Genomic DNA, 115,343 nt, shown 5'->3' with positions numbered 1-115,343 from the left:
AATTGTCTATGCCATTGGCTTTTTTCCAAATAACAAGACCGTTTTTACCTAATACTTTATGCATGAGTTCCATGGGCATTTCTTGTATGGTATGAATGCGTTTTACACCCAAATCACACAAAGCTTTGTAAGTGACATTACCAACCATAGGTATCTTTTTAACCGAAAGTGGAGCCAAAAATGGTTTTTCGGTACCAGAAAGAATCCGAATCTCGTTATTGGGTTTGGCTTCTCCTGTGGCAATTTTAGAAACCGTTTTGTTAAGTGATAAGCCAAAGGAAATAGGTAAGCCAGTTTCTTTGATGATTTTCTGACGTAATTCGGAAGCGAGTTTGTGGCAACCGAAAAATTTATCCATTCCGGTAAGATCGATGTAAAATTCATCTATTGATGTTTTTTCATAAAGCGGTACGCTTTCTTTAATCACATCGGTAACAGCGTTTGAAAATTTGGTGTATACACCAGAGTTTCCTCTAAGTATAATAGCTTCAGGACAAAGCTGTTTTGCCATACGCATTGGCATCGCAGAATGAATGCCGAATTTTCGAGCTTCGTAACTACAAGATGCCACCACACCTCTGTCGCTTGTGCCTCCAATAAGAATCGGTTTTCCGTTAAGGCTACTATCGGTATGTCTTTCGCACGATACAAAGAACGTGTCTAAATCCATGTGTACGATGTTGCGGTTTTTGTTCATTTTTAATTTGGGTTTTCTTTCCTGTGAGATTTAAAAACACCCCTAATGAGCTTCGCTCGGTATCTTCAACAAAAGCATTCGCTTTTTATTTCGATAATCCTCAAGGGGACAATTAATAAAAAAATCTTTTAGATTTTTTTATTCGCAACAGTGAGACTGTCCCCTTGAGGGGACTTTAGGGGTGTGAAATCCAACTAACAATTTTATTATAAAAGCGTAGTTCACGTCAGGTCGAGTGGCGATTTTTGGAGCTAAAGCGGAAAAAATTATTGTATCGAGAACCTTTTGATTAATAAATGCTTCTCGATACAATTTACTCGTGCCTCATAAGTCACCCGTAGTGATAAGTAGGTTTTAATCTTTATGCTTGTGCCTGTTTTAGGTCTTGAAAGCTTTTCTTATTCTGAAATGTAGGATTCAAAGATTTTACCGCATAACGCGGGTCTTCAATAATGTCTAGTCTTTCAAGTTTTGAAACTTCAATCGTTACACAATCAAATTCTACCATTACTTTTCCTGTAATGCTATAAATGCCTTTGCCTCTAAAAGGATATTTAGCTGCAATAGGAGGGAAGTGAACCGTGTCTAAAAAATCACCATCACGATCTAAAAAGGTGCCAAAATGCATCATTTTTCCGTTCGCCGTTTTGGTGTTTTTGGTCGTAATCAAGTAGCCTTCAATGATAATGAGTTTGTTTTCTAGTTGTATGAGGTGTTTCGCGCGTAAATTACTAATCGAATGTGTTTTTAATAAATAAAATGGATTACAAAGGCTAAATCCTAATAATTCAATCGAATCGAAAGCGTTTTCTAGGTCTGTACTAGGTAGTTCAGGTGTGCTGTAATTGATACGTTCGGTTTTAAACAGTGTAACGACGTCTTCTTTAATGACGGTTTTACTAATTTTTAAATGGGCTTCCCAAAGCAATTCACGTTTATTAATTCCTGTAAACCGAAAGGCATTGATTTTAATTAAAATCGAAATCTGTTCAATAGAGATTGATACACGTTCTATAAAGTCGTCGAGCGATTCAAATTTGCCATGTTCTTGTCGTTCATTAAGAATACGATTTATGGTTTTAGCTTCTAAGGATTGTAAAAACATAAAGCCTAAATAGATCGTTTTCTCTTTTATAACGGCTTGGGTAAACGACTTATTAATACATGGTGCTTCAATAATACCATTGTGCATTCTAGCTTCATGGACATATAATTCTGTGTTGTAAAATCCACCAAAATTATTAATGGTCGCTGTCATATATTCCAGCGGATAATAGGCTTTTAGGAATAGACTTTGGTAACTTTCTACGGCATAAGAAGCAGAATGGCCTTTGGCAAACGCATAACCAGCAAAACTTTCAATTTGTCGCCAAATATTAGCAACCAAATCTTCAGGTTTTCCATCGTGTTTACAATTGTCAAAGAATTTTTGTTTCACTTTGGCAAACTCATCTCGCGATCGGAATTTTCCAGACATACCACGACGCAACATATCTGATTCGCCCAAATCTAAACCACCAAAAAGGTGAGCTACTTTAATGACATCTTCTTGGTATACCATAATACCATAGGTTTCTGGCATAATTTTCTGTAAAACAGGATGTGCTTCTTTTCGTCTTTCGGGATAACGGTACCGTAAAATGTATTCGCGCATCATACCACTTTTTGCAACGCCAGGTCTAATGATAGAACTGGCAGCGACTAAGCCCAAATAATTATCGACTTGTAATTTTTTTAATAGCATACGCATGGCTGGAGATTCTACATAGAAACAACCAATGGCTTTAGCGTTACGCAACAAATCTTTAATGCGTTCGTCTTTTTTAAACCCTTTAATATCGTGAATGTCAATTGGAGGTTGGTCTTTGTGATTAGCATCAATTATTTCAACTGCTTCCTTTATTTTTCCTAAACCACGCTGACTCAGAATATCAAATTTGTACAGACCAATATCTTCAGCAACCACCATATCAAATTGTGTCGTCGCAAAACCTTTTGGAGGCATAAATGTGGCACAATACGAATGAATGGATTGTTCTGAAATTAAAATACCACCAGCATGAATCCCTAAATAATTAGGAAACCCTTCAATATAGGTGCTGTATTTAATGACGAGTTGCGATAATTGATCGAGTTCATTACGATTATATTTTCCTCGGGTTAGTTTATCCATTTCTGACTTCGGTAAACCAAACACTTTTCCTAATTCGCGAATAGACGCTCTAAATTTAAAGGTGTTATAGACCGCAATAAGGGCTGTGTGTTTAAACGTGTTAAAAATATAGTTGGTAATATCATCTCTATCTCTCCATGAAAAATCGAGGTCGAAATCTGGTGGATTCTGACGAAAGAGATTGATGAAACGTTCAAAATATAAATCGAGTTCAATAGGATCTACATCTGTGATTCGTAGTAAATACGCAATAATACTATTGGCACCACTACCACGACCAACGTAGTAATAATTTTTACTTCGGGCGTATTCTAGGATTTTCCAATTGATGAGAAAATAGGAGACAAAGCCTTTTTTTTTAATGATATGAAGCTCTTTTTCAATACGATCATAAACCTTCTGTTCCACCTTAGTGCCGTAACGATAGTTAATGGCATCATAAGTCAATTGTTTCAGTAACTGATAATCTGAAGTTTCATTTTCAGTTAGACATTTTTGGTTTTTAGGCTCGGTGTTTTCAAAATCAAAAGTAGTTGTGCAGTCTTCTAAAAGTTGCTCTGTATTACTGATGAGTTTTGGAAATTCTGAATAGGTCTCACATAGGTCGTTATACGGTAGCATCATATCATTTTCGTGACCTTCTTCGGACTTTGGAAGCTTACTCAATAAGGTGTTATTATCAATAGCTCGTAATAAACGATGGGTGTTGAATCCTTTTTTATTCTGAAAGGACACCGTTTTTAAAACCACGAGTTTATGTTTGAATTCATTCCATTTTGAGAATTTTAAGGTATTAAGATCTTGAGGAGTAATGCCTAAAAACTCATTGGATTTTAATTCGAAATGATTTTGGTTTTGATAGGGATAAATCACGAAGCAATCCTCTAGGTCTTCATCTGGTCGTTCTGGGATTTGTAAATCGTGATTGTGAAGAAATTTAGAGAGGTAGGTGTTAATATTTTGAAACCCTTGATTGTTTTTGGCGATAAGAATGAATTGCTGTTGTACACCATTTCTGAAATCGACACCAAGCACGGGTTTTATTTTGTATTTTTTTGATAAACGCATAACATCCAAACACGCAGACGTGCTATTAATATCAGTTAGCGCAAGTGTTTGAACACCATTTTCTGATGCAATAGCAAGGAGTTGTTCTGGTTTTATGGTTCCATAACGAAGGCTGTAATAGGTGTGACAATTTAAATACATAATAAAAAAACGTTGTTTTTTTGATAATAGACCGCTTTGCTTTTAGAGTCAAGAACAAAGACGTAATTTTAACTAACTGACAAGCAGGTGTTAATAGATTGGCGAAAATATTAGTTCTCTATCCTTGATTATTTCTAAGAGCAGACTGTAAAATTAGCTACTATGTGTAGTTTTTATTGCTTATATTTGTAGTAATATTTGAAAAAGTTAAGAGTGAAGAGTTAGGAGTGAAGAGTTAGGAGTGAAGAGTTATTGTAAAACTTGATGGTTTGAAATGATTTAATTCTGAGATTTTCGAGATAATTTTAACACAAGAAATGAGAATTTATACTTCCAGCATGTCGCTTTTTTTAATGCATGACTAATAAAAATAAAATTATAGATGAAACCGATTCAGGCTAATATAAAACATTTACGGACTCTAAAAAAGCTCTCTCAAGAGCGCTTTGCTGATGAATTAAACTGGAGTCGCTCAATGGTGGGTTCTTATGAAGAAGGGCGTTCAGAGCCGCCAATAGACCGCTTAATAGACTTATCTAACTTCTTTGATATCCCTATTGATATTTTAGTAAAAAATGATTTGCGTAAAGCCAAAGACACATCGTTTATTGAAGTCGGAAACAAGCGTGTGTTATTTCCTGTAACTGTCAATGAAGATAACGAGGATTTAATTGAAATTATCCCAGCAAAAGCATCCGCTGGTTATTTGTCGGGTTACGATGATCCGGAATATATAGAACAGCTTCAAAAGATTAAATTACCGTTTTTACCAACTGGGACACACAGAGCATTTCCTATTAAAGGAGATTCTATGTTACCTGTAAAAGATGGTGCGTTTATAGTCGCAAAATTTGTTGACGATATTAGAGATGTTAAAAGCGGACGTACGTATATTATACTAACTAAGGATGATGGTTTGGTGTACAAGCGGATTTATATTCCTGAAGGAGACATTTCAAATTTGTTGTTAAGCTCAGATAATAAAACGTATCAACCCTATTTAATTCCACGCGAAAACATCTTAGAAATATGGGAATTTACATGCTGTATTAATACTCAAGAATACGATGAAAAAGAATTAAAATTGAGTAGTATTATGATGCTATTTCAAGAATTGAAGGTTGAATTAGAGGCGGTAAAACGACTATAATATTTTTATTGTTGGGCATAAAAAAAGCGCGAAATGAAATATTTCGCGCTTTTCTATTTTATAGTAAGATGTGTTAGTCTGCTAAAATAATTAGCTTATTATCTTTTAATTCTAATGTTCCAGAATTAATCGCTAACCAAAATCCTTTATCCGATTTTGTAAATTTTGCTTCAACCTCTTTTTCTAATTGAATGTTAGTTCCATCAACCTTTACATGTCCTTCTTTAAGAATAGAGACAATAGGGGTGTGATTGTTTAACATTTGAAATTCACCATTTACTCCAGGAACAGTTACTGAAGTAACTTCTCCGCTAAATAATGTGTCTTCTGGTGATACAATTTCTAAGTACATATTTTATAGTTGTTTGTTATTAGTTGATGGTTGTTGGAAAACTAGCAACCAACAACTATAAACTATTAACCAATTATGCTTCAGCTAACATTTTCTCTCCTGCTTCAATAGCTTCTTCAATAGAACCTTTAAGGTTAAATGCTGCTTCTGGTAAGTGATCTAACTCACCATCCATAATCTGATTAAAACCTTTAATTGTTTCTTTAATATCTACTAAAACACCTTTAAGTCCTGTAAACTGTTCTGCTACGTGGAATGGTTGAGATAAGAAACGTTGTACACGTCTTGCTCTACCTACAGCCATTTTATCTTCTTCAGATAATTCCTCCATACCAAGAATAGCAATAATATCTTGTAATTCTTTATAGCGTTGTAATAACTCTTTTACACGTTGTGCACAGTTATAATGCTCATCACCTAAAATGTCAGCAGTAAGAATTCTTGATGTAGAATCTAATGGATCTACCGCTGGGTAAATACCTAACTCTGCAATTTTACGAGATAATACTGTAGTTGCATCTAAGTGAGCAAACGTTGTTGCTGGAGCCGGATCCGTTAAATCATCTGCAGGTACGTATACCGCTTGTACAGATGTAATAGATCCTCTTTTTGTTGAAGTAATACGTTCTTGCATTGCACCCATTTCGGTTGCTAATGTCGGTTGGTAACCTACTGCAGAAGGCATACGACCTAATAATGCAGATACCTCAGAACCAGCCTGTGTAAAACGGAAGATGTTATCTACGAAAAATAATACATCTTTTCCTTGTCCTTCACCAGCACCATCACGGAAATATTCTGCGATAGTTAACCCTGAAAGTGCCACACGAGCACGAGCTCCAGGAGGCTCATTCATTTGTCCGAATACGAAAGTCGCTTTAGATTCTTTCATTCCAGATTTATCAACTTTAGATAAATCCCATCCGCCTTCTTCCATAGAATGCATAAAGTCATCACCGTATTTAATAATACCTGACTCTAACATTTCACGAAGTAAATCGTTTCCTTCACGTGTTCTTTCACCAACACCTGCAAATACAGAAAGTCCACCATGACCTTTTGCAATATTGTTAATCAACTCCTGAATCAATACTGTTTTACCAACACCAGCACCACCAAATAAACCAATCTTACCACCTTTTGCATAAGGCTCGATAAGGTCGATTACTTTAATACCAGTAAATAAAACTTCAGTAGACGTTGATAAATCTTCGAATTTTGGAGCTTGTCTGTGAATCGGTAAACCAGCATCACCAGCTTTAGGTAAATCTCCTAATCCATCAATAGCATCACCAATAACGTTGAAAAGACGTCCGTAAACATCATCGCCAATTGGCATTTGAATTGGAGCACCAGTGGCATGAACTTCTGTTCCTCTACTTAAACCATCTGAAGAATCCATAGCAATAGTACGTACCGTGTCTTCACCAATGTGAGATTGTACTTCTAATACTAATTTTGAACCATCTTGGTTATTAATTTCTAATGAATCATAGATCTTTGGAAGCTCTGAACCAGCAGCGAATTCTACATCGATAACTGGGCCTACGATCTGTGCAACTTTACCTGTAACTTTTGACATTACTCTTATGTTTTTGTTTTGCAATAGTTTAAATCTGAAAAACAGCTAACGCAATCTAGTTGACTGCGTACGTTTTTCGCGCTGCAAAGATAGGAGTTTTAATTTAAATATTATATGAAAATTTATGGCTTTTTTAAGCATAAAAAACGCTCTCAAATTGAGAGCGTTATCTATACTAGTATTTATGTTTTTTTTATTGTAGTGTAGGAGGAAAGTTTGTTGGATAATTTCCTGCATCTACAAAATTACCTGAAGCCTCAAAATTAGATCCGTACGTTGTATCTATAACTCTCATCATCTCATTTGCCATTAAAGCATATCCTCTAGATGTTAAATGAACTCCGTCTAAACTAATTAATCCTCCAGAAACTAAATCTGTTGTAAGAATAAAATCACCTGAAGCAAATCCTGTTGTAGATGCTTGTTCTAAAATTGATTTAAAATCTACAAAAGCAAGTCCTTTACTTGTCGCTATTTCATCAATAGTTTCGTTATAAGCATCTGTTGCTCTTTTGATAGCGAACTGTTCACTTGGAATTAATACCCACTTATCTGCTAAAGGAAGTGTAATTCCTTCTGCTGAAAACTGAGCAGCAAGTGCAGAAGGTAAACCTTGTAATTCTAATGCAGCAGCATAATCTTCATTTACAGTACCGATTATTGAACTACTAGGTAGAACTAATAAATCAGCAGCAGTAGCTTGCCTTGTTTGTCCGTAAGTGTTTCCTAATAAATTAGCTACTAATGGCACTGCTTGCGCAGGTAATCCAAATTGTGCAATAAAAGCAGGGAATGTTGGACTTGCATTTAATGCTCCTGCAATTGTAGCAGAAATATCATCAAGGGTTTCATCTTTAATAACTACAGCACTTGCAGCTGTTTCAGAAAAAACGATGGCTCTACTAGAATCTACAGCATTAAAAATTGGATTTAAAGCTCCAAAAATTGAATTCAATAATGGAATTTGAGGTCCGAAAGCTTCATTTGTTGGATCTAATGGATTGTGAGGTACTGTTGTAAAATGTGCTAATGTTGTAATGTAAGGAAGATTAGCAACCACACCTTTTGCTCCATTTGCCGTTAAAGCATCTACAGTAGCTGAAAATGACGCTGCAAATACATTAGGATCCGTTATATCATTTGATCCGTAAGTTGAAGGATCAATGTTTCCTAATTGGTCAACTCCAATACCACCAGAAGTTGCATAGGATAGTACATCATTTCCACCTATTTCAGATAGGGTAAAGAATGTTGGGTTTTGACTTACAGCATCTCCTAAAACCGTTGCCGTAGGGCTTGAGGCCATTCTTCCAAAATAAGGATTTAAAGAACCATAACCAGCGATACCAAGATGAAAACTTTTAGCTCCTGGAATACCATAGTTATTGAATGATCCTGACAGTACATCAGAAATTTGTGTTGTTGGAGTTGCAGGTAGAACCGCAGGGCCACTACCATTAAAGAATAATCTAGGAGCTACTACTATTGTAGTTCCTGATACAAATCCACCAATATTATCATTCATTAAAGGTTGTGTAAAGCTACCTCCACCAACTAAAGCAAATTTTTGAGATAATAAATTTGGAAATGAGTTTTGTTGACCAGCAATAAATAAAGCGTTATCCATGAAGCCTCCAGAAAACGAAGCTCCTACAGCAATGTACTTTGAGAAATCAGCTTCACCTTGTGTTAATGCTGGTAATGTTACTTCTGTAGTAGGATTATCTAATTGGCTCTCAAAATCTGCTTCATCATTACATGCTGTAAATCCAATTAGGACAGCGGATAGTAATACATATTTTATATTTTTCATTTTGCTATTTTTTATAAATTATTAATTGTCAAAGAAGCATAATACATTGACCCTATATAACCTGATCCAAATACAGTGAAATATTCTTTTCCACCAATATTTGTACCACCTAACTTAATTGTAGATTTTAAGGTTGGAATAGTGTAACTAATTTGTGCATCCACTGTGTGGAATTCTGGTACAATACCATCACCAAAAGTTGCTTCCCAGAAATAATCATCCGTAAATTTGTAGGCTACATTAAATCCAAAGTTTTTAAATAACTCTGTATTTCCAAAATGCGCTTTAAACTTGTGCTCTGGTGTATTAAAGTTCGTTTCAAAATTAGGATTAGCTGCTTGGTCAAAATCTTGTTTAGTGAATGTATAACTTCCACCTAAATCAAAATCGCCCATTATTTTAGTTGATAATCCTATTGAGGCTCCATAAGAATTAACATCTACGTCAGAATTTGTGTATGCACTATAAGTAGTGAAATCGCTACTTTCTATTGCGAGAACAGATAAATTTCTTTCAGCAGAACCTTCAGGGGCAGTAACATCACCATATAACGGTGCTATGACAACCTCTGAGGAAATAAAATCTTTATATTTATTATAATATGTACTAAAATCTATAGTCAATTTATCAAACTTTCCTCTATATCCAACCTCTATAGAAGATACTTTTTCTGGTGATACAAGGTTTGGATTCGCTACTGTTAAAACAGTAGGATCTCCACTTGCTGCTAGTTGTTTTACCGAAGATTCAGTATAAGAGTTATTGTACGCAGCAGCACCAGTTTGTGTATATACGGTTCCGTTACTTGCTGTGAAATCTCTAGAATAGCGATCTAAATTATCTGGGGCAGAACCCACTAATATTGCTCTACCAGCATCTAATCCAATAAATAAATCTTGAGTCGTTGGATTTCTAAAACCTGTTTGAGCAGAAGCTCTAATGTTATGATTTTTATTTAGCGTTAAGCCTACAGATAATCTAGGAGATACAAATCCATCAAAAAACTCTGACTTATCATAACGTGCAGAAGCCGTTATTTTTAAATTCATATCTTCATTTAATTCTAATTCTTTTTGAATTTGTGTGTAAACACCAAACTCACTATAGTCAATTTCACCATCATAATCCGTGTAGATAGACCCGAAAGAATTTAATTTATATTGTCTAAAAGACCCTCCAACTTGAATGTCTGCAATATCAGTTAAATGACTAAAGTTGTAGTTACCATCTGCGTGGTAGTATTTGGAAGCATCTTGGAATTGTGATCCTGTAGCTAAATCTGGGTCTTTAATAATTCTATTGAATGCATTATTGAATTCTGTTGAACCTGGTTCAAATCTCCCATTTTCAGCAGCAGCTCTTGCAGCAGCATGAGCCTGAGTATCTGTAGCACCACCTCCTAAAGTTGCAGCTACGTATGTATTTATATAATCACCGAACCAATCAGCATCACTTTTCCAAGCTCTGTTAATGTTGATTCCTGTAAATACCATATCATAAGAATCCCCAGCTTTGTCAGCTACAACATAACCTCTTATAAAATAATTGTCGTTTTTTAATTCTAGTTTATGTTGTTCTTGAAAGAATCCATCAATATTATATCGGTTAGTACCTTGGTATATAGTTGTACCAGTACCTACTTTACCGACATATTGTATTTCGAAATTGCTATCTGTTATTGGACGGTAGTATAACCCCCAATCGGCCTTAATACTTTGAGCTTTATGTTCTGTTAAGTCACGTTCATTATATCCTGTTCTACTTACAAAAACATCTGGGACAATACCTGTACCTCCTGATAAGTCATTAATGTTTGCTGATACTTCATCTCCATAAACGTTGATACCGTTATAGTTTAAATTGCTCGCTCTAGTGCCGCCAAACATATCACTATCGACTTCGCTAGTTGCGGCCCAATCTGTACCATCTAAATAACCAAAGTTTACTTTCGCGGCAAATTTATCGCTAAATTTATAAGCCATACTTAGACTTACATCTGTATATTCATTATCTCCGGCCGCTTTTTGAGAGGTGATACCTTTTTTGATAGCAACACTAATTCCTTGGTGATCAAAAGGGTTTTTACTTCGCATAAATAGAATACCATTAAATGCATTTGCACCATATAATGCAGAAGATGCTCCTGGTAATAGTTCAACACTATGTACATCTGTTTCAACCATACCAACAAGGTTTCCTATTGGGAAATTTAAAGCAGGTGTAGAGTTATCCATACCATCAACTAATTGCATAAAACGCGTATTTGCAGTGGTAGCAAAACCTCTTGTGTTAACAGATTTAAAAGTTAAACTACTGGTATTTACATCAACACCTTTTAAGTTTTCTAAGCCTCCATAAAAATCTGCTGAAGCCGTGTTTTTAATTTCTTTTAATCCAAAGCGCTCTACTGTAACCGGTGATTCAAAAATACGTTCTGGAGTACGGGACGCTGAGATGACAACTTCATCGAGTTCGTTACCTTCTGCTAAGGTAACATCAATCGTTTGGTTATTGGAAGTAATTTCGATTGTTTGAGCTTCGAAACCCGTATAACTTACACGGATTGAGAACGGTGGTTCTTGAGAAACCGTTAAGGTATAGTTCCCATCAAAGTCAGATACCGTACCTGTACTGGTACCTACTACAACAACATTTGCACCAGGTAATGGTAAGCCAGTATTGTCGATAATTTTACCATTTATTGTGGTTTGTGCAAATGATACCACGCAAAAAAGCATAGTGAAAAGCTTTAAGATTGTCTTCATGTTAGAGATTAGTTAATTAATTAGATGAGCAATTTAATTAAATATATGAAAATTCAATAAGAAATTCTCATAAAATTATGCGTGCATAGCATTTTATTATAAAAATAAGGCCTAAAAATTGAAAAATCCTCAATTTTTAGGCCTTGAAATATGATTATAATAACTGGTTTAACTATTCTACAGTAACTGATTTAGCTAAGTTTCTTGGTTGATCTACGTTCCTATCTAGCATTACAGCAATGTGGTATGAAAGTAACTGTAATGGTATTGTAGTTAATAAGGGGGTAAGACACTCTAGGGTCTCAGGCACTTCTATAACATAATCTGCTAATTCCTTTACACTTGTATCTCCTTTTGTAACAATACCTATAATTCTACCTTTTCTAGATTTTATTTCTTGTATGTTACTAACTACTTTCTCGTAATGTCCTTTTTTAGTTGCAATTACTACAACTGGCATTTGCTCATCAATTAAGGCAATTGGTCCATGTTTCATTTCCGCAGCAGGATAACCTTCTGCGTGTATATAAGAAATCTCTTTTAATTTTAATGCTCCTTCTAGTGCAACAGGAAAATTAAAGCCTCGACCTAAATACAAGAAATTAGTAGAATTTTTATATATATCTGCCACAGTTTTTACGTAAGCGTCAGATTTTAATGCTTCTTCAACTTTGCTCGGGATAGTTTCTAACTCAATAAGGTGATGTCTAAATTCTGAACTAGACATGGTTCCTTTAGCTCTAGCTAATCTTAAAGCGATTAGTGTTAATACAGTAATTTGTGTTGTAAATGCCTTAGTTGAGGCTACTCCAATTTCTGGACCAGCATGTGTATATGCACCTGCATCTGTTTCTCTTGCAATGGTTGAACCAACCACATTACACACTCCAAAAACGAATGCACCTTTAGATTTTGCTAATTTTATAGCCGCTAAAGTATCTGCGGTTTCACCAGATTGAGAAATGGCGATAACGATATCTTTTTCGGTTATTACTGGATTTCTGTATCTAAATTCTGAAGCGTATTCTACTTCAACAGGTATTCTTGCTAAATCTTCAAAAATATACTCTGCAACTAAACCAGCATGCCAAGATGTACCGCATGCTACGATTATAATACGATCTGCTGCCAAGAATTTTTTCATGTTATCCTCAACACCAGACATTTTAATTATGGCTTCTTTACTTAAAAGTCGACCTCTAAATGTATCTAAAATAGCACTTGGCTGTTCATAGATTTCTTTTAGCATAAAATGATCGTAACCCCCTTTTTCAATTTGTTCTAAATTAAGTTGAAGTTCTTGAATGTATGGATCAACTAAAATATCATTTTTAATTTTTCTAACTTTTATTTTTTTACCTCTTCTAATAATTGCCATTTCTTCATCTTCAAGATAAATAGCATTCTTAGTATATTCAATAAAAGGGGACGCATCACTTGCAATGAAAAATTCGTCATCACCAATACCAATTGCTAACGGGCTACCGAGTTTGGCAACAACAATTTCGTTAGGTTTATTTTTATCGAACACGGCAATAGCGTACGCTCCTACAACTTGGTTTAATGCAAGTTGTACAGCTTTACCTAGCTTTAGATTGTCATTTTTCTTTATCTCTTCAATAAGATTAATTAATACTTCCGTATCTGTATCAGATTGAAAAGTGTATCCTCGCTTGATTAATTCTTTTTTTAAAGAATCATAGTTCTCAATGATACCATTATGAATAATTACTAAATCTCCAGAATTAGAATAGTGTGGGTGTGAATTAACATCATTTGGTACACCATGTGTAGCCCAACGTGTATGACCTATACCTAGAGTTCCTTCAGTAGAAATCTCACTTTCTATTTTGTTTTTAAGATCAGAAACTTTGCCTTTGGTTTTTGATAGCTTAATGGTATTACCATCGTATAAGGCAATACCAGCACTATCATAGCCTCTGTATTCTAATCTTTGAAGTCCTTTTATAATAATAGGATAAGCCTGTTTATGGCCAATATATCCAACAATTCCACACATAGGTTTGTTTTTTAGTAATTTGGTTCTGTGTAATAGATTTCTAAATACACGCGTTTACTTTCGTCTTGATCTGTTACGTTATTACCGTACAGTATAGTTCCTCTTGGGGATAATACAGAGCCTATTGGTACAGTTAAATTTAAATCGTCATCAGTCTTTACTTTACTTTGAGAAAAGCTAATACTAGGGTCTTCTATGTTAACATTTAAAGATACAGCTAAACCAAGCTCAACATTTGTTGAGTCTCTTAATAGTAAATTATTAATATGTTCCGTAATCTTTAATTTATATTTAATACCTTTTTCATAGTCAGCGTCGGTTTCATCTTCAACACGTTGTAAAGGGCCGAGATGTCTAATTCTAGAAAACGAAGGTAAATTGGTGTTAGCAGCATCTAAATAATAATCGACTAAAGGTGTTTTATTTTGTGCATCATACAGATATAAGCGATTAGGTTCGTTGTCCGGATCTTCATTTAAAAGATCTAGTTGTTCTCTATCTACATAAAAAACCAAATTGGCTTCGTTAACTAATCGTTTAGAGCTTTCAAATTTGTTGTTTTCTAAGTTAACAAAATCATTTCTGAATTTATCGAAATTGCTAATACCTTCATCGGTGTCAAAACCATCAAATAATTTTATTCCCGCAATAGCGCCTTCTCCTCCTTTTAGGTAAATCCTACTGTCACCATTAGTTGCATCTCCGTCATTAATAGGCAGTGTAAAGTCGTTCTCGAAAAAATTAATTTTATTTGAGCCAAAAGTAAGAACATATGTAGAATTGTCTCTCAATTCTGCATCATCTGTGGTTGATTCTGTTAATTTTGAGTAGTATATTGTTATGTTAGCGTTATTAGAGCTTGTTGTATTTAAAACAAGAAAACTACCATCATCGTTTACGGTTTCCGCTTTAAAATAAAGACCTCTAAAGTACTCTGTAAAATTATTTAGATTACTTAAAACGGCATCTCCTTCTTTAGCTAGTATTTTATTCTCCCAAAAAGAAGGTTCTAACATGATTCTTATTCCTGGAGATTCGTTTGATAACAAGGTTTTATCTCCATTTTCATCGAGATTATTAACGTCTTTTAAGCTATAGCCTTTATCGTTTATATCAATTTCATTGTCAACCACGAACATATTACTACCCATTTCATCATAATCTACAAAAGTAAATTCTGAGCCTTCTAAAGCTGTCGTTGATATTGTTTCAGTTGTTGATGTTTTATCTGAAAAATAAGCTTGACCTTCATTAAAACCACCACTAGGATCAAAATTTCTAATGAAGTAGTTGTTTTCAAAAATTCTTAACTTTATGTTATTGTAGTTTTCCCCTTTAGATATTACAGAATCTAGACTGTAGGTCGTATTGCCATCTTCATCAATACCTGTTGCAGTACTAAAATATGGAATGGTAACAACAACAGAATCTACCCTTGCTTCATCTCCAAATGTTGGGGAGTATGTTGAAGGTGTTAACTGAGTTACAAAACTCGAGGTTGTTCTTCCATAAGCATCGTCGTAGATACCTAAGGTTGTTAAGCCTAATAAGTTTGTTTGTACTGGTGTTAAAGCTTTAGTATATGTTGTAACGTTGTATCCTTTTTCTGATAATATATCGAAATTTGTTGCGATATCACTATTGAGAACATCAGACTTTAAGCTTGCATAATCATTATCACAAGCAATAAAACTTAAAACAATTAAACCAAAGGATATAAACTGTAGGGCAATTTTATTTTTTTTCATAGGTAATATTAACTGTTTAATACAGTATTGTTGTAAAACTCTGTGTAAGGATCTGCAAATTCTTCAATAGAGTAATAATCTAATACCGGTTTTGTTAAATCATTTAAATACGTATCTAATTCTTTTGGTAATTCTTCAGAACCTCTAATAATGGCATCAGAATTATCGATTGCAATTTTCATTAAATTAATGTAATCTGGCTGATTTAATAATTTTGTTGTTTCCGCATCCAATCCATCAAAATTCACTTTAGAGATCATGTCTTTATCTAACGTGCCTTCAAAGCTTTGATTGTATACAGAGGTTACTATTTTACTTTCGGTAAATAAAGGTTCCGTTTTGTAAAACTCTTTTAAGTACAATGGAAGTAATGACGCTAACCAACCGTTAACATGAATAATATCAGGAGCCCAATTCAATTTTTTAACAGTTTCTATAACTCCTTTAGCAAAGAAGATCGCACGTTCGTCGTTATCTGAAAATAGTTTGCCGTCTTCGTCTGTTAATGTTGCTTTTCTCTTAAAATAATCTTCATTATCTATAAAGTAAACTTGGATACGTTCTTTAGGAATTGAAGCGACCTTAATAATCAAAGGCATATCTAAATCATTAATGACTAAATTGATACCAGAAAGTCTAATAACTTCATGTAATTGATGTCTTCTTTCATTAATATTTCCAAAACGAGGCATAAATATTCTAATCTGACCTCCTTGTTTGTTTACCATTCTTGGTGCTTCAAATGACATTGAAGAAATTTCAGTTTCTGGTAAATATGGAACAACTTCCGAGGACACATACAATATTCGTTTATCTTTCATAAATCTGCTGCTTTTGAAATTAATAGTAAAAAACATGCAAAATTACAAAAATTTGGGCAGATTGCTAGTATTATATTATGTTTGCATGCGTTAAACTTTTGTTACGACATTGAAAAACTTTCAAAATAAAACTGAATTATCGAATTATGTAAGTGCGTTAAAAGACCATGGTAGCACCATTGGCTTCGTGCCAACAATGGGTGCCTTGCATAAAGGACATTTGTCACTGGTTAATAAAGGGTTAAAAGAAAACGACTTTGTGGTTGTTAGTATTTTTGTTAATCCTACCCAGTTTAATAATGAGGAGGACTTAGTTAAGTACCCAAGAACTTTAGAGGCAGATCTCACGCTATTGAACACCGTGGGTGATGATCGCATCATTATTTATGCTCCTTCTAATGAAGATATTTACGGTAGTGAGATACAATCTCAAGCATTTAATTTTGATGGCCTAGAGCATGAAATGGAAGGTGCCTTTAGAGAAGGACACTTTGATGGAGTCGGCACCATTGTGAAACGTTTATTTGAAATTGTTAAGCCAGACCGTGCCTATTTTGGCGAAAAAGATTTTCAGCAATTACAAATTATTAGAAAACTTGTAGAGTTGCATCATTTGCCTGTTAAGATTATTGGTTGTCCAATTCACAGAGCAGCCGATGGATTGGCTATGAGTTCTAGAAATGCAAGACTGTCACCAGCGCATAGAGCTGATGCTCCATTTATTTATAAAACACTAATATCTGCCAAAACAAAGTTTGGCACAAAAAGTGCTCAGAATGTAACGGAATGGGTCAATACACAATTTAAAAAACAAGGACTTTTAGAGTTAGAGTATTTTATTATTGCGGATATTGCGACCTTAAAACCGGTAAAACGTAAATCAACAAAAAAGTCATATAGAGCATTTATAGCTGTGTATGCGGGCGATATAAGATTGATAGATAATATCGCTTTAAATTAATTATCTTTGTGGTATGCAAATACAAGTTGTAAAATCTAAAATTCATCGTGTAAAGGTTACAGGAGCCAAACTTAATTATATTGGTAGTATAACTATTGACGAAGACTTAATGGAAGCGGCAAATATTATACAAGGCGAAAAAGTTCAAATTGTTAATAATGACAATGGAGAACGTTTAGAAACCTATTGTATTCCTGGTCCACGTAATAGCGGCGAAATTACGCTTAATGGAGCTGCGGCACGTAAAGTAGCTGTTGGCGATACGCTTATTCTTATTACTTATGCGATTATGGATATTGAAGAAGCTAAGGTGTTTAAACCGTCATTAGTATTTCCGGACGAAGCCACGAATCTTCTAAAGTAAACAGGTGGCTAAACCTAAATCCATCCTAAAAGTTGTATTGCCATTACTCTTAGGAGTTGGCTTGGTATGGTATTCGTTGTCTAAAATCTCTATTCCTACTTTAGTTCAGTATTTTAAAGATGCTGATTATAGTTGGATAATTCTAGGTGTTTCTCTCGGTGTTCTTAGTCATGTGTCTAGAGCCTATCGTTGGCTGTATATGGCAGAGCCTTTAGGTTATAAGCCAAAATTTGGAAATAGTTTAATGGCTGTATACTCGGCATATCTTATAAATTTTACGATTCCACGTGCAGGTGAAGTTGCAAGAGCATCTATTTTGAAAAATTATGAGGGTATTCCTTTCGATAAAGGCTTTGGTACTATAGTTGCAGAGCGCATTGCAGATACTATTATGTTACTTTCAATAGTGGCTATAGCGTTTTTTATAGAATTCGAGTTCATTTATAATTTTTTTGCTGAGAAATTTAACCCAACCTCATTAATTTTAGGAGGTTCAGTATTGCTTTTAGGAGCTTTGCTGTTGTTTCTGTTTATTAAGAAAAGTACTTCCAAGTTTGCACTTAAAGTAAAAGGATTTGTAGTTGGATTATTAGAAGGAGCGCTTAGTATTTTCAAGATGAAAAAAAAATGGGCTTTTATAGGGCACACCTTATTTATATGGGTTATGTATGTACTCATGTTTTATGTTACCACATTTGCTTTGCCCGAATTACAAAACATAACATTAGCCGCTGTGCTTATCGGGTTTATTTTGTCTAGTTTTAGTATTGCAGCTACTAACGGGGGCATTGGCTCGTTTCCTGAAGCAGTCGTAATTGCCTTTTCATTATTTGGAATGGCAGAAGATCCGAGTAGGGCTTTTGGGTGGATAGTATGGTCAACTCAAACATTAGTTATTATCATTGTTGGTGGTTTATCATTATTATATTTACCTATTTTCAACAGAAAGAAAACAACATTATAAAAATATTTTTTACCTTACTTTAAATTTTTAATTTATGCATAATATGAAGAATTTTTACTTAGTTCTAGCTCTTTTTATAGGTTTAAATATTCATTCTCAGGCAGTATATAAAACCATTGATTCTTATAAGCTTGAAGGTGAACGTGAATTAAAAATTCAATTACCTAGAAATTATAACCCTGAAGAAAAACGTTCTTATCCTCTAATTATCGTTTTAGATGGCGATTATTTATTTGAGCCAATTGCTGGTAATATTGATTATCAATCCTATTGGGAGGATATACCAGATTGTATTGTTGTAGGAATTAATCAAGCATCTACAAGAACAGATGATTTTTATTATGATAATGAGTCCTTTTTTCCTTCGCATAATGGAGCTGCATTTTATGAATTTATGGCAGCCGAATTATTGCCATTTATTGAAGATAATTATAATGCCTCTAATTTTAGAATTATTGTTGGGCACGATTTAGGTGCTAATTTTATAAATTATTACCTGTTTAAGGATGAGCCTCTATTTAGGGCTTATGTAGCTTTAAGTCCGGATTTTGCGCCAGAAATGATGCATCGATTAAAACAACGCTTATCTATTCTGCAACAAGAAATATTTTATTACATGGCCACCGCAGATGCAGATATAAAAGCGATAAGAAGTTCTATTTTAGAGAATGATGCTATTCTTTCTACTATTGAAAATGAAAATCTTCTTTATAAATTTGATGATTTTGAAGACGCTAATCACTATTCTTTAGTTGGAAGAGGAATTCCAAAAGCTTTAAATCAGATTTTTGCCCTTTTTAAACCTATTAACGCGAAAGAATATTCAGAGAAAGTGTTAACTTTTGAAGGATCCCCTTACGATTATTTGATTAAAAAGTATAAAGACATAGAGCATTTCTATGGTTTTGAAAAAAAATTAATTGAAAATGATATTAGAGCTATTGCAGCAGCTAGCAATAAAAAGGATGATTTAGATTCTTTAGAAAAATTAGCTAAGCTAGTGAATAAAGAATTTCCGAAATCAATGTTAAGTGCTTATTATTCAGGAATGTATAATGAAAAAGAAGGCGATTTAAAAAGAGCTTTACAGCGTTATAAATCGGGTTTATTATTAGAGCCATCCCAATCTGTAGATAAGGAAATGATGCTCGATAAGATGTATGAAATTCAGGATAAGATGAAAGATTGATGCATTTCATCGAAAAAAATTGACAACATAGCGATAATTTAGTATGTTTGGTATCCCAAATCTAAACCTACTTATCATGAAAAAGACTATTTTTTTAGTTCTTGCATGTCTAATTTGCGCTTCTTCATTTGCGCAGACCACCTATCAGGAAATATCCTCGGCTAAACTTAACGCCGTGCGTAAATTAAAAGTTAAACTACCAAAGAATTATGATGCAAATGCTGATGAAAAGTATCCAGTAATAATTGTATTCGATGGGGATTATCTATTTGAACCCGTAGTTGGTCAAATAGACTTTCAAACGTATTTCGATAATATGCCAGGCTCTATAGTTGTTGGTATAATGCAAGGGGAAAACCGTTTTTATGATGGTTATTACGATCCGACTACAGGGTTGCCAACAGAATCGGGACTTAGATTTCATGATTTTGTTTCAGACGAATTATTACCTTACATAGATAAAAAATACAACACCAGTAAGTTTAGAGTTGCTGTTGGTCATGATAACATGGGTAATTTAATTAACTCTTATTTGTTTAAAGAGGTGCTCGATTTTCAGGCTTACGTTTGTATTAGTCCAGATTTTATTGGGTCGTTAAATAACTTTATTTCAAAACGTTTAGCACTTTTCAAAGATGATATTTTCTATTATTTAGCAACTTCAGAAAAGGATATACCACAACTTCGAGAAAGTATATTGTCTACAAACGCACAAATTAAAGCACTAGATAACCAGAACGTAACCTATTATTTTGATGATTTTAAAGATGAAAATCACTATACGTTAGTAACAAGTGCTTTGGCTAGATCTTTTGAAAAGATTTTCGATATCTACAATCCACTAAGAGAAAAAGAGCTTGAAGAAAAAGTATTGCCTTATGAGGGGACTTTAGACAATTACTTAACGGATCGCTATAAAAGGATAGAAAAGCTTTTTGGTATTAAAAAAGAAATTAGTGAAGCTGAAATAGAAAAAGTAATAAAAATTGCAGAACAACGTGAAGATTTAAAATCACTTGGTAAATTAGGCGCGTTAGCGAATAAACTTCATCCAGAATCTTTAATGGGGACGTATTATTTAGCACAATCTGCAGAAAAACTTGGTAAAACAAAGAAAGCAAAAAAATTATATGAATCTGCATTAACCTTAAACGATGTAAGTCATATTAATAGAGATTTTATCTTTTCTAAGATTGATGAACTTACTGTAGCGGATTTAGATGAAGAGATTGATGATAATGACGACGATGATGAAGAGAACTAGAAAACATAGATTGTCTACAGACTATTTTTTTGAATCATTATTTGATAAAACAAAAACGTTTTTATTTTCTAATATGCCTTCAAAATTAGTTGCATTAAAAGTTTTAGCTATTATAGGTTGGTTTAAAGACATCAACTAAAATTGTCTTAATTTAGCTGTTTCAAACTATAATAATCCTATTATTTAGGATTCTGAAATGAGAATATGGCTAAGGTAAAAACAACTTTTTTTTGTCAGAATTGTGGTAGTCAATATGCCAAATGGCAAGGGCAATGTACCTCTTGTAAAGAATGGAATACCATTGCAGAAGAAGTCATTCAAAAACCAGAAAAGAGCAATTGGAAAACACCAACGACAACTTCAAAACGGGTTTCAAAACCATTATTAATTAATGATATTGATACCTCGCAAGAAGCACGTTTAGATATGCAAGATGGCGAATTTAATCGTGTACTTGGTGGAGGAATGGTTCATGGTTCTCTAACATTACTCGGTGGTGAACCAGGAATAGGAAAGAGTACACTTTTACTTCAAATAGCCTTAAAGCTGCAATACAAAACGCTTTATGTTTCGGGTGAAGAAAGTCAGAAACAAATAAAAATGCGGGCCGAGCGTATTAACCCAAATAGCAGTAATTGCTATATTCTTACGGAAACCAAAACTCAAAATATTTTTAAGCAAATCGAAGCTTTAGAGCCAGATATTGTGGTTATAGACTCTATCCAAACTTTACATAGCGATTATATAGAGTCGTCTGCAGGAAGTATTTCTCAAATAAAGGAGTGTACGACAGAACTGATAAAGTTTGCCAAAGAAACAGCAACACCTGTTTTATTAATAGGTCATATCACAAAAGATGGGCACATTGCAGGTCCAAAAATTCTAGAGCATATGGTAGATACGGTACTTCAATTTGAAGGTGACCGAAATCATGTATTTAGAATTCTACGCGCCAACAAAAACCGATTCGGTTCTACAAATGAACTTGGTATTTACGAAATGCAAGGTTCAGGATTACGAGAAGTTTCCAATCCATCCGAGATACTGATTTCAGAAAAAGACGAAGAACTTTCTGGTAACGCAGTCGCAGCTACTTTAGAGGGTTTACGACCTCTGATGATCGAAGTACAAGCCTTGGTGAGTACAGCGGTTTACGGAACCCCACAACGATCTGCTACAGGATTTAATGCCAAACGTCTCAACATGCTATTAGCGGTTTTAGAAAAACGTGCAGGTTTCCGTTTAGGCGCAAAAGATGTCTTCTTAAATATTACAGGTGGTATTACTGTTGATGATCCTGCTATAGATTTAGCCGTTGTCGCATCCATTTTATCTTCCAATGAAGATGTGGCTTTGCCAAGTACCTATTGTTTTGCTGCAGAAGTAGGACTTTCTGGAGAAATAAGACCTGTTCAACGCGTAGAACAGCGTATTCTTGAAGCCGAAAAATTAGGTTTTACAACCATCTTTGTATCTAAATACAATAAAATAGCTTTAAAAAACACGGTTATTAAGATTCAATTGATTTCTAAAATTGAAGATTTGGTTGGATTTCTGGTGTAAGTAATAGTTGAATTTTTACAAAAAGAAATGCATTTAAACGATAAAATTTGCATTTAATCGCTTTTTTTATACTTTTTATCCTATGTTTGTCGCAAATAAATATTGATTTTTATTTAAGTATTTGAAAATCAATAAGTAATGTGAAATGCTATGATGGTGAAAAATAACTTCAGACTATTATTTATAATAATTTTTATAACTTTTAATGTTAATGCGCAATATTGTACCCCAGATAATATTGGGGTGAATGGAGGTTGGACTTTCTATATATCTAATGTAAATATTGGAACAATAGACAATAGTAGTTCAGGTAGTCAAGGTTCGTATACTTATTATTCAGACGTTTCCCCAACGTCTATTAATGCTGGAGACACAGTTACAGGAGATATTACAGTAACTCTTAATGGGTGGAATACCAATACTCATACTGTTGCTGTGTGGTTTAATTTTAATGAAATCGATGATGATTTTGATGATAGTGGTGAGCAGTTCTTATTTACGTTTCAAGATAACACTAATGTAGGCGGACTAAAAAATGTAACAGTTCCTATCAGTATCCTTATTCCGGAAAGCGCACAGGCTGGTATTGCAAGAATGCGTGTTGGTTTAAGATCTGGAAACGATACAAGTTTTACATCATGTGAGTATAATTACAGTGCAGGAGAAGTTGAAGATTATGAGGTTTTCTTTGTGTCAGATAATGAAGGTAATCCAGGAGATAGTGAGCCTAATTTTTGTGAAACAGAAAATATACAAAGCGATAATATTTTATTTGTTTCTAACGTTTCTTTTGCGGGAATAGAGAATAGCAGTACAGGAACAACAGGTAGTTTTACTAATTATTCTTCTTTTTCTGAAGATAATGTTCCTATTGGTCAGGCTCTTGAAGGCACCATTAGTGTGACATTAAATGGATGGAATACCAACGAAAACACAGTGGTTATTTGGATTAACCTCAATGAAAGCTTGGATGATGATTTTGAAGATTCAGGTGAACGTTTTGTATTTGCATTTCAGGATACCAACAACGTAAGTGGAACTAAGATTGTAAACGTTCCTGTTAATATAACGCTACCAAGCACTACAGATGAAGCGCTTTCTAATGTGCGTATTGGTGTTAGAGGTGGTACTAGTATAAATTTTACGTCTTGTGATTATAATTATAGCAATGGAGAAGTAGAAAATTACCTCATTAATATTGGTGGAGAATTAGATGCGCCAGATATGGATGGTGATGGAATTGCAGACAATGCAGATATAGATAGTGATAATGATGGTATACTAGATGTAAATGAAGGTTCTGTGTGCGATGAAATTAGTAATAGTCTGACGTATGAGTTTTATGATATAAATGTCTCACCAAGTGTAGATGGTATTCCAACTACAGGCGCCACAGCAACAGGGAGTGTATCTGAAATTGATGTAGATGCACTTTGGGGTTCTATTACTCCAGGTGATCACGAGAATTTTGCCATTAGATATAGCGGTTTTATTAAGATTAATACAACCGAGACATATACATTTTATACAAGTTCAGATGATGGTTCTAAATTATTTATTGACGGAAACGAGGTCGTTGATAACGATGGTTTACATGATATGCTAGAAACTTCTGGAACTGTAGCCCTTAACCAAGGCATTTATCCAATCACGATTCTGTTTTTTGAAAGAACTGGAGGTGAGTTCTTAAGTATGTCATATTCTAGCGCAACTATTTCTAAAACCTTAATTCCTTTTTCTGTTTTATCAGAAAACACTTGTACAGATACAGATTATGATGGAATTCCAGATTATTTGGATTTAGATTCAGACAACGATGGTATCTACGATGTTGATGAGGCAGGTAACGGAAGTTTAGATACCAACAACGATGGAGTAATAGATAGCAACGATGCTTCGTTTAATGATAATAACAATAATGGCGCTGATGACACTGCTGAAGCTACGACACCAATAGACACTTCTGGTGACGGTAATTTCGACTTTCAGAATACAGATAGTGATGGTGATGGTTGTGATGATGTTATAGAGGCTGGCCATGCAGATAGCGATGCAGACGGACACGTAGATGGTACAGGGATTAATGCTAGTGGTTTAGTTATGGGTGTATCAACGGCATATACAGGTACAACTGCAAATGTGACTACAGCAACAGAAGCTACAGTAGATGCTACAGCTTTGGTCGATCAGTTAGTTGTAATAGGTGGAGCTACAAGTTTTACTATAACTAGTGCAACAGCGAAAAGTACAACGACATTTACAACAGAAGGTGTGCCAAATTATTCAAATAGCGCTACTGATGTAAGTACGGCCTTAAACTATCAATGGCAATTAAATGGCACAGACCTAACCAATGGAGGTGTTTATTCAGGTGCCACATCGGCTAGTTTAAATATTTCGGATGTTACCGGATTAGATGGTAGTGTGTACACTTTAGTAGTAACACATACAGCTAATTTGTGTATCCAAATCGAAAATAGTGCTACTCTTACTTTAGATGCAGACATGGATGGTGATGGTATAGGCGATACTACAGATTTAGATAGTGATAATGATGGTATACTAAATGTAAATGAAGGTGTTATATGTACTGAAATTACCGAGGGTTTGTCTTATGAATTTTATGATATAAATGTTTCACCAAGTGTAGATAATATTCCTACTACTGGAGCTACAGCAACAGGTACTGTGTCTAATTTCGATGTAGATGCCCTTTGGACTATGATTACACCTGGAGATCACGATAGTTTTGCCATTCGATATACTGGTTTTATTACTATTAGCACAGAAGAAACATATAGGTTTTATACAAGGTCAGATGATGGTTCTAAATTGTTTATTGATGGCAATGAGATTGTTAATAATGATGGGGATCATGCTGCACAAGAAAGATCTGGAACTATTGCATTAACTCCGGGTATCTACCCAATTACTATATTATTTTATGAGAGAACTGGATTAGAGTCTTTAACGGTATCTTATTCTAGCGCAACTATGTCTAAAAGATTAATTCCTTTTTCTGTATTGTCAGTAAATATTTGTACAGATACAGATAATGATGGGATTCAAGATTATTTAGATATAGATTCAGATAATGACGGTATACCAGATAATGTAGAGGCGCAATCAACAGGTGGTTATATTCCTCCGAGTGGTAGTGGAGCAACAATGGTAGATTTAAACAACGATGGTGTAGATGATAATTACGGATCTGGTTTCACAAACTTAGAGGATACTGATGGTGATAATATCCCAGATTATATAGATTTAGATAGTGATAATGATGGAACTCCAGACATTCAAGAAAATGGAATGGCTAATACGCTATCTGGAAATGATGCAGACGGAGATGGTTTAGACGATAACTTTGAAACAACGAATATTAATGATGCTGTTTTAGACATTAATGAAGATATTGAGAACCCATTAGACTTATCTGTTTTACCGGATACTGATGGCGATTTATCTCTAGGAGGAGATTTAGATTATAGAGATGATATTGATGTTTATTTTTCTTCAGGATCAGTCGATTTTGATGGTTTAGATGATTACCTAGACACATCTTCTTTTATTGAAAATTGGAATGAAGGAACCATTATGGCTTGGGTAAAAATTAAAGCTAATACTGCAACAGGGAATTTAAGTTCTGTTTATAGTATTGCAGGTCAGGAAAACATGCGATTGACTATAACGAAAGGAAGAAAACCTGCATTTGTTGTTTATACTCAGGAACAAGTCACTGCTTCTAGTAACTATCCAAGTAGTAGTCTTAATGTAGAACAACTGCCTACGGATAACAGAAAAATGGAAAATGATGTTTGGTATCATGTCACTGGTGTTTTTGATTCCGCAACAAACTCTTTAAAAGTATATCTTAATGGAGAGCTGTTAAATACAGAAACGGATGCTAATTTGAATTCAACGCTACTTACCAAAAATTATAATGGTACTGATCACATTTATTCAAGTAGACCATTTACAATTGGTCGTTATCCAACAAATACAAGTCCATCTGGATCTGCCCATTTTAATGGAACTATAGATGAAGTAAGAATTTTTGAAGATGCTCTTTCTGCACAACAAATACAACAAATGATGTGTCAAGAGATTGAAAATAATGAAGGTATTGTAAAGGGGAATATTATACCTAAGAATATTCAGGATTCACAAACTTTAGAGCGTGTAGCTTGGGGTAATCTTAAGGCTTATTATCCTATGTCTAATATTTTAAAATCAGAATTGTTAGATGAATCAGCAAATTCCCACGATTTAAAAATGCATAATATTAATACGGTAAAGCCGCAAACAGCACCTTTGCCTTACGTCACTAGTGCAGATGGAGATTGGTCTAGTCCAGAATCATGGTTACATGGAGATGTTTGGGATGTTTCAGACGAGATATTTGAAAAAGACTGGTCCATTGTACATATCAAAAATGATATAACCTCTGCAACTTCTCATACAAGACTTGGACTTATAGTAGATGCTAATAAAACACTTACAATTAATGGAGAAAATGAAATTGATAATACGTGGTATTTAGAACTTAATGGAGTCTTAGACTTAAAAAACGATTCTCAATTAATACAAGGAGTTAATAGTGATTTAGTAACCTCTGCAACAGGTAAAATATTAAGACGCCAAACAGGAACATCCAATTCATTTCGATATAATTATTTTTCTTCTCCAATTGGAGCAGCACGAGCAACAACACTTTTAGATAATAATACAAGCTTTAATAATGTTAACAATTCTACTTTTGGTATTAATACATTAAAAGAAGGAAATGCTAATGCCGTTGAATTTACATCAGCATACAATGAAACAGGGAAAATCAGTACGCGTTGGATGTACACCTTCTTAAACGGGGTTACGTATTACGATTGGGAAAGTTACTCACCAACGACTCAATTAAATCCTGGAGTAGGTTATATTCATAAAGGAACTGGTAATGCAGGAACCACACAAGTCTATATATTTGAAGGAAAACCAAATAACGGAACTATTTTAATAGCCGCAGATGACGTTGATGGAGACGCTGCTAACGAGAGTGAACCAGATGTAACGCTTACAACGACATTAGTAGGTAATCCTTATCCTTCTGCTATAGATGCGCATCAATTTATTGATGATAATGAAGATGTAATTGATGGTACATTATATCTGTGGGAGCAATGGGCTGGTAACTCACATTACATAAGTGAATATGAAGGTGGTTATGCTATAATCAATAAAATGGCAAAAATAAGAGCTTATCAATTTGACGGTTTAAGTAGCTCAAACAATGGTTCTCAAGAAGGAACACTAACGCCCACTCAGTATATTAGTGTTGGTCAGGCTTTTTTCACAGAAGTCATAAATGATGGTCATATTGAATTTAACAACGGTCAACGTATCTATAAGAAACAATCCAATGGGGAGAGTGTCTTTTTTAGAACAGCCAATACCGAAACAGAAGACAACGCTGATTCAGAAACGATTGAAGATATAATGCAAAAACTTCATTTGAAATTTGAAGCAGATAACGGATTTAGTAGAGAAATGGTTATTGGTTTTAGTGATTTTACTTCAGAAGGTTTTGATTATAGTTATGATGGAAAAATGACGGATGTGCAAGCAAATGATTTTTATACGTTGTTTGAAGGCAGTTCAATGGTTACACAAGCGTATTCAGCTATAGCTTCTGATAAAGTAGTGCCATTAATCTATAAATCGTCAGAACAACAGATATATACTATTTCGGCAACAGATTTTGAAGATTTTGATACTTCTCAAGCCGTTTATTTGAGAGATAATTATGAAAATAGTTATACAGATATTAGAAATTCAGATTACAGCTTTGTGAGTGAGCCAGGTTTGTTTGAAGATCGATTTGATATTGTATTCCAAAATGAATATGCACTTAATGTTTCAGAGTCACAATTAAACGATGTTCAGGTATATGTAAATAATAAAGAACGAAAACTCTTTATTAATGGACTTGTCAATGGAGCAAAATCTGTCAGTATCATTAATATGTTAGGACAGACCATTAACCAATATCACAACAAAGACCAACAAGAATTAAGTAATGGTATTGACATTTCTAAAGTATCAACCGGAACTTATATTGTGAAAATAGAGAATCAAAACAACCAATGGATCACTAAAAAAGTAATCGTTAATATGAAATAAACTAAAGGTCAGTGTAATTTTATACTGACCTTTTCTATTTTACTCATTCTAAAAAAAAATAAAGAGTAGTTTAAATCCAAATTTAATTTGCTAGAAATCGCTACAAGTAGATTTACTCTTTTGCATTAATTACAACATATTATTTCCTTAAAATTCGTTATTTTCGCTGCTCGAAAAGAAACTAGAATAATGAGTACAAAGTTCCCTGAATACAAAGGACTTAACTTGTCAAACGTTGCGGATGAAATCGGTAACTATTGGGAAGCTAATAATATCTTCGATAAAAGTGTAACCTCAAGAGAAGGAAAACCACCATTTGTGTTTTTTGAAGGACCGCCTTCAGCAAACGGATTACCTGGTGTGCACCACGTTTTAGCACGTGCTATTAAAGATATTTTTCCACGATACAAAACCATGAAAGGTTTTCAAGTAAAACGTAAAGCCGGTTGGGATACACATGGTTTACCTGTTGAACTTGGTGTAGAAAAAGAACTTGGTATTACCAAAGAGGATATTGGTAAAAAAATCACTGTAGAAGAGTATAACCAAGCTTGTAAAAAAGCGGTGATGCGTTATACGGATATCTGGAATGACCTTACTCAAAAAATGGGATATTGGGTAGACATGGACGATCCATACATTACCTACAAGTCTAAATACATGGAATCTGTTTGGTGGTTGTTAAAACAGATTTATGAAAAAGATTTAATATATAAAGGTTATACTATTCAGCCCTATTCGCCAAAAGCAGGTACAGGTTTAAGTTCGCATGAGCTTAATCAACCAGGAACCTATCAAGATGTAACGGATACAACAGTTGTCGCTCAGTTTAAAGCTAATGCCGATTCATTACCAGATTTTCTTCAAAATGAAGGAGATATTTTCTTCTTAGCTTGGACAACAACGCCTTGGACATTACCGAGTAATACCGCATTAACCGTTGGGCCAAAAATTGATTATGTTTTAGTTGAAACTTATAATCAATACACGTTTAAACCCATGAATGTCGTTTTGGCTAAGAATTTAGTCAACAAACAATTTGATGGTAAATTTAAACGCGTTGAAACTAAACCAGAATTAATAGACTACAAAGAAGGAGATAAAAAAATCCCTTATTATGTCGTTAAAGAATTCATTGGGAAAGATTTAGTAGGCATCACTTACGAGCAATTATTACCATACGCGCTTCCAAACGATAATCCTGAAAATGCTTTTAGAATCATATCTGGAGATTTCGTAACTATTGAAGATGGAACAGGTATCGTACATACAGCACCAACATTTGGGGCAGATGATGCTTTGGTTGCAAAGCAAGCCTCTCCAGAGATCCCACCGCTTTTAGTAAAAGACGACAATGGTAATTTAGTGCCATTGGTAGATTTACAAGGGAAATTCAGGCCAGAAATGGGAGAATACGCAGGTAAATATGTGAAGAACGAATATTACGAGGATGGTGAAGCGCCAGAACGTTCTATAGATGTTGAATTGGCTATTCAATTAAAAACAGAAAACAAAGCCTTTAAGGTTGAAAAATATAAGCACAGTTACCCAAATTGTTGGAGAACTGATAAGCCAATTTTATATTACCCATTAGATTCTTGGTTTATTAAAATTACAGATGTAAAAGGGAGAATGCACGAGCTAAATACCACCATTAACTGGAAACCAAAATCAACTGGTGAAGGACGTTTTGGTAACTGGTTAGCGAATGCAAACGACTGGAATTTATCGCGATCGCGTTTCTGGGGTATTCCATTACCAATCTGGAGAACAGAGGATGGTAAAGAAGTCATTTGCATTGGATCTGTAAAAGAATTAAAGTCAGAGATGGCTAAGTCGGTTAAAGCTGGCTTTATGACGCAAGATATCTTCAAGGATTTTGAAGTAGATAACATGTCTGAAGAAAATTACGATACTATCGATTTGCATAAAAACGTAGTTGATAAAATTGTGTTGGTTTCGGTATCAGGGCAACCTATGAATCGCGAAAGTGATTTAATAGATGTTTGGTTCGATTCTGGTTCTATGCCTTATGCACAATGGCATTATCCTTTTGAGAATAAAAACTTAATAGATAATAAGGAAGCCTATCCTGCCGATTTTATTGCAGAAGGTGTGGATCAAACAAGAGGTTGGTTTTATACATTACATGCTATCGGAACTATGGTTTTCGATTCTGTAGCATACAAAAATGTAGTATCAAACGGATTGGTTTTAGATAAAAACGGTCAAAAGATGTCTAAGCGTTTAGGAAATGCAGCAGACCCTTTTGAAACCTTATCTAAATACGGTGCAGATGCCACACGTTGGTATATGATCAGTAATGCAAATCCTTGGGATAACTTAAAATTTGATAGCGAAGGTATTGCTGAAGTAAGTCGTAAGTTTTTCGGAACACTTTATAATACGTATTCATTCTTCACGCTTTATACTAATATTGATGGTTTCGATTATAGTGAAGCCGATATTCCATTAAACGAAAGACCAGAGATTGACCGATGGGTTTTATCTGAATTAAACACCTTAATTCAGAAAGTAGATGATTATTATGCGGAATACGAGCCAACAAAAGCTGCGCGAGCAATTTCAGACTTTACACAAGATTATTTAAGTAACTGGTACGTCCGTTTAAGTAGAAGACGTTTTTGGAAAGGTGATTACCAAACCGATAAAATTTCGGCATACCAAACACTTTATACATGTATGGAAACCATTGCAAAGTTAGGCGCACCAATTGCACCTTTCTTTATGGATCGTTTGTATTTAGATTTGAATGCCGTTACTAAAAAGGAAACTTTTGAAAGTGTACATTTAGCAAATTTCCCTGTCGCAAATACGAATAATATTGATAAAGTATTGGAGCGAAAAATGGAAAGTGCGCAAACCATATGTTCGTTAGTATTATCGTTAAGAGCTAAGGAGAAAATTAAGGTACGTCAACCGTTGCAAAAAATTATGATTCCTATTGATAATCAACAACAAAAGGAAGAGATTGAGGCGGTTTCAGATTTAATTAAACATGAAGTTAATATCAAAGAGATTGAGCTTTTAGAAGATGCTTCAGACATCTTAGTGAAGCAGATAAAACCTAATTTTAAGACCTTAGGGCCTAAATTCGGTAAGGATATGAAGTTGATTGCTAGTGCGGTAGCTGTATTTGGTGCTGATGAGATTAAAAATATTGAGCAAAATGGTCAATTAGATATTAAAATTGGAGAAAAATCCGTTACTTTAGGATTGGAAGATGTAGAGATTACATCGCAAGATATTGAAGGATGGCTTGTAGCTAATGAAGGTGCTTTAACAGTAGCTTTAGACGTTACCATCAACGAAGATTTACGTAAAGAAGGGATTGCTAGAGAACTAGTAAATCGTATTCAAAATTTACGAAAAGATTCAGGATTTGAGGTTACTGACAGAATTGACGTACAACTTCAGAAAGATGACCAAATAGTTGAGGCTATTTCTTCAAATGAGGCGTATATTAAATCTGAAACGTTGACCGAAGAATTACAAATTATGGACACCTTAAATAATGGTATAGAAATCGTATTTGACGATGTTAATACCAAATTATTTATTCAAAAACATTAATATTATGACAACAGAGACGAACAACAGATATTCTGATAAAGATTTAGAAGAATTTAGAGCTATACTTCAAGACAAAATAAAAAAGGCAGAGCACGATTTACAACTTATTAAAAGTGCTTATATGAATGATTTTGATAACGGAACTGATGATACATCACCAACTTTCAAAGCTTTTGAAGAAGGAAGTGCAACGATGAGTAAGGAAGCCAATTCTGCTCTAGCGATTCGTCAAGAAAAGTTTATTCGCGATTTAAAAAATGCTATTATCCGTATTGAGAATAAAACATACGGAGTTTGTCGTGTTACAGGAAAACTAATAAACAAAGAGCGTTTAAAATTAGTACCTCATGCAACGTTGAGCATTGAAGCTAAGAATATGCAATCTTAAGCCTCTGTGAATTTATGGATCACTGATTACTAATTGTAACCGAAGTGAAATTGTAATAAAAGAGTCTCTTAAATTTGAAACCTTATTTTGAATACTAATAAATTTATAAAGCCTTGGAATTTTAATTTCAAGGCTTTTTTTATGCTTTGTGGTTTTCTTTTCATTACTACCATCTTAAGCGCTCAGAATATTTTAGAAAAGGAACTAACGGTTGAAAATATAGAGACGATTGTAATCAATGGTAATCAAATTTTTAAGATTTCAGTTTCAACTTCAAAGACTGATAAAATTAAGATACTATCGACTTTAGATGGCGAATATCAAAATGAATTTCAGGTTGTAAGTCGTGTCAATAATCATACATTGACATTAGGCTTGGGGCATTTGTCATTTTTAGAAATTCCAGATGATAAGCGAAATGCACACAAAGTAATCGCAGCAACATTGCGGATGGAAATTCCAGAAGACCTCTCGTTACAGATCTTAAGTGATATTGGTTCGGTAGATATGAAAGGGGATTTTAAATCGCTTTATATTGAGTTATTACAAGGAGGATGTGATGTTGAAGGCACATCGAAAACGGCCACGATTAATACTTTAGATGGTGATATTAGCGTTGTGACTAAAAGCGCTTTTGTAGAGGCTAATTCTAATCATGGAAAAGTTACCATAGCTAGTTTTTATAATGCAACTTCAATATGGAAATTGAAGTCTATTAATGGAAATATTACGGTTGTAAAGCCAGATTAATCCTTTATTTTTGTTTAAAACCATTTGATGTCCTTAAAGAAAGCCTCAATTATTATTTTTATGATTCTACTGATTGATCAGGTCAGTAAAATTTATATAAAAACCCATTTTCAATTAGGTGAGGACGTTACCGTTTTTTCTTGGTTTAAAATTGCTTTTATAGAAAATGATGGCATGGCTTGGGGCACAAAGCTAAGCGATTTTATAAGTTTTATTTCGGATGAAACAGCAAAATTAGTTTTAACCTTATTTAGAATTGTCGCTGTAACAGGTATTGCGTTTTGGCTTATAGATGTTACGAAAAAGAAGAAGTCTAAAACTTTAATATTTGCGATTTCTATAATATTTGCTGGTGCTTTAGGGAATATCCTAGACTCTGTATTCTATGGTGTTTTGTTTAGTGATAGCGTTATGCAAGTTGCTACATTTTTACCGGAAGACGGTGGCTATGCCAAGGTGTTTCATGGCAATGTTGTAGATATGCTTCACTTTCCGATTTGGAGTGGTGTAATGCCAGATAACTTACCACTAATTGGAGGAAAATACTTTTCGATTTTTGATCCTGTTTTTAATGTCGCCGATATGGCTATTAGTTCTGGTATTGGAATTTTAATTGTTTTTAATAAGAAAGCTTTTGATGATGAGCCTTCTAAAATTGAAACACCCGATTCGGAGTCACACAATAATCCAGCTTAATATCATCTTCGGAAGCTTCAATAGTTTCAGCTTCTGCTTCAAAAAATGACAGTCCTATTTTTATGGTTTCAGGTTTGCATTGTGCTAAAAATCGATCGTAAAAGCCTTTGCCGTATCCAATTCTATGTCCTGTGTTATCAAAAGCTAAAAGTGGTATAAAAACGACTTCTAATTGAGACGATGGAATTTCAATACCATCAATAGGTTCGGGAATATTATAGTTGTTTTTTATGATTTTAGTATTATCAGTTAATAAATAATGCGTCATAGAGTAATCTTCAAAATTACTCTTAGAAATCACAATATTTTTATCCTTTCCTGATAGAATATTTAGAATATAATCGGTATTAATTTCCTTTTGTTCTTCAATCGTTAAGAAGATATGGTAAAAGGTATTGTTCCAAATATCTAGTGATAACAGCTTATTTGCAATGGCTAAACTGTTATCTTCAACTTGAGTTTTAGATAATGCTTTGCGTAAATCTTTATATTTTTTTCTTAATAAAGGTTTTCTCATTAGGATTCAATCTCTGTAGAAATATGGAAAATAGCATCACCTTGATAAATTATAGGCGATTCATTTACATTAAAAATATAACCTGCATTTGGTGCTTTTACAAAATAGTTGAAACTACCATATGGATCTGTAATATTACCTAAAACTTGGCCTTTAGTGACTTGCGAATTTATATTTACAGTAGCTTTAAACATCCCAGAATATTTAGCTCTTATCCATTTACTCTCTTCAATGATTACGGCGTTAACCTTAGGTCTAGAGACTTTAAATTTAGTTCTCAGCATACCTAAATGGTGCAAAACACGTTTGGCTCCATTAACACCTGTATTGGTAATATTAGTATCAATATTAAACGACTTTCCTCCTTCGAATAATAACATAGGTATGCCCGCTTTATCACAAGCATTTCTATAGGATTTATTTAGGTTTTGAGAATAGAATATAAAAGGAGCTCCAAAAATATGGGCTAATTCTGTGAGGCGTTCATTATCTCTTACAATTCGTATTTGAGCAGCATTAAATCGTCCCGCACCACCTGTATGGAAATCCATAGCAAAATCGACGTGTGGTACTAATTCTGTCATCACAAAATGAGCTACTCTACTGGCAAGAGAACCATTAGCACTTCCGGGAAAGGAACGATTTAAATCGCGTCCATCTGGAAATAAACGATCCATATTTAAAAAACCAAAAACATTGATAACAGGCACGCAAATAATGGTGCCTGTTTTAGGAACGTTAATACCTTTGGCTATAATTTGCCTAATAATTTCTACACCATTAATTTCATCACCATGAATCCCAGCAGTCATTAAAACCGTTGGACCAGGTTTTTTAGATCGTTCAATTATAATAGGAACTTCTAAGGTGTTTCTGGTATGTAATTTTGCGACTTCAAAAGTTACAGTTACACTTTTACCAGGAGCGACTTCGACTCCTAAAATATTTAAAATATCTTTTGGCATGTTTTTAGATCGTGTTTCGTTCTATAAAAGTAATGATCGCTTTAGCAATATTTTTTTGAGTTGCGCCTTCAATACCTTCTAATCCTGGTGTAGAGTTAACTTCTAACAATAATGGACCACGAGAAGACTGCAGCATATCTACACCACAAACAGGAAGCTTAAGAACTTTAGCAGCTTTCATTGCTAATTTTAGTTCGTCTTCGTCTAATTTTATAATGTTGGCAGAACCACCACGATGTAAATTAGATCTAAACTCACCTTCTTTACCTTGGCGCTTCATAGCTCCAACAACTTGCCCATCTACAACTAAAGCTCTTAAATCTGCACCTTTAGCTTCTTTGATAAATTCTTGAACAATAACTCGTGCTTGCAAACCATTAAAGGCTTCTAATACCGATTCAGCAGCATTTTTAGTTTCGGCCAAAACGACACCTAGGCCTTGTGTGCCTTCTAGTAATTTTATAATTACAGGTGTTCCTCCAACATAATTAATAACTTCTTCTACGTCTCTAGAATAATTAGTAAAAACGGTTTTAGGCATTCCAATACCAGCTTTACTTAGGCGCTGTAAGCTTCTTAATTTATCACGAGAACGTGTTATAGCGTCTGACGGTGCAATGGTGAAAATACCCATTTCTTCAAACTGTCTTACAACTGCACAGCCGTAAAATGTAATTGAAGCTCCTATTCTAGGAATAACAGCATCAACATAATCTAAGTAACGATCTTTATAATATATGGTAGGTTTCTCCTTTTCTATAATGATGTCGCATTTTAAAGGATCAATGATTTCAACGGCATGACCTCTTTTTTTACCTTCTTCAACAAGTCGTTGGGTAGAGTAGAGTTCAGGATTGCGTGAAAGAATTACTATGTTCATTTAATTATGTTTTGTTTAAAGGATTGATTTTGTAAATCGACATCGACCAAAAATTTGTGTTTTAAAAATTGACGGCCTATTAATACAGGGAACCTCATGTCGTCTCTAGTGCTTAAAGTTAAGTTAATCTTATAGCTTTTACCAAAGAATACAACGGTAGTTTTTATTTTGTAGCGGTTTTCTTTGTGTCCATTGCTACTTTTTACATCCGTATACGTGTAAGAGTCGAAAGCTATTTCTTCGCTTTTAAAGTTAGGATGGCCTTTACTCTCAAAAATACAATAAAGCTTACCGCCTTCTTCTCTAATTTTAGAGCAATGAATTGCAGAAGTATAAGCTCCTGTATCTATTTTAACATCGATGTTGTTTAGTTTTAATTCGGGAAAATTGACTTTGTCTACACGTCCCAAAACTTTTTTTGTCATAAACTTAAATATATAAAAAAGAGGCGCAAGGTAATGATAAAGTGTATTAATTATACACATATCTTTTTACGAATTATTACCTTTGGTTAAATGCCAGAATCTACTCTAGACATACAGATAAAAACGCTTCCTCATCAACCTGGAGTTTACCAGTACTTTGATGCGGACGACCGTTTAATATACGTCGGAAAAGCTAAAGATATAAAAAAACGAGTTAGTAGTTATTTTAACAAGCACCATGACTACGGAAAAACTCGTGTTTTAGTAAAAAATATTGCTTCGGTAAAACATATTGTTGTTGAAACTGAAAATGACGCTCTATTACTTGAGAATAATCTCATAAAAAAATATAAGCCTAAATACAATGTCTTATTGAAGGACGATAAATCGTACCCTTGGATTTGTATTAAGAAAGAGCGATTTCCGAGAGTGTTTCCAACACGACGTGTAATTAAAGACGGTTCAGAGTATTTTGGGCCTTATACCAGTATGAAAACGGTAAAGACGCTTTTGGGTTTAATAAAAGGTTTGTACCAATTACGGACGTGTAATTATGATTTATCTGAAGCTAAGATTGAAGCTGGTAAGTATAAAGTCTGTTTAGAATATCATTTAGGAAACTGTAAAGGAGCGTGTGAAGGCTATGAGAGTGAAGAAGAGTATGCTGCAAATATTACGGCAATCAGAGAAATTCTAAAAGGGAATTTTAAAGATTCCTTGCAGCAATTTAGGATTCAAATGCGTCAACATGCGGAAGCTATGCAGTTTGAAGATGCTCAGAAAATAAAAGAAAAATTAGAGGTTTTAGAAAATTACCAAGCAAAGTCTACCATTGTAAATCCTAAGATTAATAATGTCGATGTGTTTTCAATTATTAGTGATGAAACTTATGCCTATGTTAACTTCTTACAGTTAAGCCATGGATCAATTATTAGATCTCATACGTTAGAATTGAAGAAGAAATTACAGGAAACAGATTTGCAATTATTAGAATTATCAATTACTGAAATCCGTCAGCGATTCAATTCAAATTCTAAAGAAATTTATGTGCCTTTTAAAGTGAATTTAGGGGATGAATTAAAAATAACAATTCCGAAACTTGGAGATAAAAAAAGTATCTTAGATCTGTCTATTCGCAATGCAAAATATTACAGAATGGATAAGTTGAAACAGGTAAAAATTGTAGATCCAGATCGCCATGCCAATAGAATAATGGCGCAAATGAAAGCGGATTTACGTTTATCTGAAGAGCCGCGACATATTGAATGTTTTGATAATTCTAATATACAAGGTACAAATCCGGTAGCCGCATGTGTTGTTTTTAAGAATGGTAAACCGAGTAAAAAAGAGTATCGTAATTTTAATATCAAAACTGTAGATGGTCCAGATGATTTTGCATCTATGGAAGAGGTGGTGTATAGACGGTACAAACGTTTAGTAGAAGAAGAGCAACCGTTGCCACAACTTATTATTATTGATGGAGGAAAAGGACAATTATCTTCGGCCTTAAAGAGTTTAGATGTTTTAGGACTTCGTAATGAAATCGCTATAATAGGTATTGCAAAACGTTTGGAAGAATTATTTTACCCAGATGATCCAATTCCGTTATATTTAGATAAAAAAAGTGAGACCTTAAAAATCATACAACAACTAAGAAACGAAGCGCACCGCTTTGGTATAGAACATCATAGAAACCGAAGGAGTAAGGGCGCGTTAACGACTGAGTTAGAAAATATTCCGGGTGTAGGTGAGCAAACAATTGTAGATTTAATGAAACAATTTAAAACCGTTAAGCGTATTGCCAATGCCAAATTAGATGAACTTGAGGCGGTTGTTGGTGTTTCGAGGGCAAATAAAGTATATAATTACTATCACAAAGAATAATTTAAAAACCATATGGGTTTGTAATGAGATTGAAAAACGTTTTTATAATCGTATTCATAATTGCGCTTTTTCCAATAAAGGCACAGAATAAATTGACGAACTCTGAACCAAAAGTAGGTTTAGTATTAAGTGGTGGCGGTGCTAAAGGTTTTGCTCATATAGGAGTGTTAAAAGTTATTGATAGCCTAGGAATCAAAATAGATTATGTGGCTGGTACGAGTATGGGAGCCATTATAGGATCCTTATATGCTTCGGGGTATTCAGGGAAAGAGTTGGAAGCAATGTTCAAATCACAAGATTTTGATGTCTTAATTAACGATGCGTTTCCGAGAGCTTCTAAATCATTTTACGAGCGAGAAAATGCTCAAAAATATGCTGTTAATTTGCCTTTTGAGCATTTTAAAATTTCGCTACCTTCAGCGTTATCTCGTGGGCAAAATGTTTATAATTTATTGTATCATTTAATGCTTCCTGTAAATGATATTACGGATTTTGAAAAGCTGCCAATTCCGTTTTTTTGCATCGCAACTGATATAGAAACAGGGGAATCTCTAATTATGGATAAAGGCAAGTTGGCCGAGGCAGTTTCGGCTAGTGGAGCGTTACCATCTTTATTTCAACCTGTAATTATTGACGATGCTATTTTAATTGATGGAGGTGTCACTAATAATTTTCCTGTAGAAGAATTACGAGCTAAAGGCATGGATATTATTATCGGAGTTGATGTTCAAGATGCATTAAAAGACCGCGAATCTTTAAAATCAGCACCAGACATTCTTTTACAGATTAATAATTTCCGGACTATAAATGTTATGAAAAACAAGTCGGAATTAACTGATATCTATATTAAACCAGATATTAGTGAATTTTCGGTAATTTCATTTGATGAAGGAAAAGATATCATTGCTAATGGTGAAACAGCAGCAAGAAAGCAATTGTCTAAATTACAAGATGTAAAAAGAGACCAGCCAAATTATACGGCGAGAGCAGCGGTAAAAGTATTAGATAGTCTAAAAATTAATAACGTTACTTTAAATGGAAATGAACGTTACACCAGAGCTTATATGTTAGGGAGATTAAAGCTTAAGGGTAATGAAAAGATGAGCTATTCAGATTTTAGGCAAGGCATAAATAGCCTTGTTGCAACTAATAATTTTGATACATTTAGATATCATTTAGAACCTACAGAAAATGAATCTGAATTTAATCTTATAGGTAATATTGTAGAGTCTGAAACAACAACCTTCCTTAAGTTAGGTATTCATTTCGATCAACTTTATAAAAGTGCACTACTTGCTAATCTTACAAAAAAGAAATTGTTATTTAATAATGATATTGCTTCCTTAGACATCATTTTAGGCGATAACTCAAGATATAACTTTGATTACTTTATTGATAAAGGATTTTATATCAGTTTAGGGATTAAATCTCGTTTCAATCAGTTTAATAAAAATGTTAATCCTAGATTAGCTTTAGAAGACAACTCACCTTTACTTTCTGGGTTAAATAAAATTGATGCGGAAATTTCAGATTTTACGAATCAAGTATATCTACAAACGATATTTAAAAAGGATTTTGCATTAAGAATAGGTGCGGAGCATAAACGGCTTAAAATAACATCAGAAACTATTATAGATGAGGATGAGGAAAATAGAATTGTTTTCGAAAATACAGATTACCTCAGCATTTTTGGTAACTTAAAATATGATAGTTACGATAATTTCCATTTTCCGAAAAGTGGATTTTATTTTAACGGAAATTTTCACTTATATCTAGACGCTTCAGGTTTTAATACTGATTTTTTGAATTTTTCAATAGCTAAAGCAGACATTGGTTATGCTTTTAGTTTTAGCGATAAGTTATCACTAAAAACAGAAGGACAAGGAGGTTTTAAAATTGGTGATGAATCTACAAGCGCCTTGGGGTTTGCGATAGGGGGTTATGGCTCTAACTTTATAAATAATTTTTATTCATTTTATGGGTATGATTATTTAGCCTTAACGGGAGATAGTTTTATGAAGGCAACATTCACCTTAGATTACGAAGTTTTTAAAAACCATCATATTCTATTTGCTGCAAACTACGCCAATATTGAAGATGGTCTTTTTGAATCGGGTAAATTATTTACGTCTCAAACGTATAGTGGCTATGCTCTTGGTTATTCTTTAGAAACATTTTTAGGACCTTTAGAAGGTAAGTACACCTATTCGCCAGATACTGGTGATTATTATTGGGTTTTTAATCTTGGATTTTGGTTCTAATAAATTAGTCTATTGGTCAAAAAAAAAGAGACTATCTTTTAAAATAGTCTCTTTTTAATATTTGAAATAGATTTTATCTATTCTGCAGCTGTATCGTCAGTTTCAGTTGTTGGAACATCACCCGCTTCAACTTCTTCTTCATCATCATCGTCAGCTATTACAGCTAATCTACTACGTCTTACTTGACAAACAACAGTGTTATCTGGGTGTAAGAATTTGTAATCTTCGTTTGCTAGTTCAGTTATGTAGAACTTGCTTCCAATTTTTAATGGAGTAATATCTATCTCAACAAAATCTGGTAATTTTGATGGAATAGCTTTTACTCTAAGTTTACGGTATGGCATTCTTAAGTTACCTCCATTCATTACACCTTTAGAAGATCCTACTGTTTTCACAGGGATTTCCATTGTAATTTCTTTGTTTTCGAAAATTTGATAGAAATCTACGTGTGTAATTCTGTCTGTTACAGGGTGAAATTGAATGTCTTGCATAACTGCATTGTATTCTTCACCGTTATCTAAGGCAATCACAACTGTGTGTGCGTTAGGTGTGTATACAAGTTTTGAGAAAGCTAATTCTGGTGCTGAGAAATGGAATGCTTTGTCTCCTCCGTACATAACGCAAGGAACCTGACCAGCATTACGTAAGGCTTTAGTTGCCTTTTTGCCTACGCTTTCTCTTTGAGATCCGTTAATTGTAATTGATTTCATTTTTTGAAATATTTGTTAATTTTTAATTCCCTCATTTTGAGGGCTGCAAATTTAGAAATTTTATATGAGAATATTAGTGTTATATGGCGCTTTTTTATTGAGACTACACGTTTTATGGTAAAGTCAATAGTTTTAGTCTTATAATCTTAGTATAGTAATGCAAAAAACAGAGGATTGTAACCGTAACTTTCTCTATTAATTAGCTGTTTACATTACAAATTTATTACTAATAGACTTGTTATGGTGTACATTATACATCACTTCAGCAAATAGAGTAGAACAACTCAACACTCTTAACTTTTTACTTTCTTGTCTTAACGGAATAGAATTAGTTACTATTAATTCCTCTAATTTAGAATTTTCTAATTTTTCGTAAGCGTTTCCAGATAAAATAGGGTGTGTACAAATAGCTCTTACGCTTAATGCTCCACGTTCAATCATTAAATCAGCCGCTTTTGTAAGTGTACCAGCCGTATCTACCATATCATCTACTAATACTACATTTTTACCTGTAACATCACCAATAAGTTCCATGTGTGAGATAACATTTGCTTTTGCACGTTGCTTGTAACAGATTACAACATCACTTTTTAAAGCTTTAGAATAAGCATAAGCACGTTTAGAACCTCCCATATCTGGTGAAGCTATGGTAAGATTATCTAAATTTAAGCTTTTTAAATACGGTAAAAATATGGTTGATGCGAACAAGTGATCTACTGGTTTTTCAAAGAACCCTTGAATTTGATCAGCGTGTAAATCCATTGTAATAATTCGGGTTGCGCCAGCTGCTTCTAACATTTTAGCAACTAATTTGGCAGCGATAGGGACTCTAGGTTTGTCTTTTCTATCTTGTCTAGCCCAACCAAAATATGGCATAACAGCAGTTATATGTCTGGCAGAAGCACGTTTAGCAGCATCTATCATCAATAACATTTCCATTAAATTTTTTGGTCCAGGATGCGTAGATCCTATAATGAAAACACGTGTACCTCTGATTGATTCTTCATAAGACGGTTGAAATTCTCCATCACTATAAGTGGATGTAATTACGTTACCTAGTTTAACTCCGTAGGTTTCTGCTATTTGTTCTGCAAGGTAGGTGCTTTGTGAACACGCGAAAATTTTCGCTTCAGTAGTTTCGTATGGCATTTGTTATCAGTTATTTAGTTGGTGTTGTGTTGTTGTTTTTGTTCAGTTCAAATTTAGAAAATTATTTTACTACAAAAAGGATAAAACCTACTAATTTTGATGGGTGAACAGAAATATTTTTCTATTTTTGCAAACCGAAATTGCTCAAGTGGTGGAATTGGTAGACACGTTGGATTCAAAATCCAATGTCGCAAGACGTGCGGGTTCGATTCCCGCCTTGAGTACTAAAAGCCTTTATCGAAAGATAGAGGCTTTTTTGTTTTTATATTTTAAGTAACGCTATTTAGACTGATTTTTTAAATCATTTTCGCTTATCAATAACCATTACTGGTTTTCTACTCATTTTAGGAAACTGTAATTTTTGTATTTCCTTTCTATCACTAAATTCAATCTTAGGAAGTACTCTTAATTTTGCTCTAAAGTGATTTTTTATATTTTCTAATAAATCTTCGGTTTGTTGCTTTACTGCAATTTTAATAAGGATTTCATCCGTACCAATTTTATTATGGGATAATTCAATAATATAGGCTTCCACCTCATTAAAATCGTTTAATATATTATGCATTGCTGGTGGATATAAAGTCGTGCCTTTATATTTTATCATTTGCTTTTTTCTACCAATTACAGGTCCTAATCGCATGGTGTTTCTGCCGCAATTGCATATTTCATAATGTGCTTTTACAATATCACCAGTTTTAAATCGTAAGAGTGGCATCCCTTCTACACCTAAAGTAGTTATGGTAAGTTCCCCAGATTCGCCTTCGCTTACAGGTTGATCATTATCATCTAATATTTCGGTAATAATTAGTTCCGGATGTTGGTGGCCACCTTGTTGCTGTTCACATTCGGTAAAAGCCGTATTCATTTCGGTGGAAGCGTAGGTGGAATACAATTGAATATTCCAATGTTCCTTTATTTTTTTAGATAAGGTGTTTAATGAAAAATCTTGAGCTCTTAAGGGTTCCCCAATGCAAATAGCACCTTTAATTCCTGAGGTGTTGAGATCAATATGATGCTGTTTGGCATATTCAATTAGTTTCAACAAAAAAGAAGGAACGGCAATAATATAGGTGGGTTTAAATTTTAAAATAGAATCCCATTGCAATTCGGGAATACCATTACCAACCCTAATAATACCAGCACCAAGTTTTCTTGCCCCTAAAAAATAAGCTAACCCAGCCATAAAACGTCGGTCTATGGTAGTCATAAGCTGAATGACGTCATCCGGACCAATACCAGCGCAGGCAAACGAAATGGCTTCGTTATAAGCCAAACGGTCTAAATCGTTATCCGTTAACCCAAAAAGCACAGGGTCACCTAAAGTTCCTGATGTGGTAACATAATCCACAATTTTGTTTTTAGGCACGCAAATAAAATCGTCGTTATACTGTTGTAAATCGTCTTTAGATGTGGTAGGAATTGTTGTTAAATCTTCAAGCGAATTAAGAGTTGAGATATCAATTTTATGTGTGCTGAATAAGCGCTTATAAAACGCCGAGTTGGTCTTTAAATACAGTAAAAGATTTTTTAGTTTTTCAACTTGAAAGCTATTTATTTCGGCTTTGGAAGCGTATTCTATCTCAGGAATCATAAATCTAACTTTCTTTTTAATTTTTTAATATAAGTATCCACTTGTTCTTCGTCAGGAACGGTTGTAATTTCTTTGGTTTTAGCGATTTCAAAGGTATTTAATGCTGCGGTATAATAGCCTTTGTTATAATAGTATTTACCAACCAAATAATAGGCTTCCCAATAATTTGGATTTAAGTTCTCTAATCTTGAAAGAGTTTCTGAATCTATGTCGTTTTTGGTTTCAATTTTTGATAGTACTTCTTGTCTCAATTGCCTGTAAGCTTGATAATTTTTATAAGCTTCTGTATATTGAAATGGATCTTCTTCAATGTTTAATTCTGTATTTGCAAGAGACTTTTTGGTAGGATTTTTAAATATGTCATTTAAATCATACGCCACAAATTCTCCCAATTGATAAGGGTTAGAAGAGACCCAAACCAAACGCTGTTCTGGTTTAAAAACAACAGCATGATGTGCTAATAGTTGATTTAGAGCTTTTTCGTTACCATAGCCAATAGCTTTGTCGTTTAAACCTTCTTTATTTCTTAAAATATCAACTGCAATTTTTGGAGTTAGTTTAGGGTTCTGGTCCAAAAGTTCTTCCATCCGTTCGTAACGGTATTGCGAATGACTTTCTCCAATATGCTTTAAATTATTTTTATCGTTTGCATAAGCGTCGCTCTGAAAATGATTGGAACAGATAAGTTGATTTGAATTTTCAACGTCATAAACGCCAAAATTATGAGGTGAGACTTCAATTAATATCGCTTTTCTGTCGGCTGCACTCCCTACTAAAATAGATTCAGAAACAAATACTTGGCGTTTTTTAGCAATTGCAATAGCTTCTTCAATAGTGGTTGCGTATTGTAAAATTTCACGATTTAAAATAGAAATAGGTGTTTTGGCTACCAATGGAATTTTAGATTTCCCAGCATTTATGGTTACCGTTAGACCATGCTCATTCATACCCGAAAGTACGCCTAACATTCCGGCCCAAGTTACCGACATAAATTTATAGCCTTCGGTGGGGTTTGTAAAGGACACAATTTTTTCTTGGGCAAAGTCATCGCCAGCATAAAAATCTAAATTCCGACCTATAATAAGACTTCCGTCCTCGGTTTTGTCATCCCAAGCGGCAAAAGAAGAACAGCCCACTAAGGCTAAATCTTGTAAGGCATGCCCAATATCGTGGGCTCCATGAAAATATAGAACTCTTAAATAAGGTTCTGCAATGTAATTATAGTCCGGTGAGGCATATTTGGAAAGGCCTAAAATTTCTGTTTTATATTCTAAAGGGACATTAAGATATAGTTTTCGATTATACCAAGCCAAAAAGCGTCTTAATAAAGCTTGTTTGGTTTTAGAGGGTACAAATTTATCTATTTTAGATACAAAAATAGCTTCTTGGTTTTGGAATAACTCTTCTGTAAGGCTCCCTGTAATTAGACCTCTGCGATACGGATTGCCTTCTACATAAAGTTCCCACAAACCTTGTTTGTTTTTACTAAGATGATTGTTTCCTAAGGTGAATGTAGAATCGGATGTTTTAACCCGTTCAGGAATTACTGGATTATAAGCGCTTACATCCGGAACATCATGTAAGGATTTTGTAATTCCGCATGACGTTAGACTTATAAATACAAGAAGTAGAAGCTTGTGATATATGCTTAAGATAATCTTCATGACATTTAATTTTCGATGCTTTCTTCGGTTTTATTAGCATCCAATATTTTTTTAAGTAAAGGTTCCATTCCTACAATTTCTGAACACGTAAGAACAGCACCAATAGTAACGCCCAAAATGCCATGCATATTTAAACTTTGTCCAGTAAGAAGCAAGTTTTTTATTTTAGTCTTTGGAGAAACAAAGGAAGCTAATGGGTTATTAGCATCTTTAACATAGCCATAAATAGAACCTCTGTGAGAACCAATATAATCGCGATAAGATAATGGTGTTGAGGTGTAGATTTCTTGAATACAATCTCTAATATTTGGATATTTTTTTTCTAATTCTTGAATGAGTATTTCTGCTTTTTCAGCTTTAAATTCTTCATAGGTTTGTCCGCGATCATTTTTGTTTGCTACGGTATTAAACGTGTTTTCCCAGGCTTCCACTTCTTCATAGCGCATATAAGTCATTACGGTTAGGCTCTCGCCATACTTATCTGTTTTTTTGTTGATGCCCATGGATGCCATATAACCTTCGGGCCAAGTTTCAGCAGTGTAGTCTTGTCCGTCCCAAATTTTGTTTGCGTCTTTTATATGGTAAATATTTTTGTTTTGATATTTAAAGGTGTTCGGCTTTAAAACAATATACAGACTAAATCCAGCGATAATACTTTCAATGTTATTGATGCGCTTGGTGTAAACTTTTCTGAATTTATCTTCACCAACTAATTTTATGGTAAGCTTTGGTTCAATATTAGAAATGAATAAATCGGCCTTAATTTCTTTGCCATTTTTGGTGAAAACGGAACTGATATTTTTGTCTTCAAATCCGAATTTAACAACCTCATGATGATTAAAAGCATCACCACCATTTTCTTTTAAACGTCGGATTAATAATTTAGAAATTTGGCTACCACCATTTACACAACGATAAGCACTTTCTATATAAGAATTTATGGTTAAGGCATGTACATAAAAAGGCGTGCGATCTGCATCACCTGCATATAGATAATTGGTGCCAGCGAGTACAGCTTGTAGTTTTTTATTATCAGTAATGGAATCAATATAGTCTTTAGCTTTTAAACTAAAAATATCTGTCTTTTCATAATAAGGTTTTCCATATTTTAAACCATATAATGGAAATTGGTCACAGATTTCTTTTAACTTATCACAATAGGTAATAATGGCTTTTTCTTCATCTGGAAATTCAATTAATAAATTCTTAATGAATCTATCATAGCCTTGAGCATGTTTGTATTCGCGATTATCGTTATCGAAAGTAATAACATCAAAACCATCTTCATCTAGTTTTTTTAGATTTAAATCATCAATAATATCGAGGTACTTAAAATATTGATAAAGATTTTGGCCTTTATTTAAGCCTCCTATATAATGGACTCCAGTGTCAAAAATAGTTTTATCGCGAACAAAGGTTTGTAAGTTACCACCATACTGATTGTTTTTTTCTAAAACACAAACACTATAGCCTTCTTTGGCTAATATATTGGCAGAAACTAAACCACCTAAACCGCTTCCTATTATAACAACATCGTAATGAGATTTCATGCTTATTTAAACTGTTTTGATAAGATAGTCATATTTTCTGTTTGGTAGGTACAATCAAAACCTAAATCGAGTGTATTTGTCGCTAACAAATGCTTACTTTCTTTTAAAAAAATGATATGATTTAAGTCTGACTGGATCATTGGTTTTAGTTGTGCTTCCGTAATGTTAGTCGCACGGATTATTAAAGTATTTGCCTTAAAAGACAATGTTTCCTCAAAAGAATCTACACAATTTATGTTACGAGAATTGGTGATAAAACTGTTTTTAACAAGTGTTCTATATTCCGTATTTTCAATATATGAAATGATTTTTCTATCTACAGCATCTAAGGCTAATAAAAAATCAAGTTGACCAGCATCGTCAGATAAATGTATGATAGTGTCTTTTTTACCAACGGTATCTATAATTTTTTTGTAAAGCTCTTTGTTAGTGTTAATATCCTTTTTTACAGTTTTGTATAGTGCATCACCTTTATATCTATACTCATCTAAAAGGATATTGTGAAAATAGGTTGCATCTTCTCTTTCTTTTCTAAAAGCACTAAATTCTGTTCTAAAATAAGCCCCAATATGTTTGGCACGTTGTGAGTAATTGGTACTAAAACGAGAATCTTCTGGTGTAATTCTATCCAGAATTTTTAAAGTAATATGACCATCTCTTATCATGGATTCCCCTTTAGGAATGATTTCAGAATTCCCATGAATAAGTACAGGTATAATATCTAAATGAAATTGTTCTGCTAAATAAAAAGCCCCTTTATGAAAACGCTTTATTTTATTGGTTTTAGAACGTGTACCTTCTGGGAAAGCCATTAGGGTATACCCTTGTTCTACTTTTTTCTTTAAATGGTCTAGTCCATTTTCTATACCGCTTGATACTGGATAAAATCCGGCCAATTGTACGGCTTTTCCAAATACAGGTGAGTTGTAAACCCAATCATTCACCAAGAAAATAATCTTTGGATGTAGCATTCCAATGGCTAGAATATCTAAAAACGATGTGTGATTTGCAATAATAATAGCTTGCTTTTTAAAATCTTCTTTAGGTTCATTAATCACTTTTTTAACGAGAAACAAATGGGTGTATAATACCGATTTCATGAATTTTGAAATCATAATATGAAACCATTTCATTTTCGTTTTCTTTGGAAGCGGAATGATTTTTAAAATGGTAACACTAAACAAGGATAATAGAATACCGCCTAGGCCAAAATAAGTAAATGAGACAATGGAGTAAATTAATAATCTTAATGATATTGGACGTTTAGTTTTGCTACCAATAAACAATTTAAAAAGTAAAGGTTGAACCGTAAAAGCTATAAGTACTGCTGAGGTTATACCTATTAAGCATACTAAAGATATGGAATATAATGCAGGGTGTTTTGCGAAAATTAAAACTCCGACCCCTAAAATAGTGGTGATCACCGAAAGTAAAATAGACGTTTTATGTGTGGTTAACGATTTTTCACCTGTTCGGTATTCATGCAATAACCCGTTGGTCATAAAAATGCCATAATCAATGCCTAAACCAAAAATAAATGTAGATATGATGATATTAAAAATGTTGAATTCTAAATGAAATAATCCCATAATTCCAATGGTTACTAACCAGGTTAGACAAATTGGAATGGCTGTTACTAAAGTTAGCGATAAGCTTCTGTAAAATAAGAATAGAATAATTAGAACAACAATTAAAGAATAGCCGATTAAACTGTTGAAATCGTTTTTTAGATGACCTAAAAAAGTTTCGTTCATTTGTTTTCTATCAATCACTAAAGTATGAGAATCCTTTTTAAAAGCATTCATTACGGCATTTGCTTCATCTACTTTAACTAAAGTTGTAATGGTGGTGTAATCATCTTTAGTCGTCATATAGTCGTCCACCGAAAAGGTGCTTATGGCTTTGTAATCTTTACTTTCTAAGGGTTTAAATGTTGTATTTAAAAGCGTGTAAAAACGGTTAAAGGTTTCGGGTTTAAATCCTATAGCTGTTCCGCTTTCTGTAATGTTCTGTTTTGTGTTTGTAATGGTGTTTTCGGTCCAAAAGGATTGCCAACGTTCAATTTGTTGGGTTTGTTGTTTTTTAGAATGGACAAAAGTGCTTATTGAACTGAAGTTAATCAGTTTGTTCTCTGCTTTTAAGTTTTGAAGCTTGGTTAAAATAGCATCATTAACCTGTAATGTGCTTTCTTCCGAATCACCGTAGGCGGCAATGTATATGGATTTTGAAGTGCTATTAATTAGTTTATCTAAGCGTAATTCGGCTGCCTTAATGTCTTTTGGCATGTAATTCATCTCGCTTAGGTCATTGTTAAAAATAACAGTGTTATAAGTAAAGAAACTACCAAAACACAATAGAAATAAACCAATAATAACCCATTTGTTTTTATGAATGTTGTAAGAAGCAATTTGGTCTAAAGCGGTACTTTTTTTGGATGGTTTTGTTTGCTCTTTATACACTTGAGGAATAAAAAGTAGTGCAAAAAAGGAAGAGCCAATAACGCTAACTGCAGCAAATATTCCTAAATCTTGTAAAGCTTGTGAGTTGATAAATAATAAACATAAAAATGCTAAAGCCGTAGTTAAACTGCTCATTAAGATAGGTTTCGAAATTTCTTGATACAAGTGTTTTACATTAGTGTTGCTTCTAATGTGTGTGAGAATGTGTAAGGAATAATCGAGTGTAACACCTAATAACACCGAACCAATCCCTAGAGAAATGGCTGATATTTTTTCGCGGATTAAAAAAAGCAGTGCAATAGCTAAAAGTCCACCAAAAATGGTTGGTATAAATAATATAATTGGGACCGTTATTTTTTTATAGAAAAGTATAAATATGAGTAAAAGTACGGTTAACGCAACACCTACAGTAAGCTGAATGTCGCTTTTTATTTGATTGGCATTAGCGACAGCAATGAGTGTTCCGCCAAAATATTCGGCACTTGCTTTATTTGTAAAAGCATTGTTTAGTTTGGAGTTGGTATTGTATAAGTTTTTTACAAATTGGGTGTTTTTAGCCGTTTCATTAGAACCTAAAGCAGGTGTGATAAATAACAGAATGTGCTGTTTGTCTTTACTCACTAAGAAGCCGTTTTGTAAGGTGAAATCCTCACCAAAACTTAACTCTTGTAGTTTTTTTAAAGCAATAAATGATAAGCCTAAAGGATCTTTTAGAATAAAATCTTTAGTAACAATACCTGATGGTGAAATTAACGTTTTGTAATTTTTTAAGGTAATGGCAGCAATACTATCTTTTTGAATTTTGTTAGCAATAGTGCTATAATCTGCTTCATTTAGAAAAAGCGGTAAATTATCATATATAAAACTGGCTGTTTTCTGAATTTCATTGTCATCAATTTGTCCTTGAATTTGTTTTATATAAAAACTAGAAGAATTGTTGATGCTATCAATAAACTGTGATGCATATTGCGTTAAATCTTCAACAGAACCATCGGTGCCTTTGGTAATATTTACAATGATTTTATCGGTAAAGTTGGCGTTTTTTAAAACCTTCTGTAGTTCCGCATTTTCTGTATTAGTAGGAATTAGTTTCGTGATATCTTCTTCAAATTCAATTTTAGAAGCAATGAATACTAAGCCCAATAGTAAAAATCCTAAAATGCAAAAGCCAAACCATTTTCTGGCATTAAAATAATGATATATGTTATAAAAGATATTATGCATTGGTTGCGGTTACATTTTTCTTTCTAAAAAGCAGAAAAAGAAAATAGCTAAATGTTCCTGAGGATAAAGCAGCTAATGTTGCTAAAGCAAAACTTCCAACTATATAAGATTTTACATGTTTTAAAACCTCGAAACCTGCTATGATTTCATTGATATCAAATGTTACATTTTCGCCCAATATAAAATTTCCTAATTGAAAACTCGTAAGAATAATAAAAGGAATAAAAGGCGGAAGGCTTATGTTTGAAAAAGCAAAAGCAATTGTTTTATTCAACTTCAAAAGCAAAGCTAAAAAAATAACGGTAATGGTTTGAATACCCCAAAGTGGAGAAATACCTATAAAAACACCTAAAGCTATGGATAATGCTTTTTTTTGAGGGGAATCGTTACTACCGATAATATCTTCGGTTATAAAACGCTTAAATCCTTTTTTTTTTAATTTCCTGAAAAAATCACGAGGTTTTATATAGAGTAAAGTTAGAATGACGAGCCATGTATTCAAAATACTTATTCGTGTGAAATCTCTGAAGGGTCTAAAGTGAGATACACGTTCATCTTCATCATATAACACTTCAATTGGAATGTTTTTTACAACAGTACCAGACCAAGCTGCTTTTACAATGACTTCTATTTCAAATTCAAATTTTGAAGTATAGAATTTCAAGTTTTTTAGATGCTGAATAGGGTAGAGTCTAAAACCCGATTGAGTGTCTTGTAGTTTAATGCCGGTTTCTGCCCAATACCAAAAATTAGAAAATTTATTACCAAAACTACTTTTCTTTGGAACACTTTTTTGGCTCATATTTCTGGCACCAATAAGTAAGAGGTTTTTGTCCTCAGAGGCTTCAAGTGCCTCAATAAATACAGGGATATCTTCAGGGAAATGTTGCCCATCAGAATCTATAGTTATTGCATATACATAACCTAAACTTTCAGCATGTTTAAATGCAGCACGCAAAGCTTGACCTTTACCTTTGTTTTCTTCAAAATGAATTTGTTCGAGTAGCGAATAGTCTTCAAGAATTTTCGATGTTGTATCTGTTGAGCCATCATTTACAACTATAATATTTTCGGTATAATTTAAAACGCCTTCAATAACACGTTTTAAGGTTTTAGGGTTGTTGAAGGTTGGTATAATTACACAACACTGTAAGCTGTTCAGTTTATGATGTGAGGTAATATCCTTCATTTTTGTTATTGAGAATTGTGTCTAAGATTAGGCTAATTCTTAGTTTTTGATAAATGTGCCATTGTATTTTAACGCAATAGTACCATCTGTAAATTTAGTGATATTTTTAAGTTTAACCCTGTTGTTATCTTCTATAATAGAAAGCTCTAAAATGAGTTCGGCATTACTATTTGGGTTAATTAAAGCCGTGAATTTTATGTTAGATATCGTCTGTAAGAATAAAGAGCTATTAACATGATCTTGAGTGATTTCTTTAATGGTTTGAATCATACACACACCAGGTGTTATTGGATTACCTGGAAAGTGACCATTAAAAACATCGTGATCCTTATTCAGTTTAATAGTCACATGAATTGTGTTTGTATCAACAACAGTTGTTTTTAAGACCGTATAAAAACCCTTAATTAGCATCTATTTATAATTTGAATTGATAACCTACACTTAGTTGAATAACGTTATTTAATATTAAGTCACTAACGTCTGTAGTTTCATAACCGTTACCCGTATCTACATTTCTACCTAATAAATCTGTTATACCTTGTTTGTAACCAATAGACATTACTAGTCCATTGCCAATATCATAACCTATGGCACCAGCTATAGCAATATCAACTTTTTGAGGATTATTTACATTTTTATGACTTAATAAAATATCAATCACAGGTGCAATTTGAAAATTAAGTCCACTATTACTAATATAAAATTTGTTGTTTACAGGTATGGATAAATAATTGAGCTCTATAGATTGTGTTCCATCAAAGCCAAAATTTTTGTACTCACTTCCTTGTTTAGAATATAGTACTTCGGGTTGAAGGGTGTAAAAACGTGCAAATTTAAAAGATAAGGTAGCTCCTATATGAAATGTGGTTATTTTTTCGCTACGGATACCGCCATTCTCCTCGAGATTGCTTAATCCAGCAATGTTCATACCTGCTTTTATTCCTGGTTTAATTTCTACTTGCGCATTAATAAAGGTACACGACAATAATGTGATTAAGATAATAGTTAGGTGTTTCATAGTGATTTAGATTGATTAGGTGGGACACAAAAATGAGGAAATATCTTATAATAGAAAAGAATATAGTATTTATTCTTTGTGATTTAAATAAGTTAAATCAATTTGAATTGGTGCAGTTTTATGCTCAATTTTAATATGTTCTGCAATCGTATTTTTTACATTAGAAAAGGATATGATAATCTTTTCTTTGGAATGTGTAGAGTTTATAATTCTGGTGAGTTGCTGTGATTGCTGATTGATTAGGTAATGATTAAATCGTTTTTGGGTCTTCGATTGGTAAATTATATTTCCATCATTATTCGTGAAAGCTTTATTGATTGTATTGTGCTCTTGTGTTAAAGTTTGAAAGTCTCTTTTAAGCGTGTTGATTATGATTTTTCGATCTAACTCTTTCATAATGAAATGTGTTTTCATCTCATTATTTATCAATTCAAAATCGAATATTTTATTACCGAAATTGGTGGTAAATACAATACGGTGATTCTTTTCTTTTATTTTTTTGATAATTAAAATACCGCCAAAATCGTTATTGTAAGCTTTAATTTTAGCTTTATAAACATAATCTGTTTTGGTGTTTGCAAAATAAGGATTTGAAAATGCTGTAGCCTTAGTATCATATTCCGAAAGCCCTTTTACGGTTGGAATTGCACAAGACGTAAAAAGGAAAAGACTACAGAGATTAATTATTAAAAACCGCTTCATCTAAAGTTGTGTTTCGAGTTTTATTCTTAAAAACAATTTTGGTGTAATCTTCAGAGGGTTCAATCATTTTTACTTCAGTGACATCGCTGGTTTTTATATCAAATTTTAATTCGAATTTAGCAATGAATTGAAGCATGTTTTCATCCTTCGGAATAAATTTTATTAAATAATAATCATCCACTTTAAAATAGGAAATATCAAAGGCGTTATCATCAAACATATTGCCCTTCACGCTATTGGTAATAAGGCTGTTTAGACCTTTAAACATTTTATTAGATCCAATATCTATTTTGCTTTTATCACCTTCATCATCAATAAATAACTTGTCGTCTTTAAAAATAACACTGTAGTTGTAAGGGGAAGTATATTCCCATTTTACCAGACCAGGGACTTTAAAAGCTAGTTTTCCATGTGTTTCAACATCATTGCTTAAAAAACTAAGATGTTTGTATTGTACAAAATCACTAACAATCGTTTTTGTATTACGATCTAATTCTGCTACAGCCGATTTAAACGTGTTTATTTCGTTTGTAGTTAGTGTTTTTTGTGCACTAGAGATTTGAATTCCGATACCTAAAAAAAGAAAAAAGTAAATATTACGCATAAGCTTCTATATTGAATAAAGTATCTATTGTTACAGATTGATAATTGTTCTTTTGCAAAAATAACAACAATTGTTCCAAAACACGTACTGTGATATTTTGTGAGTCGTGCAATAAAATGACAGCTCCTGGTGTGATGTTTTTAGTAATTCTGTTTAAGATGTTTTGTTCGTTATCTTTTACCGTATCTAACGATCGTATGTTCCAGCCTATAACTTTGTGTTTAGTGTGTTTTATGGCTTTTGTAATTGCAGGATTTGTAACACCATATGGTGGACGAAACAATGTCATTTCTTTATTTATAATAGAAGCCACTAAAGCATTGGTTGTTTCAATTTCATCAATCACTTTTTGTTTCCCATAGAAATCAAAAATTTCAGAATGGGAATAGGTGTGATTCCCAACGGTGTGTCCTTCTGTTATAATTTGTTGTACCAGTTTTGGTTGTTGTTCTATATGTTTACCAATACAGAAAAAAGTAGCTTTGGCATGGTAGGCTTTGAGTAAGTCTAAAACTTGTGGTGTGAATTCAACATTTGGGCCATCGTCAAAAGTAATGGCAACTTGTTTTTTATTACAAGTTTTATTGAAATTATAAGCGTCTAGATGGTAGTTCCAAGTGATATTAAAACTGCCTATAATTGTAACGATTAACCAACCTACAAGAACTAAAATAAATACGAAAACAGGGATAGAAATAAAAACGCTAATTATTAGCAATCCAATAAAAAGCATAAGCGTAAAACGGTTTATGTTTTTAAAGTTTAACATGATGTTAGTAAGGTGAAACTATGTTGTTGCCCTTTTAGTTGGTTATAAAGTAGAATGTTTTTATAGCTCGATTTTTTAATGGTATTTAGCTTTAAAACTTCAGGAATATGTTGATGTTTTATAATATTAGCAGTAGTCCAAAAGCCAAATGCAGAAGCCGTAAAAAACTCACCACAAAGATGCTTATAATGCAATTGAGGCGTGGATTTAAAAGAGGAATCTTGAAGTGATTGATATAATTCATCAAAAGCATCTCCGTTTTTCCCGAGTACTATAGCATCAATATTTTCGGTTGTTAAAGCATATTCTTTTAAGAAATCTTCAACTTTAATTTTAATAGTTTCAGCTGTTGCTTTATTAAAAATTTTAAGCCCTTTTATAGCGGCAAAACTATTATTCTGTTTGGATTGGGATAAGCTAAAAAAATGAGCTCCTTCTCCAAAAGGTGTGGTTATGGGTTGCTTTTCTGCTGCTTCAGCAAGGATAATATCGTTAATAAGGTATTTTCCTAATTCATCGGTACCGCCAACTAAAACCGTTTTGGCTTCATTTTCATGTAACAAGAGTTGTCCATCTAAAACCGCGGATTCAAACGAGGCAGCACCTTGCACATAGGTTACATTATAGCCTTTACATTTTAAAGTTAATGCAATTTGAGCACCGACCGTATTATGTGTAGATTGAATAAACGAAGTGGGCGTTAAAAACTCTTCATCGTTGTCGAGTATGGCATTTAGGAATTTTTCAGAATCTTCTATACAACCAATACCTGTGCCTGTAATAATAGCGTCGGGTGTTTCTAGTTCTGCTAATGCTAACGCTTTTTTTGCAGCAGCAATTCCCATCTTTACTCCAGTTGCCATACGTCTACTCGCAATTGGGCTTATAAATGATTTATAATTAGGGTGAATAGCTTTTGCTAGTTGTCCTTCAAAAGAAATTGTGTTTTCTAAAAAGCTAGAATTGTCTAAGGTGTCTTGTGCCGAAATTGAAACCGCACTATTTATATAACAAGGTTGCATTAGTTTTTAGAAAATATAAGAGTTGAACAATTGCCGCCAAAACCAAATGAATTAGAAAGAACGTAATTTATAGTTTTTTTAGTGACTTCGGTTATGGGAACCATTTGGAGTTCAGGAATCACTGTTTTAAAATTGAGATTCGGGAACATCACGTCATTCTGAAGGGCTAAAATAGAGTAAACAGCTTCTATCGCTCCTGCGGCAGCTAATGTATGCCCCGTAAAGGCTTTAGTAGAACTGAAATCAGGAACCGAATCTCCATAGATACGTTTTATGGCTTTGCCTTCCGATAAATCGTTGTTAGGTGTAGCGGTACCGTGTGCGTTAATATAATTGATGTCTTCCGGATTGATTTCTGCAATCTTTAATGCTTTAGACATCGCTAAAAAAGCACCTTCACCATTTTCTGATGAAGCCGTTTGATGAAAAGCATCATTTGCATTACCATAACCTGCTAAATACCCTAAAACAGTTTTGTTGTCTTGTTTAACAACAGCATCAGATTCTAGTACTAAATACGATGCTGCTTCCCCTAAATTTAAGCCTTTCCTGTTGGCGTCAAAAGGAGTACAATCGGTGTCCGATAAAATCATTAGTGTTTTAAATCCGTTGATTGTAAATTTTGCTAAACCATCCGTTCCACCAACAATTACGCGGTCTAGTTGTCCTGATTTTATGAGTCGAGCACCAAGCATTATAGCATTTGCGGCAGAGGAACATGCGGTACTAATAGTTGATGTAAAATCTGTGATGCCTAAAAGTGCTGCAATTTTTTCGGTACTATCTACAGCGTGATGACTGTTTATTAATTTTCGACTTTCCGCGTTATAATTTTGAAAATGTTTTTCCGTTAAGTCCATACCACCAACACTTGTTGCGGATATTAAACCTGTTTTAAATGCGTCAATAGTATCGATGTTAGCGTGTTTTACGGCTTGTTGTGCAGCAATGCAGCCTAATAATGCGGTTCTTGAATAGTTGTGATTTTCATTTAGATGAAGGCTTTTGGCAAGTTCTGCATTGGTTTGTAAAACTTCCCCAACCTTAATTTCATTTTTATGTCGTGTGTCTATATTTACAATAGGTGCAATGCCTTTTTTATGATTCAAAAGCGCATGCAAATTCGCTTCTACAGTAGTTCCTATAGAAGATATAATTCCCATTCCTGTTATGGCAACACGATTTTTAAGCATTTTATTTGGTGCGGTGTTTTGCAATATAAGTCGCTAAGACTTCCACAGAAACAAACACAGCTTTACCTTCGTTTGGATCCGTTAATTTAATACCGTAATCTTTATCTAACATTACAATAAGTTCTAAAGCATCAATAGAATCCAATCCTAAACCATCTCCAAATAATGTATCATCATCCGCAATATCTTCAACCGTAAAATCTTCTAAGTTTAATTGCTCAATAATACTTTCTTTAAGTTCTTTTTTTAATGCGTCCATTAATTTTGAGTATATATGTTTTTAATAATTTCTTTTGAATAGTTATAAGATCCTTCTTCTGCCACAAGATACATAAATGCATCATAATTATTGTTGTCCACATTGACCCAACCACAAAGTATATGACTACTTTTTCTATTTATAATTAGGCTTGAGGCATAGTGCTCTATAAGTGTTTCATTGAATTTTTCGGAAACAAAAAAAGCATTTTCTCCTTTTATTTGATGCCGAATACTGATTTCGCCAATCATAATATTGGCTAAGGTATAAACAAATACAGCAGGACTAGGGAAGTAATTGTCTTTGTCATTAATGGTATCCTGATGATTTCTGTCTGTGTCTAAACTAGAAGCTTTATTGGAAAGTACAATACCTGTGTTTTTTATAATTTCAGAATCAAGTTTTGCTGCTTCAAAAAGAAATTCTGAAGTCAAAAAAGCCAGTTTACATAGGTTATCCATTTTAAAAAACTTAGGATAAGCCAATTGCTTTTCTTTATAGATTTGTTTTGCAAAATCAGAAAACGAGAGGTCTTTATCTTTCGTTATAATCGATTTTCCGTTTAAAGAAATCGCATTATTCTTTATACGGCAATATGCTATGATTTTTAACTGCTTTTTCATTGTTCCGCTTTTTTAAAGATTACAGCAGTATTGCAGCCTCCAAATCCAGAAGCGGTTTTTATAAAAGTCTTTAGTTCTTTTTTAGTGGTGTTTTCAATAATATTTAGAGGCATAGTAACTCCTAATTCGTCCATGCCCAAAGACTTGTATAGCATGTTGTTTTTTAAGGAATGAATTCCCACAATGGCTTCTAACAAACCAGAAGCGCCTAAAGTGTGACCGTAATACCCTTTTAAACTATTTAAAGGTGTTTTTTCTAATTTTGCTCTGTTAAAAGCAATCGCTTCCATCTCGTCATTAAATGCCGTAGCAGTTCCGTGTGCCGAAATATAATCTATGGATTCTGGTTTTATATTAGCCTCTTTTAAAGCGGAAATGATACTCAAATATAAACCTTCGCCAGTTCTGCTAGGTCCTGAAATATGGTTAGCATCATTACAAGAGCCATCTCCTATAATTTGAATGGCTTCACTCTCTGATGTATCCGTAGTAATAGCAACGGAAGCTGCTGCATCGCCTATGGAAATACCAGTTCTGTGTTTTGAAAAGGGTTGACAAGGTTTTTTGCTAATGGCTTGAAAAGATTGGAATCCGGATAATGTAAATTCTGAAACTATATCGCCACCCACAACAAAAGCATTATCATAATAGTCATTTTGAAGGAATCGTTTTGCGACTGCTATGGCTAAAATCCCCGAAACACAAGCATTGGATATGATGATAGGTTCGGTTTTAAATCCGAAAAATTCTTTAATTTTATTTCCTAATGCAGGTAAGTAAGCGCGTTCTGGTTCAAAATTATTGTTTAAAGCATCAATATTACCTTTGGTTGTGGCAATGATTAAAGCCGTTTTATCTGAAATTGAAAATGCAGCCTGAGAAATGGTGTCTTGTAAGGACAAAATCATCATTTTCTCTAATTTTGTATAAATCTTAGGATCTCCTATTTTACTAAATGCGTCGTCTAATTTTTTATGGTCAATAATAGAAGCATAACATGGTGACGTACTAATGTTGTTATGCAGAGTAATCCCTGATTCTTCTTTAGCGATTGCCGAAACATTAGCTTCAGAATCAAACCCAAGAGGGGAAATTATTGTATTTGCAGTGATAAAGACGTCTTTCATATTAATTTATAAAAGCTTATTTTTTGCTTTCCAGGCTTCAAAAAAGGGGGGAAGCGTTAGTGATAAATTATTCTTATCATCTACAAAAACTTGAATAGTTTCTCCTGTGCAAACCGTTTTTCCATCTTCGTTTAAAATTTTATATCTAAAGATAAGTTTTGCCGCAGGTGTATTTATATAAGTGGTTTCTACAGTTGCAATATCTCCATATTGCAAAGGTAATTTATGCTCACAACTCGATTTTATAATAGGAGACACATAACCTTCCGCTTTAGTGTCTAAATAAGAAATGCCATGTTTTCTTCCAAAAGCCTCACGTCCATCTTCAAAATAATGAAGATAATAGCCATGCCAAACAATACCTAAAGCATCGGTTTCGTTGAAACGTACTCTAATGTCGTGAGAAACCTTTAGTGTAGTTTCAGAAGTATTATCATTTTTTCTAGAGGCCATTATAGACTTAATTTTTTAAAACTGTTTTCATTTGAGCTGTTACAATCACTTCCCCATTTAATGTCGTTGTACCTTGTACTAAAGTGACTCCCATAATTTCTTGTAATATTTCAACTTCAGTTTCTATTTGCATGTTTACTTTTGGAAGCTTCTCGATTGTTACACTTTTTATAGCGCCAATATAGCCTTCTGGCGCAGGAATATTATTGATGTAAAAATGATAACCGGTATATAGTGCTACAGTTTGTGCTATATGTTCTATAAGTCCTGGTTCTGTCAAAAATCCATTCTGAACAAACATATTATCTTCAGTTACTGTTAGCCCTGAAATAACTTTAGATTCTTCAAAATATAGTAGTGAATCTACCATAACAATAGGTGCACGTTGCGGAATTAATTTTAAAATTAAATCTTGATCCGTAATAGGCTCTTTAAGTAAATTCATGATGTGTTAATCTTTTAAATCGTTCCAGAAATCAAAATAATTAAACCATTGCAAAGGATATTTTTTTAACATCCACTCTAAGCTTTCGGTATAAGATTTTAGCAATGCCATTTGGTCACGTTGTTTTACATCTGCTATTCTAGCGTATAAGTGATAACGTGTTGTGGTTTCTTTCATTACATACACAAAAATTACTGGTACTTTTAGTCGTGATCCTAAAAGAAAAGGGCCTGCTGGAAATAGTGCTTCTTGGCCAAATAAATTATGTGATAATGATTTTGATGGCTTTACGTAACGATCTCCAGTAATGCAAATGATTTCATTTCGAGATAAGGCTGCGTTTATTTCAAAGATATGCGATAAATCATCTTTAATGATTATAAATTTAATGTTAGATTTTGTTGTAACACTTTCTAAATAAGCTTTAATGTCTCCGTGTTCGGAATCTGTTGTTAACAAACTGATGGTAACATCTTCTTCCAATTCATTTAAAAAATACTCAGCAATTTCAAAATTACCAACGTGAGCGCTAATTAAAATACCTCCATTTTTAGATTTTAAAACCGTGTCTAAATGATCAATACCATCAAAATTATAAGTGAATTTATTTCTTAATCCTGAAGAAATAGCAATCTTATCTATAATCGTTTGTCCGAAAACAAAATAACTTTTATAGATGCTTACAATACTTTTTAATCTTGAATATTGACGTCTTTTTCGGAAATAATAATAAATAGACTTTGTACTGTTCTTAGCAAAAAAGCAGAAATAAAAAGCTACAAAAATTAAAACAAAATAAGCAGCACGTAAGCCAAGCTTTTTGATACAAAAAACAAAAATTTTATATCCTAAGACTGAACCTCTAGACTTGCCTTCCCATTCCGTAGCCATTCAATTTTAGTAAAATTTAGCTTAATTTATTTTCGATAAGATCGTAGAAATCTTGAAGTGTAAGGATATTAATGAAATCTTCACCAATTAGTTTTACACCAAAATTAGCCTCAACAGCAACTACCAAATCAACAAAATCTAAACTATCTAGTTCTAGTGCTTCTTTTAAATTAGCTTCAGGTGAAAGATCTTCTGCTTCAACTTCAAATTCGTCTATAAGAAAGTCGTTTATTTTTTCAATAATAACCTCTTTATTCATAATTGGGACTATAATTTTTTTATTATTAGGGCTGAATTTGTTCCTCCAAATCCAAACGAATTGGACAAAAATACATCAATTTTTTTATCTAGAGTTTTGCTAACTAAATTTAATTTAATGGCGTCTTCATCAGGGTTTTCTAAATTGATATTTGGTGCAATAAATGAATGTTGCATCATTAGCATTGAGTAGATAACTTCACTCGCTCCTGCCATCCAACACTCATGGCCAGTCATGGATTTTGTAGAACTTACATAGGGTCCGTTTTCTCCAAAAACATCAAATATGGCTTTTGCCTCATTGGCATCTCCAACGGGAGTAGAGGTAGCATGTGCGTTTACGTAATCTATACTGCTAAGAGGAATATTAGCTTGTTCTATTGCTTTTTTCATTGCTCTAGACGGACCATCTACATTAGGTGTAGAAATATGTTCTCCATTAGATGAAAAACCATAACCGATGACTTCACCTAAAATTGGTGCTCCACGTTTTACAGCAGATTCATAGCTCTCTAATACAAGTGTGGCTCCACCACCACTTGGAATAAGACCATCACGATTTTTGTCAAAAGGTTTAGAGGCTTTTCCGGGCTGCGCTTCATTTGCCGAAAACACACCCAAACCATCGAAACTTCCCATAGCTAATTCGTTAATTTCTTGTGCTCCACCACAGATTATACAATCTTGAAGGCCGCTTTTTATAAGCTGATAGGCCATGCCAATAGCATGAGACCCACTTGCGCAGGCAGCACTTATTGTGAAATTAATACCTTTAAGTTTAAATATGGTTGAGAGATTCATGGTGATTGAAGAATTCATACCTTTAAAAATAGATCCTGAACCTACTAATGTGGTATCTTTTTTCTCTCTGATGATATCAACAGCTTCAATTACAGATTTTGCAGTACTGTCATTTCCGTAAATAATACCAACTTCATTAGCGTCTAAAAATTCTTGTGTAATGTTAGCTTTTTTTAAGGCTTCTATCGTTGCCATGTAGGCATAAGTGCCTTCTTCTCCTAAGCTAATACGCTGCCTTCTCGTTAAAAGCTTTTTTAGTTGCGGCTCTTTTACCATGCCTGTTAGGCAAGAGCGATAACCAAAAGGTTTGCGTTTTTCATCGAAAACAATTCCAGACGTTCCATTATATAGCGATGTTTTGACTTCTTCTAAATTTTCGCCTATGCAGGAATATATACCCATACCTGTTATTACAACTCTTCCCATTTGGTAATTTATTTAAGAGTAAATACCTCCATTAATATTAATAACTTCTCCTGTAATATAAGATGCTTTTTTTGATGCTAAAAAAGAGACTAGATGTGCGACTTCTTCGGGATCACCAAAACGATTTGCAGGCACTAATTTTTTAAGTTCTTTTTCGTTTAAATCGCTTGTCATGTCTGTTTTAATAAATCCAGGAGCAACTGCATTGACCGTTATATTACGTTTTGCAATTTCTTGAGCCAAAGCTTTAGTCGCAGCAATTACGGCACCTTTTGCTGCAGAATAATTGGTCTGTCCAGGTGTGCCTTTTAAACCCGATAATGATACGATGTTTATAATTCGACCATATTTTTGGACTAGCATTTTCTGAATTAAATGGTTGGTGACATTAAAAAAGCCATTAAGACTTGTATTGATAACGTTGTTCCAATCCTCAGGTTTCATCCACATAAATAAGCCATCTTTTGTGATGCCAGCATTGTTGACAATGACTTCGATAATAGCATCTTTATTTTTGTCTTGCCATATGTCTAATGTAGATTGTACATCTTCTATGTCTACAACATTGAATGGTAATAACTCACCAGTTCCACCAGCTTCCTCAACTGCGTGTAAAGTTTCTAAGGCTGCTGCTTTATTGCTTTGGTAATTAATTAAAATATGATAATCCGAATCCGTTGCAAGTTGTATGCAAATTGATTTTCCGATGCCTCTAGAGCCACCTGTTATTAGTGCGCACTTCATGTATATCGATTTTTTAGTTGAGGTTTATTTTAAAAGGTTGTTTTCATGATTCATAATGAAATCTTTTACCTGATTCACATAAGGATACATTACGACATCGTCTTTGAAAGCAGGAACTATATTTCTAATAGCATCATACATTTTTTTAGTTTTTGAAGATACCTTGTCTTGTATTTCGAGATATTCAATAGCTTGTATAATAGTAATCATTTCTATGGCAACAACCTCGTATGTATTTTCAATTACTTTTTTTGTGATTAAAGCCGCGTTTGTTCCCATACTTACAATATCTTGATTGTCATTGTTATTGGGAATGCTATGCACATACATTGGGTTAGATAGCATTTGGTTTTCGGCGGTAGTTGAGGTCGCTGTAAACTGAACACCTTGCATACCAAAATTTAACCCTAATGTACCAAGGTTAACAAATGCAGGAAGGATATTATTAAGACTAGGGTTGAGTAAATAATTTAATTGACGTTCTGCCAACATACTCATTTTTGTAACGACTAATTTTAGTTTATCCATTTCTAAGGATATATAGTCTCCATGAAAATTCCCACCATGATATACATGCTGCTTTTCTACATTAACAATAGGGTTGTCGTTTGCAGAGTTTACTTCTTCAATTAAAATGTTTTCAACGCTATCTAAAGTATCTAAAACAGGTCCTAAGATTTGAGGTACGCATCGTAAAGAGTAATATTCTTGTACTTTTTCTTCAAAAACAGTAGCATCTTGCGCTTTGTTGTATAAGTGATCTTCACGTTTTTTGGTGAGTTTGCTATCACTTAAGTTTGCTCGCATTTGCTTAGCGATTTCACGTTGACCTTTATGTCTTTTTGCGTTGTTTAATTCTGATGATAAGTGATCGTCGTAAGCTTCTACAATTTCATTAATGGCAGATGAACATAAAATAGTCCAATTCAGTAACTGTCTAGCTTTAATTGTATTTACAATGCCAATACCTGTCATTACAGAAGTGCCATTCATTAAAGCTAATCCTTCTCTTAAAACTACAGTTATTGGTTTTAAGTTTTCAATTTCAAAAACCTCTTTTGTTGATCTTAATTCATTTTTATAAAAGACTTCTCCTTCACCAATTAATACTAATGCTAAATGTGCTAGTTGTACTAAATCACCACTTGCACCAACACCACCATGTTCATAAATTAAAGGAATGATATCACGGTTTATTAATTGAGTCATAAGTTCTATAACCGATTTATGTACACCAGAATTTCCTAAAGACAGCGTGTTGAGTCTTGCAAGCATCGCGGATTTTACATATAAAGGATGAATTGGGTTTCCTGTACCAGAAGCATGACTTCGTATTAAATTGTATTGTAGTTTTATACGATCTGTGTCAGCAATTTTGTACTGAGCCATTGGTCCAAAACCAGTATTAACACCATAGATGATTTTATTTTTAGAAAAATCTCTCAAAAAATTAAAGCTATTTTCAATGGTTTGAAAAACAGTTTCTTCTATTTCTATAGGATTATTTTCGAAAATGATTTTGTAAAAATCTTCAATACCTAAATTCCCGGTTAATTTTAGCATCTATATAAGTTGGTAATATTTAATAAAAATAATAGTTAAATAACGAAAAATGAAGTTATTTTGGGATGCAAATTTAGAATAATAAATGATTTTTATACTATTACTAATATGAGTGTTGAAAATGTAGATGTACTAATTATTGGAGCAGGACCATCTGGCAGCGTTGCGGCGTCTTATTTGCATAAAAAAGGTTTAAAAGTTAAAGTGGTTGAAAAAAATCTGTTTCCAAGATTTGTAATTGGAGAAAGTTTGTTGCCACGCTGTATGGATCATTTTGAAGAAGTAGAATTGCTAGATTGTCTGAAAAAACGCGATTATGAAGTGAAAGATGGAGCTCGATTTTTAAGAGGTGATGAAGTTTGTAATTTTGATTTTAGTAAAAAGCATACCAAAGGGTGGGATTGGACTTGGCAAGTACCAAGAGCTGATTTTGATAAAACACTTACTGATGAGCTTATAACAAGAGGTGTTGATATTTCTTTTGAAGAAGAAGTTATTGCCGTTGATTTTAATGAGGATGGTTTTTCAGAAACTACGATTAAAAATAAGTTAGGTGAACAAAACACGGTTGCTGCGAAGTACATTATTGACTCTAGCGGTTATGGTCGTGTTTTGCCACGTCTTTTAGATTTAGAAAAAAGCTCAGAACTTCTTAATCAGTCTTCCATATTTACGCATGTAAAAGATATAAACCGTCCTGAGGGCTGGGAAGGCACTCGGATTACTTTTGATGTTATAGATTTGAGAACTTGGTTGTGGGTTATTCCATTTTCTAATGGAGTAACGAGTATAGGTTATGTTGGTTCTACTGAATTTTTAGAATCATTTAAAGGCACGTCTTCGGAGAAATTAAAAGCCATGTTGAAACTCTCTAATTATTACAGCGAACGATTTAAAAGTGTTGAATTTCAATTTAAGCCTATTGAGATTTCTAACTACTCTAAATCTGTTAAACAGTTATATGGAAAAGGTTATGTGTTAACAGGGAATAGTGCGGAGTTTTTAGATCCTGTGTTTTCTTCAGGGGTGACGTTTGCTACGGAATCTGCATTGCTGGCAGCAAAACTGATTACTAAATCACTTCAAAAGAAAACAGTGGATTGGGAAGTAGAGTACTCTGATTATATGAAAAAAGGAGTTGATGTTTTTGCGACTTATGTAAAAGAATGGTACACCGGAAACTTGCAAAAACTATTCTTTCATAAACCAGAAAATCCAGAAATTAAGAAACAAATTTGTTCTGTTTTGGCTGGCTATGTTTGGGATGAGACAAACCCTTTTGTAAAAAATCACCACAGACTTGTTAAAGCTGTAGCGCATGTTATAGATATGGAAAAAGAAAAAAGCGAATAATGATGTATTCGCTTTTTTCTAAATTTATTTTAATCCTTTTTTCTTTAAATTTTTAGCAAACTCTTTAGCGAGTTTAGCGTAAGCTTCAGAAATACGATACCCTGAATTAAAGTCATAACCCATGGCGCCATTTCCTTCAACTTTAGTATAATCTCCTGAGAATAGTATTTTATCTGCATTATCAGTTTCAAATATGGTAATAGTGGCTTCGATTTTTGCATTTTGCCTCCATACACCTACGTTGTAGCCTGCATACATTAAAGTGGTCTTTACGACCATTGTATATCTAGAGTTTTCTCTTTTATTTACGTTAACAGTGTTGTCTTCGAATCTTTTATTGAAGGATTCAATAAACTTTGGTTCATATCTGTTTTCTCTGTCTTCAAACCATGACTTCTTAAATTCTTCTCCGGATCCAGCTTCTTTTTCTTCTCGCTTATCCATTTTGTCTTTTAGAAAATCTTCTTCAGAATCAAATTTTGGTATTTCTAAATTTGAATAATCAAAGATTAGAGAATATTCTTTGATATCTTTTAGGTTTTTAAAAGACCCTTCTTTTATTTTTAATTTTTGAGCATAAATAAGTGTTGAAGACAAAAAGATAAACACTAAGATTAGTTTGTTTTTCATAAAGAAATGTAATTAGTTAATAGTTCAAATGTATAATTTAATATTAATTGTAAGTGATTTTTATTAGGAAAAGTATAAGCAAGTAATTTCTATTTAATGTTTTCTCTTATGAGAGATTAAACTGTTTTAATTCAAAAATAACCCGTTATTAATTTACCTCAATGCAGCTTTACAGACTTATTTTCTTTTATTTGTTTATGTAATTAACCCAATTATATACAGAATTAACTTAATTACTTTTTGTTATCTGAAAAATTATACTATTTTTGGTTAACCAGATTGGTTAACCAATTATTAATTAGGCTGATATGAAATTGAAATTTGTGTTTGTATCTTTTATTTGCACACTACTTCTATTTGGGTGTTCTGAAACGGATGCTGATGTTATTGATGACACCGTTTTTACCGATGATAATCCCGGCTCTGAAGGTGATGATCCAATAACATACGCTGATGTTGATTTTTCTAATTGGAAAGTAACTTTACCAGTAGATGAAAATAATAATGGTAGTCCAGACGAGTACCAACCCTCTGATTTAATAAATGGAGCTTACAGAACAAATGCTGCAATTGCACCTTATATGTACGATGATATTTCGGATGCTTCCATTGAGTTTTACACGTTCCCAGAGATAGCAACGACAAATAGTTCATATTCTAGAACGGAATTGAGAGAGTTAATTAATCCTTCAAATTCAAGAGAGAATTGGTCGTTAGCAGAAGGTGGTACAATGACAGGGCGATTAAAATTAGTTGCTATTTCTGAAGACTCACAAAGTAGTAGTCAGTATCACAAAACGATTGTGATGCAAATTCATGGAATTATTTCTATCGAAGACATGGAAATTCATGGCTTTTCTTCTAATAATGGTCCACCTTTAATTAAAATCTATTGGAAAGATGGCTATATATGGTCTCATAAAAAATCACTTATAGATGAAAGTACGTCTGGCGATGATTTGTTAGAAACATCGAGTGCTACTTGGGAAGATATTAAAGACAATATGGGTTATGTTGGTTTTGAAGAATTCGAATTTAGAATCACCGCATCAGATGCCAAATTAGAATTACAGCTTAATGATAATGAGCCTTTAGTGTATCAAGATATAAGTCTAGATAAATGGCCTTATGAAAATTATTTTAAAGCAGGTAATTATTTGGGCTCAACAGCAGAAGGAGCTTTTTCAAAAGTAAAATATTACGAACTCGAGGTTACGCATTAAATTATAAAAGAATATATAATGAAGAAATATCTATTTGCAATCAGTTTATTCGTCTTGGTTTTGTCTTGTAATGAGACTACTAAAACAGACAAGGTATCGGGACAATTAATTTCTAATGCGACAGAATTAAATGAGGCGATAGAGAATGCGCAACCAGGTGACAATATTATTTTGAAGAATGGAATTTGGAAAGATGTTGAAATTAAATTTACAGGAAAAGGAACTAAAGACAACCCTATAACCATTAAAGCCGAAACTGAAGGTGAAGTTTTTATTGAAGGTATTTCAAATCTCGCTTTTGGTGGCGAATATTTAGAAGTTAGCGGTTTACATTTTAGAAATGGATATTCACCATCCGAAAATGTAATAGCCTTCAGATTAGACAAAAATACGATAGCAAATAACTGTAAAGTAACCAACTGTGTTATTGTAGATTTCAATAAACTACAACGCGATGATGATGATCTTTGGGTTCAGTTTTACGGAAGACATAACGAGTTAAGCAATAGTTATCTGGCAGGAAAAACAAACGGTGGCCCAACAGTTAGAGTCGATTTAAAAGGGGTTGAAAGCATTAAAAATTACCACAAAATTATAAATAACCATTTTGGACCGCGGCCTAGAAAAGGTGGGGCAAGAGGCGAAACGATTCAGTTAGGAAGTAGTTTTACGTCTATGAGTCCGAGTAATACAACCATTGCAAATAACTTGTTTGAAGAATGTAATGGCGAAGTTGAAATCATTTCAAGTAAAACGAATAACAACATAATTAAGAACAACGTTTTTTATAAAAGTGAAGGTTCTGTTGTAACGCGACATGGAAATTACGTAACCATTGATGGAAACTATTTTATTGGTGATGGCGTAAATGAACAGTATGGTGGAATTCGTATTATAAACACAGGACATTGGGTAACCAATAATTATTTTTTCAACTTAAAAGGGAAAAGTTTCAGGAGTCCGTTGGCTGTTATGAATGGGATTCCAAAATCCCCATTAAATCGTTACAATCAAGTCACAGATTTGGTTGTGGCTTATAACACATTTGTAAATTGTAGTTCTCCATGGCAATTTGGTGTTGGTACCAACATTGCACAAGTAGATGTGTTACCAGAGTCCGAAATTCGTTCTGCAAGAGCAATCAGAACCACTGTTGCTAATAATGTTGTGTATAATGATAAAGGTTTGGAAAGTATTGTTGTTGAAAATGACAAAGCAGATGGTGTCACTTTCAAAAACAATATAGTAGATAATCAAGGTGTGAAATTTAAGGACTTTGATGGCGGAATTATTCCTGCATCTTTAGAGTTGAAAAAAATATCTGATAACATTTTAATTCCAACCGGACTTCCTAGTGACGTAGAACCTTTTAACGGTTTTGATTTTAATACTATTGAAAACGACTTGTTTGGTAACTCTAGAAAAGATAGTAAAAGTATTGGTGCCGTTGTTGGTGTCGATTTTAAGAATCCTAACATTTTAGATAAATCAAAATATGGAGCGTCTTGGTATTCTAACGAAATTGAAACTGTAGATGCAGTAACGCATACGGTAACGAAAGCCGAAGACTTACAACCTACAATTGATGCTGCTAATAATGGAGATATTATCGCTATAGCGGAAGGGAATTATGCTATTTCAAAATCTTTAGTTATTACTAAAACACTTACTGTTAAATCAGAAGGGAAAGCACAACTTGTTTTTTCTGGTGAAGCAAATACACCATTATTTTCATTACAACCTAAAGGGAAACTGACCGTAAACAACTTGATTTTAAAAGGGAATGGTTCCAATTATGCTTTTGCAAGTTTAAAAGAGAATATGTCTAATCATTTCGGATTAACGGTTTCTAACACAGAAATAAGTGATTTCAATTATGTTTTAAGAGCGTATAAGCAATCTTTTTCTGAACGTGTAACTTTTGAAAATACGTCTATTTCAAATTGCGAAAACGGTATTGAATTATCTGAAGAGACCAACGATAGAGGGGATTACAATACTGAATATTTAACTATTAGCAACTGTAACTTCAACAACGTAAAACAAAATGTTGTTGATTATTATAGAGGTGGTTATGACGAGTCTACTATTGGAGGAAATCTTTTAATCGCTAATAGCACATTTACGAATTGTGGTGCAAAAGAGAAAAACAAAAGATTATTAAATCATAATGGTATTGTGAATGTAACGATTACGAATAACACATTTAAAAATAATCCTGTTCAATTTGTATCTATTCTTTGGGGAGCAAAAAATAATTCGGCATCAGAAAACACAGTAATAAATTCAGGACAAATTAAGACCGAAGAAAACTTAGTGATGACACTGATGTATTAATGTATTCCTGCGCAGGTAATAATCTCATAAAACGCTTAAAATGAAAAAATCACTATATACAATTTTTACACTTTTACTAATCGTTGGATGTAAAAATAATACCGAAACGAATCCAGAAGTAACGGTTGAAAACGAAACAGAACAAGAGGCAAAATACCCAAGTGATGTCATTCCGTTTATGGACAAATGGAAAATTCTTTTAGGAGATGGAACCTACGTGGATGATTTAGTAGACTACCAAAAAGACGATTTCTTTTATGTTGAAAATGATGGCAAAACGGATTGGGTTGTCTATAAAACACCAAATTCTGGTATTACTTCAAGAACATCGAGTAACACCAGAACAGAACTTGGTGAAAAAGCACATTGGATTCCAGAAACTGGGGGAAAATTAACAGGAACATTAAAAGTGCAACATGTGTCAACTACCGGAAATACCGATGTGGCATCCTCGTATTCTGTGGTTGTCGGACAAATTCATAGTGATGAAGGCCATGAAAACGAACCCCTAAAAATCTACTATAAAAAATTCCCAGGCCATACGAAAGGTTCTGTGTTTTGGAATTATGAAATCAATACAGAAGGTGATAACTCTGGAAGATTTGATTATTCAACAGCAGTTTGGGGCTATGATTTTTCAGTGGTTGGAGACAACGCGACAACGAGTCCTGCAGAACCAGAAGATGGTATTGCATTAGGTGAAGAATTTAGCTATGAAGTCAATGTTTATAAGGGTATTATGTATTTAACCTTTACAAGCGAAGGACACGAGTCTATAACGTTTACTAAAAGTTTAATAGAATCAGAGTTTGCTACAAAAGCAGATATTCCGCAACAGATAATTGATAATTATGCGTCAAGACGAACTGTGGGTGTAGAAAGAGAAATTGCTTATGCTGGTGAAATAAATTATTTCAAACAAGGGGCTTACAATCAGGCTAACGGTAAATCTACCAAGTCTGAAACGTATGATGGTGATATAGAAAAACAATATGCCAACGGAAGTTATGCAGAAGTTTGGTTTAAATCGGCAACTGTAGGTTCAGCAACACCACCTAACTAATAAAACAAAATTAAATTGAAGCAAGTCATATTTGTAATAGGAGTTTCGGGATGTGGAAAAAGCACTATTGGAAAGTTACTAGCGGAAGAATTAAAGATACCCTTTTTTGATGGTGACGATTTTCATCCAAAAGCTAACATTAAAAAAATGTCTAGAGGACTGCCTTTAAATGATGATGATAGACAAGGTTGGTTAGAAACATTGAATGATTTAGCTCAAAAGCAATTGACTAAAAACAGTTGCGTCATAGTCTGTTCTGCATTAAAGGAAAAGTATAGAGACATTTTAAGTTTGGATATTGAAGCCGAAACAAAATGGGTATATCTAAGAGGAGATTTTAATCAAATTTATAATAGAGTGAATCGAAGGCGAAATCACTTTATGCCTTCAGAATTATTGAAATCGCAGTTTGATACTTTGGAAGAACCAAAAGATGCCATTCAAATCGATATTAGCTTAACGCCAGAAAGCATTATAAAAACTTTAAAACATAAATTAATGGACAAGTCAGAATTTGGATTATTTGGTTTGGGAGTTATGGGAAAAAGCCTATGCCGAAACTTGGCTAATAACGGATTCAAGATTGCAATATTTAATAGGCATGTAGATGGTGTTGAGGTTGATATTGCTAAAGATTTTAAAGCTAAATTTCCTGAATTATCTCAATCTGAAGCTTTTGATGATATTGCAGATTTTGTAAACGCATTGCAACAACCTAGACGCATTATGCTCATGGTGAATGCCGGAAAAACAATAGACTACGTTATTGAAGATTTACTACCACATTTGTCTGAAAACGATATTTTAATTGATGGTGGAAATTCAAATTATGTAAATACAAAAGAGCGTGTTGATTATTTAAAAACCAAAGACATTCATTTTATAGGAACCGGAGTTTCCGGAGGTGAGGAAGGGGCTTTAAAAGGACCATCTATAATGCCAAGTGGTGATCTTAAAGCCTATAAAAGTGTACAACCTTTTCTAGAAAAAATAGCGGCTAAAGATAAAAACGGCTTACCCTGTTGCACTTATGTTGGACCAGAAGGCAGTGGTCATTTCATAAAAATGGTACATAATGGTGTGGAGTACGTAGAAATGCAATTGTTAGCTGAGGTTGCTACTATTTTAGAAGCTCTAGGTCAAAATCCAGATGACATCGCCAATACTTTTGAGACTTGGAAGCCAACAGCAAATAGCTACTTATTAGAAATCACAGCTGATATTTTTAGAAAGAAAGAAGGAGATGATTGGTTGGTCAATAAAATTTTAGACAAGGCTGGAAATAAAGGGACAGGAAACTGGACCACTATGGCTTCAGCAGAACTCGGTGTACCAAGTACATTAATCGCTTCTGCTTTATTTTCACGATATATCTCTTTTTACAAAGAAGAACGACTTCAATTAAGTCAGAATTTTAAAAATTCAAGTACTTCAGAATTAAATCTAACTACAAATGACATTTTAGAGGCGTATCAGTTTGCTAGAGTTATAAATCATTATCAGGGTTTTAAACTGATTTCAGAAGCTTCAAATACATTTTCATGGGATTTAAATCTTAGTGAAATTGCTAGAATCTGGACTAACGGTTGCATCATTAGATCGGCTTTAATGGAAGATTTGGTTGAGGTTTTTAAAGACACAACCAACATCTTAACAAATTCAAAGCTAATCGACCTTGTGAATCAATACAGACCTTCAATAAAAAAGGTTGTTTCTCAATGTGTACTTAATGACATAACAACTCCTGCTTTGGGAGAAGCTATTCAGTTTTTAAACGGCATTACAACACCATATGCGTCTGCCAATATCATTCAGGCACAACGCGATTATTTTGGTGCCCATACGTATCAAAGATTAGATGATGATTCTGGAAAAAGTCATCACACAAATTGGAATTAGACACGAGCAACTAACAACCAAAAACCAATACACTATTAATATGGAAGTAACCACACCAAAAAAATCAGTTCTCAAAAAAATCATTGCTGTCATATTAGGGTTTGGTCCAGGGATATTTGCGATTGGTTATACTATTGGTACAGGTAGTGTTACCTCTATGATTGTTGCAGGTAGTAAATTCAATATGCAATTATTGTGGGTGCTTTTAATAAGTTGCATTTTTTCGGGAATTTTAATGTTTGCTTACGGGAATTACGCTTTACTCACCGGAGAAACAGCGCTTTTTGGATTTAAAAAACATTTTAAATTCGGTAAAGTTTTAGCTATTGCCATTATTATTGGTATTACGTTCGGACAATGGAATTCACTAATGGGAATCTTAGGAATTTCATCGAATATAATTTTTGAAATATTAGCCGTGAATTTTGAAGGGTTATCTGCCTTTAAATATGAAACCGTACTCATCACAGCTATTGTTATTATTGTGATTTTCTACTTATTAATGTTAGTTGGTAAGTACACGTTTTTCGAAAAAATACTGGTCATATTCGTAACTTTAATGGGAATGTCTTTTGTGCTTTCCTTATGGTTTGTGCAACCGCTTACGATAGATGTTGTAAAAGGATTGCTACCAACAATTCCAGATGTATCAGGAGGTAAAATGCTAGTGGCAGCCTTCGTGGGAACGACGATGGCTTCTGCGACATTCTTATCACGACCACTATTTGTAAAAGGAAAAGGTTGGACCATCAAAAACTTAGGGCAACAAAAAAGAGATTCAATTACAGCAGCTGTTTTAATATTTATTATTAGTGGAGTTATTATGGCTGTAGCAGCTGGTGCTTTGTATTATCAAGGTAAAGAAGTTACTCAGGTTTTAGATATGGCAAATACTTTAGAACCCGTTGCAGGAAAATGGGCTGTGACCATATTCTTTTTTGGAGCATTAAGCGCAGGCTTATCATCTATTTTTCCTTGTTTATTAATTGCACCTTTATTGATCGCAGATTACCAATCGGGTGAATTAGATACCAATTCCAAGCAATTTAGAATTATAACTTTTATAGCTTGTTTAGTGGCTTTAATTGGTCCTGCGTTTGGAGCAAATCCTATTGAAATTCAAATTCTATCCCAAGTCTTTAATGTGTTTGTATTGCCAATTGTAATACTCGGCATCATCCTTATGTTAAGCAATAAAAAAGTCATGAAAGATTATAAAACGAGCTTAGGAGTTTACATCGGATTGTATGCTGCCTTGTTCTTTTCTCTAGTGATTTCATATAATGGCGTGGTGGCACTTTTAGACTATTTCTAATAATTAAGATTAAAAACTAATGACATTAAATAATTTAAACATGAATAAAAAACATATCCCATCAGTAGCAACATTGATACTTTTTAGTTTCTTTTTAATTCTAAATAGCTGTAAAAATGAAGAGAAAGAACCTGTTGAAAAAGAAGTTGAAAAAACCGTTTACGCAAGCGACGTTATTCCATTTTTTGATGACTGGAAATTGATTTTAGGTGATGGCTCAAATGCAGGTATTGCTAATAATTTTGAAAACAAAGATTTCTTTTACACGGTAAATGAGGGTAATAGTGATTGGGTTGTTTTTAAAACTCCAAATGGTGGAGATACTCATGGTACTTCTAATAACACAAGAACGGAATTGGCGCAAACAAAAAAATGGTATCCAAAAACGGCTAATGATGAATTAACAGCAACACTTAAAGTTATGAATGTTTCGGCTACAGGTGATGCTCGTGTAGCAGCGTCTCATTCAGTTGTTGTAGGGCAGATTCATAGTGCGGATGCGTTTGAAAACGAACCGCTTAAAATATTTTATAAAAAATTCCCAGGCCATACTAAAGGTTCGGTGTTTTGGCATTATGAAATTAATACCGCAGGTGACGATAACTCTAAACGATGGGATTATTCTTCAGCGGTTTGGGGAAATGACTTTTCTGTTGTTGGTGATTCTGTAAATACATATCCAGAAGAACCTAAAGATGGTATTGCCTTAGGTGAAGCGTTTAGCTATGAAATTGAAGTGAAAAATGGAATTATGACACTAAAATTCACAAGTAAAGATCATGATACTAAATTTTTTACAAAAAACTTAATTGAATCAGAATACACAACCACGGACGATATTCCCGAGCAAACACAAAAGTTATTTGTTCCAATTGGTCAAGATGGAGTAGAGCGTAAAAGTGCCTACGCCGGTGAAGGTTGTTTCTTTAAACTTGGTGCTTACAATCAAACGAATGGGAAATCGCCAGAGGTTAATAGAAATTGGTGCTCTGGTGCTGAAACACATAATGGAGATATCCAAAAACAATATGCAGATGGAAACTATGCTGAGGTATGGTTTAAAAAAGGAAGTATTTCAATAAGTGAAGATGCCGTTTCTAACGAGGGTTATTTTACTAAAAACGATTAAATCAATTAATACAAGACGACTATGAACAATAATAAATTAGCTGGTAAAAACATTCTTATTACAGCTGGCGCACAAGGTATTGGAGAATCGATTACAAAACATTTTATAGATAGTGGTTCTAATGTTGCTATTCACTATTTTTCTAGTGCTGATACGGCTAATGAATTAGTAGCATACGCGCATAGTAAAGGTGTAAAAGCAATTGCAATATCTGGTGACTTAACAAAAGAAGCCGATGCAAATGCTCTGGTTGAAAAAACCGTGGAAACTTTAGGAAGTTTAGATATACTGATCAATAATGCAGGTTCACTTGTGGCTCGTAAAATGTTGAATGAAATGGAGACTGAATTTTGGCATAAGGTTATGGATATAAACCTTACTTCCATGATGTTTGTAACGCGAGCAGCAGCTCCATATTTAGCAAAACAGGATAACAGTAGTATTGTTAATTTAGCCTCACTTGCAGGACGTAAAGGTGGTCATCCAGGATCATTGGTCTATTCGACCAGTAAAGGCGCCATCTTAACATTTACACGTGCGTTATCCACAGAATTGGGTGCGCAAGGCACTCGAGTTAACGCTGTTTCTCCAGGTCTTATTCTTGGGACATCATTTCACAACACGCATACAACGAAAGAATCAGCGGCTGCAACAACGGCTGGTATTCCAATCCAACGTGCAGGTAATGCAGATGATGTCGCTCGTGCGGTTTTATTTTTAGCGTCTGAATATGATGGATTTATTACTGGTGCCACTTTAGATATTAACGGTGGTGTCTACAATATGTAGTGCTTATCATGAATGAAGAATTAACTCTTAGCTAAGAGTTGAATTATTTTAAATTAACAAATATCAGTATATTGGTAAACCAATTTGGTGAGTCAATTCAAAAACGCCTTTCTTATGAATTTTTCATGGTCTAAATTATTTCAATTTGTTTTAGTAGGTATGGTTGTTATGTCTTGCAAAGAAGAAAATACATCTGTTATAGAACATACGACTGAAACACCCACAATACAAGAGCATCCTAAACTTATACTTACGGCACAAGGAGTCAAAGATATTAGAGCCCAATTGGGTAATATTCCAATTTTTGATAATACTTTAAAAGCAGTTCAAGAGGAAATAGATGCAGAAATTGCTTTAGGTATAGATACACCAATTCCTGTAGATTATTCTGGTGGTTATACACATGTACGTCATAAAAGTAACATGGTAATGATGCAAAAAGCAGGTGTTTTGTATCAAATTTTAGATGACGAAAAATATGCGAAGTATGTAAAAGACATGTTAATGCAATATGAAGCGATGTATAAAACATTGCCATTACATCCAAAAACGAGATCCTATGCAAGAGGTAAATTATTCTGGCAATGTTTAAACGATTCTAATTGGTTGGTGTATGTGAGTCAGGCTTACGATTGTATTTATAATTATTTGTCTGAAGACGAACGGAACACGCTAGAAAACAATTTGTTTAAACCCTTTGCAGATCATATTTCAATAGATAGTCCACAATTTTACCAAAGAGTACACAATCATAGTACATGGGGAAATGCAGCTGTGGGTATGATTGGTTTAGTTATGAATGACGAAGAGTTAATCGATCGCGCACTTTATGGTATTAAAGGTTTAACATTAGATGCTAATAAAAAAGATGATGATGGTGGCTTTTTAAATAAAGACGGGAAAGCTGGTTTTCTAGCAAATATAGAAGAGCCGTTTTCACCAGATGGTTATTATAACGAAGGACCATATTACCAACGTTACGCCATGTATCCGTTTTTAATTTTTGCAGAAGGATTACATAACGTAAAACCAGAATTAAAAATATTTGAATATAAAGAGGGAGTGCTTTTGAAATCTATTAATGCACTTCTAAACTTATCGGATGCAGATGGTGATTTCTTTCCGCTTAACGATGGTCAAAAAGGCATGTCTTATTATAATGATGCTTTAGTTACAGCAGTAGATATTTCATACCATTTTGGAACACAAGATCCAGGATTATTAACTATCGCTAAAGAACAGAATAAAGTCTTATTGGATGATTCTGGTTTGGCTGTTGCACTTGGAATAAAAAATGGAAACGAAAAACCATTCAACAAAAAATCAATTAATTTATCGGATGGACCAGAAGGAACACAAGGAGGTGTTGCTATTTTGAGAAATGAAGATATAGAGCTGGTTTTTAAATATGCAGCACAAGGTTCTAGTCATGGTCATTATGATAAGTTGTCGTATTCATTATATGAAAAAGGCGAAGAAATCCTTCAAGATTACGGTTTAGCACGATTTGTAAATATCGAACAAAAAGGTGGTGGAAATTACCTAAAGGAAAACAAAACCTGGGCTAAACAAACTATTGCGCACAATACGGTGACACAAAATGAAACCTCTCATTTTAATGGGAAGTATGACATAGGAAGTCAACATCATTCGGTTTTAAATTATTTTTCTTCAGAAAATGAAAACGTACAAGTTGCAAGTGCAAAAGAGGTAAACGCATATCCTGGAACCGAAATGCTTCGTACCATGGCAATTCTAAAAGATGAAGATTTTGAAAAGCCGTATATGTTAGATATCATGAAGGTGACGTCAGATAAAGCAAATCAATATGATTTTCCTTATTATTTTTTAGGGCAAGTTGTAGAAACAAACTTCGAATATCAAACTCCTAAATCATTAAACCCTTTAGGAACCAAAAATGGATATCAACATCTGTTTGTTGAAGGAACAGCAAAAGCGTCTAGTGATAATAGTAAATTGTCTTGGTTGAATAAAGGGAAGTTTTACACTTTAACTTCGATTACCAATGCGAATGATGACTTGTTATTTACGAGAATTGGAGCTAACGATCCAGAATTTAACTTAAGACGGGAAGCGGCATTTATGCTGAGACGAAAAAACACTACAAACACGCTATTTGTTTCAGTTATAGAATCGCATGGAGGTTACAGTCCTATTTCAGAATCTGCAGTAAATTCCAATAGTAATATTAAAACGTTGAAAGTAGAATTAGACTCAGAAGATTACACGGCAATTTCAATTACCAATGTAAATGGTAATACAAAACTATTTATAACAGCAAATACAGATACTTCAAAAGAAGCAAACCATAATATAAAAATTAACGATAAGAATTATGAGTGGTCAGGTTCTTATTATTTTAAATAAACCAATAAATAAAAACATATGAAACGATTTAGTGAAAAATACATCATCACAAAAGACATGCAATGGGAAGTACTTGGAGGAGGAGTCTCAAGAAAATTCTTAGGTTACGATAATCAAATTATGATGGTAAGAGTGAAATTTGAAAAAGGAGCATTAGGATCACCGCATCAACATTTTCACACACAAGCAACGTTTTGTGTTTCAGGTAAATTTGAATTTGAAATTGATGGTGTAAAACAAATTGTTGAAGCGGGAGACGGAGTTTATATTGAACCTAATTTATTGCATAGTGCTGTTTGTTTAGAAGAAGGAGAGCTAATTGATACATTTAGCCCTGTAAGAGAAGATTTCTTAAGTGGAGGTGCTGTCTCTTATTTTGGGGACAAGTCCTAAGTCAAAAATCTACTAGTCTTATCTAGAGGTTAAAACAGTTTTACTCCATTATGGAGATTTTGTTTTACATTCACCTCACGTATTACCTAATTCAAACTGTACCTTCCGTAGGTACTGTGATAAATGTCTTTAGTGCTATACGTGAGGGTTTTATATAATTGTAATTAAATTCCTACAATTGAAGTTAATAGTTGCTATTTTAACTTAAACCTTTGCTATTTTAACATATAAAATTTACGAAAACGTTGTAATTAACAAATATTTATATATATTTGGTAAACCAATCTGGTCAACCAATTTGGTCAACCAAACAAAAACACATAAAACATTTCTCAATTTAATTGTGTTTGTATACCTATTTTAATAGGGATAATAAGGTAACGATAAAGGACTAACAAATTTAATCTAAACAATGAATTATGAATTTAAAAGTTAAACTTACTACAATTATCGCACTACTCTTTAGTGTGATGATTTTTGCTCAAGATAGCTATACCTTAACAGGTACGGTGACTTCCGCAGTTGATAATATGCCCATACCTGGAGCAAACATTATTATTATAAAAACAACTAGAGGTGCAACTACTGATTTTGATGGTAATTATCAATTAGAGGTAAGTAAAGGTGATGTTGTTCAGTTTTCATATGTTGGTTATGTAACGCAAACGGTAATCATTGATGCTCAAACAACATATAGTGTTCAATTAGTTGAAGATGCTAATACATTAGAAGAGGTTGTTGTTGTGGGTTATGGTACACAAAAGAAAAGTCATTTAACTGGTGCGATATCTAAAGTTAAAAACGAAAACTTAGACCAAATTGCAGTAGCTCGTGTAGATGATGCTTTAATTGGTCAGGTTTCAGGTGTTAACATTCAAGCAACTTCAGCAGAAGCTGGTGCTGCACCGACTATTACCATTAGAGGTTTTGGATCTATAGCTGCTGACTCTGGGCCAGCTGTAGTGGTAGACGGAATTGTAGTAAGTTCTGATTTTCTTGGTTCTTTAAATATGAATGATGTAGAATCTTTTGAAGTATTAAAAGATGCGGCATCTGCAGCTATTTATGGTAGTGAAGGTGCAAATGGTGTTATTTTGATTACTACTAAAAGTGGTAAGGAAGGGAAAACAAGATTTAGCTATGATACTTATACTGGGTTTAAAGAGGCTCATGAAAGTGAAGATTATAAGAAGAGTGTGTCTGGTTGGGCTGCTCAAGAAATGGCTGCTACAGGAGAACTTTCTAATACAACCAAATACGCACAATTATTAGTAGAAACGCTTGGTGTTGATAGAGATTGGCAAGAAGTATTTTTTGATGGAGGAACCATTACGAGTCATTCTTTTTCTGCAAGAGGTGGTACTAAAGATACAAAATTCAGTTCGTCACTTAGTTTTCTTGAAGATGAAGGTGTTGTAATCACTGACAACTATAAGTTATTAACAGGAAGGTTAAAATTAGATACTAAATTAACTAAAAATCTTAGATTCGGAATTAATGCCACTCCTTCATATTCAAAACGAAGAGCATTACCTACTTCTATCCACAACCCATTAAGACAATCACCTTGGTTGCCTATATATCATACTGCAGAGTCGCTTCAGTTTACTGATCCAGCTGCAAACATTCAAGTAGGTGATTATTTTGCAGAGGATGATTTAATTAATATAGATGTGGATCCTACGGATAGTTTTGGTGCAAGTAGACCACGTACTACGGGAGATTCAAATCCTTATGCTCAGTATGTAGAAAGAGAACACTATGAGTATAATACAAAATTGTTAGGTTCTACCTATTTAGAATATGAAATTATCGATGGTCTTAAAGCAAAAACATCTCTTGGTGTAACATTAGATTTTCGTAAGAGAACAAGATGGGATGGAACACTGCATCACTCAGGTGGAGCAGGTAGAGCAGCTTACAGTTTAGAGAATAGGTTTAGATCTAGAATAATCTCAGATAACACATTAAATTATAGCAAAACAATTGGTGATCACGATTTTGATGTGTTAGCAGGTTTTTCTGTACAGTCTAGAAATTCTGAATTAAGTTCTATTGAAGGTAGTGGGTACTCTAATGATCTACTTAAAAACTTAGAAGGTGCAACTTTGTTTACTGAGCCTGTAGAAATTAACCTAGTACAAAGAAAGATCGGTTATTTTGCTAGAGTTAACTATGCGTATGCTAATAAGTATTTATTATCGGCTTCGTTTAGACGTGATGGTAGTTCTGTTTTCGGAATAGACTCTAAATGGGGTAATTTCCCAGCGGTCTCTGTTGGTTGGAATGTGTCGAAAGAAGACTTCTTAATAGATAGTGGTTTCTTAAATAATTTAAAATTCAGATTTAGTTATGGTCTTACAGGAAGTGAGAATTTTGATACAGGAAACGATATTACTGATGTTTGGCCTTACTTAGCATTATTGGATAATAATAATGCCATTACTGAAGGTGGAGTTACCGCAGGTGTTTCTGCTCTTAATATTGCAAATGCATTATTACAATGGGAAGCTTCAGAAGAATACAATCCTGGAGTAGATTTCGCAATACTAAATAATAGAATATCCGGATCGGTTGATTATTACAAGAGAACAAGTGATAAATTATTATTAGAAAACCCTGTATCGTATGTTTCTGGATTTAATTCTGGTATCGTAAATTTAGGTAAAGTAGAGAATAGTGGATGGGAATTTGAGTTAAGAACAAAGAACATCGCTAAAGAGAACTTTAGTTGGAGCACTACAGTTATAGCATCAACAAACAAAAATAAATTGTTAGATATGGGGGATTCAGACGGAGCACTATTAGAAGATACTTTTGGTAGAAACTCTCAGTGGATTAACTCTGTTGGAAATCCGTTATCATCATTTTATGGTTATGTTGTAGATGAAGAATTAGGGATTGAGTATTATGATTCTCCTTGGATTCCAATTAATGGTAGATCAGAAGATGTTATCGTTAAGGATTTAAACGGTGATGGTATAATTACGGATGAGGATAAGACAATACTAGGTGATCCATACCCAGACATTGTATGGAGTGTAACAAATGAATTTAAGATTGCGGATTTTGATTTTTCTTTCATGCTTCAAGGAAGTCAAGGCGCACAAGTTAAAAATATTGGAGATCAGTATTTTGGTACGGATTGGACAGGTGCTACTACAAGTCCACAAGCAGTTGTTGATGCGGGGGTTATATCTCATACATCTTTCCTTCAACAAAGAGTTCATACAAATGATGTCGTTCAAAGTGCAGGCTATTTTTCTTTGAGAAATATAAACCTTGGATATACAATACCAGATAGTGTAGTATCTAAAATAGGTGTTGAAAAACTAAGAATTTACGCAACAGCTCAAAACTTGGTTTATATTACATCTGATGAGTATCATGGTTTCAACCCAGAGTTTGTAGATGATTCCAACCCTAGACAATACGGAGCTCAAAGAGGTGGTACACCAATATTTAAAACCTTATCACTTGGTTTAAACGTTAATTTTTAATTGAAATAAAACACACCAAATTATGAAACATATAAAATATTTAATTTTTGCTGTAACAGGATTTGTTTTCACCGCCTGTGATACAGATGAATTTTTAAATCCATTGCCAGATACGGCTATTGTTGTCGAAAATTTTTATCAAACTGATGCAGATGTATTAGCTGGGATTATTGGAATTTATGATGCCATACAAGGAGTTAATGAAAATACAGACTCTAGTTACGAGAGATCAAATAGAGGTGTTCAAGTAGAATATCTTTTAACAGAACACCGTACAGATAATACTAGAGGTAAAACGTCTGAAGGTTCTAAGGCTGATTTTCATAGATACTTAATTGATGCTACTAATGCACAATCAGAAGATTACTACCAGTCTATGTATCAGATTATTTTTAGAGCAAATGATATTATGAATTACGTCAATGCTGCTAACGAATCTAATAGAGTAAAATATGTGGCTGAAGCTAAATTTTTAAGAGCTTATGCATACTTTAATTTAGTGAGGTTATTTGGAGATGTGCCTTTAGTAACTTCGGTCGTAGGGCCAACAGAAAATGGTGCGCTGTTTACTAGAATTGCAAAAGAACAGATTTATGAACAAATTATTTCAGATTTAGAAGACGCGAAAGATGCTTTAGATAATACTTATAAATCTAGAGCGTCAAAAGCAGCTGCACAAGGATTGTTAGCAAAAGTATATTTAACGCAAGGTGTAAATTATGGTGTCGCTGCGCAATTATGTGTTGATATTAAGAATAGTGGTTTTGCCTTACAAGATGATTTTTCTGATGTATTTTACAATGAATTAAACGATGAAATTATTTTTGCTATTCAGTATGAGTTTGGAAATGCTAATGAAAGTCAAGCTTTTTCTGCTGAATTTACATCTTTTAACCGTCAAGGTAGAGAAGATGGTCTAAACTTAGTTGAAGATAATTTAATTGCAGATTTTGCTATGTACGGAGGAAACAGAACAGCAGCTTCTTATACTTCTTTTGGTGTTGGTACTAACATAACGAATGAAGTCATTAAGTTTTTACCAGACGGAACAGATCTTAATGCAATCCCTGAACCAACTTATGGTCCTAGTGCTCAACAAGCGGGTAATGATTGGATTATTTTACGTTATTCTGATGTATTGTTAATGCATGCTGAAGCAATTTTAGCTGGTGGAGCTCAAACAAATAGTAGTGCAGCAATAGATTCTTACATGGAAGTAAGAGTAAGAGCTGGTTTTGATGCCGTAACAGACCGTCCTTCAATACTAACTAAAGAGGCATTACTTGTAGAAAGACGTGTGGAATTAGCTTTTGAAAATCAACGTTTCTTTGATTTAGTGAGATTTGGAGTTGCTAATGAAGTTATTGGGAATTATGCTACGTCTCAAGGATTTAATGACTATGATGCTAGACAATTATTATTGCCAATCCCATCAAGAGAAATCAATTTAAGCGGTACACCTCCTCTTTTAGGACAAAACCCAGGATATTAACAACTAAATTTTTAAAGACATGAAAAATAAAATAAATATTTTTAGTAAAGTAACAGTGTTGTTCCTCTGCTTTATTACAGCTGTAGCTTTTAATAGTTGTGAAAGCGCTTATGAGTTCGATTTACCGGAGTCAGGTTCACAAGCGGATACAGTGTTGCCAACAGCAGACTTTTCGTATATTCCAGATCCGGTTAATTTTAATACAATTCAATTCACAGATCTTTCGTTTCAATCTATAAATTATTTATGGGATTTTGGAGGCGGAGATACCACAACCGAAAGAGATCCTGTATATACATTTCCAGCTGTAGAAGGGACTTACCCCGTAACATTAACAGCTAGTGATGCTAATGGTGCTTCAGATACTGTGACTATAGATGTTGTTGTGGTAGATGTATTTGTAGCTGTTACACCTGAAATTTTAAATGGAGATTTTCAAGATGGAACAAGTGATTGGAAATTCGATAGCTTCACTGGTGGTAATACAAACCCTTTTAACTCTAGTAGTGATGGGTCTTGGTTAAATTATGATGGTTCAGATAACGGATCTAAAACAAAAGGTGCAAAATGGACAAGTAGTACTTCTGCAGGAGCTTATCTTAGTTCTAACACAAGATACGCTTACCAAGCAATAACAGTATCTAATGTGGATGGTTCAGGGTTGCCAGTTAACTATATTTTAGAATTTGAATATGCTATAAAAGATGACGGTACTCAAGCTCCAGGAGATAATAGAATTATTGGCGGAATCATAGACGGTCATTTCAGTGATGGTGCAGATGCAATTGTGAGTTTCGATGCGGCTCCATTAGCGATGTTTGTAGGAGATGAAGATCTTGGAAAAACAGTGTTTACAACAGTACAAATTCCATTTACTGCCAATGCTACTGGTGAGGTTTCTATACTAATTTATGGAGTAACAGATGTTGATGCTTATGTTGACAATGTGAAGGTTTATCCAGCCGATTAATTTTAATATCACGATGAAAAATTTCCGAAAAAATTTATTAGTTTTTTTACTGATGGCATTTGTATCTGTTAACGTTACTTCTCAAAACACGGAAAGTAACGTTACAGAGTCGGATAAAAAAATTGAAAATAAAAAGAGCAAGAAGAGTAAAAAGAAGAAAGGGAAAAAGAAAAAAGTAAAACTCCCAAAAATAGATCTTAGTCATTGGAAAGTAACATTACCAGTGGCAAATGAAAAGGGGAGGCCCTATGAAATAGACCCACCAGAGATTTTAGATTTTGCTAATAACGAGATTGCAAAACCTTATATGTACATAGATTCGACTAAAGGAGCCATTGTGTTTCATGCCATGCCAACGGATTCTAAGACCAAGAATACAAAATATACAAGGTCAGAGTTAAGAGAGCAATTGGTGCCAGGTGAAAATAATGTCAATTGGACGTTTAAGCAAGGTGGTAACATGAAAGGGAAGTTGCAAATGGAGGATGTTACTAGAGATTCAGATGGCAAATACCATCGTGTCATTATCATGCAAATCCATGGAAGATTAACCAATGAACAACGCGATTTAATTGGAGAAGATGATAACAACGCTCCTCCAATACTTAAAATCTATTGGGATAAAGGTAAAATAAGAGTAAAATCTAAAGTTCTAAAAAACCTTAGTGCCTCAGATACTGAGATATTACATGATGATGCTTGGGATGATGATGATGGTTTTAATTTTGAACAAGAAGTTGGTTTTAAAAAATTCACCTTAGAAGTTCAAGTTACAGATGGCAAAATGTTAATTATTTTAAATAACACTGAGTTTAAATCTTATGAAAGTATTCACATTAAGAAATGGGGAGTATTTGAAAACTATTTTAAAGCAGGAAATTATTTCCAATCTAGAGATGAAGGAGCCTTTGCTAAAGTAAATTTTTATGAGTTAGAAGTGAGCCATTAAAAGATGTGTTTTGAGTTAGTCGCTTATTGAATTCTACGGTTGTTTAGTTGTATAAGTAGGATTCTTTGAGCGCTAATAAATAGTCCTATTTATGTTCCTCTTTTATTATTATTTACATAACTTTAGCCCTTGTAATCTGGTTAACCAATTTATAAGTTTTTAAAATATGAAATTAAAAATATTAGCAAAAGTAGATAGTCTCGATACACAAAAGTCCATAATTTCTAAAATAGGTGAGCTTATAAATTTTAAAAATCTTGAACCAGGGGATAAGTTACCTTCAGAGCGAATGTTATCTGAAAAATTCGAAGTGTCCCGCAGTAATGTTAGAGAAGCAATTCAAAAACTTGAATTATATGGGCTACTCGATTCAATTCCGCAAAGTGGAACATTTGTAGCTAATATTGGTGTTATTGCGATGAACGGTATGATTGAGGATATTCTTAGGTTAGAGGATCCAGATTTTAAATCTTTAGTCGAGACCAGAATTTTATTAGAACTTAAAACAGTTCGCTTAGCGTCACTTAGGAGAACAGAAGAGGATTTAGAGAAGATAAAAGAAGCTTTAGATGCGTATTCGGAAAAGGTATTAAGAGGTGAAGACGCTGTACAAGAAGATTTGTTATTTCACTTAGCTATAGCTAGAGCTAGTGGAAATAGTATAATGAATAATTTTATGTTAATAATTACGCCTGAAATCATAACTAATTTTGAAAAGTACCATGTGTGCGATAAGAAATTAGCTAACCTAAGTATTTCAGAGCACCAGGATATTTTTGAAGCTATTAAAAAGCAAGATCCTAAGCTAGCAAAACAAAAAATGAAAGATCACTTTACTGTGTTATATCAGTATTGTTATAACATTAAAAAGTCAACTTAATTCAAAATAAATGAAAAAAGCAGGGAAAAAATTAAAAGGATTGAGATGGTGGATAGTTGCATTAATTGCTATTGCGACTATCATCAATTATATTGATCGTACGTCTTTAAGTGTGCTTTGGCCAGAAATTGCCAAAGATTTATATCCAGGACACACAGCAGATGAGACAAAAGAAATATATGCCTTAATTTCAATCATCTTTGTTTTTTCTTACGCTTTTGGACAAGCCATATTTGGAAAAATTTTCGATTGGGTTGGTACAAGAATGGGATTTGTACTCTCAATTGGTGTTTGGTCTATTGCTACGGCATTACATGCTTTTGCGAGTGGTATTTTAAGTTTTGGGATATTTCGTGCCATACTAGGTGTTTCTGAAGCCGGAAACTGGCCTGGTGCAACGAAAGGAAATGCAGAATGGTTTCCTACCAAGGAACGTGCCCTTGCACAAGGAATTTTTAATTCTGGTGCCGCTATTGGCGGTATAGTTTCTATTCCATTAATCGCTACGTTATCAATATATTTTAACTGGAAAGCTATATTTATTTTTATCGGTTTAGCAGGTTTGCTTTGGTTGATACCATGGTGGATTTTAGTAAAATCAGGTCCTAGCGATCACCCATGGATTACAGATGAGGAACGTGAATATATTTTAACAGGCCAAAAAAATGAAGATTTTGATGGTGATGGAGTAGAAGATCAAGAATACAATCCTAATACAGGAGAGTTATTGGGCCATAAACAAAGTTGGGGTGTCATATTAGCTTCAGCAGCAATCGATCCAATTTGGTGGCTATTTGTTTTTTGGATACCAATTTATCTGAATGAAGTTTTTGCTATGGATGTAAAGTCAATGGCATTATACGGATGGGTGCCTTATGCAGGTGCAATGGTAGGAGCTTATTATGGTGGTATTTTAGCTCGAAATAAGCTTAAAAAAGGCTGGAATGTTGATAAAACACGTAAAATGGTAATTACACTGGGTTGTTTCGTAATGCTACCGGCATTATTAGCAATGGCTAATCCACTTGGTATTGAAACAGCTGTAATTAGCTTCTTAAATAATATTGGAGCTGTGGACATGAGTATAACGGATATGCAAAATCCAGGTGCTACAACAGCTGTGATATTAATGGCCATTATTTTATTTGGTTTTCAAACAGCAATTGGGAATGTTCAGACATTACCTAGTGATCTTTTTAGTGGAAAAACAGTAGGTTCTTTAGCAGGTTTTTCTGGTATGGCGGCTAAACTTACGGCAGCTGGTTTAACTTATTTAGTACCATGGTTAACCAGTGGTGGGAATTACACACCCGCTTTTATAATTGGTGCAACGTTATCACTATTAACGGTAGCTAGCGTATGGTTATTTATTCCGAAAGTAAAACCAGTAATGAGAAAAGTATAACATAATTATATATATATTAAATTAATAAAGATGAGTGAGAATAAAGGAAAAGTTGCTATAGTTACAGGAGCAACAGGAGGTATTGGTTTTGAAGTAGCAAAACGATTAGGGAAAGATGGATATACTGTATTTTTAAATGGTATTGATGATAATGCTGGTGCAGAAAGAATTAAAGAACTTGCTGCAGAAGGCATCATTGCAGAGTATTACGGATTTGATGTTACTAAAGAAGATGAGGTAGCGGCAAACATCAAAAAAATTGGTGATAAATACGGAAGAATAGATGTACTCGTAAATAATGCTGGTGGATTAGGTGGTAGATCTCGTTTTGAAGAAATGACAACTGAGTTTTACAGAAACGTAATGGCACTTAACCTTGATTCAGTTTTCTTTGCGTCAAGAGCAGCGATACCATACTTGAAGAAAGGGGATCATCCGTCTATAATTAACTATACATCTAATGCAGGATGGACTGCAGGTGGACCAGGAGCTGGAATCTACGGAACTTCTAAAGCTGGAGTTCACGCAATAACTAGAGCCTTAGCAAAAGATTTAGCGGAATACGGAATTAGAGTAAATGCTGTATCTCCAGGTACAATTGATACACCATTCCACGCGCAAATTAAAGCGACGAAACCAGAGGTTTTTGCTTCATGGGCTAATAATATTATGTTAGGAAGATTAGGTCAACCAGAAGATGTTTCTGGTGTTATTTCTTTCTTAGCAAGCAAAGATGCGTCATTTATCACAGCTGAAACTATTCAAATTGGTGGTGGACAAGCTTTAGGTATCTAATACTGAAGATAAAAATTATATTAAAAAAGCGTTATTGTAGAGATACAATAACGCTTTTTTTATTTGGAAGAATCCCTAACAATTAATTCAGCTTTCAAGATTATTTTATTTAAGCTTTGCTTTAGTTCTGGTTCATTAACGCGTTTAAGAAATGTTTCAGCAGCAAGACGCCCAATATCTTTACTATGTTGTTCTATGCTAGATATAGACGGTGTAACTAATGATGTAAACAGTTCGTTTCCAAAACCAATTAATCGAATTGTCTCTGGCACATTAATCTCATTTTCATTCAGAATTTGCAAAGCTCCTAGAGCGGCATAATCACTTGCGACATATACAGCATCAGGTCTGTTCTCTAGTTGAAGTAATCGTTCCATTTCTCGTCTACCATCTTCAAGTGTTAAAGAACTTTCAATGATTAAACTATCGTCTATTGGGAGATCATTTTTCTTTAAAGCATCAACATAACCTTTAATTCGGTTATTAAAAATACGGGTCCTTCGATAACCACCGATATGTGCAATCCGTTTACACCCCTTTTCAACTAAATGTTCAACAATCATATGACTACTGTCATAATCATTGATTCCGACATAATCGACATTCAAGTCATTTTCACCGCGATCAAATAATATTAATGGAATGCCTTTTGATTTTATTTTTTCGTAATGAGATAAATCAACGGTTTCATTTGCCATAGAAGCAATAATACCATCAACCTGTGTAAATAATAAGGTGTCTATATTTTTACATTCTTTATCAAAAGATTCATTAGATTGTGTGATAATAATATTGTATCCCGCTTTATTAAGCACAGCTTCCATATGTTCTAAAACAGATGAAAAGAAATTACTATTGGTTCTCGGTACAATAACGCCTACTAAATTACTTTTTCCTTTTCGTAAGGCGCTCGCCAAATGATTAGGTTGGTAATCTAATTCTTTAGCAATACGTTTAACTGCTTTTTTTGTTTTATCACTAATCCGCGAATCATCATGCATAGCTTTAGAAACAGCGGCAGGTGAGATGTTTAAGACGTTTGCAATGTCTTTTAAGGTAGTTCTTTTTTTATTCGCCAAGTTTTTATATATTTGCTTAATCGATTAAGCAAATATAATAGTTTAACGCTAAGAATCAAAACTTGTACGTTTTGATTTATTTTTAAATCTATTGGTTAATCGATTAAGCAAAATAATTTTATAACTAAATAAACAAATATTCAGAATGAAAAAAGTAGTCACTTTTGGAGAAATTATGCTAAGATTAGCACCTCAAGGTTTTTTAAGATTTTCACAAGCAAATAATTTTGATGCCATCTACGGTGGTGGAGAATCTAACGTTGCTGTTTCTTTAGCAAATTATGGTGTACCTGTTGATTTTGTAACACGTTTACCAAAGAATGATATTGGAGAATGTGCAATGATGGAAATGCGTAAAAGAGGAGTTGGTGTAGATAAAATTATTTATGGTGGAGACCGTTTGGGTATTTATTTCTTAGAAACGGGAGCTGTAAGTAGAGGATCTAAAGTTGTATATGATAGAGCACATTCTGCAATTTCTGAAATTACACCAGGCATGATAGATTGGAAATCTGTTTTTAAAGATGTGGCTTGGTTTCATTGGACAGGTATTACACCTGCAATCTCTCAGGGTGCAGCAGATGCCTGCTTAGAAGCTGTAAAAGTAGCTAGTGAAATGGGTGTTACTATTTCTACAGATTTAAATTATAGAGCTAAACTTTGGACGTTCTGTGATGAAGCACATAGAGAAAAAATAATGACTGAATTAACGTCATATTGTGATGTTGTTTTAGGAAACGAAGAAGATGCAGAAAAGCACTTTAATATTAAGCCAGAAGGTTTAGATATTACAACGCAAGGACACGATGTAAAAGCAGAAGCGTTCTTGTCTGTTTGTAAGCAAATGATGGATAAATTCCCAAGAGCTAAAAAGGTGATTACAACCTTAAGAGGGTCTATTTCCGCGTCTCATAATACATGGGCTGGTGTGTTATACGATGGTAAAAAAATGTACGAGACACGTCAATACCAAATCACAGATATCGTTGATCGTGTTGGTGGTGGTGATTCATTTATGGGTGGCTTAATCTATGGATTATTAAAATATCCTGAAGACGATCAAAACGCATTAGACTTTGCTGTTGCAGCGTCTTGCTTAAAACATACAATCAAAGGTGATGCAAATTTAGTAACCGTTTCTGAAGTTGAAAAACTAATGGGTGGTGATGCATCTGGGCGTGTAGCTAGATAGTAGGTTTATAGTAGTGTTGGTAAATTGTTTATTTAATTTACCAACACTACATTTTTAAAATAATTATTCAGATTAACTGATAAAACTAGTAATAATAAGATGGCAAATTATACAAGAATAGAAGTTGTAAATGTTATGAAACAAACTGGTATGGTGCCATTGTTTTATAACGCAGATTTAGAGATTAGTAAAAAAGTAATTAAAGCAACGTATGATGGTGGTGCACGTTTACTTGAATTTACTGCAAGAGGAGATTTTGCTCACGAAGTTTTTGGTGAGCTTAATAAGTATGTTTTAAAAGAAATGCCAGGCATGATAATGGGGGTTGGTTCAGTAACCGACGCAGCTTCGGCTTCTCGTTTTATGGCTTTAGGAGCAAATTTTATTGTAACTCCTGTTTTTAGAGAAGATATTGCTATTGTATGTAACCGTTGTAAAGTATTATGGTCTCCTGGTTGTGGTACATTAACAGAAATCTGTAGAGCTGAAGAGCTAGGCTGTGAGGTTGTGAAATTATTTCCAGGTGATATCTATGGTCCTGCATTTGTTAAAGCAATTAAAGGCCCTCAGCCATGGACGAGTATTATGCCAACAGGTGGAGTGTCTCCAACAAAAGAGAATTTAGAAGGTTGGTTTAATGCAGGTGTAACTTGTGTAGGAATGGGCTCTAAATTAATTGCAAAAGGTGCAGATGGTAAGTATGATTTAGCTAAAATTGAATCTGATACTAGAAATGCATTAAGTATAATTAGTGCTTTAAAATCATAACTATTGAAATCATCAGCTGTAACTATTAAAGAACTTTCATTTTTATCAGGATATTCAATATCTACAGTTTCCAAAGCTTTAAATAATAAGCTTGAGATTAGTAAAGGCACAAGAGAAACTATTAAAACTATTGCAAAACAGTATAATTATGTTCCAAATAATTATGCTGTTTCGCTTAGAATGCAGAAAACAGGTTCCATTGCTGTAATAGTACCAGATATAACTAAAGCTTGTTATAGTCATTCTCTTAGTCATTTACAAACGTCGGCTGAAAGCTTTGGCTATAGAATTCTATTTTACCAATCCTTTTACTCTAATACAAAAGAGTTAAATTGTGTAACAAGTCTTAGTGATGGCTCTATAGATGGAATCATCGTGGTGTCTTCAGAAAGCAAGGAAAACTCAAATTACGTAAATAATGCATTTCCTATTGAATTACTTCATGTAGATAGTAATCAATCTGTAGAGGAAATTAATGACCTGTCATACACTAGTTTATTAAATGTATTAAAAGGGTAATTCAAATTTTAAAGAATTATTCAATAATACATTTTAAGGTTTGGACTGATTTCTGAGATTTTATAAAGTTGATGTAATATAAACCTTTTGCTAAATCAGAAACATCTAATGTGTTATTGTTGAGTCGATTAAATATCGGTACGTCTTTACCAGAACTATCATAGAATCGTATATGATCATAATCCTTTGCTTCAATATTTTTAAAAGTGACCAAATTTTTCGTAGGGTTAGGAAACAATAGCACTTCTTCATTTTGTAATTCAATATCTAAAAGAGATAAAGGCTCTATTTCCTCAATACTAAAATTGTTAAATAGAACGACTTCATCTTGTAAATCGTCACTATTAATCAGACTTCTATAAATTCCCCATTTTGGTCTTGCAAAATCAGCACCATCTTGCCACATGTCTATAGCGTCATTAATATAATTTAAAATTGACAAATTATCTGAAATACGATCAATACTTATAGAGTAATGGCCTTCATTGCCATAAGTAATGCGTTCAGTAACTTCTACCCAATGCCCTCTAAATAGATCCAAATTAGCGGTTTCAATAGTAGTTTGGTTAGTGGTTGGTGTATATCTCAATTCTATACGATCAGGATTTGCTTTTCTGGCCGTAAGTGTTAGCATAGGAATAGATGCATAAGGACCACCAACAGATTTTATTTGATGTAAATGTGTAAAGTTCGGTGACACCATAAAATTACTAGGTAATTTAAACTTCCATTTGTATTCTACTATTTCGCCCGCTATCGCTTTTAAATAATCTGGTGATTGATCATAGGTTTTTATTTCTGTTCGTTGTCTATCAAAATTTTGACATCGATCATTATCTGGTGTTTTGTGTGCTATAAATCGAAACACATTAGCATTTAATTCGGTGTCAAAGAGTTCATCAATATGTCTTCCAAATTCCGCATGATTACAATCTGGGACTTCAATAACATTATACCCCGGAGCTAAAACAGCGTTTATATCTTCATAAGTATTTCCAGATTCATTGGCATTTAGTGTAACCTGAGCAATGGATATTTGTATAAAAATACAAGAGGCTAGTCCTGCAAATAATCTTCTTTTCATAATTCGGTTTTAGATTGATAAATTAAATTGGTTAACCAATATAAGATTAATTTCCAGCAGCCTAGATCGCTTTAGGGTAAATGATGAATTTGTTAAAATATTGTTCATTTTGTTATATTAATGTCAGTTATTTCTTAAAACACTAAAAAAAGGTTTGGTTTTTTATTAAATTAATTACGAAAACGTTATCTCTTTTGATTTTTTTGTTATATTTGGTAAACCAGATTGGTAAACCAGTTTAATAATCTAATAATTAATCTATTAAAACAACAATTATGAATAAAACATTACTCTTATTATGTCTAATGACATCTTTCTCGATTTTGGCACAGGATCCTGTGGTACAAAATGATGCATTTGCTGAAATCCCAAAAGAACCTGGTACAAGTGATTGTTCTTGTTCTCACTGGATAAATAAAGATTTAGGTGATCAGGGGGAAACTTCAGCCTCAGGACTAACCTCTCCTAATAGTGCTGTTAAATTTGATGATTTTGAATCTGATTTAATTTATCAAGAAGTAGAGGTATTAGCCAATACCAATTATAAATTAACTTATGCAGTTAGATTTAATGATGGTGCAGACCCTGACGTTACACCAAGTTCTATTGAAATGCGTATTTTAAAAGGTTCTGGTTATGAATCTGGTTATACACCTGTTTATTATACAGATGCTACTATTAAGCCAACTTCAGGTTTTGGGTACACAGATATTACAGTTGCAGAACTTGCAGCGAACAATATTGCAATTGATACACAAGTACATCCAGGTAACTCTGATTACCTTGTTTATGAATTTGATTTTAATAGCGGTTCAGAAACAAGTATTGCTATAATGGGTAGAGGTATTGGAAGGCCTAATACACCACCTGCTGATGCTAGTGATTCTAGACCCTGGTTATGGTCTTCAGGTGAGGATGAGATTAGAGTTGATTACTTAACAGTAATAAATCAAGATGCTTTATCTATACAAGAGTTCTCTGCTGCTAATTTAAAAGTTTATCCTAATCCAGCTAAGTCAAATATTACTATTATATCATCAAATCAATCTCAAGTAGATTCTGTTGAGTTATATAATATTTTAGGTTCTAAATTAAAAACGTATTCTAGCTTAGTTGATAACACTATCAATATTTCAGAGATGTCTTCAGGTATTTATTTACTCAAAGTAAACTCTGGCAATAATACAGTAACAAAACGTATTGTAATTGAGTAATTTATAGTCTAATTAATCTTAAAAGGGCAACTTAAAACCATATAAGTTGCTCTTTTCTTTTACCATAAATTCTGATGTAGTAATTAAGCAATCATTAGATATAGACTTGTTCATTAGAACGTAAATTTATATGTAAATTGCTGTTTCTAAACCATTATATATTCTACACTTTTTAAAATAACGTTGATTTTGAAAGAGTCCATAAAATACATGATAATTAGTGCGCTGGCATTTACATTTATGAATGCTTTTGTGAAATCTTTAGACCATTTTAGCGTCTATCAAATTGTATTTTTTAGATCTATAGGATCCTTGTTTTTTACACTTCCATTTTTATTGAAAAATAAAATTTCCCTACTAGGAAATAAAAAAGGATTATTGATAATGCGAAGTATCTTCGGACTCATTTCAATGACATTATTCTTTTTGTCTATAAAGTATATTGCCATGGGAACAGCGGTTTCAATACGATATATAGGTCCAATCTTTGCCGCATTCTTTGCCTTGTTATTCTTAAAAGAAAAAATAAAGCCGATACAATGGTTATTTTTTCTAATTGCATTTATAGGCGTACTTGTGTTGAAAGGATTTGATACCGACATCGAAATTAAAGGAATTGTATTTGCCTTAATATCGGCAGTGTTTGTCGGTTTGGTTTACATTACCATCCGAAAAATTGGAGGTGAAGATCACCCCGTTGTTGTGGTTAATTATTTTATGATTATTTCAGCCGTTATTGGTGGTGTGTTAGCCATTAACGATTGGGTGAATCCTGTGGGTAAAGAATGGCTAGTTTTATTAAGCTTAGGTGTCTTTGGCTATTTTGCTCAATTGTATATGACCAAAGCCATGCAAGCCGGAGAAACGAATCAAGTAGCACCTCTTAAATATCTTGAAGTTATTTTTACCATGATAATTGGCTTGTTTTGGTTTGGAGAAATTTATACAATATGGACCGTTCTAGGAATTTTACTTATTGTCTTAGGTTTAACATTGAATGTTGTGACTAAAAAGAAATAAATAATAGTAGCTCTAAAACAACTCAGAAGCAATCGCTTTTACATTATCACTCTTTCCCATAGAATAATAATGAAGCACTGGGACACCGGCTTGTTGTAACTCTTTAGATTGCGTAATTGCCCATTCAACACCAACTTGTCTAACCTGTTCATTAGTTTTACAACGGTCTACAGCTTCTATTAAATCTTCGGGTAAATCAATTTTAAAGACTTGTGGTAACAGTTGTAAATGGCGCTTTACAGCAATAGGTTTAATACCAGGAATTATAGGCACATTAATCCCTTCTGCTTTAGCGGCTGCAACAAAATCAAAATATTTTTTATTGTCAAAAAACATTTGTGTTACCACATAATCGGCACCAGCATCTACTTTTTCTTTTAGTCGTTTTAAGTCCGTCCTTAAGGAAGGTGATTCAATATGTTTTTCAGGATAACCAGCAACACCAATGCAAAAATCAGATTTATCATCTGCTTCAAGTACATCGTGTAAATAATGTCCTTTATTTAAATTTTGAATTTGACTCACTAAGCCTTTAGCAAACTGATGTCCACCATCACAGGCTTCAAAATATTGCTGATGCTTCATGGCATCTCCTCGCAAAGCCATCACGTTATTTATCCCTAAATAATGACAGTCTACTAATAAGTATTCAGTCTCTTCTTTTGTAAATCCACCGCACAATACATGTGGCACAGTATCAACATCATACTTATGCTTTATTGCGGCACAAATACCAACAGTTCCAGGTCGCATACGCGTGATTTTCCGATCCAAGAGGCCATCTTTTTCAATGTAGAGATACTCTTCTCTAGAGGTGGTAACATCTATAAAAGGAGGTTTAAATTCCATTAAAGGCTCAATATTATTATAGAGTTGCTGAATGCTATTTCCTTTTTTTGGTGGAATAATTTCAAAAGAAAATAGTGTTTTTCCGTTGGCGTTTTTTATGTGGTCTGTTACTTTCATATCAATTGCCCACGAGAGTGGGTATCTCTTTAATTACTAATTATATTCTAAAATAGATTCCTGTCTGCGCAGGAAAAACAACTAATCCGCAATATTCGGACTCAACCATTTCGTTGCTTCTTCATTTGAAATTTCTCTTCGTTTAGAGTAATCTTCAATTTGATCTTCTTTTATTTTTCCTAATCCAAAATAGCGCGCTTCAGGATTGGCAAAATAATAACCGCTGACACTGGCCGCTGGCCACATCGCTAGACTTTCGGTTAATTTTACACCAATGTTTTCTTCAACATTTAAAAGTTTCCAAATCGTTTGCTTTTCTAAATGATCTGGACACGCAGGATAACCTGGAGCGGGACGAATACCTTTATAACTTTCTTTAATTAAATCATCGTTAGTTAAGTTGTCATCATCAGTATAATTCCAATGGTTAATTCGTACCTCTTTGTGTAAATATTCCGCAAAAGCTTCAGCTAAACGATCGGCTAAAGCTTTAATCATAATAGAGTTGTAATCGTCGTGATCAGCTTCAAATTTTGCGGCTAACTCATGAGTTCCGAATCCTGTAGAGACACAAAAACATCCCATATAATCTTGTTTTCCTGTTGCTTTTGGAGCAATAAAATCTGATAAAGCGATGTTGGGTTTTCCTGCTGCTTTTTTAGATTGCTGACGAAGGGTTAAAAACTCATATGTGCTTCGACTGCGCTCAGCATGACTTTCTGGTAGTGTAATTTCAATATCATCATCATTAATCGTATTAGCTTCAAACAACCCGAAGATGCCTTTTGCCTTCAGTAATTTTTCATCAAAAATACGTTTCAGTAATTCTTGTGCATCAGCAAATAATATGGTTGCTTGTTCACCAACGATTTCATCCGTTAAAATCTCTGGATATTTTCCATGCAAATCCCAACTTCTAAAAAATGGAGACCAATCGATAAAATCTTCAAGTTTGGTAATATCAAAACCGTCTACTATTTCAATCCCTAATTGTTTTGGTTTTACAATTTCAGAAGTGTTCCAATTAATTTTGAATTTGTTTTTTCGAGCTTCAGCAATCGTTAAATATTCTTTTTTCTTGGTGCGTTTTAAGAATTGTTCTCGGAATTTATCATACTCTTCGCGAATCTGATCTTTATAAATTTTACTGTCCTTTTTTAATAAATCACCAACTACTGTTACCGCTCGCGATGCATCGTTAATATATACAACAGTATTGCTATAATGTGGTGCGATTTTTACAGCAGAATGTGCTCTAGAGGTTGTAGCTCCCCCAATTATAATTGGAATTGTTACGTTTTGTTTTTCGAGTGCTTTAGAGACATAAACCATTTCGTCTAGCGATGGTGTTATTAAGCCGCTCAGCCCAATAATATCAACCTTTTCTCTTATGGCTGTTTCCACAATTTTTTCAGGTGGCACCATAACTCCAAGGTCAATGATTTCATAATTATTACAACCTAAAACGACACTCACAATATTCTTTCCAATATCATGCACATCTCCTTTGACGGTTGCCATTAAAATTCGACCTGCAAATTCTTGTTTCCCGTCTTTCTCAGCTTCAATAAAGGGTTGAAGATAGGCCACCGCCTTTTTCATGACGCGAGCCGATTTTACCACTTGGGGTAAGAACATTTTACCACTTCCAAATAAATCACCAACCACATTCATACCAATCATTAAATGACCTTCTATAACATGAATTGGTTTCTCCGAAGCTTTTCGTGCTTCTTCAACATCTTCTATAATAAAGGCATCAATACCTTTAACTAAAGCGTGTGTAATTCGTTCTTGTAAAGGATCGCTTCGCCATTCTAAGACTTTATCTTCCTGTTCTTTTTTCTGTCCTTTTACCGATTCGGCATAATCCAATAAGCGTTCTGTAGCATCATCGCGTCTATCAAATAAAACATCTTCGACCCGTTCTAATAAATCTTTATCTATTTCGTCATAGATTTCGAGCATTGTTGGGTTAACGATTCCCATATTCATACCATTTTTAATCGCATGATATAAAAAAGAGGAGTGCATCGCTTCACGAACAACGTTATTACCTCTAAAAGAAAACGACACATTACTGACTCCACCAGAAACATTAGCATAAGGTAGATTTTCGCGAATCCATTTGGTGGCTTCAAAAAAGTCGAGTGCATTTCTACGATGCTCATCCATTCCTGTTGCCACAGGAAATATATTAGGATCAAAGATGATATCTTGAGGCGGAAATTTAAGTTCGTTAACCAAAATATGATACGAACGTCTACAAATTTCTATACGTCTGTTGTAAGTATCGGCTTGGCCATCTTCATCAAAAGCCATCACCACAACAGCGGCTCCATATCGCTTAATAAGTTTCGCTTGGTGCTTAAATTGCGCTTCCCCTTCTTTTAAACTGATGGAATTAACCACACATTTACCTTGAGCAACTTGAAGTCCAGCTTCGATGATTTCCCATTTAGAACTATCGATCATTAATGGAATTCTAGAAATATCGGGCTCTGAAGCAATGAGGTTTAAAAAGGTCGTCATGGCATAAACACCATCTAACATGCCTTCGTCCATATTAACATCTAGAATTTGAGCTCCACCATCGACTTGGTCTCTGGCTACTTCTAAGGCCTCGTCGTATTTTTCTTCTTTTATTAAACGAAGAAATTTTCGGGAACCAGTAACGTTTGTTCGTTCACCTATATTTATGAAATTACTTTCAGGAGTTACTACGAGTGGTTCTAAACCAGAGAGCGTTAAATACTTAGGGTTGTTAGTTGTTGGTTGTTGGTTGTTGGGTGCACTCATGTTATTCTTTGGATTTGAAATAATTAATGAATCCGTTTAGTAATTTTTTACAAGATGTTACTTGTATTAAAATAGTCTCTAATTGCGCTTTAGAGATATCATTTAAATCAAAAGCTAAATAAAGTTGCGTTTCTAATTCAAACAAAGAACCTCTTGATATATATAAAAAATGAATAGTTTCTTTGTTAGATTGTCGTCCTAATCCTTCTGCAATATTTGATGGAATTGATATAGAACATCTTTTTAGCTGATTCGTTAAAGCGTATAATTCTTCTTTAGGGAATAAATCGCTCAGTAAATAAACGTTTTTCACAAGTTCCCTAGAGGATTTCCAAACATCTAATTCTGTATAATTCATTTCTTCTTTTTTAAAACTGACAACCATCAACTAAACACCAGCAACTAATTGCCTCGGTTGATACTTTTCAGCCACTTCCGCAATTGCTTTTATATGCGCAGGACTCGTGCCGCAGCAACCACCAATTATATTTATTAAGTCATCTTTAAGGTAGTCTTCAATAAATTGCTGCATTTGCTTTGGTGATTCTTCATATTCCCCAAAGGCATTTGGTAAACCTGCATTTGGATGTGCTGAGGTGAAAAATTCAGTTTCGTTAGATAAACGTTGCAAGTAGGGTTTTAACTGTTCTGCTCCCAGGGCACAATTAAAACCAACACTTAATAGTGGAATGTGTGATATGGAAGCTAAAAAAGCTTCTACTGTTTGTCCCGATAAGGTTCTGCCAGAAGCATCTGTAATGGTTCCAGAAACCATAATTGGGATATCGATATGGCGTTCTTCCTTTACTTCTTCAATTGCAAATAATGCCGCTTTAGCATTTAAAGTATCAAAAATAGTTTCCACTAAAAGTAGATCAACACCTCCATCAATAAGTGCTTCAACTTGTTGTTTGTAGGCGATGCGTAACTCATTAAATGTAATCGCTCTGTATTCTGGTCGGTTCACATCTGGTGATAAACTCGCTGTTTTGTTGGTTGGGCCAATACTTCCTGCAACAAAACGTGGTTTTGCAGGGTTTTCTTTTGTGAATTTATCAGCGACTTGTTTGGCGATTTTTGCAGATTCAAAATTCAACTCGTACACCAAATCTTCCATGTCATAATCTGCCATGGCAATTGTAGTTCCAGAAAAGGTGTTGGTTTCTACAATATCTGCTCCAGCTTCAAAATACTTTGCATGTATTTCTGCAATGGCAACCGGTTGTGTTAGTGATAGTAAATCATTATTGCCTTGTAATGGAGACGGATAATCTTTAAAGCGTTCTCCTCTAAAATCGTCCTCTGTGAATTTGTATTGCTGAAGCATAGTTCCCATGGCTCCATCGAGAACTAAGATGCGTTTTTCTAACTCTTTTCTGATATTTGCCATTAGTTTAAGGCTTGTTTTAAATCGTTAATAATGTCTTCAGGATGTTCTAAACCAACAGAAACTCTGATGAGTCCACCTGTTATTCCAGTTTGTAATCGAATATCTTCTGGTATTTTAGCGTGTGTTGTAGATGCAGGATGCGTTACAATGCTTCGTGTATCTCCTAAATTTGCAGATAGTGATAATAGTTGAATCGCATTAAGAAACTTACGGCCCGCTTCAATGCCACCTTTAATTTCAAAGGCGACAATTGTGCCACCTTGTGACATTTGTTTTTTTGCTAATTCGTATTGTGGATGCGATTTTAAAAAAGGATACTTTACAAAATTCACGTTGCCATGCGATTCTAAAAAAGTAGCAACCTTTAAAGCATTGTCGCAATGCCTGTCAACTCTAACAGGAAGTGTTTCTAAACTTTTAGACAAAATCCAAGCGTTAAAAGGGGATAAGGCTGGGCCTGTATTTCGAGAAAATAAATAGATTTTTTGAATTAATTCTGAACTTCCAACCGTTACACCACCTAAGACCCTGCCTTGTCCATCAATTAATTTTGTTGCAGAATGAATAACTAAATCAGCACCAAATTTAATAGGTTGTTGCAAGTAAGGTGTGGCAAAGCAATTATCGATTATGAAGATTAAACCATGTTTTTTCGCAATATTTCCTAAGCGCTGTAAGTCTAGAATATCGACAGCTGGGTTGGTTGGGCTCTCAGCGTAAATTACTTTTGTATTGGGTTGAATTAGACTTTCAATGGTATCTAATTCATCTATTTTAAAGTAGCTATTCGAAATATTCCACTTTGGTAAAATATTATTAAATAGGGTTTGAGTTGATCCAAAAATACTGCGACAAGACACAATATGATCGTCAGCATTTAATAGGGCTGCAAAAGTTGAAAACACAGCAGACATCCCAGAAGCAAAAGCATACCCACGTTCCGCACCTTCCATTAAACAGATTTTTTCTACAAATTCTGAGGTGTTAGGATTAGAATAGCGACTGTAAATATTACGTTGTTTTTCGTCTGCAAATGAGGCGCGCATATCTTCGGCATCTTCAAAAACATAACTCGATGTAAGGTATAAAGGGCTAGAATGCTCTAAAAACTGCGAACGCTCTATTTGAGTACGTATCGCTTGTGTTTCAGTATGTTTTAAATTCATTTTCTAATAATTTAAGTAAATCAATAAACTTAAATACGCCACAGACGTATGTATAGAAAATGTTATAAAGAATTGTAATTACAGATGAGTAATTATAGTTTGGTTATCTATCCAATTGCGCGATAAATGAATCGACAATAACGTAGAAGTTAGCACCTTCTTAATAAGTTTAAGGGTTGCTAAGGTTTCAAAGGGTCTAATCCCTCCACCTTTCTTGATAACATTTCAATAAGTTGCTTGAACTTTGTAAGTTACAATATTCCGAAAGAAAATAGGATTATACAAATTTTATTCACTTTATTTTAGCGAAGGCATATTGCATTTTAATTGTAACTTTGATTTTCCCTAAAAAAAAATATTATGTTAGAAAATTTCTGGTTTAATGTACAATATGGCATGAACCATGTATTAGATATTAACGGTTATGACCATATTCTTTTTTTAATGGTATTGGCTGTGCCTTATGTTTTTAATGATTGGAAACGTGTCCTTGTTTTAGTAACGACATTTACGTTAGGACATACACTATCATTGGTTTTGGCAGCTTATGGTATTGTAAGTATAAATGGTGAATTGGTAGAGTTTTTAATACCAGTCACTATTTTAATTATGGCTATTTATAACGTGTTTACTGCGGGTAAAAAATCGAAAACAGGTAAAATTGGCTTATTGTTTTTTACAACCTTGTTTTTCGGAATCATACACGGCTTAGGTTTTGCAAGAGAGTTTAAAATGTTTTCTGGTCAATCGGAAAATAAACTAGAACTTCTCATTGAATTCGCTTTAGGGATAGAACTTGCCCAAGTTATCATTGTTTTTATTGTCTTGTTTTTAGGATTTTTATGTCAAACAATCTTTAGGTTTTCGCGTCGCGATTGGGTTATGGTAGTCTCTGCTATTGTAATTGGTTTGGTTATTCCAATGATACTTGAGAGTAATTTTCTAAAATAAGCCAAAAAGTTTGGTAAAACTTTAACGAGAAGGTAATGGCATATAAAATACTATCCGTTTATCTTCGTTACGTACATAGTACGTTTGTATAACACTAATTATTAATGTCAAAGGCAAAACAATTACGCTACGATAAAGCTTATTTAAGAATTGCGAAAGAATGGGGGAAATTGTCTCATTGTAAACGTAAACAAGTAGGTGCACTTATTGTTAAAGATAGAATGATCATTTCTGATGGTTATAATGGTACACCAACAGGCTTTGAGAATTATTGCGAAGATGATGAAGGTTATACCAAGTGGTACGTTTTACATGCTGAGGCAAACGCCATTTTAAAGGTAGCCTCATCAACACAGTCATGTAGAGGTGCAACGTTATACATTACGCTTTCACCTTGTAAAGAATGCAGTAAGTTAATCCATCAAGCAGGTATTGTCCGAGTCGTTTACCAACAAGATTATAAGGATTGCTCAGGAATTGATTTTCTAAAAAAAGCAGGAATTGAATTAGAACTTATAGAAGATTTAAATGCAGATTCCCCTTCAGACGGGAAATAGTATGGCAACAAAAAATAAATACATACCACTTATAATTGGTGTTGCAATAGCAGCAGGCGTTATTATAGGTGGAAAATTGAATTTTTCTGACACCTCAGATAATCTCTTCACCACAAATAGCAAAAAGGATAAACTCAATCGGTTAATAGATTATATCGATTACGAGTATGTAGAAGAGGTTAATACAGATAGCATAGTAGATGTTACTGTCAATGGTATTTTACACAATTTAGATCCGCATTCAACGTACATTCCTAAAGAAGATTTAGAACGAATTACCGAAAACATGAAAGGTGATTTTGTTGGTATTGGCATTAATTTTTATGCTTATAATGATAGCATTGCGGTAATTAGACCTACGGAATATGGTCCGAGTGAGCGTGCTGGTATTATGAGTGGTGACCGCATTCTTTTTGCGGATGGAGACACACTTTATGGCTCTAATATCTCGACTGAATTTATAGGTCAGAAACTAAAAGGAGATGAGAATACGAATGTAAAACTTACGGTTTATAGAAAGGGTGAAGATGAATTATTAGAGTTTGATATTAAGCGAAAAGCCATACCTATAAAAAGTATTGATGCAGCCTATATGCTTACCGATGATTTGGGGTATATAAAAATGAACCGCTTTGCCGAGTCTACCTTCAAAGAATTTAAATTGGCGTTAATTGAATTAAAAGAACTTGGTGCTACTAAATTAGCCTTGGATCTTCGCGATAACCCAGGTGGTTTTTTAGGTATTGCGGAGCAAATTGCAGATGAATTTTTAGAGGACGATAAGCTTATATTATTCACAAAAGATAAGCGAGGAAAAGAAGAACGTATATACGCCACCAAACGCGGAGACTTCGAAGAAGGGGAACTCTATATTCTTATCAATGAAAATTCGGCATCAGCGAGTGAAGTTATTGCAGGTGCGCTTCAAGATAATGATAAGGGTATTATCGTGGGTAGACGTTCTTACGGAAAGGGTTTAGTACAACGCGAAATGGCTTTAGGCGATGGCAGTGCTGTACGATTAACAGTGTCTAGATATTACACGCCAACGGGTCGCTCTATACAAAAGCCATATACTAATGGCGAAAGTGAAAGTTATCATAATGATTATTACAAGCGCTTAAGAACCGGGGAATTAGCAGATGAAGAAAGTATCGTTGTTGATGACTCTTTAAAATTTACCACGCCAAAAGGAAAAGTGGTTTATGGAGGGGGAGGTATCATTCCAGATGTGTTTGTGCCTGTAGATCGTTTATTTGATAATGAAACCATCAATTACTTAAGACGTCGGGGACATTTTGGTTATTTTGTTTTTGAAGAATTAGATAAAGATCGCACCATCTATCAAGATATATCTAAGTACGATTTTATTAATAATTTTGAAGTGAGTGATGATATTGTAGTCAGTTTTCAAGATTACATTAATAAAAGAGAGCGTACTAATATCACTTTCACTGTTTATAATGCGGAAATAAAACGCTTAATAAAAGCAACATTAGCACAACAGTTATATGATGATAATGCGTTTGAAGAAATCTTAAATAAAGAAGATATTATGGTCCAAGAAGTAATTCTTTTAAGTACAGAGCATCCTGATTTTAAGCAATAACTTTATCGTGAATTTTGGTTTGCTTCCCATCATTCCAAAGTGTTAAAATATCGGTTGCCACATGAGCGCCACTTCCACTAGCCATAGCAAATTGACTACGCCAACCGGCTAAAGTCCCAGCAACATATAGATTGTCTTCAATAAGATGGTCTGTGTTTTTTAACCAAATTCTATCTTTCTCAATAGCGGCTCTTGGATGTGGTTCTATATAGTTTTCGAGACCTTCTATGGTCATTAAGTTAGTATAGCCAACGGCAATGACAACGATCTTAGAATAATAGTTATTTTTATTTGTAGTCACTATAAAACCATCCTTATCTTTCTGTATCGCACTTACTTTTTCATTTTCAATTTGAGAAACATGCGGATAAATGGTAGCTAATTGTGATTTACCTTCCGTTAAAATATCTGAACCTAAAGTACCCGGTTGTAACCCTAAAACATTATTAAATAAAGCGGTTTGAAGGTGCGATGTTTTTTGGTGCATTATAATGCCAATCTGTTTGCCTTCTGCGAAAGGTTTGTTTTTTGCAGACCCCAAGACTAAAGCACAAGATAACCCTGCTGCTCCACCACCGATAATTAATGCATCAAAATCCATTAGCGACGTTTACTTAGTTTTTCAATCTTCTTAGAAATTCTTAAAATTTGTACTAATATAAGTGCACAAAGTGCAGCTACAATTGTAATTAAGGCTGTTTGACTTTCTCCTTGTAAGAGTGCATCAAAATTTAACTTTGTGGTATTAAAAATAATAAGTGCTAATGCTATAACTGATAGAATAAGTGTAAGTACTTTCATGTTTAAAAATTTAAGCCAGTAAAGCTTTAATGTTATGCGCAAATAATTTTACTGCGATGGCTAACAAAATTACACCAAATATTTTTCTTATAATGTTAATTCCGTTTGCACCTATAATACGTTCAATTTTTGAAGACGTTTTTAGTACAATATAAATGACAACAACATTACTAATTACAGCAACGATAATATTTTCAATAGCAAATTCTGCACGTAACGATAATAACGTAGTTAAAGTCCCTGGGCCTGCCATTAACGGGAATGCTAATGGAAAAACAGAAGCAGTAACCGAACTGTGTTCGTCGTCTTTATAAAGTGTAATACCTAAAACCATTTCTAGTGCAATAAAGAATATAACAAAGGCACCAGCAACAGCAAATGAGTTGACATCAATACCAATAAGACTTAATAAACTCTTTCCTACAAAAAGGAAAATAATCATTATTACACCTGCAATAATAGAGGCTTTTCCACTTTGAATATGCCCCACTTTTTTACGAAGATCTATGATAATTGGAATGTTTCCAATGATATCAATAACCGCAAAAAGAATCATGAAAGCTGTAAATATTTCTTTAAAATTAAGTTGCATTTTTCGAGTATTTTAAATCATTTATAACGTCTAAAACAGGGCTATAAGTTATTGGTTTTTAATTGCTTAATAGCTATATTTTAGTATGGTTTTTGAAATTTTTTGCAAAGGTGCGATATTATTAAAGATTTTCAATGGAAAATTGCGGTTAAGTTTAAGTATTTTTGCGGCATGTTTCAACTCGGAAAAACCATAGTTTCAGAAGATATTATAGAAAAGGATTTTGTTTGCAATCTTTCGGCTTGTAAAGGTGCATGTTGTATCGATGGTGATGCAGGTGCTCCTTTAGAAAAAGATGAGGTTAAAATCTTAGAAGATATTTATCCCAAAGTAAAACCATTTCTTCGTAAAGAAGGTATCGATGCTATTGAGGCCCAAGGGACTTCAATAACGACTGATTTTGGAGATTTTGAAACGCCATTAATTAATGGTGCAGATTGTGCTTACGTCATTTTTGACGAGAAGAAAACGGCACTTTGTGCTATAGAAGAGGCTTACAATCAAGGAGAAATTAAATGGAAGAAACCAGTGTCTTGCCATTTATATCCCATACGAATAAGAGAGTATACGGAGTTCTCTGGTGTAAATTATGATAAGTGGGAAATTTGTGATGATGCCTGTTCTTTAGGTAAAGAATTACAAGTGCCTGTTTACAAATTTGTAAAGGAAGCACTTATTAGAAAGTTTGGAGAGGATTGGTATGCTGAATTAGAAAAAGTAGCCGAAACTTATAAGCGGTAAGCTTTATAAATTTTAGCTTCATTTATCTAATTTCTTTTTTAACGTCTCTAGTTTATAAACTGAGTCTTTAATTTTGTAGGTATTTGTAAGATTATTTTAGTGCCAGACGGTTTTTCGTTTTCATATAAATCTTCAATTTTCAAAGTGTATGAATTTTGAAATGCTTCCGAAAAATTAGCCAATCGAGCTTTAGTAATATCTATACCTACTGAGTTTCGTTCTAGTCGTTTTCTATCATTTATTTTTTTTGATGCATTTCTGCCAATACCATTATCTGTAATTTCAACAGTAATAAAATTGGGTGAGTCTTTACTAACGTTTAAGATTATTTTTTTGTTATTAGATTTCGAAGATAAACCATGCCATAACGAGTTTTCTAAAAAAGGTTGAAGCACTAAAGAAGGTAATTTTGTGATTTCTGTATTTATAGTAGGGTCTACCGTAATCGTAAAATCGATTTCATTTGAAAACCGAATGTTTTCAATATTCATATACAATTTCATGGTCTCAAGCTCATCATTAAGAGAGGTTTCTTTTTCTTTTGATGCCATTAAAATCTTTCGGATGAGCTTCGAAAATTTGTTGAGATAATAAACTGCATTAGTTTTATCATTATTAATGATATAGAGCTTTATAGAATTTAGGGAGTTAAATATAAAATGAGGATTCATCTGACTCCGCAACATGTCTTGTTCTAAAGTTAAGATGTGTTTATCGCGCTTTAAGGCTTTTGTTCTTTGAATAATAAAAAGGGCAACACCTATAATTCCTAAGAGTAGGGACGTGTAGAGCAAGATCTGTTTATTCCGCTCTAAGCGTAAGCGAACAGATTCATTTTCTAGCGCTAACGCTTTTATCTGATTGTTTTTATTTTCGTTTTCATATTGTACGGCAATGTCATTAACGTATTGTAAGTTTTGTTCCGTTAATATGGTGTTTTCTATTTCAACGGCTTCTTGGTAGTACTTTAAGGCTGTTTTAAAATCCTTGTTCTTTTGGTTGAGTTGAGATAATAGTTTGCTAGATTCTGCAACCGTAGATTTTAAATTATAAGAATTGGCTATGTTGAGTGCTTTTTTTAAATGTGTTTCTGCAGAACTAAGTTGATTGGTTTCTATTTCTAACTGTCCCAGGTTAAGGTACGACGCCGAAATATAATATTGGTCGTCAATATCTAATGCTTTGTTTAGAGCTTCTTTTATAATCGGTTCGGCTTTCTTGTAATTGTGTTGTTTTAGATAGATGCCTCCAATACTATTGTAGCAGATAACACGTCCGATTTCAGAATCAATCATATTGTTATAGTCTAGTGATTGTTGAAAGTTAGATAAGGCTAAGTTTAAATCCCCTTTAGCTTCTTGTGCATAACCTATGTTGTGGTAGTTAATAGCTAATCCTAATTTATTATCTATACTTTTTTCAATTGCAAGAGATTTATTAAATTGATTGATGGCTAAATCGTATTGTTTTAGTGCTAAATAAATATTGCCAATACTGTTTTGTGAAACAGCAATGTTCTCTGTTACGGTTTGTGATGGTTCTAATACGGAATATGCAATTTTTAGAGCTTCTGTATGGTAATCTAAAGCCGGTTTAACCACATCCATCCGTCTGTAAATAACACCTATCATATTTAGACTAATAATTTTAAATTCGGTGCTTTCTGCCTTATCTGCATAAACTTCTGCCTCTTTATGTAAGGCAATAGCTTCATTGTAATTAGAAATGTTTCTTTGAATGACGCCTAAGGCATTAAGGGCATAACTACAGCTTTCAATTGAAGCGATGTCTTTAGAAACAGTAAGCAAGCGTTTCATTTTTAGACTGTCTTGTTTAAATGGTTCAAATAAGGAGTCGATTTCAGTGTATAGCGTAGTGCTATTGTTTTTTATGTAGATTAATGAGTTTTGAAAACTTGTTTGTTGCGCAGAACTATAGAAACTATAAAAGAAAAAAACCAGACACAGGTTTAATAGTTGAGACTTAAACAAATAATTCATGATTGCGATTTATAGTTTTTCAAGAAAATCGGATTTTCGTTGTCTCGCTACAGGGATTTTATGATCACTGTCCATAATAACATAGCCTTCATTTTTTATAAATGCTTTTATTTTGTTGAGGTTAATAATGTAGGAGTTGTGAATTCTAAAAAAATAATGCTCTGGTAAGATGGCATCAACTTCTTTTAGTTTTTTTGTAAGCACTATTTTTTTCTGATTCTGTAAAAATAGCGTGCTGTAATTTCCATCAGATTCTATATATATGATATCATCAACATCTAAAAAGAGTAGTTTGCCATCCGTGTTAATGGTAATCTTTTTTTTATCGAATTGCGAATTAAAATTAGTGAGCATACGCTCTAGTTTTTGGGAGTTGATGGTACGCTCGCTATGTTTTTTGATTTTTGAGATGCAGTTCCTTAAGTCGTCTGAGTCTATAGGTTTTAATAGGTAATCAATAGCATCATGTTTTAGAGCTTTAATAGCATATTCGTCGTATGCTGTAGTTATAACCACAGCAAAGTCGGGGTTGTTGAGTTGCTCTAAAAATTGAAAACCACCAATAGTAGGCATTTGCACGTCTAAGAATAAGCAATCTGGTATATGCGAGTTTAAATAGGTGAGCGCTTCATCTGGATTAGTAAAGGAGGCCATAACTTCTATTTCTTCGCTAAAATTGCTGATTTCCCAAATTAAGCTTTGTACAGCTTTTGGTTCATCGTCTACGATTACTGCTTTTAACATGTTTATAAATTATTAAATCTAAATATAGGAATATATTGAGTGTTAGGGATATAAATATGTATGTAATGCATGGTTTTGTGTATAGCGTGCTAAAAATATCCGAAGAAAAATAGTGCATCCAGATATACACTTTTTTTTACCAATTATACATTACATCGTTGAATTATAGTAAATTATAGTCATATTTGTGTAATGAAATGAACCAAAAATTACAGCAAATTAGGGGTTTGCTTTTTGGTTTATATGCTATTAATTAGTAAAATTTAGAGCTTTAAAATTCTAATCTTTCATTACTGTGTTAATTTGTAATACGTAATTTTTTTAATTACTTATTATTAGTTTTAGTTAGTTATTAGGGAAAAAAGAGCGTTATATCAACGCTCTTTTTTGTGGCTTAATTTCAATGAAATATTTATATCTTAATCGTCAATAAACTCGGTTGTTAACCTTCGTTTTAACACGATTAAACTTACATTTTTATTTGTATTTTATTTGTTTTAATTGTCTAATATACAGTTATTTAGTTTCGTTTTCGGCAATCTTCTCTTTTCTTCCACTATAAACTGATTTGTTAAGAACTTGTTGACAATGTTTATAAAATTAGCTTTCATTTTTACTGACAATTGTCAATCTTTGTAGCGAGCAAAATAAAATAGATTTTTCTAGTTTTTGGATTTGAAAATCGTGAGGAAAAATCATTTTTTATAAAATTCAGCCCTTTATTTCTATAAAGGAAAAATATAAAACGTTTAACGGATTTACCCAATCAGTTTAGAATGGTTTCATACCACTCTAATGACTAGATAGGCTTTAAAATTAAAAGAAATATGGAGATTACTCAGATTATAAAAAGAGATTATGAAACAAGTCCGTTTGTTTTAAATAAAATCACAAATGCTATTGAGAAAGCAATGCTTTCTGTAGGAAATGGGAGTAAGGAAGATGCCAATACCATTTCTGTAAATGTGTTACAAACATTATTAGATAGAAAGGGAAGAGATCATAATTATTTACCTACTGTAGAAGAGGTTCAAGATCTTGTTGAAGAAAAATTAATGACAAGTTCTTTTCCTAGTGTTGCAAAAGCATACATATTATATAGAGACGAACAAGCGAGAAGTAGAAAAACAAACATTTTTGAAAAGCGTATTAACTTAAAGCCTTACGAGTATCCTGAGCTTAATGAGTATGTAGATGCGATTAGACATTCATATTGGATTCATTCTGAATTTAACTTTACTAGTGATATTCAAGATTTCAAAACAAGATTGACTATTGTAGAGCAAAACGCGATTAAAAACACCATGCTTGCTATTTCTCAAATTGAAGTAGCCGTAAAATCGTTTTGGGGAGAGATTTACAATAAAATGCCTAAGCCAGAAATAGGATCTGTAGGTGCTACTTTTGCAGAAAGTGAAGTACGTCATCATGATGCTTATTCTCACTTATTAGAAATATTAGGTCTTAATAACGAATTTAAAAACCTAAAGAAAAAGCCGGTAATAATGAGACGTGTTCATTATTTAGAAACCGCTTTAAAAAATGCTAAAAGTGAAGACAATAAAGAATATGCAGAGTCAATTTTATTATTCTCTCTATTTATTGAGCATGTGTCTTTATTCTCTCAGTTTTTAATCATCATGGCTTTCAATAAGCATAAAAACATGCTAAAAGGTGTTTCTAATGTAGTTGAAGCAACATCAAAAGAAGAGCAAATTCACGGAGATTTCGGAATTGATATTATCAAAATTATCAAAAACGAAAATCCAACTTGGTTTGATGCAGAACATAGCGAATTAGTAAGAGACTTATGTAAAGAAGCTTTTGACTCTGAAAGCAAACTAGTAGATTGGATTTTTGAAGCAGGAGAATTAGAGTTCTTACCTAAAAATGTGATTAATGAATTTATTAAAAACAGATTTAATAATTCTTTAGAAAGCATTGGTATTGACAAAGTATTTGATGTAGATGAAACATTACTAGCACAAACCGAATGGTTTGATGACGAAATTATAGGAACAAAACATGGAGATTTCTTCGTGAAGCGTTCAATAAACTATGCAAAGAGACAAAAAAGTGTAACCGGAGACGACCTATTTTAATACGACTTATTTTTAAACCACAAACGACCATATGAACCAAGACATCAAAAACACAGTGATTCAAGAATCAACAACAACATCTAGCCACGATGAATTAATTAAAGCTAGAAAAGAAGCTATTAAAGAAGCAAAAGCAGAACCAGAAATTAAGTGGTTAACTGAGCATAGTCGTCAATTTTTAGCCTCTGGTTACCTTACAGGTGATACAACACCAGAAGAAAGAATTAGAGAAATTGCTAACAATGCAGAAAAAATATTAGGTATCGATGGTTTTGCAGATAAGTTCTATGGCTATATGGCTGAAGGGTATTATTCATTAGCATCTCCGGTGTGGTCAAACTTTGGAAAAAGACGTGGCTTACCAATTAGTTGTTTTGGGTCGCATATTTCTGATGATATGGGAGATATCCTTTATACACAGTCGGAAGTTGGAATGATGTCTAAATTAGGAGGTGGTACTTCTGGTTATTTTGGAAAATTGCGTCATAGAGGTGCTCCTGTAAAAAATAACGGTGAGTCTTCTGGTGCAGTTCACATTATGCAGTTGTTCGAAAAAATGGTCGATGTTGTAAGTCAAGGGTCAGTGAGAAGAGGTCGTTTTTCTCCATACTTACCAATAGAGCATCAAGATATCCACGAGTTTTTAGAAATAGGAACAGAAGGAAATCCAATTCAAGAGTTAACACATGGTGTTACTGTAGGTGATGAGTGGATGCAAGAAATGATTGATGGCGATTCAGATAAAAGAGCTATTTGGGCAAAAGTATTACAACGTAGAGGAGAAATAGGATACCCTTATATTTTCTTTAGAGACAATGCTAACAACAATGCTCCGGATGCTTATAAAGATCAAAAACATGAGATTTACGCCAGTAACTTATGTTCAGAAATTATGTTACCTACAAACGATCGTTGGTCATTTGTTTGTGTATTATCTTCTATAAACTTATTACATTATGATAAGTGGAAAGATACCGATGCTGTTGAAACAATGGTATATTTCTTAGATGCTGTTTTAGAAGAGTTTATTACAAAATTAGAAGTGTATAGAGATTCTGAAAACCGAGACGATAGACATACATTTATGTTTATGGAAAAGGCATACACGTTTGCTAAAGAAAACAGAGCTTTAGGTTTAGGAGCTTTAGGGTGGCACTCATTATTACAATCTAAAATGGTAGGTTTTGATAGTAAAGAGGCATTTGACTTAAACAGTGAAATCTTTAAAACAATTAAAGATAAATCGGTTAAAGCTTCAGAAGAATTAGCTGAGTTATTTGGTGAGCCAGAAGTATTAAAAGGATACGGAAGACGTAACACCACATTAAATGCTGTAGCACCAACAACATCTTCAGCGTTTATTTTAGGACAAGTATCACAAGGTATTGAGCCAATTTGGTCTAACAGTTATGTAAAGGATATTGCAAAAATCAAAACAACGATTAAGAATCCTTACTTATTAGAGCTTTTAAAGGAAAAAGGAATGAACACTAATGACGTTTGGAAAAGCATCCGTGATTATGATGGTTCTGTACAACATTTAGAAGGTCTTACAGAAGAAGAGAAAAATGTGTTTAAAACCTATTCTGAAATTGATCAAATGACAATTATCTACCAGGCAGCAAACAGACAAAACCATATAGATCAATCACAATCGTTGAACATTATGGTGCATCCAGATATGCCAGTAAAAGATATTAATAAAATCTATGTTACCGCTTGGCAATTAGGTGTAAAATCATTGTACTACCAACACAGTATGAATGCTGCACAGAAGTTTAAGCAAAAGAAAGATTGTACGAGTTGTGAAGGGTAATAAATTGCTGCGAAGGCAGTAATCTAAATAATTTAAGTGTTAAAAAAGAGGTCGTCTAAAAACAATTTAGGCGACCTTTTAATTTTTAATCATGTTGGTTTTATTGTTAAGATACTTGAT

93 protein-coding genes, 1 tRNA gene and 1 riboswitch (1 of these 95 running past the window's edge) are annotated in these 115,343 nt (G+C 33.6%); of the genes, 44 read left to right on the top strand and 50 right to left on the bottom strand.

Translation table 11 applies throughout. The features are described from left to right. On the bottom strand, nucleotides 1-697 hold the 5' portion of the coding sequence (dinB, locus tag HM984_RS09035; RefSeq protein ID WP_179348929.1) for a DNA polymerase IV. 521 nt of this gene lie to the left of the window's left edge; only the first 697 of its 1,218 coding nucleotides appear in the window; it begins with the start codon at nucleotides 695-697; the stop codon falls past the left edge of the window. Nucleotides 698-1,058: 361 nt separating this feature from the next. Continuing rightward, nucleotides 1,059-4,079: a DNA polymerase III subunit alpha gene (locus HM984_RS09030; RefSeq protein WP_179348928.1), complete on the bottom strand. Its 3,021-nt coding sequence runs from the start codon at nucleotides 4,077-4,079 to the stop codon at nucleotides 1,059-1,061. 382 nt (nucleotides 4,080-4,461) lie between these two features. On the opposite strand from HM984_RS09030, the gene HM984_RS09025 reads away from it, so the two are divergent. Then, nucleotides 4,462-5,229 carry an XRE family transcriptional regulator gene (locus HM984_RS09025; RefSeq protein WP_179348927.1) on the top strand — a complete coding sequence of 256 codons (768 nt, stop codon included), beginning with the start codon at nucleotides 4,462-4,464 and terminating at the stop codon, nucleotides 5,227-5,229. 73 nt (nucleotides 5,230-5,302) lie between these two features. Here the strand turns inward: HM984_RS09025 and HM984_RS09020 are convergent, their stop codons facing one another. The 7 genes from HM984_RS09020 to HM984_RS08990 all read right to left on the bottom strand — a co-directional run bounded on the left by HM984_RS09020 (nucleotide 5,303) and on the right by HM984_RS08990 (nucleotide 16,330). Further along, nucleotides 5,303-5,581: a F0F1 ATP synthase subunit delta/epsilon gene (locus HM984_RS09020; protein ID WP_115810764.1), complete on the bottom strand. Its 279-nt coding sequence runs from the start codon at nucleotides 5,579-5,581 to the stop codon at nucleotides 5,303-5,305. A 73-nt stretch (nucleotides 5,582-5,654) separates the two neighbouring features. Next, nucleotides 5,655-7,163 (bottom strand): F0F1 ATP synthase subunit beta, encoded by a 1,509-nt coding sequence (atpD, locus tag HM984_RS09015; protein WP_115810762.1) that lies wholly within the window; start codon nucleotides 7,161-7,163, stop codon nucleotides 5,655-5,657. A gap of 193 nt (nucleotides 7,164-7,356) precedes the next feature. Continuing rightward, the gene (locus HM984_RS09010; RefSeq protein ID WP_179348926.1) at nucleotides 7,357-8,976 is read right to left on the bottom strand and encodes an SGNH/GDSL hydrolase family protein; all 1,620 of its coding nucleotides are present in this window, start codon (nucleotides 8,974-8,976) and stop codon (nucleotides 7,357-7,359) included. Between the two features lie 11 nt (nucleotides 8,977-8,987). Continuing rightward, on the bottom strand, nucleotides 8,988-11,741 hold the full coding sequence (locus HM984_RS09005; protein ID WP_179348925.1) for a TonB-dependent receptor: 2,754 nt from the start codon (nucleotides 11,739-11,741) through the stop codon (nucleotides 8,988-8,990). 172 nt (nucleotides 11,742-11,913) lie between these two features. After that, nucleotides 11,914-13,761, bottom strand: a complete 1,848-nt coding sequence (gene glmS, locus HM984_RS09000) for a glutamine--fructose-6-phosphate transaminase (isomerizing) (RefSeq protein ID WP_179348924.1) — start codon at nucleotides 13,759-13,761, stop codon at nucleotides 11,914-11,916. 11 nt (nucleotides 13,762-13,772) lie between these two features. After that, nucleotides 13,773-15,509, bottom strand: a complete 1,737-nt coding sequence (bamH, locus tag HM984_RS08995; protein WP_115810754.1) for a BamH family beta-barrel-assembly machinery protein — start codon at nucleotides 15,507-15,509, stop codon at nucleotides 13,773-13,775. 8 nt (nucleotides 15,510-15,517) lie between these two features. Next, on the bottom strand, nucleotides 15,518-16,330 hold the full coding sequence (locus tag HM984_RS08990) for a glycogen/starch synthase (RefSeq protein WP_115810752.1): 813 nt from the start codon (nucleotides 16,328-16,330) through the stop codon (nucleotides 15,518-15,520). A 109-nt stretch (nucleotides 16,331-16,439) separates the two neighbouring features. On the opposite strand from HM984_RS08990, the gene panC reads away from it, so the two are divergent. The 12 genes from panC to HM984_RS08930 all read left to right on the top strand — a co-directional run bounded on the left by panC (nucleotide 16,440) and on the right by HM984_RS08930 (nucleotide 34,237). After that, on the top strand, nucleotides 16,440-17,291 hold the full coding sequence (panC, locus tag HM984_RS08985; RefSeq protein WP_115810750.1) for a pantoate--beta-alanine ligase: 852 nt from the start codon (nucleotides 16,440-16,442) through the stop codon (nucleotides 17,289-17,291). Between the two features lie 13 nt (nucleotides 17,292-17,304). Beyond that, entirely contained in the window at nucleotides 17,305-17,655 is a 351-nt protein-coding gene (gene panD / locus HM984_RS08980; protein ID WP_020897988.1) for an aspartate 1-decarboxylase, read from the top strand. Between the two features lie 4 nt (nucleotides 17,656-17,659). Next, complete coding sequence (locus tag HM984_RS08975; protein WP_179348923.1) at nucleotides 17,660-18,619, top strand: lysylphosphatidylglycerol synthase transmembrane domain-containing protein; 960 nt, start codon at nucleotides 17,660-17,662, stop codon at nucleotides 18,617-18,619. 43 nt (nucleotides 18,620-18,662) lie between these two features. Continuing rightward, entirely contained in the window at nucleotides 18,663-19,808 is a 1,146-nt protein-coding gene (locus HM984_RS08970) for an alpha/beta hydrolase (RefSeq protein ID WP_115810746.1), read from the top strand. Nucleotides 19,809-19,884: 76 nt separating this feature from the next. Then, a complete protein-coding gene (locus HM984_RS08965) occupies nucleotides 19,885-21,072 on the top strand; it encodes an alpha/beta hydrolase (protein WP_179348922.1) in 1,188 nt (395 codons plus the stop codon). Continuing rightward, the gene (locus tag HM984_RS08960) at nucleotides 21,059-21,211 is read left to right on the top strand and encodes a hypothetical protein (RefSeq protein ID WP_179348921.1); all 153 of its coding nucleotides are present in this window, start codon (nucleotides 21,059-21,061) and stop codon (nucleotides 21,209-21,211) included. The genes HM984_RS08965 and HM984_RS08960 overlap by 14 nt, the downstream gene beginning before the upstream one ends. A gap of 65 nt (nucleotides 21,212-21,276) precedes the next feature. Continuing rightward, nucleotides 21,277-22,635 (top strand): DNA repair protein RadA, encoded by a 1,359-nt coding sequence (gene radA / locus HM984_RS08955; RefSeq protein WP_179348920.1) that lies wholly within the window; start codon nucleotides 21,277-21,279, stop codon nucleotides 22,633-22,635. 156 nt (nucleotides 22,636-22,791) lie between these two features. Next, nucleotides 22,792-28,809 (top strand): DUF8693 domain-containing protein, encoded by a 6,018-nt coding sequence (locus HM984_RS08950; protein ID WP_179348919.1) that lies wholly within the window; start codon nucleotides 22,792-22,794, stop codon nucleotides 28,807-28,809. 189 nt (nucleotides 28,810-28,998) lie between these two features. Then, nucleotides 28,999-32,403, top strand: a complete 3,405-nt coding sequence (gene ileS / locus HM984_RS08945) for an isoleucine--tRNA ligase (RefSeq protein WP_179348918.1) — start codon at nucleotides 28,999-29,001, stop codon at nucleotides 32,401-32,403. Between the two features lie 4 nt (nucleotides 32,404-32,407). Next, nucleotides 32,408-32,791 (top strand): TraR/DksA family transcriptional regulator, encoded by a 384-nt coding sequence (locus tag HM984_RS08940; protein WP_115810910.1) that lies wholly within the window; start codon nucleotides 32,408-32,410, stop codon nucleotides 32,789-32,791. Nucleotides 32,792-32,878: 87 nt separating this feature from the next. Then, entirely contained in the window at nucleotides 32,879-33,541 is a 663-nt protein-coding gene (locus tag HM984_RS08935) for a DUF4097 family beta strand repeat-containing protein (RefSeq protein WP_179348917.1), read from the top strand. A gap of 27 nt (nucleotides 33,542-33,568) precedes the next feature. After that, entirely contained in the window at nucleotides 33,569-34,237 is a 669-nt protein-coding gene (locus HM984_RS08930) for a lipoprotein signal peptidase (protein WP_179348916.1), read from the top strand. Here the strand turns inward: HM984_RS08930 and HM984_RS08925 are convergent. Genes HM984_RS08925 through HM984_RS08910 form a run of 4 tightly spaced genes read right to left on the bottom strand, consistent with a single transcriptional unit; the run spans nucleotide 34,191 to nucleotide 37,024 of the window. After that, nucleotides 34,191-34,754 (bottom strand): 5-formyltetrahydrofolate cyclo-ligase, encoded by a 564-nt coding sequence (locus tag HM984_RS08925; RefSeq protein WP_179348915.1) that lies wholly within the window; start codon nucleotides 34,752-34,754, stop codon nucleotides 34,191-34,193. The genes HM984_RS08930 and HM984_RS08925 overlap by 47 nt on opposite strands. Then, nucleotides 34,754-35,719 carry a succinylglutamate desuccinylase/aspartoacylase family protein gene (locus tag HM984_RS08920; protein WP_115810730.1) on the bottom strand — a complete coding sequence of 322 codons (966 nt, stop codon included), beginning with the start codon at nucleotides 35,717-35,719 and terminating at the stop codon, nucleotides 34,754-34,756. Before HM984_RS08920 ends, HM984_RS08925 begins: the two co-directional genes overlap by 1 nt. Before the next feature lie 4 nt (nucleotides 35,720-35,723). Next, on the bottom strand, nucleotides 35,724-36,599 hold the full coding sequence (gene rimK, locus HM984_RS08915) for a 30S ribosomal protein S6--L-glutamate ligase (protein WP_115810728.1): 876 nt from the start codon (nucleotides 36,597-36,599) through the stop codon (nucleotides 35,724-35,726). Next, on the bottom strand, nucleotides 36,596-37,024 hold the full coding sequence (locus HM984_RS08910; RefSeq protein ID WP_115810726.1) for an ATP-dependent zinc protease family protein: 429 nt from the start codon (nucleotides 37,022-37,024) through the stop codon (nucleotides 36,596-36,598). The genes rimK and HM984_RS08910 overlap by 4 nt, the downstream gene beginning before the upstream one ends. Before the next feature lie 90 nt (nucleotides 37,025-37,114). On the opposite strand from HM984_RS08910, the gene uvrC reads away from it, so the two are divergent. After that, nucleotides 37,115-38,908 carry an excinuclease ABC subunit UvrC gene (uvrC, locus tag HM984_RS08905; protein ID WP_179348914.1) on the top strand — a complete coding sequence of 598 codons (1,794 nt, stop codon included), beginning with the start codon at nucleotides 37,115-37,117 and terminating at the stop codon, nucleotides 38,906-38,908. Nucleotides 38,909-38,931: 23 nt separating this feature from the next. After that, nucleotides 38,932-41,169 (top strand): patatin-like phospholipase family protein, encoded by a 2,238-nt coding sequence (locus HM984_RS08900; RefSeq protein ID WP_115810722.1) that lies wholly within the window; start codon nucleotides 38,932-38,934, stop codon nucleotides 41,167-41,169. A gap of 77 nt (nucleotides 41,170-41,246) precedes the next feature. Here HM984_RS08900 and HM984_RS08895 read toward each other — a convergent pair whose 3' ends face one another. Next, on the bottom strand, nucleotides 41,247-41,879 hold the full coding sequence (locus HM984_RS08895) for a 50S ribosomal protein L25/general stress protein Ctc (protein WP_115810720.1): 633 nt from the start codon (nucleotides 41,877-41,879) through the stop codon (nucleotides 41,247-41,249). A gap of 207 nt (nucleotides 41,880-42,086) precedes the next feature. Continuing rightward, the gene (locus HM984_RS08890) at nucleotides 42,087-43,028 is read right to left on the bottom strand and encodes a ribose-phosphate pyrophosphokinase (protein ID WP_115810718.1); all 942 of its coding nucleotides are present in this window, start codon (nucleotides 43,026-43,028) and stop codon (nucleotides 42,087-42,089) included. Between the two features lie 142 nt (nucleotides 43,029-43,170). On the opposite strand from HM984_RS08890, the gene HM984_RS08885 reads away from it, so the two are divergent. Beyond that, nucleotides 43,171-43,252 (top strand) — tRNA-Leu (locus tag HM984_RS08885). Nucleotides 43,253-43,329: 77 nt separating this feature from the next. On the opposite strand, the gene flxY is transcribed toward HM984_RS08885, so the two are convergent. From flxY to flxA, 22 genes are all read right to left on the bottom strand, one after another. Further along, on the bottom strand, nucleotides 43,330-44,619 hold the full coding sequence (gene flxY, locus HM984_RS08880; protein WP_179348913.1) for a flexirubin biosynthesis putative acyl-CoA ligase FlxY: 1,290 nt from the start codon (nucleotides 44,617-44,619) through the stop codon (nucleotides 43,330-43,332). Then, nucleotides 44,616-46,283 carry a C45 family autoproteolytic acyltransferase/hydrolase gene (locus HM984_RS08875; RefSeq protein WP_179348912.1) on the bottom strand — a complete coding sequence of 556 codons (1,668 nt, stop codon included), beginning with the start codon at nucleotides 46,281-46,283 and terminating at the stop codon, nucleotides 44,616-44,618. The genes flxY and HM984_RS08875 overlap by 4 nt, the downstream gene beginning before the upstream one ends. 5 nt (nucleotides 46,284-46,288) lie before the next feature. Further along, nucleotides 46,289-47,833 carry a phytoene desaturase family protein gene (locus HM984_RS08870; protein ID WP_115810700.1) on the bottom strand — a complete coding sequence of 515 codons (1,545 nt, stop codon included), beginning with the start codon at nucleotides 47,831-47,833 and terminating at the stop codon, nucleotides 46,289-46,291. Nucleotides 47,834-47,835: 2 nt separating this feature from the next. Continuing rightward, complete coding sequence (locus tag HM984_RS08865) at nucleotides 47,836-51,516, bottom strand: MMPL family transporter (RefSeq protein WP_179348911.1); 3,681 nt, start codon at nucleotides 51,514-51,516, stop codon at nucleotides 47,836-47,838. Continuing rightward, nucleotides 51,509-52,705, bottom strand: coding sequence for a DUF2062 domain-containing protein (locus tag HM984_RS08860; protein ID WP_179348910.1), 1,197 nt, complete (start codon nucleotides 52,703-52,705; stop codon nucleotides 51,509-51,511). The genes HM984_RS08865 and HM984_RS08860 overlap by 8 nt, the downstream gene beginning before the upstream one ends. 39 nt (nucleotides 52,706-52,744) lie before the next feature. Beyond that, entirely contained in the window at nucleotides 52,745-53,116 is a 372-nt protein-coding gene (locus HM984_RS08855) for an ApeI family dehydratase (RefSeq protein WP_179348909.1), read from the bottom strand. 4 nt (nucleotides 53,117-53,120) lie between these two features. Next, nucleotides 53,121-53,723 (bottom strand): porin family protein, encoded by a 603-nt coding sequence (locus HM984_RS08850; protein WP_115810692.1) that lies wholly within the window; start codon nucleotides 53,721-53,723, stop codon nucleotides 53,121-53,123. A gap of 69 nt (nucleotides 53,724-53,792) precedes the next feature. Next, on the bottom strand, nucleotides 53,793-54,425 hold the full coding sequence (lolB2, locus tag HM984_RS08845; protein WP_179348908.1) for a flexirubin biosynthesis protein LolB2: 633 nt from the start codon (nucleotides 54,423-54,425) through the stop codon (nucleotides 53,793-53,795). Next, a complete protein-coding gene (gene lolA2, locus HM984_RS08840; protein ID WP_179348907.1) occupies nucleotides 54,403-55,029 on the bottom strand; it encodes a flexirubin biosynthesis/transport protein LolA2 in 627 nt (208 codons plus the stop codon). Before lolA2 ends, lolB2 begins: the two co-directional genes overlap by 23 nt. Then, the gene (locus tag HM984_RS08835; RefSeq protein ID WP_179348906.1) at nucleotides 55,022-55,798 is read right to left on the bottom strand and encodes a polysaccharide deacetylase family protein; all 777 of its coding nucleotides are present in this window, start codon (nucleotides 55,796-55,798) and stop codon (nucleotides 55,022-55,024) included. Before HM984_RS08835 ends, lolA2 begins: the two co-directional genes overlap by 8 nt. Further along, entirely contained in the window at nucleotides 55,792-56,820 is a 1,029-nt protein-coding gene (locus HM984_RS08830; RefSeq protein WP_179348905.1) for a beta-ketoacyl synthase chain length factor, read from the bottom strand. The genes HM984_RS08835 and HM984_RS08830 overlap by 7 nt, the downstream gene beginning before the upstream one ends. Beyond that, nucleotides 56,820-58,013 (bottom strand): beta-ketoacyl-[acyl-carrier-protein] synthase family protein, encoded by a 1,194-nt coding sequence (locus tag HM984_RS08825; RefSeq protein ID WP_179348904.1) that lies wholly within the window; start codon nucleotides 58,011-58,013, stop codon nucleotides 56,820-56,822. Before HM984_RS08825 ends, HM984_RS08830 begins: the two co-directional genes overlap by 1 nt. 1 nt (nucleotide 58,014) lies before the next feature. Then, on the bottom strand, nucleotides 58,015-58,272 hold the full coding sequence (locus HM984_RS08820; protein ID WP_092465725.1) for a phosphopantetheine-binding protein: 258 nt from the start codon (nucleotides 58,270-58,272) through the stop codon (nucleotides 58,015-58,017). After that, the gene (locus HM984_RS08815; protein ID WP_179348903.1) at nucleotides 58,272-58,895 is read right to left on the bottom strand and encodes a 3-oxoacyl-ACP synthase; all 624 of its coding nucleotides are present in this window, start codon (nucleotides 58,893-58,895) and stop codon (nucleotides 58,272-58,274) included. The genes HM984_RS08820 and HM984_RS08815 overlap by 1 nt, the downstream gene beginning before the upstream one ends. Next, nucleotides 58,892-60,022 carry a beta-ketoacyl synthase N-terminal-like domain-containing protein gene (locus HM984_RS08810; RefSeq protein ID WP_179348902.1) on the bottom strand — a complete coding sequence of 377 codons (1,131 nt, stop codon included), beginning with the start codon at nucleotides 60,020-60,022 and terminating at the stop codon, nucleotides 58,892-58,894. Before HM984_RS08810 ends, HM984_RS08815 begins: the two co-directional genes overlap by 4 nt. 6 nt (nucleotides 60,023-60,028) lie before the next feature. Continuing rightward, nucleotides 60,029-60,475 carry an acyl-CoA thioesterase gene (locus HM984_RS08805; protein ID WP_179348901.1) on the bottom strand — a complete coding sequence of 149 codons (447 nt, stop codon included), beginning with the start codon at nucleotides 60,473-60,475 and terminating at the stop codon, nucleotides 60,029-60,031. Between the two features lie 7 nt (nucleotides 60,476-60,482). Further along, complete coding sequence (locus HM984_RS08800; protein WP_092465721.1) at nucleotides 60,483-60,920, bottom strand: hotdog family protein; 438 nt, start codon at nucleotides 60,918-60,920, stop codon at nucleotides 60,483-60,485. Between the two features lie 6 nt (nucleotides 60,921-60,926). Next, entirely contained in the window at nucleotides 60,927-61,811 is an 885-nt protein-coding gene (locus tag HM984_RS08795; protein WP_179348900.1) for a lysophospholipid acyltransferase family protein, read from the bottom strand. Between the two features lie 16 nt (nucleotides 61,812-61,827). Next, a complete protein-coding gene (locus HM984_RS08790) occupies nucleotides 61,828-62,070 on the bottom strand; it encodes an acyl carrier protein (protein ID WP_179348899.1) in 243 nt (80 codons plus the stop codon). An 8-nt stretch (nucleotides 62,071-62,078) separates the two neighbouring features. Continuing rightward, nucleotides 62,079-63,296: a beta-ketoacyl-[acyl-carrier-protein] synthase family protein gene (locus tag HM984_RS08785; protein ID WP_179348898.1), complete on the bottom strand. Its 1,218-nt coding sequence runs from the start codon at nucleotides 63,294-63,296 to the stop codon at nucleotides 62,079-62,081. A gap of 12 nt (nucleotides 63,297-63,308) precedes the next feature. Beyond that, complete coding sequence (gene flxB / locus HM984_RS08780) at nucleotides 63,309-64,040, bottom strand: flexirubin biosynthesis SDR family reductase FlxB (protein ID WP_179348897.1); 732 nt, start codon at nucleotides 64,038-64,040, stop codon at nucleotides 63,309-63,311. Between the two features lie 24 nt (nucleotides 64,041-64,064). Next, entirely contained in the window at nucleotides 64,065-65,603 is a 1,539-nt protein-coding gene (gene flxA / locus HM984_RS08775; protein WP_115810672.1) for a flexirubin biosynthesis tyrosine ammonia-lyase FlxA, read from the bottom strand. Between the two features lie 108 nt (nucleotides 65,604-65,711). On the opposite strand from flxA, the gene HM984_RS08770 reads away from it, so the two are divergent. Further along, nucleotides 65,712-66,956 (top strand): NAD(P)/FAD-dependent oxidoreductase, encoded by a 1,245-nt coding sequence (locus tag HM984_RS08770; RefSeq protein ID WP_179348896.1) that lies wholly within the window; start codon nucleotides 65,712-65,714, stop codon nucleotides 66,954-66,956. 24 nt (nucleotides 66,957-66,980) lie between these two features. Here the strand turns inward: HM984_RS08770 and HM984_RS08765 are convergent, their stop codons facing one another. After that, nucleotides 66,981-67,586, bottom strand: a complete 606-nt coding sequence (locus tag HM984_RS08765) for a hypothetical protein (RefSeq protein WP_115810668.1) — start codon at nucleotides 67,584-67,586, stop codon at nucleotides 66,981-66,983. Between the two features lie 308 nt (nucleotides 67,587-67,894). Between HM984_RS08765 and HM984_RS08760 the strand changes: the two genes are divergently transcribed. The 16 genes from HM984_RS08760 (at nucleotide 67,895) to HM984_RS08685 (ending at nucleotide 90,113) form a co-directional block, all read left to right on the top strand. Then, nucleotides 67,895-68,809, top strand: a complete 915-nt coding sequence (locus tag HM984_RS08760) for a polysaccharide lyase family 7 protein (protein WP_115810666.1) — start codon at nucleotides 67,895-67,897, stop codon at nucleotides 68,807-68,809. A gap of 18 nt (nucleotides 68,810-68,827) precedes the next feature. Continuing rightward, nucleotides 68,828-71,146 carry a chondroitinase-B domain-containing protein gene (locus HM984_RS08755; RefSeq protein ID WP_179348895.1) on the top strand — a complete coding sequence of 773 codons (2,319 nt, stop codon included), beginning with the start codon at nucleotides 68,828-68,830 and terminating at the stop codon, nucleotides 71,144-71,146. 40 nt (nucleotides 71,147-71,186) lie between these two features. After that, nucleotides 71,187-72,209 (top strand): polysaccharide lyase family 7 protein, encoded by a 1,023-nt coding sequence (locus HM984_RS08750; RefSeq protein WP_179348894.1) that lies wholly within the window; start codon nucleotides 71,187-71,189, stop codon nucleotides 72,207-72,209. 15 nt (nucleotides 72,210-72,224) lie between these two features. Beyond that, nucleotides 72,225-74,108 carry an NADP-dependent phosphogluconate dehydrogenase gene (gnd, locus tag HM984_RS08745; RefSeq protein ID WP_179348893.1) on the top strand — a complete coding sequence of 628 codons (1,884 nt, stop codon included), beginning with the start codon at nucleotides 72,225-72,227 and terminating at the stop codon, nucleotides 74,106-74,108. Then, nucleotides 74,071-75,423: an Nramp family divalent metal transporter gene (locus HM984_RS08740; protein WP_257018474.1), complete on the top strand. Its 1,353-nt coding sequence runs from the start codon at nucleotides 74,071-74,073 to the stop codon at nucleotides 75,421-75,423. Before gnd ends, HM984_RS08740 begins: the two co-directional genes overlap by 38 nt. A 40-nt stretch (nucleotides 75,424-75,463) precedes the next feature. Beyond that, the gene (locus HM984_RS08735) at nucleotides 75,464-76,552 is read left to right on the top strand and encodes a polysaccharide lyase family 7 protein (protein ID WP_179348892.1); all 1,089 of its coding nucleotides are present in this window, start codon (nucleotides 75,464-75,466) and stop codon (nucleotides 76,550-76,552) included. A gap of 21 nt (nucleotides 76,553-76,573) precedes the next feature. Further along, complete coding sequence (locus HM984_RS08730) at nucleotides 76,574-77,341, top strand: SDR family NAD(P)-dependent oxidoreductase (RefSeq protein WP_179348891.1); 768 nt, start codon at nucleotides 76,574-76,576, stop codon at nucleotides 77,339-77,341. 114 nt (nucleotides 77,342-77,455) lie between these two features. Beyond that, nucleotides 77,456-79,729 (top strand): alginate lyase family protein, encoded by a 2,274-nt coding sequence (locus HM984_RS08725; protein ID WP_218845039.1) that lies wholly within the window; start codon nucleotides 77,456-77,458, stop codon nucleotides 79,727-79,729. Between the two features lie 18 nt (nucleotides 79,730-79,747). After that, nucleotides 79,748-80,122 (top strand): cupin domain-containing protein, encoded by a 375-nt coding sequence (locus HM984_RS08720; protein ID WP_115810654.1) that lies wholly within the window; start codon nucleotides 79,748-79,750, stop codon nucleotides 80,120-80,122. Nucleotides 80,123-80,541: 419 nt separating this feature from the next. Then, complete coding sequence (locus tag HM984_RS08715) at nucleotides 80,542-83,622, top strand: SusC/RagA family TonB-linked outer membrane protein (RefSeq protein ID WP_179348890.1); 3,081 nt, start codon at nucleotides 80,542-80,544, stop codon at nucleotides 83,620-83,622. Nucleotides 83,623-83,644: 22 nt separating this feature from the next. Beyond that, nucleotides 83,645-85,114 carry a RagB/SusD family nutrient uptake outer membrane protein gene (locus tag HM984_RS08710; RefSeq protein ID WP_179348889.1) on the top strand — a complete coding sequence of 490 codons (1,470 nt, stop codon included), beginning with the start codon at nucleotides 83,645-83,647 and terminating at the stop codon, nucleotides 85,112-85,114. A 19-nt stretch (nucleotides 85,115-85,133) separates the two neighbouring features. After that, the gene (locus HM984_RS08705) at nucleotides 85,134-86,084 is read left to right on the top strand and encodes a PKD domain-containing protein (RefSeq protein WP_179348888.1); all 951 of its coding nucleotides are present in this window, start codon (nucleotides 85,134-85,136) and stop codon (nucleotides 86,082-86,084) included. Between the two features lie 13 nt (nucleotides 86,085-86,097). Next, complete coding sequence (locus tag HM984_RS08700; protein ID WP_179348887.1) at nucleotides 86,098-87,033, top strand: polysaccharide lyase family 7 protein; 936 nt, start codon at nucleotides 86,098-86,100, stop codon at nucleotides 87,031-87,033. 166 nt (nucleotides 87,034-87,199) lie between these two features. After that, nucleotides 87,200-87,913 (top strand): FadR/GntR family transcriptional regulator, encoded by a 714-nt coding sequence (locus tag HM984_RS08695; protein WP_115810644.1) that lies wholly within the window; start codon nucleotides 87,200-87,202, stop codon nucleotides 87,911-87,913. A 10-nt stretch (nucleotides 87,914-87,923) separates the two neighbouring features. Next, on the top strand, nucleotides 87,924-89,318 hold the full coding sequence (locus HM984_RS08690; RefSeq protein WP_115810642.1) for an MFS transporter: 1,395 nt from the start codon (nucleotides 87,924-87,926) through the stop codon (nucleotides 89,316-89,318). A gap of 30 nt (nucleotides 89,319-89,348) precedes the next feature. Beyond that, entirely contained in the window at nucleotides 89,349-90,113 is a 765-nt protein-coding gene (locus tag HM984_RS08685) for an SDR family NAD(P)-dependent oxidoreductase (RefSeq protein WP_179348886.1), read from the top strand. Between the two features lie 59 nt (nucleotides 90,114-90,172). Here HM984_RS08685 and HM984_RS08680 read toward each other — a convergent pair whose 3' ends face one another. Then, nucleotides 90,173-91,192, bottom strand: coding sequence for a LacI family DNA-binding transcriptional regulator (locus HM984_RS08680; protein WP_179348885.1), 1,020 nt, complete (start codon nucleotides 91,190-91,192; stop codon nucleotides 90,173-90,175). A gap of 145 nt (nucleotides 91,193-91,337) precedes the next feature. Between HM984_RS08680 and HM984_RS08675 the strand changes: the two genes are divergently transcribed. From HM984_RS08675 to HM984_RS08665, 3 genes are all read left to right on the top strand, one after another. Beyond that, a complete protein-coding gene (locus HM984_RS08675; RefSeq protein WP_179348884.1) occupies nucleotides 91,338-92,384 on the top strand; it encodes a sugar kinase in 1,047 nt (348 codons plus the stop codon). A 99-nt stretch (nucleotides 92,385-92,483) separates the two neighbouring features. Then, complete coding sequence (locus HM984_RS08670) at nucleotides 92,484-93,152, top strand: bifunctional 4-hydroxy-2-oxoglutarate aldolase/2-dehydro-3-deoxy-phosphogluconate aldolase (protein WP_179348883.1); 669 nt, start codon at nucleotides 92,484-92,486, stop codon at nucleotides 93,150-93,152. A 3-nt stretch (nucleotides 93,153-93,155) separates the two neighbouring features. Next, the gene (locus HM984_RS08665) at nucleotides 93,156-93,671 is read left to right on the top strand and encodes a LacI family DNA-binding transcriptional regulator (RefSeq protein ID WP_115810632.1); all 516 of its coding nucleotides are present in this window, start codon (nucleotides 93,156-93,158) and stop codon (nucleotides 93,669-93,671) included. A 16-nt stretch (nucleotides 93,672-93,687) separates the two neighbouring features. Here the strand turns inward: HM984_RS08665 and HM984_RS08660 are convergent, their stop codons facing one another. Further along, complete coding sequence (locus HM984_RS08660; RefSeq protein ID WP_179348882.1) at nucleotides 93,688-94,755, bottom strand: T9SS type A sorting domain-containing protein; 1,068 nt, start codon at nucleotides 94,753-94,755, stop codon at nucleotides 93,688-93,690. Nucleotides 94,756-95,030: 275 nt separating this feature from the next. On the opposite strand from HM984_RS08660, the gene HM984_RS08655 reads away from it, so the two are divergent. Together HM984_RS08655 and HM984_RS08650 are read left to right on the top strand one after the other, a co-directional pair. After that, the gene (locus HM984_RS08655) at nucleotides 95,031-95,969 is read left to right on the top strand and encodes a T9SS type A sorting domain-containing protein (protein ID WP_179348881.1); all 939 of its coding nucleotides are present in this window, start codon (nucleotides 95,031-95,033) and stop codon (nucleotides 95,967-95,969) included. Between the two features lie 210 nt (nucleotides 95,970-96,179). Further along, nucleotides 96,180-96,989 (top strand): DMT family transporter, encoded by an 810-nt coding sequence (locus tag HM984_RS08650; protein ID WP_179348981.1) that lies wholly within the window; start codon nucleotides 96,180-96,182, stop codon nucleotides 96,987-96,989. Nucleotides 96,990-97,001: 12 nt separating this feature from the next. Here the strand turns inward: HM984_RS08650 and metF are convergent, their stop codons facing one another. The 5 genes from metF to HM984_RS08625 form a co-directional block, all read right to left on the bottom strand. After that, complete coding sequence (metF, locus tag HM984_RS08645) at nucleotides 97,002-97,955, bottom strand: methylenetetrahydrofolate reductase [NAD(P)H] (RefSeq protein WP_179348880.1); 954 nt, start codon at nucleotides 97,953-97,955, stop codon at nucleotides 97,002-97,004. Between the two features lie 81 nt (nucleotides 97,956-98,036). After that, nucleotides 98,037-100,754: a methionine synthase gene (gene metH / locus HM984_RS08640; RefSeq protein ID WP_179348879.1), complete on the bottom strand. Its 2,718-nt coding sequence runs from the start codon at nucleotides 100,752-100,754 to the stop codon at nucleotides 98,037-98,039. A gap of 1 nt (nucleotide 100,755) precedes the next feature. Then, nucleotides 100,756-101,112: a four helix bundle protein gene (locus HM984_RS08635; protein ID WP_115810905.1), complete on the bottom strand. Its 357-nt coding sequence runs from the start codon at nucleotides 101,110-101,112 to the stop codon at nucleotides 100,756-100,758. A 30-nt stretch (nucleotides 101,113-101,142) separates the two neighbouring features. Next, the gene (locus tag HM984_RS08630; RefSeq protein WP_179348878.1) at nucleotides 101,143-102,144 is read right to left on the bottom strand and encodes a homocysteine S-methyltransferase family protein; all 1,002 of its coding nucleotides are present in this window, start codon (nucleotides 102,142-102,144) and stop codon (nucleotides 101,143-101,145) included. Beyond that, nucleotides 102,144-103,310, bottom strand: a complete 1,167-nt coding sequence (locus tag HM984_RS08625; protein ID WP_179348877.1) for a trans-sulfuration enzyme family protein — start codon at nucleotides 103,308-103,310, stop codon at nucleotides 102,144-102,146. Before HM984_RS08625 ends, HM984_RS08630 begins: the two co-directional genes overlap by 1 nt. Before the next feature lie 100 nt (nucleotides 103,311-103,410). Further along, nucleotides 103,411-103,534: riboswitch (SAM riboswitch) on the bottom strand. 136 nt (nucleotides 103,535-103,670) lie between these two features. Here HM984_RS08625 and HM984_RS08620 point away from each other — a divergent pair. The 3 genes from HM984_RS08620 to HM984_RS08610 all read left to right on the top strand — a co-directional run bounded on the left by HM984_RS08620 (nucleotide 103,671) and on the right by HM984_RS08610 (nucleotide 106,427). Then, entirely contained in the window at nucleotides 103,671-104,261 is a 591-nt protein-coding gene (locus tag HM984_RS08620; RefSeq protein ID WP_179348876.1) for a HupE/UreJ family protein, read from the top strand. 104 nt (nucleotides 104,262-104,365) lie between these two features. Beyond that, nucleotides 104,366-104,818 (top strand): deoxycytidylate deaminase, encoded by a 453-nt coding sequence (locus HM984_RS08615; RefSeq protein ID WP_115810614.1) that lies wholly within the window; start codon nucleotides 104,366-104,368, stop codon nucleotides 104,816-104,818. A gap of 1 nt (nucleotide 104,819) precedes the next feature. Further along, the gene (locus tag HM984_RS08610; protein WP_179348875.1) at nucleotides 104,820-106,427 is read left to right on the top strand and encodes a S41 family peptidase; all 1,608 of its coding nucleotides are present in this window, start codon (nucleotides 104,820-104,822) and stop codon (nucleotides 106,425-106,427) included. On the opposite strand, the gene HM984_RS08605 is transcribed toward HM984_RS08610, so the two are convergent. Genes HM984_RS08605 through HM984_RS08595 form a run of 3 tightly spaced genes read right to left on the bottom strand, consistent with a single transcriptional unit; the run spans nucleotide 106,417 to nucleotide 107,820 of the window. After that, nucleotides 106,417-107,028, bottom strand: a complete 612-nt coding sequence (locus tag HM984_RS08605; RefSeq protein ID WP_179348874.1) for an FAD-dependent oxidoreductase — start codon at nucleotides 107,026-107,028, stop codon at nucleotides 106,417-106,419. The genes HM984_RS08610 and HM984_RS08605 overlap by 11 nt on opposite strands. Continuing rightward, complete coding sequence (locus tag HM984_RS08600; RefSeq protein ID WP_115810608.1) at nucleotides 107,028-107,228, bottom strand: hypothetical protein; 201 nt, start codon at nucleotides 107,226-107,228, stop codon at nucleotides 107,028-107,030. Before HM984_RS08600 ends, HM984_RS08605 begins: the two co-directional genes overlap by 1 nt. Before the next feature lie 10 nt (nucleotides 107,229-107,238). Continuing rightward, nucleotides 107,239-107,820 (bottom strand): MarC family protein, encoded by a 582-nt coding sequence (locus tag HM984_RS08595; protein ID WP_020898079.1) that lies wholly within the window; start codon nucleotides 107,818-107,820, stop codon nucleotides 107,239-107,241. A 171-nt stretch (nucleotides 107,821-107,991) separates the two neighbouring features. Here HM984_RS08595 and HM984_RS08590 point away from each other — a divergent pair, with 171 nt between their 5' ends. Beyond that, a complete protein-coding gene (locus HM984_RS08590; RefSeq protein WP_020898080.1) occupies nucleotides 107,992-108,561 on the top strand; it encodes a DUF3109 family protein in 570 nt (189 codons plus the stop codon). 47 nt (nucleotides 108,562-108,608) lie between these two features. On the opposite strand, the gene HM984_RS08585 is transcribed toward HM984_RS08590, so the two are convergent. Beyond that, on the bottom strand, nucleotides 108,609-110,378 hold the full coding sequence (locus tag HM984_RS08585) for a tetratricopeptide repeat-containing sensor histidine kinase (protein WP_257018473.1): 1,770 nt from the start codon (nucleotides 110,376-110,378) through the stop codon (nucleotides 108,609-108,611). 192 nt (nucleotides 110,379-110,570) lie between these two features. Continuing rightward, the gene (locus HM984_RS08580) at nucleotides 110,571-111,305 is read right to left on the bottom strand and encodes a LytR/AlgR family response regulator transcription factor (protein WP_179348872.1); all 735 of its coding nucleotides are present in this window, start codon (nucleotides 111,303-111,305) and stop codon (nucleotides 110,571-110,573) included. 827 nt (nucleotides 111,306-112,132) lie between these two features. Here HM984_RS08580 and HM984_RS08575 point away from each other — a divergent pair. Further along, nucleotides 112,133-113,407, top strand: coding sequence for a ribonucleotide-diphosphate reductase subunit beta (locus HM984_RS08575; RefSeq protein WP_179348871.1), 1,275 nt, complete (start codon nucleotides 112,133-112,135; stop codon nucleotides 113,405-113,407). A 31-nt stretch (nucleotides 113,408-113,438) separates the two neighbouring features. Further along, the gene (locus HM984_RS08570; protein WP_179348870.1) at nucleotides 113,439-115,223 is read left to right on the top strand and encodes a ribonucleoside-diphosphate reductase subunit alpha; all 1,785 of its coding nucleotides are present in this window, start codon (nucleotides 113,439-113,441) and stop codon (nucleotides 115,221-115,223) included. Nucleotides 115,224-115,343: the final 120 nt, after the last annotated feature.

Origin of the sequence: Winogradskyella pacifica (genome assembly GCF_013403915.1) — a bacterium.
Taxonomy (GTDB): domain Bacteria; phylum Bacteroidota; class Bacteroidia; order Flavobacteriales; family Flavobacteriaceae; genus Winogradskyella; species Winogradskyella pacifica.
Note: the sequence above shows the minus strand (reverse complement) of the source record. Positions and strands in the feature narration are given on the sequence as shown.

What these genes read in the sequence shown, in the direction of transcription:
- radA (WP_179348920.1), top strand. Translation starts at nt 21,277, where the DNA reads ATGGCTAAGGTAAAAACAACTTTTTTTTGTCAGAATTGTGGTAGTCAA.
- HM984_RS09005 (WP_179348925.1), bottom strand. Translation starts at nt 11,741, where the DNA reads ATGAAGACAATCTTAAAGCTTTTCACTATGCTTTTTTGCGTGGTATCA.
- HM984_RS08620 (WP_179348876.1), top strand. Translation starts at nt 103,671, where the DNA reads ATGTTAGAAAATTTCTGGTTTAATGTACAATATGGCATGAACCATGTA.
- HM984_RS08825 (WP_179348904.1), bottom strand. Translation starts at nt 58,013, where the DNA reads ATGCTTAAAAATCGTGTTGCCATAACAGGAATGGGAATTATATCTTCT.
- HM984_RS08900 (WP_115810722.1), top strand. Translation starts at nt 38,932, where the DNA reads ATGAGATTGAAAAACGTTTTTATAATCGTATTCATAATTGCGCTTTTT.
- HM984_RS08770 (WP_179348896.1), top strand. Translation starts at nt 65,712, where the DNA reads ATGAGTGTTGAAAATGTAGATGTACTAATTATTGGAGCAGGACCATCT.
- HM984_RS08750 (WP_179348894.1), top strand. Translation starts at nt 71,187, where the DNA reads ATGAAAAAATCACTATATACAATTTTTACACTTTTACTAATCGTTGGA.
- HM984_RS08965 (WP_179348922.1), top strand. Translation starts at nt 19,885, where the DNA reads ATGAAAAAGACTATTTTTTTAGTTCTTGCATGTCTAATTTGCGCTTCT.
- HM984_RS08605 (WP_179348874.1), bottom strand. Translation starts at nt 107,028, where the DNA reads ATGGATTTTGATGCATTAATTATCGGTGGTGGAGCAGCAGGGTTATCT.
- panD (WP_020897988.1), top strand. Translation starts at nt 17,305, where the DNA reads ATGCAAATACAAGTTGTAAAATCTAAAATTCATCGTGTAAAGGTTACA.
- HM984_RS08600 (WP_115810608.1), bottom strand. Translation starts at nt 107,228, where the DNA reads ATGAAAGTACTTACACTTATTCTATCAGTTATAGCATTAGCACTTATT.
- HM984_RS08820 (WP_092465725.1), bottom strand. Translation starts at nt 58,272, where the DNA reads ATGGACGCATTAAAAAAAGAACTTAAAGAAAGTATTATTGAGCAATTA.
- HM984_RS08735 (WP_179348892.1), top strand. Translation starts at nt 75,464, where the DNA reads ATGAATAAAAAACATATCCCATCAGTAGCAACATTGATACTTTTTAGT.
- flxB (WP_179348897.1), bottom strand. Translation starts at nt 64,040, where the DNA reads ATGAAGTGCGCACTAATAACAGGTGGCTCTAGAGGCATCGGAAAATCA.
- HM984_RS08720 (WP_115810654.1), top strand. Translation starts at nt 79,748, where the DNA reads ATGAAACGATTTAGTGAAAAATACATCATCACAAAAGACATGCAATGG.
- metH (WP_179348879.1), bottom strand. Translation starts at nt 100,754, where the DNA reads ATGAGTGCACCCAACAACCAACAACCAACAACTAACAACCCTAAGTAT.
- HM984_RS08570 (WP_179348870.1), top strand. Translation starts at nt 113,439, where the DNA reads ATGAACCAAGACATCAAAAACACAGTGATTCAAGAATCAACAACAACA.
- HM984_RS08865 (WP_179348911.1), bottom strand. Translation starts at nt 51,516, where the DNA reads ATGCATAATATCTTTTATAACATATATCATTATTTTAATGCCAGAAAA.
- HM984_RS08760 (WP_115810666.1), top strand. Translation starts at nt 67,895, where the DNA reads ATGAAATTGAAATTTGTGTTTGTATCTTTTATTTGCACACTACTTCTA.
- HM984_RS08925 (WP_179348915.1), bottom strand. Translation starts at nt 34,754, where the DNA reads ATGAGAAAACCTTTATTAAGAAAAAAATATAAAGATTTACGCAAAGCA.
- HM984_RS09010 (WP_179348926.1), bottom strand. Translation starts at nt 8,976, where the DNA reads ATGAAAAATATAAAATATGTATTACTATCCGCTGTCCTAATTGGATTT.
- HM984_RS08635 (WP_115810905.1), bottom strand. Translation starts at nt 101,112, where the DNA reads ATGAATTATACAGAATTAGATGTTTGGAAATCCTCTAGGGAACTTGTG.
- HM984_RS08715 (WP_179348890.1), top strand. Translation starts at nt 80,542, where the DNA reads ATGAATTTAAAAGTTAAACTTACTACAATTATCGCACTACTCTTTAGT.
- HM984_RS08650 (WP_179348981.1), top strand. Translation starts at nt 96,180, where the DNA reads ATGATAATTAGTGCGCTGGCATTTACATTTATGAATGCTTTTGTGAAA.
- HM984_RS08870 (WP_115810700.1), bottom strand. Translation starts at nt 47,833, where the DNA reads ATGAAATCTCATTACGATGTTGTTATAATAGGAAGCGGTTTAGGTGGT.
- glmS (WP_179348924.1), bottom strand. Translation starts at nt 13,761, where the DNA reads ATGTGTGGAATTGTTGGATATATTGGCCATAAACAGGCTTATCCTATT.
- HM984_RS08815 (WP_179348903.1), bottom strand. Translation starts at nt 58,895, where the DNA reads ATGAAAAAGCAGTTAAAAATCATAGCATATTGCCGTATAAAGAATAAT.
- HM984_RS08670 (WP_179348883.1), top strand. Translation starts at nt 92,484, where the DNA reads ATGGCAAATTATACAAGAATAGAAGTTGTAAATGTTATGAAACAAACT.
- HM984_RS08625 (WP_179348877.1), bottom strand. Translation starts at nt 103,310, where the DNA reads ATGAATTTAAAACATACTGAAACACAAGCGATACGTACTCAAATAGAG.
- HM984_RS08700 (WP_179348887.1), top strand. Translation starts at nt 86,098, where the DNA reads ATGAAAAATTTCCGAAAAAATTTATTAGTTTTTTTACTGATGGCATTT.
- HM984_RS08785 (WP_179348898.1), bottom strand. Translation starts at nt 63,296, where the DNA reads ATGGGAAGAGTTGTAATAACAGGTATGGGTATATATTCCTGCATAGGC.
- HM984_RS08755 (WP_179348895.1), top strand. Translation starts at nt 68,828, where the DNA reads ATGAAGAAATATCTATTTGCAATCAGTTTATTCGTCTTGGTTTTGTCT.
- HM984_RS08725 (WP_218845039.1), top strand. Translation starts at nt 77,456, where the DNA reads ATGAATTTTTCATGGTCTAAATTATTTCAATTTGTTTTAGTAGGTATG.
- HM984_RS08675 (WP_179348884.1), top strand. Translation starts at nt 91,338, where the DNA reads ATGAAAAAAGTAGTCACTTTTGGAGAAATTATGCTAAGATTAGCACCT.
- metF (WP_179348880.1), bottom strand. Translation starts at nt 97,955, where the DNA reads ATGAAAGTAACAGACCACATAAAAAACGCCAACGGAAAAACACTATTT.
- HM984_RS08835 (WP_179348906.1), bottom strand. Translation starts at nt 55,798, where the DNA reads ATGTTAAACTTTAAAAACATAAACCGTTTTACGCTTATGCTTTTTATT.
- HM984_RS08690 (WP_115810642.1), top strand. Translation starts at nt 87,924, where the DNA reads ATGAAAAAAGCAGGGAAAAAATTAAAAGGATTGAGATGGTGGATAGTT.
- HM984_RS08610 (WP_179348875.1), top strand. Translation starts at nt 104,820, where the DNA reads ATGGCAACAAAAAATAAATACATACCACTTATAATTGGTGTTGCAATA.
- HM984_RS08660 (WP_179348882.1), bottom strand. Translation starts at nt 94,755, where the DNA reads ATGAAAAGAAGATTATTTGCAGGACTAGCCTCTTGTATTTTTATACAA.
- HM984_RS08810 (WP_179348902.1), bottom strand. Translation starts at nt 60,022, where the DNA reads ATGAAAGACGTCTTTATCACTGCAAATACAATAATTTCCCCTCTTGGG.
- flxA (WP_115810672.1), bottom strand. Translation starts at nt 65,603, where the DNA reads ATGCTAAAATTAACCGGGAATTTAGGTATTGAAGATTTTTACAAAATC.
- HM984_RS08910 (WP_115810726.1), bottom strand. Translation starts at nt 37,024, where the DNA reads ATGACAAAAAAAGTTTTGGGACGTGTAGACAAAGTCAATTTTCCCGAA.
- HM984_RS08585 (WP_257018473.1), bottom strand. Translation starts at nt 110,378, where the DNA reads ATGAAACGCTTGCTTACTGTTTCTAAAGACATCGCTTCAATTGAAAGC.
- HM984_RS08740 (WP_257018474.1), top strand. Translation starts at nt 74,071, where the DNA reads ATGATTCTGGAAAAAGTCATCACACAAATTGGAATTAGACACGAGCAA.
- HM984_RS08920 (WP_115810730.1), bottom strand. Translation starts at nt 35,719, where the DNA reads ATGCCAAAAGATATTTTAAATATTTTAGGAGTCGAAGTCGCTCCTGGT.
- uvrC (WP_179348914.1), top strand. Translation starts at nt 37,115, where the DNA reads ATGCCAGAATCTACTCTAGACATACAGATAAAAACGCTTCCTCATCAA.
- HM984_RS08800 (WP_092465721.1), bottom strand. Translation starts at nt 60,920, where the DNA reads ATGAATTTACTTAAAGAGCCTATTACGGATCAAGATTTAATTTTAAAA.
- HM984_RS09020 (WP_115810764.1), bottom strand. Translation starts at nt 5,581, where the DNA reads ATGTACTTAGAAATTGTATCACCAGAAGACACATTATTTAGCGGAGAA.
- HM984_RS08765 (WP_115810668.1), bottom strand. Translation starts at nt 67,586, where the DNA reads ATGAAAAACAAACTAATCTTAGTGTTTATCTTTTTGTCTTCAACACTT.
- HM984_RS08575 (WP_179348871.1), top strand. Translation starts at nt 112,133, where the DNA reads ATGGAGATTACTCAGATTATAAAAAGAGATTATGAAACAAGTCCGTTT.
- HM984_RS09030 (WP_179348928.1), bottom strand. Translation starts at nt 4,079, where the DNA reads ATGTATTTAAATTGTCACACCTATTACAGCCTTCGTTATGGAACCATA.
- HM984_RS08695 (WP_115810644.1), top strand. Translation starts at nt 87,200, where the DNA reads ATGAAATTAAAAATATTAGCAAAAGTAGATAGTCTCGATACACAAAAG.
- atpD (WP_115810762.1), bottom strand. Translation starts at nt 7,163, where the DNA reads ATGTCAAAAGTTACAGGTAAAGTTGCACAGATCGTAGGCCCAGTTATC.
- HM984_RS08930 (WP_179348916.1), top strand. Translation starts at nt 33,569, where the DNA reads ATGTCCTTAAAGAAAGCCTCAATTATTATTTTTATGATTCTACTGATT.
- HM984_RS08685 (WP_179348886.1), top strand. Translation starts at nt 89,349, where the DNA reads ATGAGTGAGAATAAAGGAAAAGTTGCTATAGTTACAGGAGCAACAGGA.
- lolA2 (WP_179348907.1), bottom strand. Translation starts at nt 55,029, where the DNA reads ATGCGTAATATTTACTTTTTTCTTTTTTTAGGTATCGGAATTCAAATC.
- HM984_RS08970 (WP_115810746.1), top strand. Translation starts at nt 18,663, where the DNA reads ATGAAGAATTTTTACTTAGTTCTAGCTCTTTTTATAGGTTTAAATATT.
- rimK (WP_115810728.1), bottom strand. Translation starts at nt 36,599, where the DNA reads ATGAACATAGTAATTCTTTCACGCAATCCTGAACTCTACTCTACCCAA.
- HM984_RS08850 (WP_115810692.1), bottom strand. Translation starts at nt 53,723, where the DNA reads ATGAAACACCTAACTATTATCTTAATCACATTATTGTCGTGTACCTTT.
- ileS (WP_179348918.1), top strand. Translation starts at nt 28,999, where the DNA reads ATGAGTACAAAGTTCCCTGAATACAAAGGACTTAACTTGTCAAACGTT.
- HM984_RS08580 (WP_179348872.1), bottom strand. Translation starts at nt 111,305, where the DNA reads ATGTTAAAAGCAGTAATCGTAGACGATGAACCAAAAGCTGTACAAAGC.
- HM984_RS08940 (WP_115810910.1), top strand. Translation starts at nt 32,408, where the DNA reads ATGACAACAGAGACGAACAACAGATATTCTGATAAAGATTTAGAAGAA.
- HM984_RS08795 (WP_179348900.1), bottom strand. Translation starts at nt 61,811, where the DNA reads ATGGCTACGGAATGGGAAGGCAAGTCTAGAGGTTCAGTCTTAGGATAT.
- flxY (WP_179348913.1), bottom strand. Translation starts at nt 44,619, where the DNA reads ATGATTCCTGAGATAGAATACGCTTCCAAAGCCGAAATAAATAGCTTT.
- HM984_RS08595 (WP_020898079.1), bottom strand. Translation starts at nt 107,820, where the DNA reads ATGCAACTTAATTTTAAAGAAATATTTACAGCTTTCATGATTCTTTTT.
- HM984_RS08730 (WP_179348891.1), top strand. Translation starts at nt 76,574, where the DNA reads ATGAACAATAATAAATTAGCTGGTAAAAACATTCTTATTACAGCTGGC.
- HM984_RS08830 (WP_179348905.1), bottom strand. Translation starts at nt 56,820, where the DNA reads ATGCAACCTTGTTATATAAATAGTGCGGTTTCAATTTCGGCACAAGAC.
- HM984_RS08630 (WP_179348878.1), bottom strand. Translation starts at nt 102,144, where the DNA reads ATGGCAAATATCAGAAAAGAGTTAGAAAAACGCATCTTAGTTCTCGAT.
- HM984_RS08895 (WP_115810720.1), bottom strand. Translation starts at nt 41,879, where the DNA reads ATGAAATCAATTACAATTAACGGATCTCAAAGAGAAAGCGTAGGCAAA.
- HM984_RS08710 (WP_179348889.1), top strand. Translation starts at nt 83,645, where the DNA reads ATGAAACATATAAAATATTTAATTTTTGCTGTAACAGGATTTGTTTTC.
- HM984_RS08890 (WP_115810718.1), bottom strand. Translation starts at nt 43,028, where the DNA reads ATGCCATACGAAACTACTGAAGCGAAAATTTTCGCGTGTTCACAAAGC.
- HM984_RS08615 (WP_115810614.1), top strand. Translation starts at nt 104,366, where the DNA reads ATGTCAAAGGCAAAACAATTACGCTACGATAAAGCTTATTTAAGAATT.
- bamH (WP_115810754.1), bottom strand. Translation starts at nt 15,509, where the DNA reads ATGAAAAAAAATAAAATTGCCCTACAGTTTATATCCTTTGGTTTAATT.
- HM984_RS08590 (WP_020898080.1), top strand. Translation starts at nt 107,992, where the DNA reads ATGTTTCAACTCGGAAAAACCATAGTTTCAGAAGATATTATAGAAAAG.
- lolB2 (WP_179348908.1), bottom strand. Translation starts at nt 54,425, where the DNA reads ATGAAGCGGTTTTTAATAATTAATCTCTGTAGTCTTTTCCTTTTTACG.
- HM984_RS08990 (WP_115810752.1), bottom strand. Translation starts at nt 16,330, where the DNA reads ATGAAAGATAAACGAATATTGTATGTGTCCTCGGAAGTTGTTCCATAT.
- HM984_RS08855 (WP_179348909.1), bottom strand. Translation starts at nt 53,116, where the DNA reads ATGCTAATTAAGGGTTTTTATACGGTCTTAAAAACAACTGTTGTTGAT.
- HM984_RS08875 (WP_179348912.1), bottom strand. Translation starts at nt 46,283, where the DNA reads ATGAAGATTATCTTAAGCATATATCACAAGCTTCTACTTCTTGTATTT.
- HM984_RS08705 (WP_179348888.1), top strand. Translation starts at nt 85,134, where the DNA reads ATGAAAAATAAAATAAATATTTTTAGTAAAGTAACAGTGTTGTTCCTC.
- HM984_RS08960 (WP_179348921.1), top strand. Translation starts at nt 21,059, where the DNA reads ATGAAGAGAACTAGAAAACATAGATTGTCTACAGACTATTTTTTTGAA.
- HM984_RS08790 (WP_179348899.1), bottom strand. Translation starts at nt 62,070, where the DNA reads ATGAATAAAGAGGTTATTATTGAAAAAATAAACGACTTTCTTATAGAC.
- HM984_RS08805 (WP_179348901.1), bottom strand. Translation starts at nt 60,475, where the DNA reads ATGGCCTCTAGAAAAAATGATAATACTTCTGAAACTACACTAAAGGTT.
- HM984_RS08655 (WP_179348881.1), top strand. Translation starts at nt 95,031, where the DNA reads ATGAATAAAACATTACTCTTATTATGTCTAATGACATCTTTCTCGATT.
- HM984_RS08860 (WP_179348910.1), bottom strand. Translation starts at nt 52,705, where the DNA reads ATGAAGGATATTACCTCACATCATAAACTGAACAGCTTACAGTGTTGT.
- HM984_RS09025 (WP_179348927.1), top strand. Translation starts at nt 4,462, where the DNA reads ATGAAACCGATTCAGGCTAATATAAAACATTTACGGACTCTAAAAAAG.